This window comes from Pseudomonas reactans (assembly GCF_013385825.1).
GTDB lineage: Bacteria > Pseudomonadota > Gammaproteobacteria > Pseudomonadales > Pseudomonadaceae > Aquipseudomonas > Aquipseudomonas reactans.
Genome location: NZ_JACAPG010000002.1, coordinates 334,149 through 447,237, shown reverse-complemented (window position 1 = coordinate 447,237; position 113,089 = coordinate 334,149). Strand labels below are relative to the sequence as shown.

Sequence of the window (113,089 nt, the reverse complement as noted above, 5' to 3'; positions counted from 1 at the left end):
TCAATGACGTGGTCTGCAGCGCCTTCACGGATCTTCTGCAGCCAGCCTTTGTTGACGTCCTGCAGCAAGGGGTTGTTGACGCGGTCGGTAGCCACCGCGACGCTGGTTCCGTTGAAGCCGATCATGATGCGGTCGAGGGACTGACGCTCGATGATGGCATTGGTCAGGAGTACCTGGAAATTGGGGAACTTGGCCCAGGCGTCGAGCAGCGCGTAGGGGAACGCAGTGTCGAAGTTGGTTTGCTTGCAGGCGTACTCGTCCTTGGTCAGCTTGGAGACGTCGGCCGGGTTGCGACGGTTGCCCGCTGCGGTGTTGGTGCGGCCGGCGATGGGGCCATTAACCCCGCCGAGCAGAGCCTCGCCCGTCTGATCGTTGACACCGATCAGGTTGATGGCCTTGAGGAAGGCGCTGGATTCCTGCATGGCAGCTTCCAGCGTCTGCTGAACGCTCGGGGCGACGTTGAATTTCTCGGTTGCACTGGCAACGCCGTTGAGCAGAGCGATCTGCGCGGCCAGGGCGGTGAAGGCGAGGCGGGTTACGTTACGCATTGGGTGTTCTCCGGTTGCGGGCTGGGTGGTGTCAGAACTTGGTCAGCACTTTGCCGTCGCCGCCCGTAGCTGGTGGGCGGTGCTGCTGGCTGTGGTCTTCGGTGTCACCCAGGCGCTTGAGCAGGTCAGCGAATTCGCCGGCCATTTTTTCGTGGGCGGTTTGCAGCGTGTTGAGTTTGGTTTGCTCGGTAGTGAAGGCTGTGCCCTGGTCCTTGGCGTGGTTGGCGAGCGCCTCAACGGCTTCCGTCAGTTCGGAGAATTGGGCGTCATCCTTGACCGTTTTGTCCTTGCTCTTGCCGAGGGCTTCCATGACCCGATTGAACAGGCCCAAGGCCTTGTTTTCGGGTTCTGCAACTTCCTCGAATTTGATTTCAGCCTCCAGGGCCTCGGTGAACATTGAGGTCGCGGAGTAGTGGCGATCCTTGAATGGGCTGGCGTCCGGCTTCTGCGCGGAGAAAGCCAGCACGTCGGTACCCAGGCTTGCCGGCGAATCGGTTACGGCCAGGCCGACGATGTACGCCTCGCCGCTGTCGGCAAAGCTCTCGTCGATTTCGATGGAGGTGTAAATCTTCTGCTTGGCCTTGTTCATGGCCACCAGGTCGGGGGTCGGTTCGATCTGGGCGAACAGGGCGAGTTTCTTCTGTCCGGCAATCTCAACCTCTTCGGTCTTGACAGCGGTGATGTCGCCGTAGGCCTTGAAAGGGCTGTCCGGCAGCAGGCTGCGGAAGTGTTCCAGCCACACGCGGGCGCCATAGGTGTTCGGGCTGAAGTTTTTGGCGGCCTGCTCCAGCCAAGTGCGCTCGATCTTGCGCTTATCGGTGGTGGAGCCTTCAACGGCGACACGGAACCAGTTGGAGCGGAATTTCTGGGCTGGGGCATTGCTTGCGGCCATGTGGGCTGTCCTCGATGCGTTGGCGGCGGTTGCCGTTGCGTTGAGGGCATGGTCGACAGTGGGCGAACGCGCGGCAACGCTCTGACCTTGTAACGAGTCCCGGTACAGGGCGCGGAGTTAGGGGCTCGCGCGCGTGAGCGGCAGCATCGGCGTCATGAACTCTATCGCCCAGCCGACCACCGATCCGCGCCGCCACGCCAAGTTCCTGTATTGGACGGGCTGGCGCATCACCGATATCGCCGACTACCTCGGCGAGAAAGAGAAGACCCTGCACAGCTGGAAAACCCGGGACGAGTGGGACCGGGCGGACAACGTGGAGCGGATCGGCGGTGCGCTGGAGGCGCGTCTGGTGCAGTTGATCCTCAAGGACGGCAAGTCCGGCGGGGACTTCAAGGAAATCGATCTGTTGCACCGCCAGTTGGAGCGGCAAGCCAGAATCCAGCGCTACCAGGACGGCGGGACCGATACCGATCTCAACCCGAACATCGCCAAGCGCAACGAGGGGCCGAAAAAGGCGCCCAAGCGCAACGAACTGGACGAGGGGCAGATCGAGACGCTGGTCGAGGCGTTCCGCGACAGCTGTTTCGACTATCAGCTCGACTGGCACCGCTCGGGGAACATGCGCACCCGCATGATCCTGAAGAGCCGGCAGATTGGCGCGACGTTCTACTTCGCCCGCGAGGCGCTAATCGACGCCATCACCACAGGGCGCAACCAGATATTCCTGTCGGCCAGCAAGGCGCAGGCGCACCAGTTCAAGACCTACATGCAGTCCTTTCTCAACGAAGTGCTGGGGGTAAAGCTGACTGGCGACCCCATCGTTCTGTGGAACAACGCCGAGCTGCACTTCCTGGGCACCAACTACCGTACGGCGCAGGGGCGTAGCGGAAACTTCTATTTCGACGAATTTTTCTGGGTCCACAACTTCGCCGAAATAAACAAGGTGGCGTCGGGCATGGCGCTCCACAAGAAGTGGCGCAAGACCTACTTCTCGACGCCGAGCAGCATGGCGCATCCAGCGTACAGCTACTGGACGGGCGAGCGCTTCAACAAGGGCAAGCCGACGGCCAGCCATATCCAGCTCGACGTGAGTCACGAGGCGCTGCAGCAGGGGCGATACTGCGAGGACCGCATCTGGCGCCAGATTGTCACCATCCTCGACGCGGAGTCACGCGGCTGCGATCTGTTTGACCTGGACGAGCTGCGTGAGGAATACGACGCTGCGGCCTTCCAAAACTTGCTGATGTGCCAGTTTGTCGATGACGGGCAGAGCATTTTCCCGCTATCGATGCTGCAGCCGTGCATGGTGGAAAGCTGGGATTGGCCGGACTACAGCCCTTTTGCGATGCGGCCGTTCGGAGAGCGCCCCGTCTGGGTTGGATACGATCCCGCCGAGAGCGGTGACTCCGCTGGCCTGGTGGTCGTGGCGCCGCCGCTGGTGGCGGGTGGCAAGTTCCGCGTACTAGAGCGCCACCAGTTCCGAGGTATGGATTTCGCCGCGCAGGCCGAGACGATCCGGCACGTCACTCGCCGCTATAACGTGGCCTATATCGGGATCGACACCACGGGCATCGGTAGTGCCGTGGCTCAGTTGGTGCGTCAGTTCTTCCCGGCGCTGAAGACGTTTTCCTACAACCCCGAGGTCAAGACCCGCCTGGTGATGAAGGCGTGGGACGTAATCAGCAAAGGTCGCCTTGAGTTCGATGCCGGCTGGATCGATATCGCGCAATCGCTCATGGCCATCCGCAAGACCATCACCCCAGGTGGACGCCAGTTCACCTATGTCGCTGGCCGCAACGACAGCACCGGCCACGCCGATCTGGCGTGGGCGCTCTTTCACGCATTGCAAAACGAGCCGCTGGAGGGCCGCACAGCGGCCAACACCGGCATCATGGAGATTTACTGATGAGCACGAGTCGCAACCTCAGCCAGCATGACCTTGCGGCAACCACCCAGGATCGAGAGGCGGAGGTGCAGGTCAAGGATCAGGGTGGCCAGTCGATGGCCTTCACCTTCGGCGATCCGGTACCGGTGCTTGATGGCCGGGAGATTCTCGACTATCTGGAGTGCTGGGCGAACGGCCGGTGGTATGAGCCACCTGTATCCCTGGACGGCTTGGCCCGCTCGACCAAGGCAAGTGTTTACCTGCAGTCTGGGCTCAACTTCAAGCGCAACGCACTGGCGCGCACGTTTAAACCTCATCGGCTGCTGACCCGGGCGGCATTCGAGCAGATCGTCATGGACTGGGGATGGTCCGGTAACCTGTACCTGGAGAAGCGCGACAACATGTTGCGTCAGGCGCTCGGCCTGCAGCCGTGCCTGGCGAAGTACATGCGGCGCGGTACCGACCTGGTGACCTATTACCAGGTGCGCGGATGGAAGGACGAGCACGAGTTCAAGACTGGGAGCGTCTGTCACCTGCGTGAGGCAGATATCAACCAGGAGGTCTACGGCCTGCCGGAGTGGCTGGCGTCCCTACAGAGCGCGCTGCTTAACGAGTCGGCCACGCTATTCCGCCGCAAGTATTACCAGAACGGCTCGCACGCGGGGTTCATCCTGTACATGACAGACGCGGCACAGAACGAGGATTTCGTCACCAACCTGCGCGACGCGATGAAGAGCAGCAAGGGGCCTGGCAACTTCCGCAACCTGTTCATGTACGCCCCGGGCGGCAAGAAGGATGGCATGCAGCTGATCCCGATCAGTGAGGTGGCGGCCAAGGATGACTTCGCCTCGATCAAGAACATCAGCCGCGATGATCTGCTGGCGGCACTGCGCATCCCGCCTCAGCTCATGGGTATCGTGCCGCAGAACGCGGGCGGGTTCGGGTCGATCCGTGACGCCGCCCAGGTGTGGGCGCTCAACGAGCTGGAGCCGGTGCAGGCTCGACTGGCGCAGATCAACGATTGGCTGGGTGAAGAGGTGGTGCGGTTCAACCCGTATGAGCTGCCTGCCGCTGTCAACTGACTGTAGAACACATACTAAAAAGCCGCCCTTGAGGCGGCTTTTTTTTGGGCTCCACGCGCGGAAGTTTGCGGCTTCTTCAACGTGAAAAACCCCAGCTAACACTACCACTTCCAGGAATTTCAAGCCAGCGCTACGAGGGCTGCGCGCGAGTATTTCCGGGGCTTTCAGCGAGGCGGGCGACGAGCGGCGAGCAGGAGGCGCGACGCTGCGGGCGCGTGGCTGGTCGAGGGTGCGGGCCTGTGGCTTGGGTGCCCGGCCTGGGGCTGCTGCCGACCCCTGTTTTCACCCGGCGCGCGCGCTCGTCCCCCCGCCACGCCTCCGGGCTAAATGTGGCGCATTTTCTGCGCCCCTGCAGGCCGCTCAGCGCGGCCAAGGCAGCGGGCTGGAGGCAGGTATGGGGCGAGGCAAAAACCTGCGATTCCCTGCACTGGAGGGGGTTTATGGGCTATGGGGTGCATCCAGGTTAGAGGGGGTTGTCGGGGGCGATTTGCGGAAAGAGTAATTTCAGCAATCTGCGGGGAAACCGACCCTGGAGGCCGCGCCGTTCGTGGGTTCTGACATTACAAAGAGAGGTAACTTAGGAGTAATCAAAAAGGTAATTTTTTATAAGCTGCTGATTTATAAGGCTTTTTTATGGGGCCAATATCACCTTGAGAAAGAGTAACCAGATTACCTTTTAGTTACTCGAAAGTTACCTTTGCCCATCGCCGGAAAACCTTTGTAGATCAAGGCATTGCGCCTTTTTCTGGGCGTGGGTTACAGAAATTACTCTTTTTGCGCACCCCCCACTACATGAAAAAAACAATTCAGTCTGGGGCGTGTGCGTATGCGCGCGTTCTACAGTCTTGTTACGCGGCTTGTTACGTGCGTTGTTACGTATGGCGGATAAAACAAAGGCCTGCATCGCTGCAAGCCTTTGTTTTTAAATGGTGCCGGCACCAGGAGTCGAACCCGGGACCTACTGATTACAAGTCAGTTGCTCTACCAACTGAGCTATACCGGCGTGTTAGGGCGACGATTATAGCGATTGGCGAGGTTCTGTAAACCCCTGAATTCTGACTATTTTTGCAAATCCGCAGGTTTTTTCATCTGGCGCGGTTTCCGGGCTGTGGCGGGGCTTCTTCTGTCAGCTTCCGTCTGCGCAGTTGTCGGCGAATTTGCTGTAGTTCAGCACGCGTTTTTGGCCGTGGGAGTCGAGGTAGGTCATGTGGGCATTGACCACGCCGCAGGAGCCGGAGTTGTCCTGCACGGTGGCGACGATGCGTTGGATGTCCGGCTTCGGCTTGGTGTCGGCGTGGGCGTTGAGGGTGAAGGCAAGCAGGCTGGCGGCGATGAAGATGTTCCAGTTGTTGGGGTTCATGGTTGCGTCCTCGGTGCAGATCAACAGTGGGTGTGGGTCCTATTGAATGCTCGGGAGGTATATGGGGTGTGTCGCGGAGCGCGGGTTTTGTCTCGTTTTGTATAAGGCGTCTGCGTAGTTACATGGGAATACGCATCAGGCTGAATTCTTGATAAATTGATCAAAAATGGCGCTAAATAATCTTAAATTACTGATTTATATAGTAAAAATAATACGTCATATAAATGGCGTCAAGCCGCTCATCTGAAAAAAGTTAGTTGAAATCATCAAAATACTGACACTATCAAGGTGATATCACACAATGCGCGCCTTATTTATTCAACCACTCAGAGGGGGGAGCAGGACAGTGAGTCGCGCAGATGATATTTCCAAACTATACGACGCACTGACTGGCACTCTCCGTGTTGATCAGCCTCAGGTCGATGAGCCGATTTCGCCTGGTCTGCAATGTTTGCTCGACCAGTTGAATCAGGGCGCAACCCAGCATCTTCAGCCGCCCGAATTGGTGGAAGGCCCGCTTGGTGAGGTGTACTCGGACCCATCGGCGCCCAAGGTTGTGGTGGTGGTCTCTGCCAAGGGTGGGGTTGGCCGCACGACGCTCGCGGCGGCACTCACCAGCGGTTTGCAGCGCCAGGGCCATCCTGCGCTCGCGCTGGACCTGGATCCGCAAGACGCCCTGCGCCATCACCTGGCGCCCGGTGTGAATATGGCGGGTGTCGGCGCGACCAGTCTGCTCAACAAAACCTGGGAGGCGTTACCGGTTCGGGGTTTTGCCGGGTGTCGCATGGTGGCGTTCGGTGAAACCGATCCTGTGCAACAGCAAAGCTTGAATCGTTGGCTGGGACAGGATCTGGAGTTTCTGACCAAGCGCCTGGGTGGGATGAAATTGAGTGGCCGGGACACGGTGATCATCGATGTGCCGGCGGGCAATAGCGTGTACCTGAGCCAGGCCATGTCGGTTGCCGACGTGGTGTTGGTGGTGGTGCAAGCGGATGCCGCGTCATTTCGCAGCCTGGCTCAAATGGACAGTGTGCTTGCCCCTTACCTGGCTCACGCGAAATCGCCGTACCGCTTCTATGTGATCAACCAGGTTGACCCTGCTCATCGGTTCAGCGAGGACATGGTCGACGTGTTCAAGCTACGCCTGGGGGATGCCGTGCTTGGAACGGTTCAGCGCGACCCCTCGTTTATCGAGGCTCAGGCTTACGGGCGCGATCCCCTTGATCCGGTCAGCAACAGCGCCGGATGCCAGGATCTGAGCAGCCTCTGCCGTAGCTTGCTTGAGCGAATCAATTAAGCGCGTCGAGGGTCGGAGCATTGCTGGCCATTAAATTGACGATTTGCCGTTTGTCTAAAAAATATACAACTATCTCATCAAAATAATGACACTTTTGCTGTCCTGAAGCAGACTGCTTGCACTAGGGCGACCACAAAAAGACCTGCGGTAAGCAGTCGTATCAGCTGACCTTTTCACGTCTTTGAGCTTCGCCGTGATGAGGGGTTTGTTATGGGCATTACTGATGGTCTTTTAGCCTTGCTCGGCAAGGATGTCTGCCAGGATGAGCGTGGCATGGCGTCGCGTTTGCACTTCTTCGGCAGCATTCCCAGCCGAGACGATGGCGCTGCCAACGAAAGCGCCCAGCCCACGCCCACCTTGGCCTTGAGCCCGAAAGTGGTAGCGCTGGTGTCGATCAATGGCGGTGTTGGCCGCAGCACCCTGGTCACCGCCCTGAGCAGTGGTCTGCAGCGCCAGGGCGAGTCCGTCGTGGCGCTGGACCTGGACCCGCAGAACGCCTTGCAACATCACTTCGGGGTCAGCTCGGCATTGCCGGGCATCGGGCGCACCAGTCTGGAGCATGGGCAATGGAGCCAACTCCAGCAGCTCAGCTTTGCCGGTTGCCAGGTGATCACCTTTGGCGAGATCGATATCCCGCAGCAGGAAAGCCTGGAGCGCTGGCTCAAGCACGAGCCGCGTTGGCTGGCTCAACGCCTCGCATCCCTGGGCTTGAGCGCTCGGCATACGGTGATCATCGATACCCCTTCCGGTAACAACGTTTACTTTCATCAAGCGCTGAGTGTTGCCGACGTGGTGCTGGTCATCGTGCAGGCGGATGCCGCGTGCCTAGGCACCCTCGACCATCTGGATGTACTGCTTGCCCCGCACTTGGAGGGTGAGCGCCCGCCCAGTGTGCAGGTGGTGATCAACCAAGTGGATGAAAGGAATGCCTTCAGCCTGGACATAGTCGAGGCGTTCAAGCAGCGGCTGGGCAAAGAAACGCTGCACGTGCACCGCGATCTAGCGATTAATGAAGCCTTGGCCTTTGGTGTCGACCCGTTGGATAGCGTGGCGAAGAGGCTGGCGGGCGACGATATCAACGACCTCTGCCAGGTGCTGAAGGCTCCAGGAAAACGCACCTGAAGCGCGGTTTATACGCTTAACGCCAGATGCTTATGCACAATCGGTTGGATGGCCATGTCACGAAAAAGCCATTTTGTGGAGCCGTTCTCATCACGCCGCAACTGCCTGTTTTGTGTGCGTTTTATTTTATGAACAAAAAATGACCAGCGCGGTTTACGACCTGCAGCGCAGGTGGCTACAGGCCCCGTAAAGAATTCATCAACAGAGTTATCCACAGGCTGCGCTGCGACAATTTTGCCCCTTAATCGCGCTCGGCAAGCACCATCAAGTTGCGCGGTGTCAGCGCGGACTCGCAGAAGGTGCCTATCTCGACCTTGTAACCGTTCTGGGCAAGGAATAATGCCCGATCCAACACCAGCCACAGTTCCAGTGGGCGCCGAAACAAACCTCGCACCAACTCCAGGTTTCTGACTTCGGCCAGACGGCGCCAACCGTACGCTTCCAGCGCCGTCCAATCCTGTTTGCCTGTGGATAACCCTTTGAGACTTGCCAGCTCCTTGCAGTAGTCGGCAAAGGGTTTGTCCAGCCAGCTGGTGGGCAGGGAGGGTGTAGGCAGGTATTCGTCGACGCCGCGCAGTTCGCGTTGCAGTTGATCGAAGCCCAGGCGTCGCGCCATGGACGTGTCCCGTTGCAGGCGTATCCGCTGGCCTGCGGTAACGGTTTCGCTCAGCGGCAGGCCAAGGTCATCGATCGACAGTTGTAGGCATGATGCGCGACCGGCATTGGACAGTGGCTGGTAGGTGCCAGCGTTGATGCGGTTGTAGCAGCAGGGCGCCAGCGCCAGCTGTTTGCAACCGACGGCGCTGGCCAGTTGCAGCAGGCGCACATGCAAGTCGCCACAGGCATGCAGGGCGACGGGCGTATGTTCTGGGCCGATTGCCACGTCGGCCATCACATCTTGCAGGCGATGGGTGACGGGCAGGCCATGATGGTCGCTCAAGGCCTGACCTGCGGCGATCAGCGCCGGGTCGTATTCCAGGCAGGTCAGTGCTTGATCGTTTTGTAACAGGCGACGGCCCAGATGGCCCTTGCCAGCGCACCAGTCCAACCAGTGCGTGGGCGTCTGCTTGAAATGCAGTGCGGCGCCGAAGGCTTCGATCTGTTCCCACTTACGGCCCGGAACATCGACGTTCAGGCGATGGCGAGCGGGTGCGAGGGGCTGTGTCGATAACTTATCTACAGCACTGAGCTGGCGAGCTTGCGCAGCGAGTTGTGGAAAAGGTGCCGGCGCCGGCAGGTCATGGGGTTGGTTATGACTGGCCTCAGCGTCGTCCAACGAGCGTTGGCGCAGCCACTGGGCGAGGTCGGGATGCTCTGTTTCCCAAGGGAGCTGACGATGGGTAAAGGGCCGTGGTTTCCACAGCCCTTGGTGCTCGATCAGGAACGCATCCAGTGCCTGGAAGCGTGCCTCAACGTCCTTGGCATGCATCGACGCGCAGCCAACGTTCCAACAGTTTGAAGCCGCGTACCAGGATGTAAGCCATCAACAGGTAGAACAGACCGGCGGCGAAGAAAATCTCAACCGGCAGGTAGGTTCGGGCGATGATGGTCCGCGCCATGCCGGTCAATTCCAGCAGGGTGACGGTACTGGCCAGGGCACTGGCCTTGAGCATCAGAATCACTTCATTGCTGTACGCCGGCAGGCCGATGCGCGAGGCGCGCGGCAGGATGATGTAGAACAGGGTCTTGGGCTTGGACATGCCCAGGGCTCGCGCCGCTTCAATCTCGCCCGGCGGAATGGCCTGGATCGCGCCGCGCAGGATCTCAGCGATATAGGCAGCAGTGTGCAGCGTCATGGTGGCGGTGGCGCACCAGAACGGATCGCGCAGGTAGGGCCACATGAAGCTCTCGCGCACCGCGTCGAACTGCGCCAGGCCGTAGTAGACCAGGAACAACTGCACCAGCAACGGCGTGCCTCGGAAGAAGAAAATGTAGGCATAAGGCAGCGCGCTGACATACCAGCGTCGTGAGGAGCGCGCGATACCCAGCGGGATTGCCAGCAACAGGCCGGCGATGACGGCAATGGCCACAAGCTCAAGGGTCAGGATGGCGCCTTGGGCCAATTTGGGCAGCCACTTGATGATCACGGCCCAGTTCAGGCCCAGGTCGAAATGCGCCAACCAGCTGTAGTCGCCGCTCATTGGGTGCTCCTTGCAAAGCCGCGGGCGGCGCGTTTTTCCAGGAAGTGCATGCCGGTCATTGCCAGCACGGTCAGGCCCAGGTACATGAAGGCGGCGACCATGAAGAAGGTGAACGGTTGCTTGGTCACGGTCACGCCGATTTGCGCATGGCGCATGATTTCTTCCAGGCCGATCACCGATACCAGCGCGGTGTCTTTCATCAGGATCATGAACAGGTTGCCCAGGCCCGGCAGGGCGATGCGCCACATCTGCGGCATGATCAACCGGGTGAAGATCCTGAATTTCGACAGGCCCAATGCCACACCGGCTTCGCGGTGGCCCTTGGGAATGGCGAGGATCGCGCCACGGAACACTTCCGTGGCGTAGGCGCCGAAGCACAGGCCCAAGGCAATGACCCCGGCGGCAAAGGCGCTGAGGGAAAGGTCGGGGTTACCAAAAAACTCCCCGAGGGCACGCATCAGGTTGACCGTGCCGAAGTAAATCAGCAGCACCCACAGCAATTCGGGAATGCCACGAACGATGGTCGAGTACGCACCGCCCACCCATTGCAGTGGCTTGTACGGCGAAGTCTTGGCCAAGGCCCCGGCAAGGCCGAGCACCAGCCCCAGGCACAAGGCCGTGAGCGCCAGTTTGACGGTCATCAGCGCGCCAGCGGCGAGCGCCGGGCCGAATCCGTAGAGATCGAAATTCATGGTGTTTTCATATCGCGGCAGGCAGTGCAAAAAGCCGACGCACTCAAGTGAGCGCGCCGGGCATACCGTTCAGATCATTCGATGCTGAAAGGGAAGTACTTGTCGTTGATCTTCTTGTAGGTGCCGTCTGCCTTGATCTCTGCCAGGGCTTTGTTCAGGCGCTCGCGCAGTGGGTCGCCCTTGCGTACGGCGATACCGATCTTGTCGCTTTCTACGACCGGGTCGCCTTTGAACTCGTAGGCCGAACCGTCTTTGCTCTTGAGCCATTCGTACTGCACGTATTTGTCGGCCAGGATGCCGTCGAGGCGACCGGAGGTCAGGTCGAGGTAGGCGTTTTCCTGGGTGTCGTACAGCTTGGCGGTGGTGTCCGGCAGCTTGTCTTCCAGGTAGGTGCCGGCCAGCGTCGCGCGTTGCGCGCCGATGGTCTTGCCCTTCAGGTAAGTCGCGTCGGTCTTGAAGTCCGCAGTGGCTTTAGGCGCGATGAACTGCAGCTTGTTGGAATAGTACGGGTCGGTGAAGTCGACGGCCTGCTTGCGCTCATCGGTGATCGACAGCGAAGACACCAGGAAGTCGAACTTCTTGGCGTTCAGGGCCGGGATGATGCCGTCCCAGTCGGACACATACACTTCGCACTTCTCGACTTTCATCTTGGCGCACAGGGCGTCGCCGATGTCTTTGTCGAAGCCGACGACGTTGCCGCTGGCGTCTTTATTGTTGAACGGCGGGTAGGCCGCTTCGATCCCCATTTTCAAGGTTTCTGCCATGGCCGTGGCGCTGAACGCCATCGAGACGGCCGCGGCCAGAAGGAATTTTTTATAGTTCTGCATGCATGTTGCTCCGTTAGCGGTTGCTGGACATGAATTGTTTGCAGCGCGCCGAAAGCGGGTTTTCGAATACCTGCTGTGGCGATCCTTGCTCTTCGACCAGGCCCTGGTGCAGGAACACCACCTCACTGGAGACCTGACGGGCGAAGCCCATTTCATGGGTGACCAGCAGCATGGTGCGGCCTTCTTCGGCCAGCGCGCGGATCACATTAAGTACTTCCTGAACCATTTCCGGGTCAAGCGCCGAAGTGGGCTCATCGAACAGGATGACTTTAGGCTGCATTGCCAGGGTGCGCGCGATGGCCGCCCGTTGCTGCTGGCCGCCGGACAATTGCGCGGGGTAGGCGTGGCGTTTGTCGGCGATGCCGACCTTGGCCAGCAAGGCTTCGGCCACTTCGATGGCTTCGGCTTTGCTTTGGCCAAGCACACGGCGAGGGGCCTCGATGATGTTGTCGAGGATGCTCATGTGCGGCCACAGGTTAAAGTTTTGAAACACAAAACCGATTTCGCTGCGCAGGCGGTTGATCTGCTTGCCGTCGGCGGCCATCAGCTCGCCGTTTTTCGCGGCCTTGAGCTTGAGTTCTTCGCCGGCCACCAGGATCTGGCCCTGGTGCGGGTTTTCCAGCAGGTTGATGCAGCGCAGGAAGGTGGACTTGCCGGAACCGGAGGAACCCAAAATCGAGATCACATCGCCGTCGCGAGCGGTCAGCGAGATACCTTTGAGTACCTCCAGCTCACCATAGCGTTTATGCAAGTTGCGGATTTCAAGCGCGGGCGTGGCCTCGGCCATGTGGGGTCCTCATTGTGTTCGTTGCAATCCTGCTGTTGGGCCGCCTTCCTGGCGAGGCGTCAAGCTAGCATAGCGTCTTGACGGCAGCCAACAGCATGGCCGGCGGTAAACAGGTGGTGTGCGGCAGGGTGTCGCATCGGCACAGCAGTGTGTCGCGCCATCAACAACCGAACATCCGTTTGAACCCGAAAAACCGCAGGCTTCGCGTAAAAAAGGGCGCGATGGTGCCAGCTTTGGCCGGGTGTTGGAAGGGTTAACCGGGCAAACGGTGCATATCAGCCCTTTTGTGGGGCGTCACGTACTTTTTGTGTGTGTTTATGGTGCGTTTTTTCGTCCTGAATGTGAGTCGCACGGTAACGCTATAGCGGAATGCCATTGTTCTCAATGACTTGCGAGTCTTGTTGAAACGTCCTACAGCCCGCGTCAATCGCGGCTCTGTAACATTTTGGCGCAAATCTTGCGTAAAAAATAAAGAACGCCCCGTTGGTTTCTTTTCACGAGAGAGATCCCGGGCCGGGCGGACCGTTTTCGCAATTCCTCGTAAAGGTGTGTCAATGAGTAGTACGCAAAGCTCCAATGACCTCGAACAGGGGCTCAAACCGCGTCACGTCACCATGCTGTCGATTGCCGGCGTCATCGGTGCCGGTTTGTTTGTCGGCTCCGGCCACGCGATTGCTGCTGCCGGCCCGGCCGTCCTGCTGGCGTATGCCGCTGCGGGCACGCTGGTGGTGTTGGTGATGCGCATGCTGGCCGAAATGGCCGTGGCGTCACCGGACACCGGTTCGTTCTCCACTTACGCCGACCGGGCGATCGGTCACTGGGCTGGTTTCACCATCGGCTGGTTGTACTGGTGGTTCTGGGTGTTGGTGATTCCACTGGAAGCCAACGCCGCCGCGACTATCCTGCATGCCTGGTTCCCGGACGTGGCCATCTGGGCATTTACCCTGGTCATCACCCTGTTGCTGACCGCGACCAACCTGTTCAGCGTGAAGAACTACGGCGAGTTCGAGTTCTGGTTCGCGTTGATCAAAGTCGTGGCGATTGTGGGCTTCGTGATCCTCGGTCTGGCCGCGATTTTCGGCTTCCTGCCGACCAGCCAGGTCAGCGGCGTTTCGCACCTGTTCGACACCCAAGGTTTCATGCCCAACGGCATGGGTGCGGTATTGGCTGCGATCCTGACCACCATGTTTTCCTTCATGGGCACTGAGATCGTCACCATCGCCGCCGCTGAATCGAAGAACCCAGGCCAGCAGATCACCAAGGCCACCAACTCGGTGATCTGGCGCATTGGCTTGTTCTACCTGTTGTCGATCTTCATCGTGGTCTCCCTGGTGCCATGGAACGATCCGACCCTGGCGGCCGTAGGTTCTTACCAGACTGTGCTGGAGCGCATGGGTATCCCGAATGCCAAACTGATTGTCGACCTGGTGGTATTGGTTGCCGTGACCAGTTGCTTGAACTCGGCGCTGTACACCGCCTCGCGCATGCTGTTCTCCCTGGGCCGCCGTGGTGATGCACCGGCGGTGGCCAAGCGCACCAACAAGAGCGGTACGCCTTACTGGGCGGTGTTGTTGTCTACCGGCGCGGCGTTCCTGGCGGTATTCGCCAACTACGTGGCTCCGGCTGCGGTGTTTGAGTTCCTGCTGGCCAGCTCCGGCGCCATCGCGTTGCTGGTGTACCTGGTGATCGCCGTATCGCAACTGCGCATGCGCCAGAAACGCACGGCGGCGGGCGAGAAGATTGTCTTCAAGATGTGGCTGTTCCCAGGCCTGACCTACGCGGTGATGGTGTTCATCGTGGGCACGCTGACCATCATGCTGTTCCAGGAAGCGCACCGCATCGAGATCATTGCGACCGGCGTGTTGAGCTTGCTGGTGGTGGCGGCGGGGCTGATTGTGGCGAGCCGTCGCAAGGCGCAGAGAGTAGGCGCTGCGGTACTGAACTAAACTGAGTCGATGACTGTAGGAGCCGGCTTGCCGGCGATGGCGTCCTCAAGGCCCCCATCGCCGGCAAGCCGGCTCCTACAGGTTCAAGGTTGTGACAATTCTTTTGAGGCCGCTACGTAATCCGCCTGGAATTGCGGCGACTCGATCCACGCCAGTGCCGCGGCTTCATCATCGGTATCCGTAACCCACTGCCGATACTCGATCAGCGCCGCGAGGATAAAGTCGGTGGCTTCCTCTTCGCCTTCCTGTTCCAGCACCAGTGCCAGCAGCGGGTGGGCCAGGAACACAGCGCACAGGGCTTGTTGGCTGGTTTCGCCAGCCGTGCGCATCTCTACGAACAGCTCGGTCAAATCCACTGACTCAAGGTCAATGCGGCTGTCGTCGCCGGCAAAGGCGTCCGGCTTGCTCGCGACGGCGCGCTGGGTGCGGTTTTGCTTGGCCTTGGTCTTTGCCCGTTGGGCGCGTTTTTGCTGCTTGTTTGGCGAGGCCATGGGCTCAACGTCCTGGAGTGCTGGGTGGGATATTGAAGCGCAGGTTGGGGGAAATCCCAAGGGTATCTTCAGCGAATCGACCGTTTTGAAGCCACGCCAGTGCAACAGGCCACAACCGATCCTGATACTCGCTGCGAAAAAATGCGAAATGCCCGACTTCTTTTTCGCCTACATCTTCCGGTGTAATTCGCAGGTGTGTCCGCTCACTGTTGTCGAAATAACCCAGTAGCCGTTCGATGGCGGCCACGGTCCCGAATGGGTCGTCGGTGATGCTGATGGCCAGTATCTGCGCGTTTACACGACTGAATGGCAGTTCGCCCAAGGCCCGCCCGCTGGGCCGTGTTTCGTAGCTGGGCGTCGGTGTGCTCCAGTCCCGCACCACGCCCGCAGGCGTGTCTTCCAGCCAGCCCAGGCGCTTGCCGGGGAAGTATCCGCAGAGGGCTGTCAGCAACGGCATTGCCACATGCCACTTGGCAAACATTCGCCAGCGTCCGCTCGCCGCGTAATCGCGCCAGTACGCAAACTGTGCGCCCACCGTCACCATTCGCCGAATGACCCCGCCCGACACCCCGAGCCCCGCCGCGCAGCCACCGAAGCTGTGGCCGACGACATCAATCGGCTGTCCTGGAAACTCCCGTTGCGCGCGCTGCAGCATCGCCTCGAAATCCAGCACGCCCCAGTCCGACCATGAGGCCTTGAAGCCGCGCAATGAGCCGCTGCGGGACTCGCCGATGCCACGGTAGTCGTAGGTGATGACGTCAAAACCGTTGGCGAACAGGTAGGCGGCAAAGCGGGCGTAGTGGCGGCAGCGGACGGAGGTGGCGGCGTTGATGATCACCACGGGTCGCGTGGGATCGGTTCTGATGTGGCGCCAAGTGAACCCACCGAGGCGGTGGCCGTCGGCGGCGGTCTCCTTGAAAGCTTCGCCGTGGTCGCGCGCAGATGAGGCCGAGGGTAATTGCAAAGAGGCGTCGTTCAAATTCATTGGGTTCTCGGCCTTTATAGGTTTCTTATTTTTTTAGTAACAGTTCACCAGTTTGCCAGTAGTTGCATCGCGTCTGGCAGGGTCATTAACCTTCAATACCCGCTGATAAAGCCATACATCCGAGAGGAACGACAGCAAACCATGGACCGATTGGACTGGCAGGCATCCATTAAGGAGGTCTCTATGAGCATCCCACTATCTCCCATCGTTTCAGAGTTTGAAACTGAAGAGCAGGCTGCCAGCTATGACCGTTGGTTCCGTGCCAAGGTGCAGGCTTCGATTGATGATCCTCGTCCAAATATTCCGCACGATCAGGTCATGGCAGAGATGCGCGCTCTGATTGAATCGAAGCGAAAAGCGCAAGATGCGGGTTGAGTGGCGGCCGGAAGCTCGCGCCCAGCTAGTACCCCTGATACCCTTTTCTTTGTGTCGCTCGACGTTGGATCAGTAGACGCATAACCTTGCGCTCTGCGACCCGATAGAGCTGTCTTATGACCCGCGATACCCTCGAACGCAACCAGATCCCTTTGTACTTCGTAGTCGTGCTGCTGGCTGCCGGTTTCGGTCTGTTCGTCCCCTCATTCGCCCACCACCTCAGCGCACTGATCACACCCACCATCGCGGTGCTGATGTACGCAATGTTCCTGCAAATCCCCTTTCTGGACGTGCGCCAAAGCCTGAACAACAAGCGCTTCCTGTCAGCGTTGCTGTTCGCCAACTTCATCCTCATTCCGTTACTGGTATGGGCATTGAGCCAAGGCCTCGCAGGGCGCCCGGCACTGCTGGTGGGGGCGTTGCTGGTACTGCTCACGCCGTGCATCGACTACGTGGTGGTGTTTACCCATATCGGCAAGGGTGATTCGCGGTTGATGCTGGCGGCGACGCCGGTGCTGTTGTTGCTGCAGTTGGCCCTGTTGCCGATCTATTTGAGCGTGATGCTTGGAGCGCAGTCCGACGTGGTTGTGGAAGTGGGTCCGTTTATCGAGGCGTTCTTCCTGCTGATCGTGGTGCCGATGGTTCTGGCAGTGCTAACGACTTTCCTGGCACGGCGATCATCACTCGTCAGTGCATGGAACGGCGGCTGGGCGTGGATGCCGGTGCCAGCGATGGCGTTGGTGCTGTTTGTGGTGATCGGCTCGCAAATCACCTCGGTGGTGCGGGATATCAACCTGTTGCTGCCGGTGATCCCGGTGTACGTCGGTTTCCTGTTGTTGGCGCCGTTGATGGGCGCGCTGGCATCGCGGCTGTTTGCGCTGCCTGCGGTAACGGCCAGGGCGGTGACGTTCAGCGCATCGACGCGCAATTCGCTGGTGGTGTTGCCCTTGGCGCTGGCGCTGCCTGAGGACGTGCGCGGGTTGGCGGCGACGGCAGTGATACTGCAAACCTTGGTCGAGCTGGTGGCCGAGTTGATTTACGTTCGATTGATCCCGAAATGGGTGTGGCCCGTGGGTCGGTAAACACCGGAATATTCAGGTCTGTTCAGGCGCTATTCAGCAGGGCAGTCGGCACCATAAGTCGGCGCCCCTTACCTGACAGGTCTACCGATGGATCACCGCAATCGCTTTCGCCTGGAGTCCCTGGGCATTTTCCTGTTTGCCTTGCTGTTGTTCACCCTGGGTATCTGGGATCAGCAACCCCAAGGGTTTGACGGACGCTGGGCGCTGTTCCTGCAAGAAATGTTTCGCCATGGTGCGAGTCTTTTCCCGACCACCTACGGCCAGCCCTACGCGGATTACCCCGGCACCGCGACGTTCTTCAGCTATGTGTTTGCCCGACTGTTTGGCGCGCCGAACCACCTGGCGAATGTGCTACCCACCGCCCTGGCGTCGGCTGGGGTGGTCGCGGTGATCTATCGCCTGTTGGTCCCGGCGAATCGCCAGTGGGCGCTGCTTACTGTGCTGTTGACCTTGCTCACGACTCAACTGCTCGAAAAATCCCGCTCGGTATGCCTGGACCAGATGGTCGCGTTGCTCTGCGTTGGCGGTTTCTACCTGTTGCACAGCGGCGGGCGCTGGAGGCGTCTTGCGGTTTTCCCGCTGTTCATCCTGGGTTTTGCGATACGCGGGCCGCTGGGGTTGATCGAAGTCTGTGGCGTGGTCTGCGTGTACTGGGCGTTGGGAAAGCCTGGGGAGCGGGTGAAGCAGGTGCTGATTCACGGCGCCGCTGGCTTGGTGTTGCTGGCTGCCTGTTGGTGGCTGCTGGTGAAGTTGGCGCGCATCAGCGGAGGTGATGCGTTTGCCGATGAGGTGTTCAAGATGCAGGTGGGCGGACGTCTCGATGAAACCGGCGAGCCGTTCTATTTCTACTTCCAGCTGAGCCTGTACCGCTACTTCCCAGTGGTGCCATTGGCGCTCGCCACAATGATTGCCCTACGGCATCGCTGGTCCGAGCGGTTTGAGGGCGAGATGCAGTTGGTGGTGCGCCTCAGTGCCTGCGGCTTGATGATCTTGCTCGGGCTGTCGGTGCCGCACTTCAAGCGCGCCTATTACATCCTGCCAATGGTGCCGATGTTTGCGGCTGTCGCGGCCTATGGGCTGCTACAGGCGCAAGGCTGGCTTGCAGGCATGCGCCGATGCTACGAAGGGCTGGTCGTGGCGCTGCCGACGTTAGGCGTGGTTGCAATCTTGGTCTGTCGGCATGGGTGGCAGAAGCATGGTTACTGGCCTGACGTTTCGCTGCCGCTGCTGATCGGCGTGCTGGTAGTGCTGCAGGTGGCGGCGTTGATCGCCTGGCGGCGTGCGGGGCGATTGGTGTGGCTCAGCCTGATCGCGTTGGTGGCGCAGTGGTTAGTGTTGGTGATGGTGGTGGAGCCATCCAAGGATATGCAGTTCGACACCCGCAAGTTTGTCGGCCAAGTGGAAGCGCTGCGTGTGAAGCAACCGGGGCCGCTGGTGTTTATCAATCTGGGCCGGGACACCTGGGCGGTGCGCTACATGATGAACCTGGACCATGACGAGCAACCGATCTTTATCGGAGGCAGCGAGATCGGGCGACTGGGAACTTTGCCTCGGCCAGCCTGGGTGATTGTGTCGCGCAAGGAAACCGCGTTGCTGCAAGGAACGGCTCTGGAATCGCTGGTACCAAGGTTTGAAGGGCGTCTGAACGACAATCCGCTGATGGTGTTCTTGTTGAAGTGATAGAGGCTGTTCGTTTCGGGGTGGCGTAGGTCGCCCCAAGACAACGCAATAAATCCCAGGCAACAAAAAACCCGCACTAGGCGGGTTTCTTGATTGCTTTCACGTGATGTTGACACCACCTGAAAGCTGAAGGTGGTGCCCAGAGACGGAATCGAACCGCCGACACGGGGATTTTCAATCCCCTGCTCTACCGACTGAGCTATCTGGGCAACGGGGCGCATTAAACGGGTTTTTCAGGGGGTCGTCAAGCAAGTTTTCAAAAAATATTTAATTATTACCGTCGCTTACGTGCAGACCCCGGTTTTTGATCAATTATTGAGCAGGCGGCACGTAGCCGTCGGCCTTGGCGTAATCTTCGCCGGAAAAGAACTTGTCCATCTCGCCTGCCAAGTATTTACGGTCTTCGGCGTTCATCATGTTCAGGCGTTTTTCGTTGATCAGCAGGGTCTGGTGTTTCAGCCAGTCGGCCCAGGCTTTGGCAGAGACGTGCTCGAAAATGTCCTGGCCCTTGGCGCCCGGGTACGGAGGGCGTTCGAGGCCTGGCAATTCTTCTTTGAACTTGCGGCACATGATGGTGCGGGTCATGACGGAACTCCTGCATTCAATACATCGGCCGCGCGCTTCAGCAGTTTTTTTACCGGGGCAGCAAGGCCCAGGCGCGGCGGGGTGGCGAGGTTATACCAGAGCCAGTTGGCCTCGGCCACGTGATGGGCGGTTTCCTCGACCTGGACCAGCCAGGGTTCGATGGCAAGTTGGAAGTGGCTGAAGGTGTGGATCAGCCCTGGCAGCGCCTGTTGCTTGCCCAGCTCCAGCGCGTGCTGGTGGGCCAGGTGTTCCAGGTCTCGCAGGTCATCCAGCTCCGGCAAACTCCACAGGCCGCCCCACAGGCCGGTGGAAGGGCGACGGTAAAGCAGGATTGCGCCCTCGGCATTCGCCAGCAACGGCATCAGCGTGCGCTTCTGCGGGATGGTCTTGCGCGGCTTGGGAATCGGGTAGCGCGTTTCCAGGCCGAGCATGTGGGCTTCGCAGCCTTTTTCCAGCGGGCACAACAGGCAGCTGGGTTTGCTGCGGGTACAGAGCGTGGCGCCCATGTCCATCATCGCCTGGGTGTAGGCATTGACGCGATCATGAGGCGTAAAGCGTTCTGCGGTGGCCCACAGCTGTTTGGCCACCTTAGGCTCGCCTGGGTAGCCCTCTTGCGCGGTGAAGCGTGCCAGCACGCGTTTGACGTTGCCGTCGAGGATCGGTGCACGCAGGCCCATGCTCAGGCTGGCGATCGCACCAGCGGTGGACAAACCGATGCCGGGCAGCTCGGTGAGCTTTTCGACATCCTTGGGAAACTCGCCACCGTACTCGGCCACGACAATCTTCGCGGTCTTTTGCAGGTTGCGCGCCCGGGTGTAGTAACCCAGGCCGGTCCACAAGTGCAGCACTTCATCTTCCGGTGCGGCAGCCAGGGCCTCGACCGTTGGCAACGAGGCCATGAAACGGTCGAAATAGTTGAGCACGGTGCTCACCTGGGTCTGCTGCAGCATGATCTCCGAGACCCACACCCGATAAGGCGTGATGCCCTGTTGCCAGGGCAGGTCGTGGCGACCGTGGCGGTCGTACCAGTCCAGCACCGCCGTTGAAAACTGCTCGTTTCTCATCGTTTGAACAGGCCTTTCAAAGCGTCTTTGAGCTGTGGATTAACCTTGTCGAGCTTCTCTTCCAGCTTCTCGTTCAGACGGTTGCCGGCCGCCTTGATCGCGACTTGGCCTAGGCCGTCCTTGTCCAGGCGGCAGGCTTTGGCGCCGAGTTCCAGCGGGCCACGGCAGCGCAGCGGCACTTCGATGCCCTGGAAGTTCGAGCCCACCTGGCAGGCCGGGTCCGGGGTTTCGCGCTGGTCGCCTTCGACGATGATGCCGACGCGGTAGTCCATGCCCAGCACGCGCAGGTCGACATCGCCATTGCCGTTGACGGTCAGGCCCGGGATGCGCACTTTCAGGTCGGGGTTGCTGGCCACGCCGTTACGGAAGGTCAGGTTGCCCTTCAACTCCTGGAACGGCGTGTCCTTGCCTTGCGGTGTGCTGCTCAAGGTCTTGCGGTTGAGCAGGGCAATACCGGTGCACAGTTGCTGTTCAAGGTTGGCGTTGAGCAACACACCGTTGTTGATCACAAAGCTGGCGGTGCCGTTGAGGCTGTCGATCAGGGCTTTCTGGCTATTGCCACGGCCCGTGAGGTTGCTGTCGAGGGTGATCTGGCCCTTCACCGGCGGGTTTTGCCCCTGGGCTTGCAGGATGCGTTCGACCGGCACTTGCTTGATATGGCTTTGCAGCGCCAGCACCGGAATATCCTGGCGCACATCAAGGCTGCCGTTGGCCTGGAAAGTGCCGTTGTAGAGGCCACCGCTAAGGGTCTCGAGCTTGAGCTGGCCATCGACGCCCGACGCCTTGAGCGCCGCATTCTGGATCGGCAGCTTGCTCAAGGTCAGTTGGCCGAAAGCCAGGTCGGCATTCACATCCAGCGTGCGCAGGCGCGCCAGTGGCAGCAGTTTGTCGGTGCTCCAGGCGCCTTTGGTCGGCGCGTCGGGCAGCGGCGTGGTGCCACCGGCCGCCATGGCACCGGCTTCGCTGTTCTGTACTTCGGCCTGACGGGCTGCGGCTGCGCCCTTGGCGGATTCAGACTTGGCCGGCAGGTAGTTGTCGGCGTTGAAGGTATCGCCCTTGAGCTGGACCCGCAGGGATTGCTTAGCGAAATCGTCCACGGCCAAGCGACCGGTGAAGGTGCTGCCGTCGAGTTTCAGGTTCAGGTCTTCCAGGGCCAGGCTGCTCGGCGTGCCCTTGAGGCGGCTGACCAGTTCGACCTTGCTCAGGCTGCCCTCGGCCATGGGTGGCAGCGGATGGCCAACGCCGTCGAGGAACTTGGCCAGGTCAAACTGAGCGATGGACAGCGCGCCGCTCAACTGCGCAGTCTTGTCCAGGTCGTTGACCTTCAACTCGCCCAAGGCGCGCAGTTGATTGGCCGACAACTTCATGTTGGTCCATTCGGCGATATTGGCCGCCTGGTCCACCAGCAATTGGCCCTGGGTGGAGAACGTCACGGTCTTGCCTTGCAGCGGCTCGCCCGTGGCTTCGCCGCTGATCTTCATGTCTTCAAGCTGATAGCGCTTGAGCGCACGCTGGATGCGCAGGTTGCCGTTGAGTTCGGTCTTGACGCGCATCACCGGCTGGTTGCTGCCGAAGAAGGCGGTGAGTTTCACCGGGATGCTGGCGCCTTCATGCACGGCGCCGGCGCTCAGTTGGATGCTTTCGGCGCTGAACTGCTTGCCGGTCTGCTCGTCGTTGTATTCGACGCGAGCGTTGTTGACCGTCAGGCTGTCGATGTCCAGGCGGATGGGCTTCGAGGGTTTTTCCGGTTCGGTTTCGGCAGGTTGCTCGGTCGAGCCAGGGCTGCCGACGGTCGCTTCGCTCACGTTCTTGCCGATGTCTTCCCAGTTGCCGTGGCCTTGCTTGTCGCGGGTGAGGCGCAGGTTGAGGCCTTCGACACGCACATCGCTCATCTGCACTTCGCGGCGCAGCAGCGGCAGCACGCGCACAGAGAGGCCGAGCATCTGCAGGTCGGCGAACGGCTGGGTCGGCGCGGTCAGGGTCGCTACGCTGGCTTCGTGCAGTTCCAGGCCAAGCCAGGGGAACAGGCTCCAGCCGATGTCGCCATTGAGCGTCAGCTCGATGTGGGCCTTGTCGCGGGCAATCTGGCGAATCTCGTCTTTATAGTCGTTGGGATCGAAGAGATGGGTCAGGGCAAAGCCTAGAGCCACAATGATCAGCAACAGCCCGAGAAGTACCAGACCCAGGATTTTGCCGAACGCTTTCATGGGCGAGTCCTTGTATGTCGATTTCAAAATTTAGCCGCAGAGTATAACGCCCGACGGCCTGCGTCAGTGCCCCGATCGTTACATTGTATCCAGGGGCGGGGAAACGGGTTTTTGGCGTCAAACAAAACAGATTTCCTGAAAAAGGTGATATCAGTTTGGTTTTTCTGTCATCCACAGGTGCTAATCTGCGCAGGTTCGTCTGCCTTCTGCGACATAGCGTCGCGCTTAAATGGAGCTTTACTCAACAACAACGGCCAACGCTTTGCGTGCAAGGCCGAGGGAGAGAGCGCCTGACGGACACATACTAACAACTGGGGGAAACACCAATGAGCACTAGCACTGCGGCGGGTTCAACTGCCGCACAGCCTGCGTTCCTGTCCAAGGAACGCATTATCGCCAAGCCCGGCTTCAACCGCTGGCTGGTTCCACCGGCCGCCCTGGCCATCCACCTGTGCATCGGCATGGCCTACGGGTTCTCGGTGTTCTGGCTGCCATTGTCCAAGGCGCTGGGTATCACCAAGCCGGTCGCCTGCGCGCCGGACATGAGCTTCATCAGCCAAGTTTTCTCGTCCCAGTGCGACTGGCCCATCTCCATGTTGGGCTGGATCTACACCCTGTTCTTCATCTTCCTGGGCTGCTCGGCAGCGATCTGGGGCGGCTGGCTGGAACACGCCGGGCCACGTAAGGCTGGCGTTGTATCGGCATTGTGCTGGTGTGGCGGCCTGCTGATCTCGGCGTTGGGTATCTATACCCACCAGATCTGGCTGATGTGGATCGGCTCCGGGGTCATCGGCGGTATCGGCCTGGGCCTGGGCTATATCTCGCCCGTGTCGACCCTGATCAAGTGGTTCCCGGACAAGCGTGGCATGGCCACCGGCATGGCGATCATGGGCTTCGGCGGCGGCGCGATGGTGGGTGCCCCGTTGGCAGCAGCACTGATGGGCCATTTCGCCACCCCAGACAGCGTGGGCGTGTGGCAGAGCTTCCTGGTAATGGCTGCGATCTACTTCGTGTTCATGATCGGCGGCGCCTTGTCCTACCGCGTTCCGCCTACCGGCTGGAAGCCTGAGGGTTGGACCGCGCCGGCGAAAAAGGCCAGCAACGCGATGATCACTCACCGTCACGTGCACGTGAACGTGGCGTGGAAAACCCCGCAATTCCGCCTGGTCTGGCTGGTGCTGTGCCTGAACGTATCTGCCGGCATCGGCATCCTCGGCATGGCTTCGCCACTGCTGCAGGAAGTGTTCGGCGGCAAGCTGCTGGGTGTGGATGTGCCGTTCGGCCAACTGGATGCGGGCCAATTGGCTTCCATCGCGGCCATCGCGGCGGGTTTCACCGGTCTGTTGAGCCTATTCAACATCGGTGGCCGGTTCTTCTGGGCGTCGTTCTCCGACTACCTGGGCCGTAAAAACACCTACTTCGTGTTCTTCGCGCTGGGCTTTGCCCTGTACGCGCTGATCCCGAACCTGGGTCACCTGGGCAACGTGGCGCTGTTCGTGGCGGCGTTCTGCATCATCCTGTCGATGTACGGCGGTGGTTTTGCGACCGTTCCGGCCTACCTGGCCGACCTGTTCGGTACGCAGATGGTCGGTGCGATCCACGGTCGCCTGCTGACTGCCTGGGCTGCGGCCGGCGTGCTGGGCCCTGTGTTGGTGAACTACCTGCGTGAGTATCAGCTGAGCATCGGCGTTGAACGCGCCGCCGCCTACGACATCACCCTGTACATCCTGGCCGGCCTGCTGGTGTTGGGTTTCATCTGCAACCTGCTGGTCCGCCCAGTGGCCGACAAGTACTTCATGACCGACGCCGAACTGGCCGCCGAACAGGCGCTGGGCCACGATAAAGGCGCGGACGCGACTACTTCCCTGGAGTGGAAAGCCGCTCCTGGCACCGTGCCGTTGGCGATTGCCGCCTGGTTGGTGGTGGGTATTCCGTTGGCGTGGGGTGTGTGGGTGACCCTGCAGAAGACCGCAGTCCTGTTCCACTGATGCAAGTCCCGTAGGAGCCGGCTTGCCGGCGATGGTGTCCGCGAGGTCGATGGTGATCTTGCGAATTTATCGCCGGCAAGCCGGCTCCTACAAGATTGCGTTATGCCTGTCGGGGGTTGTATGCACATGTCTATCCCCGACACTCCATCAGTCTTATCCCCTCCGATGTTTCTGTTTAGCGCCCGCGCCCCTATAATGGCTGCCTTTTTCGCCCAATGATTTTGCGGAGCTGGTGATGGCCGAACGTAAGGCGTCCGTCGAGCGCGACACTCTGGAAACCCAGATCAAAGCCTCGATCAACCTGGATGGCACCGGAAAGGCCCGATTTGATATCGGTGTACCTTTTCTTGAGCACATGCTGGACCAGATCGCCCGTCACGGGCTGATCGACCTGGATATCGAAGGCAAGGGCGACCTGCACATCGACGACCACCACATGGTGGAAGACGTGGGCATCACCCTCGGCCAGGCATTTGCCAAGGCCATCGGCGACAAAAAAGGCATCCGTCGCTACGGCCACGCCTATGTCCCGCTGGACGAAGCGCTGTCGCGGGTGGTCATCGACTTCTCCGGCCGCCCAGGCTTGCAGATGCATGTGCCGTACACCCGTGCCAATGTGGGCCGCGGCTTTGACGTCGACCTGTTCCAGGAATTCTTCCAGGGTTTCGTCAACCACGCACTCGTCAGCCTGCACATCGACAACCTGCGCGGCACCAACACCCACCACCAGATCGAAACCGTGTTCAAGGCTTTTGGCCGCGCGCTGCGCATGGCTGTCGAGTTGGACGACCGCATGGCCGGGCAAATGCCTTCGACCAAGGGCGTCCTGTAATGCAGACGGTCGCGGTTATCGATTACGGCATGGGTAACCTGCACTCGGTGGCCAAGGCCCTCGAACACGTAGGGGCCGGCAAGGTGCTGATCACCAGCGATGCCAGCGTGATTCGCGAAGCTGACCGGGTGGTGTTTCCCGGTGTCGGTGCGATTCGCGATTGCATGGCCGAGATCCGCCGCCTGGGCTTTGACAGCCTGGTGCGCGAAGTCAGCCAGGATCGCCCGTTTCTCGGCATCTGCGTGGGCATGCAAGCCTTGCTCGACAGCAGTGAAGAGAACGACGGCGTCGACTGCATCGGTCTGTTCCCGGGCCAGGTGAAGTTCTTCGGCAAAGACCTGCATGAAGACGGCGAACACCTGAAAGTTCCGCACATGGGCTGGAACGAAGTCCGCCAGACCGTGGATCACCCGCTGTGGCACGAAGTGCCGGACATGGCGCGCTTCTACTTCGTGCACAGCTACTACATCGCCGCCGGTAAGCCGGGCCAGGTGGTGGGTGGCGGGCACTACGGCGTCGACTTCGCCGCCGCGCTGGCCGAAGGTTCGCGCTTTGCCGTGCAGTTCCACCCGGAAAAGAGCCATACCCATGGCCTGCAATTGCTGCAGAACTTCGCCGCCTGGGACGGGCGCTGGTAAATGGCCAGGAAGCCGAAGTTGCCGATCTTGAACCTCACGCCTGAACAGGAGAGTGAGGCTACCCTCAAGATCAAGCGCTTCATGGAGGACCGCTTCGAGCTCAAATTGGGTTCGTTCGAGGTCGCCGAGATTCTTGAGCTGTTTACCACCGAAGTGGCTCCGCACTATTACAACCGGGCGATTTTCGATACGCAGACGCTCCTTAAAGAAAGGTTCGAAAGCATCGAAAGCGACCTGTGGTCGCTTGAGAAACCCTGATTTCCCAAGCATTGCTGAATATCGAATAAGGTTTGCCAGATGCTGATTATCCCCGCTATCGATCTCAAGGACGGCGCTTGCGTGCGTCTGCGCCAAGGCCGCATGGAAGACTCCACCGTGTTCTCCGATGACCCGGTGAGCATGGCTGCCAAATGGGTGGACGGGGGCTGCCGTCGTCTGCATCTGGTGGACTTGAACGGCGCCTTCGAAGGCCAACCGGTCAACGGCGAAGTAGTGACCGCGATTGCCAAGCGCTACCCGAACCTGCCGATCCAGATCGGCGGCGGTATCCGCTCCCTGGAAACCATCGAGCACTACGTCAAGGCGGGCGTGAGCTACGTGATCATCGGCACCAAGGCCGTGAAAGACCCGGCGTTCGTCGCCGAAGCTTGCCGCGCGTTCCCAGGCAAAGTGATCGTGGGCCTGGACGCCAAAGACGGCTTTGTCGCCACCGACGGCTGGGCTGAAATCAGCACCGTGCAGGTCATTGACCTGGCCAAACAGTTCGAAGCCGACGGAGTGTCCGCCATCGTTTATACCGACATCGCCAAAGACGGCATGATGCAGGGCTGCAACGTTCCGTTCACCGCCGCGCTGGCTGCTGCGACCAAGATCCCGGTGATCGCTTCCGGCGGTATCCACAACCTGGGCGACATCAAGTCGCTGCTGGACGCCAAGGCGCCCGGCATCATCGGCGCCATCACCGGCCGTGCGATTTACGAAGGCACCTTGGATGTCGCCGAAGCCCAGGCTTACTGCGACGCCTACAACGGCTGAGGACTGACCATGGCGCTGGCCAAACGCATCATCCCTTGCCTGGACGTCGACAACGGTCGCGTGGTCAAGGGCGTCAAGTTCGAGAACATCCGCGATGCCGGCGACCCGGTGGAAATCGCCCGTCGCTACGATGAGCAAGGTGCCGACGAGATTACCTTTCTCGATATCACCGCCAGCGTCGACGGCCGCGACACCACGCTGCATACCGTGGAGCGCATGGCCAGCCAGGTGTTCATCCCGCTGACCGTGGGCGGTGGTGTGCGTACCGTGCAAGACATTCGCAACCTGCTCAATGCCGGTGCGGACAAGGTCTCGATCAACACCGCGGCGGTCTTCAATCCGGAGTTCGTCGGTGAAGCCGCGCAACACTTCGGTTCGCAATGCATTGTGGTCGCCATCGACGCCAAGAAAGTCTCTGGCCCGGGCGAAACCCCGCGCTGGGAGATCTTCACCCACGGCGGTCGCAAGCCTACCGGCCTGGATGCGGTGGAGTGGGCGATGAAGATGGAAGGCCTGGGTGCGGGTGAAATCCTGCTGACCAGCATGGACCAGGACGGCATGAAAAACGGCTTCGACCTGGGCGTGACCCGCGCCATCAGTGACGCGCTGGGGATCCCGGTGATCGCCTCCGGCGGCGTCGGCAACCTGCAGCATTTGGCCGATGGCGTCATCGAAGGCCACGCCAGCGCAGTGCTGGCGGCGAGTATTTTCCACTTTGGCGAATACACCGTTCCCGAGGCAAAAGCCTACATGGCGGCGCGCGGTATCGTCGTTCGCTGAATGCTGCTGGACACCATGGCAAGTGCGCGGCACTCTTTGCGCTTGCCATGGATTCCGGTAGCCCTTCATGTTCAAACATCTTCTGCTTGCCCTCGCCAGTACATCCTTCCTGTTGGCAAGCTCGGCCCACGCCGAAGAACCGTCTGACACCGCCCTGGTGTTGCTGACGGAAAACTTCCCTCCGTACAACATGGCAAAAAACGGCAAGAACTTCGCCAAGGAAGACAACATCGAAGGCATCGCCGTGGACATCGTGCGCGAAACCTTCAAGCGCGCCGGCATTTCCTACAACCTCACCCTGCGATTCCCTTGGGAGCGCATCTACAAACTCGCTCTGGAAAAACCGGGTTATGGCGTGTTCGTGATGGCGCGCCTGCCGGACCGTGAAGCCCTGTTCAAATGGGTCGGCCCCATCGGCCCGGACGATTGGGTGCTGCTGGCCAAGGCTGACAGTAAGATCCAACTGGATGACCTCGAGCATGCCCGCCGCTACAAGATCGGCGCCTACAAGGGCGATGCCATCGCCGAGACCCTGGAGAAGCAGGGTCTCAACCCGGTGGTGGTGCTACGTGATCAGGATAACGCGCAAAAGCTGCTGGATGGCCAGATCGACCTGTGGGCCACTGGCGACCCCGCCGGGCGTTACCTGGCGCGCCAGGTTGGCGTGACGGGGCTCAGGACGGTGTTGCGTTTCAACAGTGCTCAGCTGTACCTCGCGCTGAACAAGGAGGTGCCGGACGAACTGGTGGCCAAGCTGCAGGCTGCGCTGGACCAACTGCGTAAAGACGGCGTCGTCGACGAAATCATGGCGAAATATCTGTAACCGGCCAACCCTCACTGTAGGCGCTGGCAAGCCAGCGCCTACAGTGGACCGTCAGCGGTAAATGCCATTCTTGCCATGCCCGGCCATCGCTTGGTTACTGCGCACGCTGATCATCAACTTGATATCAATCCAGTCAACGCCCTGAGCCTTGAGCTTGGGCAATTCGCGCTCCAGCACCGCCAGGGTTTGCGGATACGGGTGGCCGATCATCACCACTGAACCCTGCTTGTGCGCCAGCTTAATCGCGGTCTGCAATTGCGTGGTGATCGCTGTTTCGGTGCGCTCGTCATCGAGGAATACATCCCGCGAAACATGGGCCAGGCCGATCTTCTGCGCCTCGGCAGCGGCGACCGTCTGGGCGCTGGTGCGGCTGTCGACAAAGAACTTGTTGCGCCGTTGCAGTTCGGCCATCAACCAGGCCATTGCAGCCGGTTGTGCAGTCATGCGGCTGCCCATGTGGTTGTTGATGCCGGCAGTGTAGGGCACCGCCTTGAACGCGGCATCCAGGCGCTTGCCGAGTTCTTCGATGGAAAGCTCTGGGTGCCAGGCGAACGGGCCGGTGGCCGGGTCCATGGGCATATGCAGGATCACGATCTTGCCGGCTTTGTGCGCCTCGCGGGCGAATTCGGCAGCGTGAGGCGTGTCAGGCATGATTGCGGTGGTGACAGGCCCTGGCAGGGCCAGCACACGCCGATCCCTGGGCAGGTTCTGCCCAAGGTCGTCGATGATGAGGGTCAGGTAGGCTTTATGCGGCTCGCTGGCCGGGGTCGCGTGGGCGACTCCAGCCAGGCTGCACAGCACAGCGATGATCAGGGCAAAACGCATATCAACGGCTGCGCGTGATGCTCAGGCCCTTGAGCAGGCTCAGCGCCTGGGCCAACTGGTAGTCGTCGTCCTGCGGCATCGGCTTGGCTTTCTTGCTGCTGCCGGTTGGCTGGTCGGCACCGCCGTTGCCGTTGCCCAGGTGACCTTGCAGGTCAGCCTCTTTGTAGTACTCGCTGTCGATCTCGTTGGTGATTTTGGCCTTGCGCACCTCGATGTCCGGCACGATGCCCTGGGCCTGGATCGAACGACCATTCGGCGTGTAATACAGCGCGGTGGTGATTTTCAGCGCGCGCTCGTTGTTCAGCGGCAGCACGGTTTGTACCGAGCCCTTGCCGAAGCTGGTGGTGCCCATCAATACACCGCGTTTCTGGTCTTGCAGGGCGCCAGCGACGATTTCCGACGCCGAGGCGCTGCCGCCGTTGATCAGCACGGCCAGTGGCACGTTTTCGCTGAGGTCGTTGCCGGTGGCCGAGAAGCGCAGCTCGGAGTTGGCGATACGGCCTTTGGTGTAGACAATCAGGCCTTTGGTGATGAAGTGGTCGACCACTTCCACCGCCGACTGCAGCACGCCGCCTGGGTTGTTACGCAGGTCGAGCACGATGCCGTTGAGTTTCTTGCCATTGTCCTTGCGCAGCTTGGCCAGGGCCTTGGCCACTTCGTCACCGGTCTTGACCTGGAACTGGGTGATGCGGATGTAACCGTAGCCCGACTCCAGCAGCTGGCTCTTCACGCTCTTGACCACAATGGTCGCGCGGGTCAGCGTCACGTCAAACGGGTTGCCGCCGTCGCGCACCAGGGTCAGGGTGATTTTCTGGCCGATCTTGCCGCGCATCTTGTCGACGGCTTCGGTCATGGTCTGGCCACGGGTCGGCTGGCCGTTGATCTTGACGATGAAGTCGCCGGCCTGGATACCGGCCTTGGACGCCGGGGTGTCATCAATGGGCGAGACAACCTTGACGTTGCCGTCTTCGGAACCGACTTCAATGCCCAGCCCGCCGAATTCACCGCTGGTGCTTTCCTGCAGCTCGGCGAAATCTTCCGGGCCCAGGTAGGCGGAGTGCGGGTCGAGGTTGCTGAGCATGCCTTTGATGGCATTTTCCAGCAGGGTCTTGTCATCTACGGGTTCGACATAGGCGGCTTTGATCCGGTCCATGACCTCGGCAAAGGTGCGCAGCTCGTCCAGCGGCAAAGGCGCCTTGGTAGTCGCGGCCGAGGCAGCAGGTGCAGCCGGAGCGGCCTGGTCGGCAAATGCCAGAGGCGCGCCGATCACCAGGGCGATCGTCAGGGCCAGCGAGGTGAGGCGGGACAAATGCAGCATGTCGAACGAACTCCTAATGTAGATGCAGCCCTATCCTTGGGAACGGCACCATTGTGCAGGATCGCTCGGGCGGCCCTGCTGACGAATAGCGAAGTACAGCGCCGGGGTGTCCTGGCCACCACTGTTACCGACAGTGGAGATGGATTCACCGGCTTTTACAACATCACCTGCCGACTTGAGTAAAGTCTGATTGTGGCCGTAAAGGCTCAAATAGCCATTACCGTGGTCAAGAATCACCAACAAACCGGCGCCCCGCAGCCAATCGGCGAACACCACGCGCCCACCGTGGACGGCGTGCACCTGGCTGCCGGCGGAGGCGCTGATCATCACGCCATCCCACTTCGCGCGGGTGTCATCGCCACGGGTTTCCCCAAAGCGTGCCAGTAATCGACCATCAACGGGCCATGGAAGTTTGCCGCGGGCTGAAGCAAAAGGGCCGCCGAAGTTCTCACCGGAGCTGGAAACCAGCGGGCCAGGCGCTGCATGTGCCGGTTTACGCGGGGCCGGAGCGTCCGAGGTGGCAGCCAGTTCGGCCTCACGCTGGCGCTTTTTTTCGGCTTCCTGCTGGGCGATCAGCGCTTTCTGCCGCGCTTCTTCGGCCTCACGTGCCTGGCGGGCCAGGGTTTCTTCGATGGTCTTGAGCACTTTGGCCAGGTCGGCCTGGTCCTGCTCGCGGGCCTGCAGCTTGGCGTCACGGGCCTTTACGTCGTCATTGAGTTTGGCCAGGGCCAGTTGGCGTTCCTTGCGGACCTTGTCCAATTCGTTGCGCTGAGTGTCGAGGGCGACTTTCTGGTCTTGCAACTGTGATTGTTGGTTGCCGATCTCCTGCTCGACATTGACCAACTGGCGCAGGGTCTCATTGAAGCTTTTCAGTTGCTCCAGGCGGGCCTTGCTCAGGTAGTCGTAGTAGGTCAGGGTGCGCGCGAATTTCTCGGGGTTCTGCTGGTTGAGCAGCAGCTTGAGGTATTCCTGGCGGCCGTTCTGGTAAGCGGCACGGGCCTGGATCGCGATTAGGCGTTGCTGTTCAACGCGTGCGCTCTGGAGTTTTTTTTTCTCAGCGTCGAGTCGCTCCAGTTCCGACTCGCTCTTCTTTAGTTCTTTTTGCAGCTCCTGGACCTGCTTCTCCAGTTTGCCCATCTCGGTTTCCGTGCCGCGCAGGTCTTTCTGCACCCCGGATTTCTCTTCCTGGAGCTTGCCGAGCAGCTTTTTCAGCTCGGTAATGTCCTGACGCGTAGCGTCCAACTGTTGTTGGGTTTGTGCGCGCTCATCGGCAAACGCCGGTTGGAGCAGGCAGACAAGAGCAAGGGTAATCAAGGCGCGAAGCATAGAGGCGGGCGACACCAGGGAAATGGACGGCCTAGTATGCCCGCCAAGCGCAGCAAAAAAAACGCCTCAAAGCCAACTGCTTTGAGGCGTTCGTCATAAAAAGCCGTTTAGAGCGATTTAATCGGTTGGTTTAGGGGTTTAAACAAAATCGAAGAAACGCCTTGAAACGCTCCGGTTGAACGGGTTTTTGGTTCTGGGAATAGACTCTCGAACCCGCTCACAAGGTAGTCGGCCCGATCGGTAATGCCCCGTATTCATGAACTCAAAGACCAGAAAACCTGGCTTGATCACGGCTTGCCTGACTTGCGTAGCCTCGACCGGGCGCTTCGGTCCTGTTCGCTTGAGGAAGTGACGACAGGCAAGGACATTGCTGATGCTGTTGAAGTCGTGGCTTCCAACTTGGGATTTACCGATTCAGCGTCCTCAGAAATTCGTATCGTTTCTCCGTTGGGAGAAGTGTTGATCCGGCGTGTAACCCTGCGGCACATAGTTGAAAAGCGACAAGATGCCAGAGAGCGATATGTAAAGTTCGCGCTGGATACACTGACCGGGCCTCTGGAAATTTGGCGTGTCGCTTACAGTGATGGCTCAACTCGTTTGGCCTTCATTGGCGCTTATGAAACCAAACGGCAAATGCTGGTGGTTGTGAATATCCAGGCAGGCAATCTGCTGTGGAATTTCATGCAGACCGATGCCAAGGCTTTGAACAAACACCGTCATGGCGAACTGATCTACAGGCGCTACCAACTTTTATAGCAGGCAAAGAAAAGGGCAGTTCGAGAGAACTGCCCTAAATGACATGCTTGATATTCATATACACACCCTCAAGCGGGGGTGTGGAGGTCTCACCCTACGCTGATGTCCAGCCATCGACGGGGTTCCTACGCCAGTTATCGCCGCTGGAGGCAACTGGTTTCGCGCTCAGGTCTATTATTGACGGGCTGCTCGCATTGAGCAACCCCTGAAATATTTCAGACCAGGATTGAGGTGCCAGTCATCTCCACCGGCTTCTCCAACCCCATCAGCATCAGCATGGTCGGCGCCACATCCGCCAGCACGCCGCCAGCACGCACCTTGAAATCACGCTTGCCGACATAGATGAACGGCACTGGCTCGGTGGTGTGGGCGGTGTGGGCCTGGCCGGTGGATTCGTCGGACATCTGCTCGCAGTTGCCGTGGTCGGCGGTGATCAGTGCTTCGCCGCCGACCTTTTCCAGGGCGTCGACGATGCGGCCGACGCATAGGTCCAGGCATTCCACGGCCTTGGTCGCGGCTTCCAGGTTGCCACTGTGGCCGACCATGTCGCCGTTGGCGTAGTTGACCACGATCACGTCGTAACGCTGGTGTTCGATGGCGTCGACGATCTTGTCGGTGACTTCCGGTGCGCTCATTTCCGGCTGCAGGTCGTAGGTGGCGACCTTTGGCGATGGGATCAGGATGCGCTCTTCGCCTGGGAATGGCTCTTCGCGGCCGCCGGAGAAGAAGAAGGTCACGTGGGCGTACTTTTCGGTTTCGGCAATGCGCAGCTGGGTCTTGCCGTTTTTCGCCAAGTAATCGCCCAACACGTTGTCCAGGCTGCCCGGTGCAAAGGCGGCGGGAGCCGGGATGCTGGCGGCGTACTGGGTCAGGCCCACGTACTGCACTTTCGGCTGGCGGGCGCGTTCGAATTCCTTGAAACCGTCTTCGACAAACACGCGGCTCAGCTCGCGGGCGCGGTCGGCGCGGAAGTTCATGAACACTACGGCGTCGCCGTCTTCTACTTTCACCGGCTCACCAATGGTGGTGGCTTTGACGAATTCATCGCTCTCGCCACGGTTGTAGGCGGCTTCCAGGCCTTCCTGGGCGGTGGCGGCGTGGAACTCGGCCTGGCCGTCAACGATCAGGTTGTAGGCCTGGGAGACGCGGTCCCAGCGGTTGTCGCGGTCCATGGCGAAGTAACGGCCCACCAGGCTGGCGATGCGGCCTTTGCCCAGCGCTGCGAAGGTGGCGTCGAGCAGTTCAATGGACGACTGCGCGCTTTTCGGCGGCGTGTCGCGGCCGTCGAGGAAGGCGTGCAGGTAGATCTTGTCGGCGCCACGCTTGAAGGCCAGTTCGGCCATGGCGACCAAGTGATCCTGGTGGCTGTGGACGCCGCCATCGGACAGCAAGCCCATGAAGTGCACGGCCTTGCCAGCGGCTACTGCTTTATCTACCGCGGCGCAGATGGTGGGGTTCTCGAAGAACTCGCCATCGCGGATCGCTTTGGTCACACGGGTGAAGTCTTGATATACCACTCGTCCGGCGCCGAGGTTCATGTGGCCGACTTCCGAGTTGCCCATCTGGCCGTCCGGCAGGCCTACGTCCATGCCGGAACCTGAGATCAGGCCGTTGGGTACGGTGGCGGTCAGGCGGTCGAGTACCGGCTTCTTGGCCGCGTATACCGCGTTGTCGTGGTGGCTTTCACTGTGTCCGAAGCCATCGAGAATTATCAGGACCAAAGGTTTAGGCGTAGTAGTCATAGATCCTCTCGCGGCGGTAATAAAGGAAGACAATTGAAAAGGGAGTGGCAGTTTAAAGCGAAGTTCCGACCACGTCACCGCTTTACGGGGGTTGGCCCCCCCTGACGGCTGTGTATACTTACCGCCATTTTAACGCCCTGGAACCTCCTTGATGGTTGATCACCTGATTGCATTTGCCACTGCCCACTACCTGCTTGTGGGTGCCTTCGTCATCCTGCTGGCGCTGCTGATCGCTCACGAATTGAGCCGCGGTGGCCGCAGCCTGAGCACGGCGGAGCTGACCGCGCTGGTCAACAAGGACGAGGCCGTTGTCGTGGACATCCGCCCGGCCAAGGATTTCGCCACCGGCCACATCGTCGGTGCCCTGAACATTCCGCAAGACAAGCTGATCGCGCGCCTGGCCGAGCTGGAAAAGCACAAGGCCAAGACCATCATCCTGGTCGACGCCCAAGGCCAGCACGCCGGCACCCACGCCCGCGAAATGCTCAAGACCGGTTTCACCGCTGCCAAGCTGTCCGGTGGCATCAGCAGCTGGCGCGCCGATAACCTGCCGCTGGTGAAGTGATATGACTCAGGTTGTCGTGTATTCCAGCGATTGGTGCCCTTACTGCATGCGGGCCAAGGCCCTGCTGGAGAAAAAGGGCGTTGCCTTCGAAGAGATCAAGGTCGACGGCAAACCCCAGGTGCGCGCCGAAATGGCCCAGAAGGCGGGGCGCACGTCCGTGCCACAGATCTGGATCGGCGCCAAGCACATCGGTGGTTGCGACGACCTGTTCGCCCTTGAGCGCGCCGGTAAACTCGATGCGCTGCTGCTCGTCTGACTCCTAAACCCTAAAAGACCCCAAGATCACAAGGATCTGCGATGACTGACCAACAGAACACCGAAGCTGCAGAAGCCCAAGCGCCACAGTTCTCGCTGCAGCGCATCTACGTGCGTGACCTGTCGTTCGAAGCGCCGAAAAGCCCGGCCATCTTCCGCCAGGAATGGACCCCAAGCGTTGCGTTGGACCTGAACACCCGCCAAAAAGCCCTGGAAGGCGACTTCCACGAGGTGGTGCTGACCCTGTCCGTGACCGTCAAGAATGGCGAAGAAGTCGCCTTCATCGCTGAAGTGCAACAGGCCGGTATCTTCCTGATCCAGGGCCTGGACGAAGCGTCCATGAGCCACACCCTGGGCGCGTTCTGCCCGAACATCCTGTTCCCGTATGCCCGCGAGACCCTGGACAGCCTGGTCACCCGTGGCTCGTTCCCAGCGCTGATGCTGGCTCCGGTGAATTTTGATGCCCTGTACGCTCAAGAGCTGCAGCGCATGCAACAGGAAGGTTCGTCGACGGTTCAGTAAACCGTCGATGTAAAAAAGCGCCCTAACCGGCGCTTTTTTATTGGACACGATCTTTGTAGGAGCGAGCTTGCTCGCGAAAAACGTCAACGGTGACGCGGGCATTCTGGATGCGCGCGGTGTTCTGGAGTTTTTCGCGAGCAAGCTCGCTCCTACAGTGAAAAGGCGGTGTTACTTGAAGCCGAGCTGTCGCCAGCCTTCGTAGACGGCAACGGCCACGGTATTGGACAGGTTCAGGCTGCGGCAGCCCTCGCGCATCGGCAAACGCAGGCGATGACCGTCGGGCAGCGCGTCAAGCACCTCCGCCGGCAGGCCCCGGCTTTCCGGGCCGAACAGGAAGGCGTCACCTTCGGCAAAGCTGACATCATGGAACGGCTGCGAGCCCTTGGTGGTGAACGCGAACAACCGTGGGTGGCCCAGGCTTTCCAGGCAACTGGCCAGGTCGGCGTGGCGCTTGAGCGTGGCGTACTCGTGGTAGTCCAGCCCGGCACGGCGCAGGCGCTTGTCGTCCATGTCGAAGCCCAAAGGCTCGATCAAATGCAGGTGGCAGCCACTGTTGGCGCACAGCCTGATAACGTTGCCGGTATTCGGCGGAATTTCTGGTTGAAAAAGGATGACGTGAAACATGCACGGCTCCGAAGGCAAAGATGCGCTGCATTCTACCCCCGAAGAGGACCCAAGGCCGAAGCTTATGCCGCGGGTCATGGGCTCTTTGGCAATTGTTGGCTTGATGGTGGGCCTGATGATCGGCCGACTGACCACCCCGGACCCGGTCGAGTTGCAACAGGTCGAGACTGCGGCGGACGGCGTGGTGGTGTGGTTCAACAGCGAACCCAAGCTGCACGGCGAGCATATCGACGGCACCGTGGCGCTGCTGTTCGACGCGCAAGGCAAGGCTGCCAGTGGGCAACTCAAGGTCAATGACAAGGATGTGAACTGGCGCGTGCGTAAGACCGACGGCGGCCTGTTGTTAAACCTGGTGGCGGCTCGGCCGTTGCGCGGGGAATGGAAAGGAGAGGAGGCTGACGGCCGCTGGCGGCTGGAGATCCATCTCCAAGAGCAATAAAAGAGGGAGTTCCCGGCCTGCCTGTACCAGGGCTCCCAAAACGGGGTGAAGCTTTCAAGGCTTCGGTGTTAAAGAGGGAATCCCCGGCCTGCCTGTACCGAGGTTCCCCAAAGCGGTGTGGAGCGCGACGCGGTTCGCATCAAGCACCCCGGGTGTAAAGAGGGGATTCTCGGCCTGCCTGTACCAAGGTCCCCGAAACTGGGTAGTACAGGGGTTACTGCAGGGCGCGTGCCAGAGTCGGCAAAGTGTGCCAAAAAATTTCTCCAGAAAGCGCAAAGCCCCGGAATACGGGGCTTTGGTGTTTTTGGCGTTCAGCTTTTGTCGATCCGGACTGCTAATTTTGAGATCGGATCCATGCCCAATGCCGGTTCATGGTGCATTGAAGCGGTGCACCTTTAGCCCTCGTCGCCCTCGTCATCATCCCCACCGTCGACCTTCATCCCCAGCTCCTTGATCTTGCGAGTCAGGGTATTGCGGCCCCAGCCCAGCAACACGGCGGCATCGCGACGGCGACCGGCGGTGTGCTTGAGGGCGGTTTCGATCATGATCCGCTCGAACGCCGGCACGGCGCTGTCCAGCAGGTTCGACTGACCGCGTGCCAGTGCCTGGTCGGCCCATTGGCGCAAAGCCTGCTCCCAGTTGGTCACAGGGGCGGAGTCGTGGGGCAGGCTCAACAGCTCCGGCGGCAGGTCGCTGATGTGCACTTCGCGCCCGGACGCCATCACCGTGATCCAGCGGCAGGTGTTCTCCAGTTGACGCACGTTGCCCGGCCACGGCAGGTTCTTCAGGTATTCCTCGGTCTCGCTTTTCAGCAGTTTCGGCTCGACCGCCAGCTCCTGGGCAGCGCGGCTGAGGAAATGGCGGGCCAGGGTCGGAATGTCTTCGCGACGGTCCGACATTCGTGGAATGTGAATGCGGATCACGTTGAGGCGATGGAACAAGTCCTCACGGAATTTGCCCGCGTGGACCAGAGTTTCCAGATTCTGGTGGGTCGCCGCGATGATGCGCACGTCGACCTTGACCGGCGTGTGCCCGCCGACCCGATAGAACTCACCGTCGGCCAGAACGCGCAGCAGGCGTGTCTGAGTGTCGGCTGGCATGTCGCCGATTTCATCGAGGAACAGCGTGCCGCCGTCCGCCTGCTCAAAGCGGCCGCGGCGCAGGTTGGCTGCGCCAGTGAACGCGCCTTTTTCATGGCCGAACAGCTCGGACTCCATCAAATCCTTGGGAATCGCCGCCATGTTCAGCGCAATGAACGGCGAGGCCGCCCGTGGGCTGTGGCGGTGCAGTGCATGGGCGACCAGCTCTTTACCGGTGCCCGATTCGCCGTTGATCAGCACGGTGATGTTGGAATGGCTCAAGCGCCCGATGGCGCGAAACACTTCCTGCATCGCCGGCGCTTCGCCGATGATTTCCGGGGTACGGGTCAGGGCCGGCGGGGCTTCCTGGTTCTGCTGTTCCTGGGCGTGCTGGTTGGCGCGCTTGACCAGCGCCACCGCCTCGTCCACGTCGAACGGCTTGGGCAGGTATTCAAAGGCGCCGCCCTGATAGGACGCGACAGCGCTGTCCAGATCCGAGTGCGCGGTCATGATGATCACCGGCAGGCGCGGGTGCTGCTCGCGGATGCGCGCCAGCAGGTCCAGGCCACTGGCGCCGGGCATGCGGATGTCGGAGATGATCACGTCGGGCTGCTGGCGCGCCAGGCGGCTCATCACGCCGTCGGCGCTGTCGAAGCTCTGGGTAGTCATGCCTTCCTGTTGCAAGGCTTTCTCGAGGACCCAGCGGATAGAACGGTCGTCATCGACGATCCAGACAGTTTCACTACGGCTCATGTCGATGGGGCTCCTTGTTCCAGTGGCAGAAAGATCGAGAAGGTGGTGTGGCCAGGATGGCTCTCACATTCGATCAGGCCCTGATGCTGGCTGATGATGTTCTGGGTAATGGCCAGGCCCAGCCCGGTACCGTCCGGGCGGCCACTGACCATGGGAAAGAAAATGGTTTCCTGGAGTTCCGCAGGAATGCCCGGACCGTTGTCGATGATCTCGACCTTGGTCACCAGGCGATGGCGCACGTGGCCGATGGTGAACTGGCGCAGGGCGCGGGTGCGCAGGCTGATGCGGCCCAGGCGCAGCTCGTTCTGGCTGCTGATGGCCTGCATGGCGTTGCGTACGATATTGAGCACCGCCTGGATCATCTGTTCGCGGTCGATCAATACGTCGGGAATGCTTGGGTCGTAGTCGCGCACCAAGGTGATGCAGCCTTGGCTTTCCGCCTCGACCAGTTGGCAGACACGCTCCAGCACTTCGTGCACGTTGGTCATCGCCAGCGACGGCAGCTTGTTGGAGCCGAGCATGCGGTCCACCAGGTTACGCAGGCGGTCGGCCTCCTCGATGATGACGTTGGTGTAGTCCTTGAGATTCTCGTCCGGCAGCTCGCGGGCCAGCAGTTGCGCAGCGCCACGGATGCCGCCGAGTGGGTTCTTGATCTCATGGGCCAGGCCGCGCACCAGCATCTTGCTGGTCTCCTGCTTGGACAACTGCGCTTCTTCCTTGGTGATACGCAGCAAGCGGTCACGGGGGTGCACTTCCAGCAGCAGCAGGGTGGCGCCGTTGCTCAGGATCGGGGTCACGGCGTAGTCGACGGTCAGCGTCTGGCCGGTAAGGGCCGTGAGCATCGCCTCGCGCTTGGTAAACGGGTGTGCTTGCTCCACGGCCTGGCGCAATGAGCTCAAGGCTTCGGCCGACTCGGTGAACAATTCGCTGATGAACTGCCCATGGCTGCGCTGGCCGCTGATAGCCAGGAGCATCTCCGCCGCCGGGTTCATGTACTCAAGACGCAGGTCGTCATTGAGCAGGATGGTCGCGGTGGTCAGGTTGTCGAGTAGCAATCGGTGCAGTGCATCGCTGATGGTCATCAGGACCTCTTTTGGAGCAAGGCGCGGGCTTGAGGCACACGCTGATACAAGGAAAATGCAAAAACCAAACCAAGGCTCCGAAAAGAAGCGTGCAAGCCCTGAAATGGGGGTTTTAGGCGCGAAACTGTGGCGTTCTGCCAGCTTGCTCGGGAAGTTTCGAACCAAAATGGGCTGGGCAGGTGGGAAGGGTGCAGCCTATCGCACCAATATAGTGCGGATTTGTGAAGGTTGTTCAGGAAGTGGTAAGCGGACCGTTTTCAAAGCGGATGAAAACGGCCCGTGGGGTCAGTGTTGCTCTGACAGCGGCATGCCCTGTGTGCCGGCGTAAAACACCAGAAGCTCAACCGGGGTGTCTCCGGTGACACCGCGATGTTCGGTGTCCACCATCTCGGCCAGGGTTTGGCCTTGCCTCAAGGTGCGCGTAGCCCCACTGCTGCGGGCCTCGACGGTCAGCTCACCCGAAACGATATAGGCGGCGTTGGGCATGGGGTGGGTGTGCCAAGGCAATTGCGTTCGCGCTGGGATCTTCAGGCGAATCAGTGTGAGCTGCGGCGGGCCGGAGGGGTAGGCTTTGTAGGGTGTGCCATCCCACGACTCGCTGCGTTCAAGTAAAACCTCTTTCTCGATCTGTGCCGCATCCTTTGCCTGCGTGCCGCAGCCCAGCAACGACAAACCGAGCGCTGCTGCAATCAAGCACTTGAGGGTGTCCATGGTTCCATCCTGTTCAGTGAGTGAACGCTCAGGCTATGGCGGTCGGCCCAGGTGAATATGCAGGACGGATCCTCAAATCAGGTAGGTCGAACGCAGAGTTCGGCTGTGGCACGGATCATCGCCAGTTGACGCAATGGGTCGTTCAGCGGCTCATGCACGGCTTCGGCCAGCCATTGTGGGCATTGTGGATCGGTGCGCTGCGGGGTGAAGTCAGCCAATTGCTGCAGCAGGCGCTTTTGCAGTTCGTCCAACTGCGGGCGGATCTGTTTCACCAGGTCCGGGCGCGGATCGTCGGGCGCCTTGCCTTGGAACTGCCAGTCGGACAGATGGGTGTACTGCACCAGTTTGTTCGCCTCGATCTGCGCCGCGAAAAACTGCTCGACGGCGGCCGGCGCCAATGCGTAGCTCGGTGCCTGGGCGACGACGCTGGCGATCACTTCCTGTTCGCGCTTTTTGTCCTCTACCGGCTTGTGGCTGTCCCATTTGCTTAGCGCTACCTGGTCGGCGATCTCCAGGCGTTCGGCGATGCTGTTGAGCAGCGGGGCGAGCGTGGCGGGCGCCGCAGAGGCGTTGGCGCTGATCAATAGCAGGGCAAAGGCGATTCGAAGTTTCAAGGTCGGTGTCCTGGTCGAGTGGTTGGGCGAGGCCTCAATAGTGAGGCTGTCAGGCTTTTATGTCAGGCAAAAAAAAGACCTCCCGAAGGAGGTCTTTTTCATCACGCTACGTTAAATAGCGCTACCGGATCAGCAGCTGTAGTACAGCTCGTATTCCAGTGGGTGTACGAAAGTACGAACCTTGATTTCTTCTTCGCTTTTCAGGCCGATGTAAGCGTCGATGAAGTCGTCGCTGAACACGCCGCCCTTGGTCAGGAACGCACGGCCCTTGTCCAGCTCTTCCAGGGCTTCTTTCAGGCTGCCGCACACTTGTGGGATCTCTTTGGCCTCTTCAGGCGGCAGGTCGTACAAGTTTTTGTCGGCGGCGTCGCCTGGGTGGATCTTGTTCTGGATACCGTCCAGGCCGGCCATTACCAGGGCAGCGAAGGCCAGGTACGGGTTGGCTGCTGGATCCGGGAAGCGGGCTTCGATACGGCGAGCGCGAGGGCTGGACACGTAAGGAATACGGATCGAAGCGGAACGGTTGCGCGCCGAGTAGGCCAGCATTACCGGTGCTTCGAAACCTGGGACCAGACGCTTGTAGGAGTTGGTCGACGGGTTGGTGAAGCCGTTCAGGGCCTTACCGTGCTTGATGATACCGCCGATGAAGTACAGGGCAGTGTCGGACAGGCCGGCATAACCTTCGCCAGCGAAGGTGTTCTTGCCATCTTTGGCGATGGACAGGTGAACGTGCATACCCGAACCGTTATCGCCGTACAGTGGCTTAGGCATGAAGGTAGCGGTACGGCCGTAAGCGACGGCAGTGTTGTGTACGCAGTACTTCAGGGTCTGTACTTCGTCAGCCTTGGCAACCAGGGTGTTGAACTTCACACCGATTTCGTTCTGACCGGCAGTGGCCACTTCGTGGTGGTGCACTTCGATGACCAGGCCCATGTCTTCCATGGCGTTGCACATGGAGGTACGGATTTCGTGGTCGTGGTCGAACGGCGGAACTGGGAAGTAGCCACCTTTGATACCTGGACGGTGGCCATGGTTGCCGCCTTCCACGTCCTGGTCGGACATCCAAGAGCCTTGTTCGGAGTAGATCTTGAACATGGAACCGGAGATGTCGGACTTGAACTTCACTTGGTCGAAGATGAAGAATTCTGGCTCTGGGCCTACGAATACGGTGTCACCGATACCGGTGGACTTCAGGTATTCCTCGGCACGCTTGGCGATCGCACGTGGGTCGCGGTCGTAGCCTTGCATGGTCGAAGGCTCGATCACGTCGCAGACCAGGATCAGGGTCGGCTCTTCGGTGAACGGGTCGAGTACGGCAGTGCTGTCGTCCGGCATCAGGATCATGTCGGAGGCTTCGATGCCTTTCCAGCCAGCGATGGAGGAACCGTCGAACATTTTGCCTTCTTCGAAGAAAGCTTCATCCAGCGCGTCGCGAGCCGGCATGGTCACGTGGTGCTGAGTGCCTTTGGTGTCCGTGAAGCGCAGATCAATCCATTTAACGTCATGATCTTTGATGAGTTGAACCGACTTCGACATAGTGTCCTCCGGGTGGCTTCGGGCTGGGGTAGTGGAGTTAGCCCTTAGAATGTGGGTGATGCCGGCGCGGATAGTCCGCCATGGCAACCTGCCTCACAAGAGAGCAAATTGCATGCCAGTGCGCCAACATGGGTTTTCTGCTCCAAAAACGCCCCTATAAAGGTGCATTGCGACAAAAGCCCAAAAATAGCGCACCGCAATGTAGCGCAAAGGCACATAAATGCACCTCTTTAGTGCGTTGCGCTTACGATGCATATTAACTGGTTAAACGTTGAGCGATTTCCGCTATAATCCGCGCCCCCCTTTTTCAGCAGGCCCGGCGCGCGCTGTTTCCATGAAATTAATCGTTAAAGTCTTCCCCGAGATCACCATCAAGAGCCGACCGGTACGGACGCGTTTCATCCGTCAGTTGGCCAAGAACATCCGTGCCGTGCTCCGCGATCTGGACCCGGCTGTGGTGGTGAACGGCGTGTGGGACAACCTCGAGCTGGAAACCCGTGTCACCGAGCCCAAAGCCTTGAAGGACATGACCGAGCGCCTGAGCTGCATGCCGGGCATCGCGCATTTCCTGCAGGTGGATGAGTACCCGCTGGGCGACTTCGACGACATCACCGAGAAGTGCAAACAGCACTACGGCAGTGAGCTGGAAGGCAAGATCTTTTCGGTGCGTTGCAAGCGTGCCGGCAAGCACACTTTCAGCTCCATGGATGTCGAGAAATACGTCGGCAGCAAGCTGCGTCGCGAGTGCGGCGCCGCCGGAATTTCCCTGAAAGCGCCGCAAATTGAAGTGCGCATGGAAATTCGCGACCAACGGTTGTTTGTGATCCACAGCCAGCACAACAGCATCGGCGGCTACCCGCTGGGCGCCCTGGAACAGACCCTGGTCCTGATGTCCGGCGGTTTCGATTCGACGGTTGCCGCTTACCAGATCATGCGCCGTGGCCTGATGAGCCACTTCTGCTTCTTTAACCTGGGCGGGCGTGCACACGAATTGGGCGTGATGGAAGTCGCGCACTTTATCTGGAAGAAGTACGGCAGCTCCCAGCGCGTGCTATTTGTGAGCGTACCGTTTGAGGAAGTGCTGGGCGAAATTCTCGGCAAAGTCGATAACGGTCATATGGGCGTGGTATTGAAGCGTATGATGTTGCGCGCCGCGTCGCAGATTGCCGACCGCTTGCAGATCGACGCGTTGGTGACCGGTGAAGCGATTTCCCAGGTGTCGAGCCAGACGCTGCCGAACCTGTCGATCATCGATTGCGTCACCGAGAAGCTGGTATTGCGCCCGCTGATCGCCAGCCACAAGCAGGACATCATCGACCTGGCAGAAGAAATCGGCACCGCCGACTTTGCCAAGCACATGCCCGAGTACTGCGGGGTCATTTCGGTGAACCCCAAGACCCACGCCAAGCGCCACCGCGTGGAGCATGAAGAGAAAGAATTCGACATGGCGATTCTGGAGCGTGCGCTCGAGAACGCCAAACTGGTCCCGATCGATCGCGTAATCGACGAACTGGGCCAGGATGTGAAGATCGAAGAAGTCAGCGAAGCCCTGGCCGGCCAGATCGTCGTCGACATCCGTCACCCGGATGCCGCTGAAGATGAGCCGCTGGAAATTCCTGGCATCGACGTACAAACGCTGCCGTTTTATGCATTGAACGCGCGTTTCAAGGAACTGGATAACAGCCGTCAGTACCTGCTGTATTGCGACAAAGGCGTGATGAGTCGCCTGCATGCCCACCATTTGCTCAGTGAGGGGCATGCCAATGTGCGCGTTTATCGACCGAGCTAAGAGCCCGGGGCTGTTTGCCTGTGGCCTGCGTCACCGGCCCCCCGACTCTGCCGTCAAGCTGTAACGGCAAGGCCTGACTCTACTGTTAATCGCTGCCACGACCTGTCAGCACACCGAATCCTCTGATCGAGATACACAAGTGATCGAAAATCTACGTAACATCGCCATCATTGCTCACGTTGACCATGGTAAAACCACCCTGGTAGACAAACTCCTGCGTCAATCCGGCACCCTGGAGCGCAACGAGCTCAACGACGAGCGCGTGATGGACTCCAACGACCAGGAAAAAGAGCGCGGTATTACCATCCTGGCTAAAAACACCGCTATCAACTGGAACGGCTACCACATCAACATCGTGGATACCCCGGGCCACGCCGACTTCGGCGGCGAAGTAGAACGCGTAATGTCGATGGTTGACTCCGTTCTGCTGCTGGTTGATGCCCAAGACGGCCCTATGCCGCAAACCCGTTTCGTGACCAAAAAGGCTTTCGAAGCCGGCCTGCGTCCGATCGTGTGCATCAACAAGGTTGACCGTCCAGGCGCGCGTCCGGACTGGGTTCTGGACCAGATCTTCGACCTGTTCGACAACCTGGGTGCCACCGAAGAACAGCTGGACTTCAAAGTCGTCTACGCTTCGGCCCTGAACGGTATTGCCGGTCTGGATCACACCGACATGGCTGAAGACATGACCCCGCTGTACCAGTCGATCGTCGACAACGTTCCAGCCCCGGCTGTTGACCGTGACGGCGCGTTCCAGATGCAGATCTCCGCACTGGACTACAACAGCTTCCTGGGTGTTATCGGCGTTGGCCGTATCGCTCGTGGTCGCGTCAAGCCGAACACCCCGGTTGTCGCTATCGGCGCCGACGGCAAGAAGCGCAACGGTCGTATCCTGAAGCTGATGGGTCACCACGGTCTGCACCGCATCGACGTTGAAGAAGCCGCTGCTGGCGACATCGTGTGCATCAGCGGTATGGACTCGCTGTTCATCTCCGACACCCTGTGCCACCCGGACACCGTCGAGGCGATGAAGCCTCTGACCGTTGACGAGCCAACCGTTTCCATGACCTTCCAGGTAAACGACTCGCCTTTCTGCGGTAAAGAAGGCAAGTTCGTGACTTCCCGTAACATCAAGGAACGTCTGGACAAAGAGCTGCTGTACAACGTTGCTCTGCGCGTTGAAGAAGGCGACTCGGCTGACAAGTTCAAGGTATCCGGCCGTGGTGAGTTGCACCTCTCGGTACTGATCGAAACCATGCGTCGCGAAGGCTTCGAAATGGGCGTTGGTCGTCCAGAAGTGATCATCCGTCAGGTTGACGGCGTGAAGCAGGAACCGTTCGAAAACGTCACCATCGACACCCCGGAAGAATCCCAGGGCAAGGTGATGGAAGAGATGGGTCTGCGTAAAGGCGACCTGACCAACATGGTGCCGGATGGCAAAGGCCGTGTGCGTCTGGAATACAACATCCCTGCGCGTGGTCTCATCGGTTTCCGTAACCAGTTCCTGACCCTGACCAACGGTGCTGGCATCCTGACCTCGATCTTCGATCGCTACGACACCATGAAGTCCGGCGACATGTCCGGCCGTCAGAACGGTGTTCTGGTATCGGTAGAAACCGGCAAGGCGCTGACCTACTCCCTGGAAACCCTCCAGGCGCGTGGCAAGCTGTTCGTTGAACACGGTCAAGAGATCTACAACGGTCAGATCGTTGGTCTGAACAGCCGTGACAACGACATGGGCGTCAACCCAACCAAAGGCAAGAAGCTCGACAACATGCGTGCTTCGGGCAAAGACGAAACCATCGCTCTGGTTCCACCTGTTCGCTTCACCCTGGAACAGGCCCTGGAATTCATCCAGGACGACGAGCTGTGCGAAGTCACGCCTAAGTCGATCCGCCTGCGTAAGAAGATCCTGGACGAAGGCGAGCGTACCCGCGCTGCCAAGAAAGCCAAGAACTGAGTTAACTCAGGCTGAATGAAAAACGCCCCCGGTCGAAAGGCCGGGGGCGTTTTTTTGTGCCTGAAATGTATGCCATAGGGGCTTATTTGTAGGAGCGAGCTTGCTCGCGAAGAACGTCCAGACACCGCTAGCTACCTGAAGCGCTGCGCTATCGATGGCGGTTTTCGCGAGCAAGCTCGCTCCTACAATGTTCTGCGATCAGAATTTATCGAGGGTCTTGAACTTGGTCTCGCGCACCACTTCCTTCGGTTTGTACGCGCAATACCCTGGGCGCGGCCCGATTTTCGGGTGGTTGCGGCACGTATCTGGGCGTTTGTCATAAATAGTGCAGAAGCGCGTCTTACGATCCAGGAACAGGCAATCGTTGTTGCTCATGCGCTGCAGGGTAAAAATCTCGGATTTGGAATTGAAGCGCTCGACGATGCCTTCCTTCTGCAACCGCTTGGCGATGTTCTTCGCCGGGTCGCCGAGTTCGAACTCATCGACCAAGCCGATGCGGATCAGGTCCTTGACCTTCACTTCGACCGGCAGCGTGCAGCAGCTGGACACGCAACCACCGCACATGTGCGCGGAATATTTCTGCCACGTTTCGAGACGGTCGAGTTCCGCGGCGGCGATCAATTGAGGCTTCATCAGGGTTCCAAAAGGTGGGGCTGTATCCGGGCGCGCGATCATACCGGGATTGGTGATTTTTTGAACAATATTTTGTGGGTTTCGGCCAGAAGGTGCGCGTTTGCCAAAAGCAGGCACGGCCAATGCATCAAAACCCTGCAAAGGTAAATGCGTTAAAAAAGTGCCGAACCAGAGCGTCTACCGTCTGTCAGACCGTCTAGGCTCTAGCAACTCCTTCTATCTCGCCCGAGGTCGCAATTGATGTCTCAGGAACCACTTGCACGAGAAGCAGAGGTAGCCGCATTTCGCGATGCCGTCTTGACCAAACTCACCTACGCGGTGGGCAAGGACCCGGATCACGCCTTCGACCACGACTGGTTCGAAGCCATTGCCCTGGCCGCACGCGACCAGATGGTCGACCACTGGATGGACCACACGCGGCGCATCTACCGCAAAGGCCAGAAGCGGGTTTACTACCTTTCCCTCGAATTCCTCATCGGCCGCTTGCTCTACGACAGCCTGAGCAACCTCGGCGTGCTGGAAATCGCCCGCGAAGCCCTCTCGGAGCTGGGCGTCGACCTTGAGCGCATTCGCTTGTTGGAGCCCGATGCCGCACTGGGTAACGGTGGCCTGGGCCGCCTGGCGGCGTGCTTCATGGAAAGCATGTCGACCCTGGGCGTGGCCGGCCACGGTTATGGCATTCGTTATGAACACGGCCTGTTCCGCCAGGCGATTGTCGATGGTTGGCAGCAGGAGCAGACCGAACACTGGCTGGATTTCGGCAACCCCTGGGAATTCGAGCGCCCTGAAGTGGTGTACCCGATCGGCTTTGGGGGCAGCGTCGAAACCCTGGATGACGGCACCGGCAAGATGATTCAGCGGTGGACGCCGAACGAAACCGTGCGCGCCATTGCCTATGACACGCCGGTCGTCGGCTGGCGCGGTGCCAGCGTCAACACCCTGCGCCTGTGGCGTGCCCGGGCGGTAGAAGACCTGCATTTGGAGCGTTTCAACGCCGGTGACCACCTGGGCGCCGTCGCCGAAGTGGCCCGTGCCGAAAGCATCTCCCGAGTGCTTTACCCGGCCGACAGCACCGAAGCGGGGCAGGAATTGCGCCTGCGCCAGGAATACTTCTTCGTCGCCGCCTCCCTGCAAGACCTGCTGCGCCGCCACAAGAACATGCACGGCTCGGTGCTGAGCCTGGGCGAACACGCGGCGATCCAGCTCAACGACACCCACCCGTCCATAGCCGTGGCCGAGTTGATGCGTCAGTTGGTGGACCTGCACGACATTCCATGGGAAGCCGCGTGGGATGTCACTGTCGAAACCCTTTCCTACACCAACCACACCTTGTTGCCTGAGGCATTGGAAACCTGGCCTGTAGGCTTGATGGAACGCATGCTGCCTCGGCACATGCAGATCATCTACCTGATCAATGCCCAGCACATCGATTCGTTGCGCGCCAAGGGTATCCATGACTTTGACGTGCTACGCGCCGTGTCGCTGATCGAAGAAGACAACGGCCGCCGCGTGCGCATGGGCAACCTGGCGTTCCTGGGTTCCCACAGCGTCAATGGCGTGTCCGGTCTGCACACCCAGTTGATGCGCAGCACAGTGTTCTCGGAGCTGCACAAGCTGTACCCGGAGCGCATCAATAACAAAACCAACGGCATTACCTTCCGTCGCTGGTTGTACCAGGCCAACCCCAAGCTCACGTCCATGCTGGTGGAAGCGCTCGGCCCGGACATTCTCGACAAGCCCGAAGAGCGGCTGGTAGAGCTGGAACCATTTGCCGAAAAACAGACGTTCCGCAAGGCCTTTGCCGAGCAGCGACTGCACAGCAAGCGGGCGCTGGCAGACATCATTCATGAGCGCCTGGGCATTGCGGTCAATCCGGCGGCGATGTTCGACGTGCAGGTCAAGCGGATCCACGAATACAAGCGTCAACTGCTCAACTTGCTGCACACCGTGGCGTTGTACCAGGCGATCCGCGCCGAGCCGGGCACCGACTGGGTGCCGCGCGTGAAGATCTTCTCCGGCAAGGCGGCGGCCAGTTATCACCAAGCCAAGCTGATTATCAAGCTGACCAACGACATCGCCCGCACGGTCAACAACGACCCGACCGTACGCGGCTTGCTCAAGGTGGTGTTCCTGCCCAACTACAATGTCAGCCTGGCGGAAAGCATCATCCCGGCGGCGGACTTGTCGGAGCAGATCTCCACTGCCGGCTTCGAAGCGTCGGGCACCAGCAACATGAAATTCGGCCTCAACGGCGCGCTGACCATCGGCACCATGGACGGTGCCAACGTGGAAATGCATGAGCGTGTGGGCGCCGAGCACATGTTTATCTTCGGCCTTAGTGCGCAGCAGGTCGAAGCCCGTAAACACGCGGGTGAGTTCAACGCAGGTCCTGATATCGCGGCATCTCACCGGTTGAACGACGTGCTGCAAGCGATCCGTGGCGGGGTGTTCTCGCCGGATGATCCGGGCCGTTATGTGGGGCTGATCGACGGGTTGATCGACTACGACCGCTTCCTGGTGTGTGCCGACTTCGATTCGTACTGGGACGCCCAGGCGCGAGTCGAGGCGCATTGGCATGACTCCAAGGCCTGGTGGCGTTCGGCGGTGCTGAATACGGCGCGTATGGGCTGGTTCAGTTCGGATCGGACGATCAGGGAGTACGCGACCGAGATCTGGAAAGCCCTCGACTAGATCCCCTGTAGGAGCGAGCTTGCTCGCGAAAAGCGTCATCGATAACGCGTGCATTCAGATTTAACGCGGTATCTTTGCGTTCTTCGCGAGCAAGCTCGCTCCTACAGTGCCGGTTGGCTTAGGGATATCGACCATGCAATGGATTTTCATGCTGATTGGCCTGGTGCTCGGCTGGACGCTCGACGAGTCGTTCAGTGATGCGGGCATTGGTGCGCTGCTCGGGTTGGGCATTGGCCAGGCGATTCGCCTGGCGCAGCTGTCGGCCAAGTCGGACCAGCAGGCGCGTCAGTTGGAAACCACGCAGAAGTCGCTGATTGCACTGGGCGAACGCCTGCGGCAGTTGGAAGTCCCTGCGCCTGCAAGCAGCGTGGTTGTTGAACCCTCTGTTCCCGAACCGGCACCTGTCGCCCCACCCCCCGAATTGGTGTGGGAGCTACCTGCCGAATTGGCGCCTGTTGCCTTGGTCCCGGAGTCGAGCCGGCCGCTGCCGGATGACGTGTGGACCCAAGCGCCGACGCCTAAAGAACCTGCAATCCCTCGCGGCCCCAACCTGATCGAACGCGCCATCGACGGCGCGCGCAATTGGCTGTTTGGCGGCAACACTGTGCTGCGCGTCGGCGTAGTGCTGTTATTCCTCGGCCTGGCCTTCCTGCTGCGTTATGCCACTGAAGGCATGGTGGTACCGATCGAACTGCGTTACGCCGGTGTTGCCGCCGCTGCGTTGGGCTTGCTGGGTTTGGGCTGGTGGCTGCGGCTGCGTAACAGCAACTACGGCTTGATGCTGCAAGGCGCGGGGATTGCGGTGTTGTACCTCACGGTATTTGCGGCGATGCGTTTGCACCCGCTGATCGATCCCGGCGCGGCAATGGGCTTGCTGGTCGCCGTCACGGTATTTTCGGCGATCCTGGCGATCACCCAAGATGCTCTCGGCCTCGCCTGCGCGGCGGCGTTGGGCGGTTTTGCGGCACCGATCCTGGTGTCGACCGGCGCCGGAAGCCATGTGGCGCTGTTCAGCTACTTTGCGTTGCTCAACGCTGGCATCCTCACGATTGCCTGGTTCAAAGCCTGGCGCCTGCTGAACGTGATCGGTTTTGTGGGCACCTTCGGCATCGGTTTCGCCTGGGGCATGCGCTCCTACACACCGGAGCTGTTGTGGAGCACCGAGCCGTTCCTGATCCTGTTTTTTGCGATGTACCTGGCCATCGGCCTGTTGTACGCCCGGCGCAAATTGCTGGAGGCGGGCGAGGGCGACAGCTTGGGTACGCAATTGCGCAAGGGCGATTATGTCGACGGGACCCTGCTGTTCGGCCCGCCGCTGGTGGGCTTTGGCTTGCAGTTCGCGCTGGTGCAACACCTTGAGTTCGCCGCTGCGTTCAGTGCGCTGGGCCTGGGCATCCTTTACATGGTCTTGGCGCGTGTACTCAGCGGCGGGCGCGCCGTGCTCCTGACAGAAACCTGTCTGGCTCTTGGCGTGATCTTCGCCAGCCTGGCCATTCCCTTGGGGCTCGATGCGCGCTGGACGGCTGCGGCGTGGGCTGTCGAAGGCGCCGGGATCTTCTGGCTCGGTCTGCGCCAGCATCGCCCCGTGGCGCGGGCGTTTGCCTTGTTGCTGCAACTGGGTTCGCTGCTCGCTTTCCTCAGCGAACTGCGCGATGGCCAGGATACCTTGCTGCAGGGGCCTCCATTAGGGGCATTGTTGCTGGGCGCGGCATTGTTGTTCAGCTTTTATCAACTACACAAAGCCGCGCCGGAGCAGACCCGGCGTTGGGAGCGCCTGGGCGCTCCAGGGCTCGCCGTACTCGGCCTGGGTTGCGCCTACCTGCTGGCGCCGCTGTTGTTTTCGACCCAAGGCAGCATCGTCGGTTGGGCGGTTGCGGGCCTTGCGACCCTGTGGGCGGGTCAGCGAATCGGCTCGCCCGTGGTGGTGCGCTGTGGCATTGCTGTGCAAGTCCTTGCGGGCGCGCTATTTGCCCTCGACCCCGTGAACAATGCCTGGACGCCGATGATCATTGCCTTGGCCGCGATGCTCGGCGCCTGGCGCTTGCCCCGTGGCCGCTTGTCCGCAGGTCTGCTGGCTTGGGGCGTGGCGTGGTGGGCGCTGGCGGTGATCATTGAAGTCTGGCGCGTGGCACCCGCGGCCTTACACGCTGCGCTGTTGCTGCTGGCGGCTGCGCTGAGCGGGGTGATTTGGACGGCACTGGCGCTGCGTTTGCGCTGGGTGGCACTGGGTATCGCCAGCACGTTACTGATGCCTGCAGCGGGTCTGGTGTTGTGGGGCGCGTGGACCGAGTATTACCACCCAGCCGCGCAGTTCGGCTGGCTGGCCTGGCTGGCGGTGTTTGTGGTGCATTTCATCTCGCTGCGGCGTTTGGCGGCTCTGTTGCCTGGAAACGTCTTGAGCGCGGCTCATGTGCTGGGCTGCTGGATGTTGATCGGCGTGCTGGCGCTGGAACTGCGTTACGGCTTGCTGGTGCTGTCGAGTGAATACAACGCCTGGCGCTGGCTGGGCTGGGCGATTCTGCCAAGCCTGTACCTGGTGCTCGCCGCGGCGCCGCGCAGTTGGCCGTGGCCTGTTACCGCGTACCCAAGGGAATACCGCGTGCTCGCCGCTTTGCCCCTTGCGGTGCTGATGCTCGGTTGGTTCTGGCTGGCGAATATCTTCAGTGACGGCACGGCCAAGCCGCTGCCCTATGTGCCGCTGCTCAACCCGCTGGACCTGGGCCTGTTGTTCGCGCTGCTGGGCATTTACCTGTGGTCGCGCAGTGCCGCGCCGGAGCATGGGCCGCGCGTTGAATGGATCGCCCAGGGTGTGGCGGGCATTTCGCTGTTCGCCTTTTTTACTGTGCTGGTGATGCGCACGGCCCACCATTGGGGCGGCGTGCCATTTCATCTGGATGCGCTGCTCGAGTCCATGCTGGTGCAGGCGGGCCTGTCGATCGTCTGGACCTTGATCGCCCTCGGCCTGATGATTGGCGGCCACCTGCGTCATCGTCGCGAAGTGTGGCTGATCGGCGCGGCACTGATTGCAGTGGTGGTGGCCAAGCTGTTCTTTGTCGAACTGAGCAACCGCGGCGGCTTGGCGCGGATCGTGTCGTTTATCGGCGTGGGTGGTTTGTTGCTGGTGGTGGGCTACTTTGCGCCGCTGCCGCCTAAACGCGTTGAAAAAGAGGGAGCATCTTCTTGATGGGCAAGCTGAGTCTGAGTGGGTTGACGGTATGGATGCTGTGCTCGGCGGCGTTTGCTCAGGACAGGCCGGCTGATTTCACCACCCGGGTGCCGCTGGCCTTGAGCGGCAACGGCCCTTGGTATCGTCTGGAGCTGCCGCTGGCGCTCCAACTGAACGCACGCCAGGCCGATCTCAGTGATGTGCGGGTGTTCAACGCAAACGGCGAGCCTCAGGCCTATGCAGTGTCGCGTCAGTCCGCGCAGCGCACCGAGAACCGCAACGTCACCGACGTGAAATGGTTCCCGCTTTACGCCGCCGACACCGAGCAAGCCTTGCCCGATGTGGTGATGAAGGCCACCACCACAGGCACCTTGGTGGAAATCACTCCATCCACTGCACCGAAACCCGGCAGGCAAGTGCTGCGCGGCTGGGTGTTGGACGCCAGTGCGATCAAAGCGCCTTTGCAGCAATTGAGCCTGGACTGGAGCCATGAGCAGGAGGGCTTCCAGCGTTTCAGCATTGAAGCCGGTGATGACTTGCAGCACTGGCAAGCCTGGGGCGATGGGCAAGTGGCGCGTTTGTCATTTGCCGACGAGCGGGTCGAGCAGCATGACGTGAGCCTGCCGGGGCAATCGGCGCGTTACCTGCGCCTGGTCTGGCAAGGCCAGGCGGCGCCATTGCTGACCTCTGCCCAGTTGGTGAGTGCCACCCGCAGCAGCTTGCCCATGCCTTTGGTGTGGTCGCAGCCGTTGGCGGGTACGCGGCTCAAGGCTGGGGAGTACAGCTGGCAGTTGCCCACGGGGCTGAGTCTTGAGCGGCTGCGCATCGAGTTGAAACAATCCAACACCCTGGCGCCGGTGACATTAGCCGGGCGCAGGGACAGCAAGCAGGCCTGGCAACCCCTGAGCAATGGCGTGCTGTATCGCCTGACCCAGAATGGCCGGGACGTGGTGCAGGATGAGTTGCAGTTGCCGGGCCAGACGGTGGCCGAGCTCAAACTGACCGTAGATGAGCGCGGTGGCGGACTGGGTGTCGAGGCGCCGGCGCTGCGTTTTGCGGTACGCGCTACGCAGTTGGTGTTCCTGGCGCGGGGTGAGCCGCCGTTTACCCTGGCGCTGGGCAATGCGTCGATCAAGGCGGCGAACCTTCCGCTCTCGACCCTGATTCCCGACTACAGCGCCGAGCGTCTCAAGACGTTGGGACAGGCCAAGGTCAGCGGAGAAGTTGCCACTGCGGCCCCCTCGCTCCAGCCCGCTGCCGATGCCGGAACAGACTGGAAAAAACTCGGCCTCTGGGCCGTGTTGCTGCTCGGCGTGGCGGCACTGGGCGCCATGGCCTACAGTTTGCTGCGCAAGCCGCCGGTGGCACGTTAACTAAAGTCCATGAACTCTATTGGGTTTAAATCCTCTGATAGGAGGAAATACGCCCCGACTCGCGTTAAACTGCGCGGGTTTTCAAGCCCCCCATTTTCCGGAGCCTTACATGTCCCGCGTTACCTTGAGTCGCTATTTGATTGAGCAGACCCGCAGCAACAACACGCCTGCCGATCTGCGCTTCCTTATCGAAGTGGTGGCGCGTGCTTGCAAGGAAATCAGCCACGCCGTGTCCAAAGGCGCACTGGGTGGTGTCCTGGGCAGCATGGGCACCGAAAACGTGCAGGGCGAAGTGCAGAAGAAACTCGACGTGATTTCCAACGAGATCCTGCTCGAAGCCAACGAATGGGGCGGTCACCTGGCCGGCATGGCGTCCGAAGAAATGGACAATGCCTACCAGATCCCCGGCAAATACCCGAAAGGCGCCTACCTGCTGGTGTTCGACCCACTGGACGGCTCGTCCAACATCGACATCAACGCCCCCGTCGGCACCATCTTCTCGGTACTGCGTTGCCCGAACGAATACCTGAGCCAGAACGAAGCCCTGAACGAAAAGGCCTTCCTGCAGCCAGGCACCGAGCAGGTCGCTGCCGGTTACGCCATCTACGGCCCACAGACCATGCTGGTTCTGACCCTGGGCGACGGCGTCAAAGGCTTCACCCTGGACCGCGAGATGGGCAGCTTCGTACTGACCCACGAAGACATCACCATTCCTGCGTCCACCCAGGAATTTGCGATCAACATGTCCAATCAGCGTCACTGGGAAGAACCTGTGACCCGCTACGTGGGCGAGTTGATGGCCGGCGAAGAAGGCCCGTTGAAGAAAAACTTCAACATGCGCTGGGTCGCTGCGATGGTTGCCGACGTGCACCGCATCCTGACCCGTGGTGGCTTGTTCATGTACCCACGCGACAGCCGCGAGCCGTCCAAGCCAGGCAAACTGCGCCTGATGTACGAAGCCAACCCGATGTCCTTCCTGGTTGAGCAGGCGGGCGGCGCGTCCACCGACGGCCACCAGCGCATCCTCGACATCCAGCCTGAAGGCCTGCACCAGCGCGTGGCGGTGTTCCTGGGTTCGAAGGAAGAAGTTGAGCGTGTGACGGCGTATCACAAGCAGTAAATTGCAGCGATAGGTTATCCGCGTTGTTGTGAGCTGGATCACCTTAAAAGAAGCCCCGAAACGTTTCAGCGTTTTCGGGGCTTTTTTGTTTTTTCTCATCGGGAACCAGACACCTCTTTTCCCTTCTAAGCTTCTGGCAGATACCCACGCTGCTTCGTCCCTCCAGGAGTTTTTCCATGTCGTTACGCCGTCTCGCTTTGCTGGCTTTTTGCGTGCTTTTGGCCGCTTGCAGCAAGGTCAACCAAGAAAATTATCAAAAATTGTCGGCTGGCATGGCCAAGGCTGAGGTGGAGTCGTTGCTGGGCAAGCCGACCGATTGTTCCGGCGCACTGGGCATGTCCAGCTGCACCTGGGGCGATAAAAACAGCTTTATCAGCGTTCAATATGCCGGTGACAAAGTTCTGATGTTTTCCGGGCAAGGCCTGAAGTAAACCGGGGCGAGAGCCTGCGGGAGAAGAAGAATGATGCGTTTTGTTTTGTTCCTTTGTGCCAGCCTGTTTTTGGCGGGCTGCGCCAGCCATTCTGGCGATGATCTGCAACCCAAGACAGCGAGCAACGTCAACCTCAAGCGTTACCAGGGCACCTGGTATGAGTTGGCCCGATTGCCGATGTACTTCCAGCGCAACTGCGCGCAGTCCGAAGCCCGCTACACCTTGCTGCCCGATGGCGATATGTCGGTGTTCAACCGCTGCCTGACGACCGAATGGAAGTGGGAAGAAGCCAAGGGCACCGCCACCCCGCAAGTGCCGGGCAAGACCGACAAGCTCTGGGTGGAATTCAATAACTGGTTCACCGCGCTGTTGCCGGGCGTCGCCAAGGGCGATTACTGGGTGCTGTACGTCAGCGATGACTACAAAACCGCGATCGTGGGCAGCCCGAGCCGGCGTTATATGTGGATCCTGTCGCGCACGCCGACGGTCAGTGCGGACACCCGCGAAGACTTGTTGAGCAGGGCGCGGCAGCAGGGGTATGACACCACGCGATTGATCTGGCGTACGTCGGACAAGCAGATGGCAAAAACTTCGCAGTAACGCTGCAACCGCCCCTGTAGGAGCCGGCTTGCCGGCGATGACATCCTTGAGATCGCCATCGCCGGCAAGCCGGCGCCTACAGGTTTTTTTGTTTCAGCCCAACAGGTCGCGCAGGACTTTGGTGAACGCCCGGCTGCTTTCTTCTTCGCCGGCATGATGCCCATCGCGCACCACCCACTTTCCATTCACCAGCACATCCCGCACCTGCCGATCCCCACCCGCAAACAGCCAGCGATTCAGAATCCCATCCTCTGTTGCCGTCGCCAGGTATGGATCATTGCCATCCAGCACAATCCAATCCGCACGCTTGCCCACTTCCAGCCGACCAATCGGTTGCCCCAACGCTTGAGCTCCGCCGTCCAGCGCGGCGTCAAACAGCGTACGGCCGACCATCGGCTGATGACTGCGATACAACCGATTACGCCGCTGATCGCGCAGGCGCTGGCCATATTCCAACCAGCGCAGCTCCTCCACCACACTCAGTGACACATGGCTGTCGGAGCCGATACCCATGCGTCCGCCCTGGGCGAGAAAATCTACCGCGGGGAAAATCCCATCACCCAGGTTGGCCTCGGTGGTCAGGCACAAGCCGGCAATCGCGCGGCTCTTGGCCATGCGTGCGACTTCATCCGCGTCCGCATGAGTGGCATGCACTAGGCACCAGCGCTCATCCACTGCAACGTTGTCATACAGCCATTGCAGCGGGCGTTTGCCGCTCCAGGCCAGGCAGTCATCGACTTCCTTTTGCTGCTCGGCGATGTGGATATGCACCGGGCAGGCCTTGTCGCTGGCGGCCAGCACATCATTGATTTGCTGCGGCGTGACTGCGCGCAGCGAGTGGAAGCACAGCCCCAACTGCTGCGCCGGTTGTGCGGCGAGGAGGGGTTTCAACCGCGCCTGCAGGTCCAGGTAGTTTTCAGTGCTGTTGATAAACCGCCGCTGGCCTTCATTCGGCGGCTGGCCGCCAAACCCGGAGTGGGTGTAAAGCACGGGCAGCAATGTCAGGCCAATCCCGCTGCTGGCCGCCGCCTGGCTGATCTGCCGTGACAGCTCCGTGCGGTCGGCATACGGCTGGCCGCTGACGTCGTGATGCACATAGTGAAATTCGGCCACCGACGTGTAGCCGGCCTTGAGCATCTCGATATACAGCTGGCGCGCGATCACCTGCAATTGGTCCGGGCTGATCTTGCCCACCATGCGGTACATCAGGTCGCGCCAGGTCCAGAAGCTGTCATTCGGATTGCCCGCCACTTCGGCCAAACCGGCCATGGCGCGCTGGAATGCATGGGAGTGCAGGTTGGGCATACCCGCTAAAACCGGGCCTCTCAGCCGTTCGGCGCCCTCTGCACTGGCATTGGCCTCAACTTTTGTCAGCAGGCCCTCGGCGCTGACTTCAAGACGTACATCATTGGCCCATCCATTAGGCAGCAGCGCGCGTTCGGCAAAGAAAGCGGACATGATCAAGGCACCCCGGTCGTGTGTTTATTTGTATATACATATACAGACGTTTGCCTGCTCGGTAAACTCCGGCAATCTATGCATCTTTTCCCCCTGCAAGGATTCCCTGTGCCGACTCCGCCTGCCAAGTCTTCGCTGGCTGCCCACATGGACGAAAGTCCGGCGCCCTTGTATGCCCGCGTCAAACAGATGATCAGCCAGCAGATCCTCAACGGCAACTGGCCGCCCCATTACCGTGTGCCGTCAGAGAGCGAATTGGTCAGTCAGTTGGGTTTCAGCCGCATGACCATCAACCGCGCCCTGCGTGAGCTCACCGCTGAAGGGTTGCTGGTACGCATGCAAGGTGTCGGCACCTTTGTCGCCGAGCCCAAGAGCCAGTCTGCCCTGTTCGAAGTGCACAACATTGCCGATGAGATCGCCTCACGCGGTCATCGGCATACCTGCCAGGTCATCCACCTGGGCGAAGAGGCCGCCGGTTCCGAGCGCGCCGTTGCCTTGGAGATGCGTGAAGGCGGGCGTGTTTTCCATTCATTGATCGTGCACTTCGAAAACGATATTCCCGTGCAAATCGAAGACCGCTTCGTCAACGCTCTGGTCGCGCCGGAATACCTGCAGCAGGATTTCACCCAGCAAACGCCTTACGCCTACCTGAACCAAGTGGCGCCACTGACCGAAGGTGAGCACGTGGTCGAAGCCATCCTTGCCGACGCCGCCGAGTGCAAGCTGCTGCAGATCGAGCCTACCGAGCCGTGCCTGTTGATACGCAGACGCACCTGGTCGGGCCGCCAGCCGGTGACCGCCGCGCGTTTGATCCACCCCGGTTCCCGTCATAGCCTCGAAGGACGTTTCAGTAAATGAGTAGCGTAAAAGTCTGGCGCGCCGCTGAGTACGTCCGCATGCCGTGGAAAAACGGCGGCGGCAGCACTGAAGAAATCACCCGAGATGCCGGCGCAGGGCTGGATGGCTTTGGCTGGCGCTTGTCGATTGCGGATATCGCTGAATCCGGCGGATTTTCCACCTTCGCCGGCTACCAGCGCGTGATCACCGTGATCCAGGGCGCCGGTATGGTGTTGACCGTAGACGGCGAGGAACAGCGCGGGTTGCTGCCGCTGCAAGCTTTTGCGTTCAAGGGTGACAGCCAGGTGTCATGCCGTTTGATCACCGGGCCGATCCGCGACTTCAACCTGATCTATTCGCCCCAGCGTTACCACGCACGGCTGCAATGGATCGATGGCGAACAGCGTTTCTTCAGCACGGCGCAGACAGTGCTGGTGTTCAGCGTTGCTGATGAAGTGAAGGTGTTGGACCAGAAACTGGGCCATCACGACTGCCTGCAAGTGGACGGTAACACTGGCCTGCTGGACCTCTGCGTAACGGGTCGCAGCTGCATCATCGAACTGACACCACGCGACTAACCCTGTAGGAGCCGGCTTGCCGGCGATGGCGGTGCATCAGTCTCCGATGTGCTGACTGACACACTGCCATCGCCGGCAAGCCAACTCCTACAGTTGTTTTGTAGTGTCCACAAAATCTGTTTCCAACCCTCGCACCACTTTGTTACCGAATGCCCCAGCGTGGCGCAAAACCGCGCCATCGCGCTAAACCACCCCCGCTGTAAAAATTCCTCGTAAGAAATTTCATCAAGTCTCGAAGCCTTAATTTTCAAGGCTTGCACACGCCTTCCAAAAAAATCTCAACAGCACCCTCAGCAAGTTGGCCGCTTGATTGCATATGCTTGTATGTACAAGTAAAGATGTGTGCGTAAGACTCTCCTTCGCACCATCCATGTTCGCGCATCATGCCGAGGAGTCCAGTCGTGACCGATTTTTCTAAAGCCAGGCCTACAAAATACCGTGACGTCGAAATCCGTGCCGCCCACGGTAACAAGCTCACCGCCAAAAGCTGGCTGACTGAAGCGCCGCTGCGCATGCTGATGAACAACCTCGACCCGCAAGTGGCCGAGAACCCAAAAGAATTGGTGGTGTACGGCGGTATCGGCCGTGCGGCGCGCAACTGGGAGTGCTACGACCAGATCGTCGAGAGCCTCACCAACCTGAATGACGACGAAACCCTGCTGGTGCAATCCGGCAAGCCGGTCGGCGTGTTCAAGACCCACAGCAACGCCCCACGTGTGCTGATCGCCAACTCCAACCTGGTGCCGCACTGGGCCAGTTGGGAACACTTCAACGAACTGGATGCCAAGGGCCTGGCCATGTACGGCCAGATGACCGCCGGCAGCTGGATCTACATCGGCAGCCAGGGCATCGTCCAAGGCACCTACGAAACCTTCGTCGAAGCGGGTCGCCAGCATTACAACAGCGACCTGACGGGCCGTTGGGTACTCACCGCCGGTCTCGGCGGCATGGGCGGCGCGCAACCTTTGGCCGCGACCCTGGCCGGCGCGTGCTCGCTGAACATTGAATGCCAGCAGGTCAGCATCGACTTCCGCCTGAACAGCCGTTATGTCGACGAACAAGCCACCGACCTCGACGACGCCCTGGCGCGCATCGCCAAGTACACCAAGGAAGGCAAGGCCATCTCCATCGCCCTGCTGGGTAACGCGGCGGAAATCCTGCCGGAACTGGTCAAGCGCGGCGTGCGCCCGGACATGGTCACCGACCAGACCAGCGCCCACGACCCACTCAACGGCTACCTGCCCGCCGGCTGGACCTGGGACGAATACCGCGCCCGCGCCAAGACCGAGCCGGCGGCCGTGATCAAGGCCGCCAAGCAGTCGATGGCCGTGCACGTCAAAGCCATGCTGGAATTCCAGAAACAAGGCATCCCGACCTTCGACTACGGCAACAACATCCGCCAGATGGCCCAGGAAGAAGGCGTGGAAAACGCCTTCGACTTCCCGGGTTTCGTACCGGCCTACATCCGCCCACTGTTCTGCCGTGGCATCGGCCCGTTCCGTTGGGCGGCGTTGTCCGGCGACCCGCAAGACATCTACAAGACCGACGCCAAGGTCAAAGAGCTGATCCCCGACGACGCCCACCTGCACAACTGGCTGGACATGGCGCGCGAGCGCATCAGCTTCCAGGGCCTGCCGGCGCGTATCTGCTGGGTGGGCCTGGGCCAGCGCGCCAAGCTCGGCCTGGCATTCAACGAAATGGTACGCCGCGGCGAGCTGTCGGCGCCGGTGGTGATCGGCCGTGACCACCTCGACTCTGGCTCGGTTTCCAGCCCGAACCGCGAAACCGAAGCCATGCAGGACGGTTCCGACGCCGTGTCCGACTGGCCACTGCTCAACGCCTTGCTCAACACCGCCAGCGGCGCGACCTGGGTTTCGCTGCACCACGGCGGCGGCGTGGGCATGGGCTTCTCCCAGCACTCCGGCATGGTGATTGTCTGCGACGGCACCGACGAAGCGGCTGAGCGCATTGCCCGCGTACTGCACAACGACCCGGCCACCGGTGTGATGCGTCACGCCGACGCCGGCTACCAGATCGCGATTGATTGCGCCAAGGAGCAGGGCTTGAACCTGCCGATGATCAAAGGCTGACACACCCACTGTAGGAGCGAGCTTGCTCGCGAAGAACGTACATTCAGCGCAGCGATGCGCCTGGAATATCTTCGCGAGCAAGCTCGCTCCTACAGAAAGAAGTGAACAATCCATCAGAGGTTGAAAGTAAATGGCTGACGCACGTGCAAGCACCACCCCGTTGATCGAGAGACGTTCGATCGACTACATCCCGGAAGCGGAAAGACACGGTCGTCTATTGAGCCAGTTCACCCTGTGGATGGGTGCCAACCTGCAGATCACCGCGATTGTCACCGGGGCCTTGGCCGTAGTGCTGGGCGGTGATGTGTTCTGGTCGTTGATCGGCCTGTTGGTCGGTCAACTGATCGGCGGCGGCGTGATGGCGTTGCATGCGGCGCAAGGGCCCAAGCTGGGCCTGCCGCAGATGATCTCCAGCCGGGTTCAGTTTGGCGTGTACGGCGCGGCGATTCCGATCGTGCTGGTGTGCCTGATGTACCTCGGCTTCACCGCCACCGGCACGGTGTTGTCCGGCCAGGCGCTGGGCCAGTTGTTCGGGGTCAGCGACAGCACCGGCATCCTGATCTTCGCCAGTGTCATTGTGCTGGTCACGGTGCTCGGTTACCGGGTGATCCATTTCATCGGCCGTGTGGCCAGCGTCATTGGCGTAATTGCCTTTGTCTACCTGTTCAGCCGTCTGATGAGCCAGACCGACGTGGGCGCACTCCTGCAGATCCGTCACTTCAGCTGGAGCAGCTTCCTGCTGGCGGTGTCGCTCGCGGCCTCCTGGCAGATCGCTTTCGGCCCTTACGTGGCGGACTACTCGCGCTATTTGCCGAGCAAGACCTCTTCGGTGAAAACATTTCTCGCCGCCGGTGCCGGTTCGGTGATTGGCGCGCAGGTGGCGATGGTCCTCGGCGTGTTTGCCGCGGCCATGTCCAACGGGCAATTCGCCGGTCACGAAGTGGCCTACATTGTGGGCTTGAGCGGTACGGGGGCCACCGCTGCGCTGCTGTACTTCAGCATCGCGTTCGGCAAGGTCACCATCTCTACGCTGAACTCCTACGGCAGCTTCATGTGCATCGCGACCATCATTAGCGGTTTCCGTGGCCGCCTGGAGGTCACGCGCTTGCAACGCCTGGTGTTCGTGCTGGCGATTGTCGGCACCGCGACCTTGATCGCATTGCTCGGCCAGCACTCGTTCCTCGGCGCGTTCAAGTCTTTCATCCTGTTCCTGCTGGCGTTCTTCACGCCCTGGAGCGCGATCAACCTGGTGGACTACTACTGCATCACCCGCGAGCGTTATGACGTACCGGCGCTGGCCGACCCGAACGGTCGTTATGGTCGCTGGAACCTGCTCGGTATCAGCGTGTACGTGTTCGGCGTGCTGGTGCAGTTGCCGTTCATCTCCACCAAGTTCTACACCGGCCCTTTGGTGGCCGCGCTGGGTGATGTGGACATTTCCTGGATCATCGGTCTGGTCCTGCCGGCAGCGCTGTACTACCTGTGTGCGAAAAAATGGCACGGCACGGTGCCCGATCACCTGATCCTGCCAACAGAGCAGGGCGCTATACCAACAACAACCGGGCTGGCTGCACAAGCCTGATGGGACGTGGACAGGGCAGGATGCCTACTGACTGCCGTAATCCATTTCAAGATTGGGAGCGTCACAACAATGAAAATGCATAAGACCCTGATGGCCACACTGTTCTCTACGGGCTTGCTGGCGAGCGTCGGCGCCCAGGCGGCCGGCTGGTGCGAATCCGGCAAGCCGGTGAAATTCGCAGGCCTGAACTGGGAAAGCGGCATGTTGCTCACCGACATCCTGCAAACCGTGCTGGAAAAAGGCTACGACTGCAAAACCGACAGCCTGCCGGGCAACTCCATCACCATGGAAAACGCCCTGAGCAGCAACGACATCCAGGTCTTTGCCGAAGAGTGGGTGGGCCGCAGTGAAGTCTGGAACAAGGCCGAGAAGGCCGGCAAAGTCGTCGGCGTCGGCGCCCCGGTAGTCGGTGCCATCGAAGGCTGGTACGTGCCGCGTTATGTGATCGAAGGCGATGCCAAGCGCAAGCTGGAAGCCAAGGCCCCCGACCTGAAAAACATTGCTGACCTGGCCAAGTACGCCGCGGTGTTCAAGGACCAGGAAGAGCCCTCCAAAGGCCGTTTCTACAACTGCCCGGCCGGTTGGACCTGCGAGCTGGACAACAGCGAAATGCTGAAAAGCTACGGCCTGGAAAATTCCTACACCAACTTCCGCCCAGGCACCGGCCCGGCGCTAGATGCGGCGGTGCTGTCGAGCTACAAGCGTGGCGAGCCGATCCTGTTCTACTACTGGTCGCCAACCCCGCTGATGGGCCAGGTCGACCTGGTCAAGCTGGAAGAAAAACCCGGTGTGGATAAGAGCGTGACCATCAAGGTCGGCCTGTCCAAGACCTTCCACGAGCAAGCCCCGGAACTGGTGGCCGTGCTGGAAAAGGTCAACCTGCCGATCGACCTGCTGAACCAGAACCTGGGTCGCATGGCCAAGGAGCGAATTGAGTCGCCAAAACTGGCGAAAATTTTCCTCAAGGAACATCCTGAAGTCTGGCACGCATGGGTGAGCGACGACGCAGCCAAGAAAATCGACGCGGCCTTGTAGGTTGAGCGTTTCCGGTTGCCTTCACCGGCAACCGGACGCCCAGCCACAACCCACTGGATCGAGAGCACGATATGTTTCCTGAGAGTTTTACGTTTTCCATTGCCGACTGGGTCAACGGTTGGGTGGATTCACTGGTCACCAACTACGGCGATGTGTTCCGGCACATTTCCGACACCCTGCTTTGGGCCATCGTCAACCTGGAAGGGTTGCTGCGCGCAGCGCCCTGGTGGCTGATGCTGGCCATCGTCGGCGGCGTCGCCTGGCACGCCACCCGCAAGGTGGTGACCACGGCGGTGATCGTCGGTTTGCTGTTCCTGGTGGGCGCGGTTGGCCTGTGGGACAAGCTGATGCAGACCCTGGCCTTGATGATGGTCGCCACGGTGATCTCGGTGCTGATCGGCGTGCCGTTGGGCATCCTGTCCGCACGCAGTAATCGCCTGCGCTCGGTGCTGATGCCGCTGCTCGACATCATGCAGACCATGCCGAGTTTCGTGTACCTGATTCCGGTGCTGATGTTGTTCGGCCTGGGCAAGGTCCCGGCGATCTTCGCCACGGTGATCTACGCCGCGCCGCCGCTGATCCGCCTCACTGACCTGGGCATTCGCCAAGTCGATGGCGAAGTCATGGAAGCCATCAACGCCTTTGGTGCCAACCGTTGGCAGCAACTGTTCGGTGTGCAACTTCCGTTGGCGTTGCCGAGCATCATGGCCGGTATCAACCAGACCACCATGATGGCGCTGTCGATGGTGGTGATCGCCTCGATGATCGGTGCCCGTGGCTTGGGTGAAGACGTGCTCGTCGGCATCCAGACCCTCAACGTCGGCCGTGGCCTCGAAGCCGGGCTGGCGATCGTGATTCTCGCAGTGGTCATCGACCGCATTACCCAGGCCTATGGTCGTCCACGGCATGAGGCGAGCAAATGACTACTGTCAGCAAAATCGAAGTTAAAAACGTCTTCAAGATCTTCGGCGCCCGCTCCAAGGACGCGCTGTCGCTGATCGGCCAGGGCAAGACCAAGGACCAGGTGCTGGCCGAGACCGGCTGCGTGGTCGGCGTGAACGACTTGTCCCTGAGCATCGGCACTGGCGAGATCTTCGTGATCATGGGCCTGTCGGGTTCTGGCAAGTCCACGCTGGTGCGTCACTTCAACCGCCTGATCGACCCCACCAGCGGCGCGATCCTGGTGGACGGCGAAGACATCCTGCAACTGGACATGGAAGCCCTGCGCCAATTCCGTCGGCACAAGATCAGCATGGTGTTCCAGAGCTTCGGCCTGTTGCCCCACAAGAGCGTGCTCGACAACGTCGCCTACGGCCTGAAGGTACGTGGCGAAACCAAGCAAGTCTGCACCGAGCGTGCCTTGCATTGGATCGAAACCGTGGGCCTCAAGGGCTACGAAAACAAATACCCGCACCAGCTTTCCGGTGGCATGCGCCAGCGCGTTGGCCTGGCCCGCGCCTTGGCGGCCGACACCGACATCATCCTGATGGACGAAGCCTTCAGCGCCCTCGACCCGCTGATTCGCGCCGAGATGCAGGACCAGTTGCTGGAGCTGCAAAAGACCCTGCACAAAACCATCGTGTTCATCACCCACGACCTCGACGAGGCCGTGCGCATCGGTAACCGCATTGCGATCCTCAAGGACGGCAAGCTGATCCAGGTCGGCACCCCTCGGGAGATCCTGCATTCGCCGGCGGATGAATATGTGGATCGGTTTGTTCAGCGGCGGGCGGCGGTGGTTTGAATTGAAGAGGTCAACCATGTTCCAGGCTGAAAAAATCATCATTGCCGACGCCCCGCTGCGCTGGCAGGACGTCGTCGCCGTGGCCCGCCACGGCGCGGTGCTTGAACTCTCGGGCCAGGCCTGGGCGCGCATCGACAATGCCCAGGCCATCGTGCAGCGCATCGTCACCAGCGGTGAGCGCGCCTATGGCGTGAACACCGGCCTGGGCGCGCTGTGCAATGTGTCGCTCAAGGGCGAACAACTCAGCCAGCTGTCGCGCAATACCTTGCTGAGCCATGCCTGCGGCGTCGGCCCGGCGCTGAGCGACGAGCAGACCCGCGCGATCATCTGCGCGGCGATCATCAACTACAGCCACGGCAAATCCGGCCTGCATCCCCAGGTGGTGCATTCGTTGCTGGCGCTGCTCAACCACGGCATCACACCGCAAGTGCCGTCCCAGGGTTCGGTGGGTTACCTGACCCATATGGCCCATGTAGGCGTGGCCTTGTTGGGCGTGGGCAATGTGAGTTACCGAGGCCGCATCGTTCCGGCTCAAGAGGCCTTAAGCGCGGAAGGATTGCATCCGGTCGTGCTCGGCGCCAAAGACGGCCTGTGCCTGGTCAACGGCACGCCGTGCATGACCGGTCTGAGCTGCCTCGCCCTGGCCGACGCCCATCACTTGCTGCAATGGGCCGACGTGATCGGCGCCATGAGCTTCGAGGCACAGCGCGGGCAGATCGACGCGTTTGACGAGGAAATCATCGCCCTCAAACCTCATCCAGGCATGCAGCAAGTCGGCATCAACCTGCGTGCCTTGCTCGATGGCAGCGAAGTGATCGCCAGCAGCAAAGGCCTTCGTACCCAGGACGCGCTGAGTATCCGTTCGATCCCGCAGATCCACGGCGCGGCCCGCGACCAGGTGGAACACGCCACGCGCCAGATCGAGACCGAGCTCAACGGCGCCACCGACAACCCGCTGGTACTCGGTACGCCAGACAATTACCGCGTAGTGTCCCAGGCCAACCCCCACGGACAATCCGTGGCATTGGCGGCGGACATGCTGGCGATCGCCATGGCCGAAATCGGCTCGGTGGCCGAACGTCGCCTGGACCGCCTGATCAACCCGCACGTCAGCGGCTTGCCGGCGTTCCTGGTGAGCAACCCTGGGGTCAACTCCGGGATGATGATCGTGCAGTACGTCGCCGCCTCGCTGTGTGGGCAAAACCGCCAGTTGGCGCAACCGGCGGTGCTCGACAACTTCGTCACCTCGGGACTGCAGGAAGACCACCTGAGCATGGGCACCAATGCGGCGCTCAAGCTGCACCAGGTGTTGGCCAACGTGACGCAGATCCTCGCCATCGAGTACTTGCTGGCGGCCCAGGCGTTCGAATTCTTGAAGGACCAGCGCTTCGGCGCTGGCACCGACCGCGCCTGGCGCCTGTTGCGTGAAGTGGTGCCGGCCTACGAGCAAGACCGCTGGCTGGCGCCGGACATTGCGGCCGCTGCCCAACTGCTCAAAAACACCGACTTACCGAATTTGCACTGAACACTTATTCAAAAGAACAATTCAAAAGGAGTATGAATGTGACTGCGCTAAACCTGATTCCAGGCCAACTGAGCCTTGCCCAACTGCGAGCCATCTACCAGCAGCCGGTAACCCTCAGTCTGGATGACAGCGCCACGGCGCAGATCGAAGCCAGTGTTGCCTGCGTGGAGCAGATTCTCGCCGAGAACCGCACTGCCTATGGCATCAATACCGGTTTCGGCCTGCTGGCCTCGACCCGCATCGCCAGCGAAGACCTGGAAAACCTCCAGCGTTCCCTGGTGCTGTCCCATGCTGCCGGTGTCGGTGAGCCGATCAGCGATGCGCTGGTGCGGCTGGTCATGGTGCTCAAGGTCAACAGCCTTAGCCGTGGGTTCTCCGGGATCCGCCGCCAGGTGATCGACGCGCTGATCGCGCTGATCAACGCCGAGGTGTACCCGCATATTCCGTTGAAGGGTTCGGTCGGTGCCTCCGGTGACTTGGCTCCATTGGCGCACATGTCCCTGGTGCTGCTGGGCGAAGGCAAGGCGCGCTACAAAGGTGAGTGGCTGGAAGCCACCGAGGCGCTGAAAGTCGCCGGCCTGACGCCGCTGACCCTCGCCGCCAAAGAAGGCCTGGCGCTGCTCAACGGCACCCAGGTATCCACCGCGTACGCCCTGCGTGGCCTGTTCGAAGGTGAAGACCTGTTCGCCGGCGCCCTGGCGTGTGGCGCACTCACCGTGGAAGCGGTGCTGGGTTCGCGCTCACCCTTCGACGCACGCATTCATGCCGCACGCGGCCAGCGTGGGCAGATCGATTCGGCAGCGGCCTATCGTCACCTGCTGGGCGAAAGCAGCCAGGTGTCGCAGTCGCACCAGAACTGCGACAAGGTGCAGGACCCGTACTCGCTGCGCTGCCAGCCACAAGTCATGGGCGCGTGCCTGACCCAGTTCCGCCAGGCCGCCGAGGTGCTGGTGGTAGAGGCCAACGCCGTGTCGGATAACCCGCTGGTCTTTGCCGCCGAAGGTGACGTGATTTCCGGTGGCAACTTCCACGCCGAACCAGTGGCCATGGCAGCCGACAATATGGCGCTGGCCATCGCCGAAATCGGTTCGCTCAGCGAGCGCCGTATCTCGCTGATGATGGACAAGCACATGTCGCAACTGCCGCCGTTCCTGGTGGGCAATGGCGGTGTGAACTCCGGCTTCATGATCGCCCAGGTGACCGCCGCCGCGCTCGCCAGCGAAAACAAGGCGTTGGCCCATCCCCATAGCGTCGACAGCTTGCCGACTTCGGCCAACCAGGAGGACCACGTGTCCATGGCCCCGGCTGCGGGCAAGCGTTTGTGGGAAATGGCCGAGAACACCCGTGGCGTTCTCGCTGTGGAATGGCTGGCCGCGTGCCAGGGCCTGGACCTGCGCGAAGGCCTGAAAACCTCGCCTGCACTGGAAAAAGCGCGTGGGATTCTGCGCGACAAAGTGGCGTTCTATGAGAAGGACCGTTTCTTTGCGCCGGACATCAACGCCGCCAGCGAGTTGTTGGCCAGCCGCTGCTTGAATGAGCTGGTGCCGGCCGAGCTGCTGCCAAGCCTGTAACCGCAACACCGCTTCCACTGTAGGAGCGAGCTTGCTCGCGAAAATCGCCAACGATGACGCGGGTAGCCTGGCACCCCTTGGCGTTCTCAGGTTCTTCGCGAGCAAGCTCGCTCCTACAGAGGCATCCCGTTTTTCTCAGGATAAGAATAATTAGGGAAGAGAAATGCACCAGCAAGAAAAGGGTTTGAAACGCGGGCTCAGCGCCCGACATATTCGCTTCATGGCACTCGGTTCCGCGATCGGCACCGGGCTGTTCTATGGCTCTGCCTCCGCCATCCAGATGGCCGGCCCCGCCGTGCTGCTGGCCTACCTGATCGGCGGCGCCGCCGTGTTCATGGTCATGCGCGCCCTCGGCGAAATGGCCGTGCACAATCCGGTTTCCGGCTCTTTCGGCCAGTACGCCAGCACTTACCTTGGCCCTATGGCTGGGTTTGTCCTCGGGTGGACCTACGCGTTTGAGATGATCATCGTCTGCCTGGCCGACGTGACCGCCTTCGGCATCTACATGGGCTTCTGGTTTCCCGAAGTCGCACGTTGGGTCTGGGTGCTCGGCATTGTGTTTTTGATCGGCGGCCTGAACCTGTGCAACGTCAAAGTGTTTGGCGAAATGGAGTTCTGGCTGTCGCTGCTCAAGGTCGGCGCCATCGTGGCGATGATCCTCGGCGGGTTTGGCATCATGCTGTTTGGCATCCATTCGGCAGGTGAAACCCAGGCCAGTGGGCTCAGCAACCTGTGGGCCCACGGCGGCTTCATGCCTAATGGCATCGGCGGCCTGATCGCCTCGTTCGCCGTGGTGATGTTTGCCTTTGGCGGCATCGAAATCATCGGCATCACCGCCGGTGAAGCCAAGGACCCCCAACGCGTGATCCCCAAGGCGATCAACGCGGTGCCGCTGCGTATACTGCTGTTCTACGTACTGACTTTGTTTGTGCTGATGGCCATCTATCCGTGGCCACAAATCGGCAGCCAGGGCAGCCCGTTTGTGCAGATCTTCAGCAACTTGGGCATCGGCTCGGCGGCGACCATTCTCAATATCGTGGTGATCTCGGCGGCCGTTTCGGCGATCAACAGCGACATCTTCGGCGCCGGCCGCATGATGTACGGCCTGGCCCAGCAGGGGCAGGCGCCTAAAGGCTTTGCGCAATTGTCGAAACACGGCGTGCCGTGGATGACCGTGGTGGTGATGGGCGCGGCGCTGCTCGGCGGTGTGGTGCTCAACTACCTGATCCCGGAAAACGTGTTCCTGCTGATCGCCTCGATTGCCACCTTCGCCACCGTGTGGGTGTGGCTGATGATCCTGTTAACCCAGGTTGCCATGCGCCGTTCGATGACTAAAGAGCAGGTGGCCGAACTGAAATTCCCCGTGCCGTTCTGGCCCTATGCGCCGGCGGCCGCCATTGTGTTCATGCTGTTCGTGTTTGGCGTGCTGGGCTACTTCCCGGACACCCAGGCCGCTTTGCTGGTCGGTGCCGTGTGGATCGTGCTGCTGGTGCTGGCTTACCTGCTGTGGGTCAAACCCGCGGCCGGGCAAGCGGCCAAGGTTCATTACGACCCGGCTTTGTCTCATCGTTAATCTAGGGAGGCGTTGATGAAAACGCTTTGGCAACACTGCCACGTCGCAACCATGGCACAGGGCAAATACTCGATCATCGAGGATGCCGCCATGGTGACCGTCGGTTCGCTCATCGAGTGGATCGGCCCCCGCAGCCAGGCACCCACGGCGGATTACGCCCAGGTGCATGACCTGCAAGGCGCGTGGGTCACCCCCGGGCTGATCGACTGCCACACCCACACGGTGTTCGGCGGTAACCGCAGCGGCGAATTCGAGCAGCGCCTCGAAGGCGTGAGCTACGCCGAGATCGCGGCCAAGGGCGGCGGTATTGCCAGCACCGTGCGTGCCACCCGCGCCGCGACGGAAGATGAACTGTTCGCCAGCGCTGAAAAGCGCCTGCGCAGTTTGCTACGCGACGGCGTGACCACCGTGGAGATCAAGTCCGGCTACGGCCTGGACTTGGCCAACGAACGCAAGATGCTGCGCGTCGCCCGTCGCCTCGGCGAAGCGCTGCCGGTCAGCGTGCGCGCCACGTGCCTGGCGGCCCACGCGTTGCCGCCGGAATACAAGGACCGCGCCGACGACTACATCGAGCACATCTGCGCCGAAATGCTGCCGGCCTTGGCGGCGGAAGGGCTGGTGGACGCGGTGGATGCCTTCTGCGAATACCTGGCGTTTTCCACCGAACAGGTGGAGCGCGTGTTCAAAGTTGCCCAGCAACTCGGCCTGCCGGTGAAACTGCACGCCGAGCAACTGTCGTCGCTGCACGGCTCCAGCCTCGCCGCGCGTTACCAGGCGCTGTCGGCCGATCACCTGGAATTCATGACCGAAGAAGATGCCATTGCCATGGCCGCCTCCGGCACCGTCGCGGTGCTGCTGCCGGGCGCGTTCTACTTCCTGCGCGAGACCCAGTTGCCGCCGATGGACGCCCTGCGCAAGCACGGCGTGAAGATCGCCATCGCCAGCGATCTCAACCCCGGCACCTCGCCGGCGCTGTCGGTGCGCCTGATGCTGAACATGGCCTGCACACTGTTCCGCATGACCCCGGAAGAAGCCCTGGCCGGCGCCACCCAACATGCCGCCACTGCGTTGGGCATGGGCGATACCCACGGCTCCCTGGAAGTGGGCAAGGTCGCGGACTTCGTCGCCTGGCAGATTGATCGTCCCGCCGACCTGGCCTATTGGCTGGGCGGCGAGCTGGATAAACGCGTCGTACGCCATGGCGTCGATGTCACTGTTTGAGGAGTACTGCTGGTGGATAAGGTTCTGAACTTCAAACAAGGCCGTGTGCCGCTGCTGATCAGCATGCCCCACGCCGGCCTGCGCCTGACGCCTGCGGTCGAGGCAGGGTTGATTTCTGAGGCGCAAAGCCTGCCGGACACTGATTGGCACATCCCCACGTTGTATGACTTTGCCGAAGAGCTGGGGGCCAGCACCTTGGCGGCCGAATACTCGCGCTTCGTCATCGACCTTAACCGTCCTTCCGACGACAAGCCGCTGTACGCGGGCGCCACCACCGGTCTGTACCCGGCCACGTTGTTCGACGGCGTGCCGTTGTTCCAGGAAGGCCTGGAACCCAGCGAGACCGAGCGCGCCAGCTACCTGCAAAAGGTCTGGGGCCCGTATCACCGTACGCTGCAAGAAGAGCTGGCGCGGCTCAAGGCCGAATTCGGCTACGCCTTGCTGTTCGATGCGCACTCGATCCGCTCGGTGATCCCGCACCTGTTTGAAGGCAAGCTGCCGGACTTCAACCTCGGCACTTTCAATGGCGCCGCCTGTGATCCGGAGCTGGCCAGCCAACTGGAAGCCATTTGCGCGATGCATCCGCAGTACACCCATGTGCTGAACGGGCGTTTCAAGGGCGGCCATATCACCCGGCATTACGGTGACCCGGCCCAGGATATCCATGCGGTGCAGCTGGAGCTGTGCCAGAGCGCCTATATGGAAGAGTTCGAGCCGTTCCGGTACCGAGCGGATCTGGCCGAGCCGACGCAGGTGGTGTTGAAGCAATTGTTGCAAGGTTTGTTGGCGTGGGGGCAGAGGCGCTACGGCTGACCGTCTGTCGCCTGGGTGCAAAACCCGGTCGCCACAGGTCGCTTTTATCGAGGTCTCGCTGGGTAAGGTTGTGGATACGGCGCGTCAGACGCCACTCCTACAATAAAGCTGCCGAGTGAGACCTCTTCCATGAAAAAACTGTTGTTGACCCTCACCGGCGCCGCGTTGCTCAGCGCCAACGTCATGGCCGCCGAGCCGGCCTCCTGCAAGAACATCCGCATGGGCGTGGTCAGCTGGACTGACGTGGTCGCCACCTCCGGTATGGCCGACGTGTTGCTCAATGGCCTCGGCTACGACAGCAAACAGACCAGCGCCGTGCAGCAGATCATCTTTGCCGGCATCCGCGACAAGCGCCTGGATATCTTCCTCGGTTACTGGAAACCGGCGATGGACAACAACATCGCGCCGTTCCTGGCGGCCAAGCAGGTCAAGGTGTTCGATACGCCCAGTCTCGCCGACGCCCAGGCCACCCTGGCCGTGCCGCAGTACGTGGCGGATGCGGGCTTGAAAACCTTCGCCGACATTGCCCGTTTCAAGGACAAGCTGGGCGGCAAGATCTATGGGATCGAGCCAGGCAGCGGCGCTAACACCGATATCCAGAAAATGATCGACACCAACCACTTCGGCCTCGGCGGCTTCAAGTTGGTCGCCTCCGGTGAAGCGGGGATGCTGGCGGCGGTGCAGCGTGCGGTTAACCGCAAGGAGTTCGTGGTGTTCGTCGGTTGGACCCCGCACCCGATGAACATCAATATGAAGATGGCCTATCTCACCGGCAGTGAAGACGTGTTCGGCCCCGACGAGGGCCGCGCCACCGTCTCTACCGTCACCGCCCCGGATTTTGCCGAGCGCTGCCCCAACGCCAATCGCCTGTTGGAAAACCTCACTTTCACCGCCGCCCAGGAAAGTCAGCTGATGGTGCCGATCATGGAGCGAAAGTCGCCGCAGGATGTGGCCAAGCAATGGTTGCGTGACCATCCCGAGGATTTGCAGCGCTGGCTGGCTGGGGTCAAGGCGTTTGATGGCAGCGATGGGGCGGCGGCGATGCAGGCGAGCCTGAAATGAGTCGATACCCTATTTCGCCTGAGCTGGCAGCGTTCGTGGAGAAGACGGAGTCCTTCACCACCGACGACTCATCGCTGGCGGGATTGCGCCAAAACTATGACCGCATGTGCCGGGCATTCACCCCGCCGAAACCAGAAAGCTTGCAGGTCGAGGACTTCGCCTTGGCCGGCGTAGGCGTGCGCAGTTATCTGCCGGCCGCGCCGATGCCTCCTGACGGCTGGCCATGCCTCCTTTATATGCACGGCGGCGGCTGGGTGGTCGGCGACCTGGATTCCCACGATTTCATCTGCTTCGAACTGGCCACGGTCTTGCAAGTCTTGGTGATCGCCATCGATTATCGGCTGGCGCCTGAACACCCGTTCCCGGCCGCCTACGAGGATTGTCGTGCCGTGTGGCAGGCAATCCAGGCGGGGCAGGCGCCCTATGCCATCGACGTGCAGCGTTTGGTGGTCATGGGCGACAGTGCGGGCGGCAACCTGGCGGCAGCATTGTGCACGGGATTGCGTGACGACGGGCAACCGTTGCCGCGAGCCCAGGTCTTGATCTATCCGGGGTTGGGCGGCCCCTGCGACTTGCCGTCACGGGGTGACTGCATGGACGCGCCCCTGCTCAGCAGCGCCGACACTGACTGCTACCTGGCGCTGTACCTGCAGGGCAGCGGCAAACCGTCGCCCTACGCCATGCCGCTGCTGGCCGCAGACTTCAGCGGTTTGCCCAAGGCTTTCATCGCCGTGGCCCAGTTCGACCCGCTGCGCGACGACGGCATGCTTTACGCTGAACGCCTGCAAGCGGCGGGCGTAGCCACCGTGCTGTATCCCGGCAAAGGCCTGGTGCATGGCTGCCTGCGTGCGCGGCGGCAGGTGCCGGAAGTGGACCGGCTCTACGAGTACTTGCTGGACTACCTGGGGAGCGAAGCGCTGACACAGGTCTAAGCGCTCTAGGACATGCTCATTGCACAATTCGGGTTTATAGTGCCAGACGGCAAAATAAAAGACGTCCCCCCAGGGATGAACCCGACCCCTTACGGAGCGCGCAATGCAGACTTGGTTCCCGCAGATCAAACCCCACGCCCGGCACGATCTGGCCGTCGATGACACCCACACGCTGTACGTCGATGAAAGTGGCTCCCCCGAAGGCTTGCCCGTCGTCTTCATCCATGGTGGCCCTGGTGCCGGTTGTGATGCCCAGAGCCGCTGCTATTTCGACCCGAACCTGTACCGCATCGTCACCTTCGACCAGCGTGGTTGCGGGCGCTCCACCCCGCGCGCCAGCCTGGAAAACAACACCACTTGGGACCTGGTCGCCGACCTAGAGCGCATCCGCGAGCACCTGGGCATCGACAAATGGGTGCTGTTCGGCGGTTCCTGGGGCTCGACCCTGGCCCTGGCCTACGCGCAAACCCACCCAGAGCGTGTACTTGGCCTGATCGTGCGCGGCATTTTCCTGGCCCGCCCGCAGGACATTCACTGGTTCTACCAGGAAGGCGCGAGCCGCCTGTTCCCGGATTACTGGCAGGACTACCTCGCGCCGATCCCGCCGGAAGAGCGCCACGACATGATCGCGGCCTACCACAAGCGCCTCACCGGCAACGATCAGATCGCCCAGATGCATGCGGCCAAGGCCTGGTCCGGCTGGGAAGGGCGCATGCTCGGCCTGTGCCCGAGCCCACAGCATGTGGAGCGGTTTTCCGAGCCGCAGCGTGCGCTGTCCATCGCGCGGATCGAGTGCCACTACTTCACCAACAACTCTTTCCTGGAGCCCAACCAGCTAATTCGCGATATGCACAAGATCGCCCATCTGCCTGGCGTAATCATCCACGGGCGCTACGATATGATTTGCCCTTTGGATAACGCTTGGGAGTTGCACCAGGCGTGGCCCAACAGTGAGTTGCAGGTGATTCGCGAGGCCGGCCATGCCGCGTCCGAGCCCGGCATCACCGATGCCTTGGTGCGTGCGACCAGCGAAATGGCACGTCGCTTGCTCGACCTGCCGCCTGAAGAAGCATGAAGGGCCTGCTGCAACGGGTGCGCGGCGCCCGGGTCGAGGTAGCGGGCGAAATCGTCGGCGCCATCGACCAGGGTTTGCTGGTGCTGGTGGCCGTCGAGCCTGCAGATACGCCGGAGAGTGCCGATAAGCTGTTACACAAGCTGTTGAACTATCGGGTGTTCAGTGACGATGAAGGCAAGATGAACCTGTCGTTGAAGGATATCGACGGCGGTTTGCTGCTGGTGTCGCAGTTCACCCTGGCGGCCGATACCAAGAGCGGGCTGCGGCCGAGCTTCTCCACAGCGGCTCCGCCGGCCTTGGGAGCGGCGCTTTTTGATCACTTGCTGTTACAAGCGCAACAATTGCATGGCAAGGTGGCGTCAGGGCGTTTTGGCGCCGATATGCAGGTGCATTTGGTCAATGATGGCCCTGTGACCTTCCTCTTGCAGACGTGAATGTATTAAAAACGACTTTTAATGCCTAAAAACGCAGGGTTTCGCTACAAATACTTCGTTATCCCTGATGCGTTGTTTCGCGGGCTACTAGATAATCGCGCGCTACGGGGATCAGCGTTGTTTGGTCCATTTTTGACTTAGGTAGAGACTTGTCCGACAACCAATGGGGAATCATTTTGCCCCAGGGGAGTCGGAACAATGCTCGCCAACCTGGCATATAGATAGCTGGCCGTTGGTTTTTTGATCTGTTTTCGGCGAGGGTTGCTCGTGATTGTTAGTCCCTGTAATGCACCAAAATTGTCTGCCAAACGGTTACGAAACGCACTGGTGACGGGCTCCGCCCTGTTTTGCCTGTTCGGCGCGGGTCAACTGTGGGCATTCAGTCTGGATGATGTGTCGGCCAAGGCAAAAGAGCTGGCCGGGCAGAAATACGAAGCTCCGCGCAGCAATCTGCCGAACGAATTCCGTGAAATGAAGTTCGCGGACTACCAGAAGATTCGTTTCCGCAACGAAAAAGCCGAGTGGGCCGATCAGAACACCCCGTTCAAGCTGTCCTTCTATCACCAGGGTATGCACTTCGATACACCGGTGAAAATCAACGAAGTCACTGCCGACAGCGTCCAGGAAATCAAATACGACCCGACGCGCTTCGATTTTGGCGACGTGAAGTTTGATCCAAAAGCCACCGAACAGCTGGGTTATGCCGGCTTCCGTGTGCTTTACCCGATCAACAAAGCCGACAAGCAAGACGAAATCATGACCATGTTGGGCGCGAGCTACTTCCGCGTGGTCGGCAAGGGCCAAGCGTATGGCCTGTCTGCCCGTGGCATGGCGATCGACACCGCATTGCCGTCCGGGGAAGAGTTCCCGCGGTTCACCGAATTCTGGATCGAGCGTCCAAAGCCGGGTGAGAAACAATTGGTGATCTTTGCCTTGCTGGACTCCCCGCGGGCTACCGGCGCGTATCGCCTGATTCTGCGTCCAGGCACCGACACCATTGTCGACGTGAAATCCCAGATGTTCCTGCGCGACAAGGTCAGCAAACTGGGCGTTGCCCCGTTGACCAGCATGTACCTGTTCGGCGCGAACCAGCCTTCCAAAGTGCTGAACTACCGTCGTGAACTGCACGACTCCAGCGGTCTGTCGATCCATGCCGGCAACGGCGAGTGGATCTGGCGCCCCCTGAACAACCCGAAACACCTGTCGGTCAGCAACTTCACCGTAGAGAACCCGAAAGGTTTCGGCCTGCTGCAACGCGGTCGCGACTTCAGCCACTACGAAGACCTCGACGACAACTACGACAAGCGCCCAAGCGCCTGGATCGAGCCTGAAGGCGACTGGGGCAAAGGCACCGTCAACCTGGTGGAAATCCCAACCGCCGACGAAACCAACGACAACATCGTTGCGTTCTGGAGCCCGGCCGAGCTGCCTGAAGTCGGCAAGCCACTGGACGTTTCCTACCGCCTGCACTGGACCATGGACGAGAAGTCCCTGCACCCGAGCGACAGCGCGTGGGTCAAGCAAACCCTGCGTTCTACCGGTGACGTGAAGCAATCCAACTTGATCCGCCAGCCTGACGGCAGCGTGGCCTACCTGGTGGACTTCGAGGGCCCATCCCTCAAAGCCCTGGCATCGGATGCCCCGGTGCGCAGCCAAGTGAGTGTCAGCGACAACGCCGAACTGGTTGAAAACAGTGTGCGTTACAACGAACACACCAAAGGCTGGCGCCTGACCCTGCGCATGAAGATCAAGGACGCAGGCAAGCCGACCGAAATGCGCGCTGCACTGGTGCAGGACGTTCCGCCGCCCGCTCCTGAGCAGGATTCCAGCCACGTACTCAAGGCTGACAAGGTCCTGGCCAAGCAGCACGAGAAACAGGTCAAGAAAGAAGCGAAAGACAAGGAAGCCAAGCAGCCAGAAGCTGCCCCAGCCACACCGGAGCCGATCAAGACCGAACAAGTCCTGACCGAAACCTGGAGCTACCAGTTGCCTGCCGATGAGTAATTCTCAAGTCCAGCCAGAAACTCTGCAGGAGTATCTGGCGCATCTACCGATGACCGCTGAGCAGCGCGCCGAACTGGCGGGCTGCACATCCTTCACCGAGTTGCACGAACGCTTGTCGTCGTCGACCTTCGACGCACCGGTCGACGCCGCCCAGGCGTCGGTTGGCACGCGGTTGACCCTCAACACGGCCGAAGAGCTGCAAGACGCCGAAATGCTGGCGCTCGACGCTGCTGGCCGTGTGTGCCTGAAGGCCACGCCGCCGATCCGTCGTACCCGCGTGGTGCCGGAGCCGTGGCGCACGAATATCCTGGTGCGCGGCTGGCGCCGTATCACCGGGCGCAGCAATCCTCCGGCGCCGCCGAAGGATGAGCGTGTATTGCCGGCCGCGCGCTGGCGTACGGTCGGTTCGATCCGTCGTTACATCCTGCTGGTGCTGATGCTCGGCCAGACCATCGTTGCCGGCTGGTACATGAAAGGCATCATGCCGTACCAGGGTTGGTCGCTGGTCGACTTCGACGAAATCCGCAACCAGACCCTGCTGCAAACCGCTACCCAGGTACTGCCTTACGCCCTGCAAACCAGCATCTTGATCATGTTCGGGATCTTGTTCTGCTGGGTGTCAGCCGGTTTCTGGACCGCGTTGATGGGCTTCCTGGAACTGCTAACCGGTCACGATAAATACCGGATCTCCGGTAAAAGTGCTGGTGACGAGCCGATTCCGAAAGACGCCCGTACCGCACTGGTGATGCCAATCTGCAACGAAGACGTGCCCCGGGTATTCGCCGGTTTGCGTGCCACCTTCGAGTCGGTCGCCGCCACGGGTGATCTGGACCGCTTCGATTTCTTCGTGCTCAGCGACAGTAATGATGCCGACATCTGCATTGCCGAACAGCAAGCCTGGCTTGACGTGTGCCGCGAGGCCGGTGGTTTCGGCAAGATCTTCTATCGCCGTCGCCGCCGTCGCGTAAAGCGCAAGAGCGGCAACCTCGACGACTTCTGCCGTCGCTGGGGCGGTGACTACAAGTACATGGTCGTGCTCGACGCCGACAGCGTGATGAGCGGCGAATGCCTGACCAGCCTGGTACGTTTGATGGAAGCCACGCCGGATGCGGGGATTATCCAGACCGCGCCGCGTGCGTCGGGCATGGACACCCTGTATGCGCGCATGCAGCAGTTCGCTACCCGCGTGTACGGCCCGCTGTTCACCGCCGGCCTGCACTTCTGGCAGTTGGGTGAATCCCACTACTGGGGTCACAACGCAATCATCCGCATGAAGCCGTTCATCGAGCACTGCGCCCTGGCGCCGTTGCCAGGCAAAGGCGCGTTCGCCGGTTCCATCCTGTCCCACGACTTCGTTGAAGCGGCGTTGATGCGCCGGGCCGGCTGGGGCGTGTGGATTGCCTACGATTTGCCGGGCAGCTACGAAGAACTGCCGCCGAACCTGCTGGATGAACTCAAGCGTGACCGCCGCTGGTGCCACGGTAACCTGATGAACTTCCGCCTGTTCCTGGTCAAGGGCATGCACCCGGTGCACCGTGCTGTGTTCCTGACCGGTGTAATGTCCTACCTGTCGGCGCCGTTGTGGTTCCTGTTCCTGGTGCTGTCCACAGCTTTGTTGGCGGTGAATACCCTGATGGAGCCGCAGTACTTCATGGCACCACGCCAGTTGTACCCGCTGTGGCCGCAATGGCATCCGGACAAGGCGGTGGCGTTGTTCTCCACCACCATCGTCCTGCTGTTCCTGCCGAAACTGCTGAGCATCATCCTGATCTGGGCCAAGGGCGCGAAAGAGTTTGGCGGCAAGTTCAAGGTGACCTTGTCGATGCTGCTGGAGATGCTGTTCTCCATGTTGCTGGCGCCGGTGCGGATGATTTTCCACACCCGCTTCGTGCTCGCCGCGTTCCTCGGCTGGGCCGCGACCTGGAACTCACCGCAGCGTGACGACGACTCCACCCCATGGAGCGAAGCGGTCAAGCGCCACGGTCCGCAAACCGTGTTGGGCTTCCTGTGGGCCCTGCTGGTGGTGTGGTTGAACCCGAGCTTCCTGTGGTGGTTGGTGCCGATCGTGGGGTCGCTGATGCTGTCGATCCCGGTGTCGGTGATCTCCAGCCGTGTCGGGCTGGGCCTCAAGTCCCGCGACGAGAGCCTGTTCCTGATTCCCGAGGAATACAATCCGCCGCAGGCCTTGCTGTCGACCGAGTTGTACACCCACGAAAACCGTTGGCACGCGCTGAACGACGGCTTCGTGCGTTCGGTGGTCGATCCGCAGCAGAACGCCCTGGCCTGCGCCTTGGCGACTTCGCGTCACCGTGAAGCGGAGCCGATCGAGTACCTGCGTACCGAACGTGTGCGGCATGCGTTGAAAGTCGGCCCAGCCGGCCTGAACAACGGCGAACGCCTGGCCTTGCTCAGTGACCCGGTCGCGCTGGCTCGCCTGCATGAGCACGTCTGGAACGAGGGCCATGCCGAGTGGCTCGCCGCCTGGCGTGACTCGATCAAGGCTGATCCGCATGCACCGTTGCTGCCGCTGCAACCTCTGTCGTCCCAGGCCCAACCGGCCTGATTCAGACGCCCCCGAGGGTTCACCTCGGGGGTGTTCGAAGCGCTGGTCCTACAGCGTTTTTCTCTTCTTCCTCCCCCGCGCCAACCCCTTGTTTTTTCGAAACAAAAGACCCTTGTCCGAGGCGTATTGCTGTGCCCGTGGCTGAGTTAGCATCGCCCCGGATTTGGACTTGCCACTGGGGTATTCATGAGCAAAGGCTATTGTTCGGCGCTGCTGCTAAGCGCTGTCGCATTGATTCACATGGGGCTGGCGCAGGCCGGCGCGATTGACGACGCCGTTCGACGCGGCGTATTGAAAGTCGGCACCACGCCCACCTATGTGCCCTTCGAAATGACCGACAAACAGGGGCGTATCGTCGGTTTTGAAATCGACCTGCTCAACGTCATGAGTCAAGCGCTGGGCGTGGAACTTGAGTTGGTCGCGGTGCCCTACACCGAGTTGGTAGCGGGGTTACAGGCGAAGAAATTCGACCTGATCGGCAGCGGCATGACCGTCACCCAGGAGCGCAACCTCAAGCTGAACTTCAGCGACTCGTTCATCGTGGTCGGCCAGTCCGTGCTGTTACACCCAAGCCTGGCGGGCAAGGTCAGCAGTGTGGAAGACCTGGACGACGCTAGCTACCGGATCGCTGCCACGGCAGGCACTACTGGCGAAGCGGCGGTGCGACGGTTTCTAGGAGCGGCCCGACTCAGCAGTTTCTCAACACCGGAGGAAGGGGTACGCCAAGTGGTACAAGGCAAGGCCGATGCCTTTATTCATGACGCGCCCTACAACCTGATCGCCTTGAGCCGCCCGGAAAACGGCACTTTACTAGCGCTTGAGCAGCCCTTCACATTTGAACCTCTGGCGTTTGGTTTGAAAAAAGGCGATTTCGACAGCCTTAACTGGATCAATCACTTCCTCAACCAGATTGCCCAGGATGGGACTTACGATCGTCTTCACGATAAGTGGTTCAGGGACACCGAGTGGTTGTCGGAAATCGACTGAAAGTCATAACTGCTTACACATCAATCTGTTGTCACTGGCCTCCACGCGCGCGTCTACGTCTGCCCTCTGCTGCACGGTTGTGGGGCTTTTCCGACATATGCCGACAACAAATAGCCGTGAAACCTTTGTGACAGCAGGCGAGTGGGTTAGGATCGCACCCCGAAATGGTGCAGCCCGTTTGCGCGCCGACCTTATAAGAATCGTTCAGGGGACTTGATGATGAAAAAGTATCTTTCGATGCTGCTGCTAGGCGTCACCGCGCTGGTCGCGGTCAATGCGGCCCAGGCCGGCGCCATCGATGATGCGGTCAAGCGCGGCACGCTGAAAGTCGGCATGGACCCGACCTACATGCCGTTCCAGATGACCAACAAGCGCGGCGAAATCATCGGTTTCGAAGTGGACATTCTCAAGGCCATGGCCAAGTCCATGGGCGTCAAGTTCGAACCGATCTCCACCGGCTACGACGGCATCATCCCGGCGCTGCTGACCAATAAGTTCGACATGATCGGCAGCGGCATGACCCTGACCCAGGAACGCAACCTGCGCCTGAACTTCAGCGAACCTTTCATCGTCGTCGGCCAGACCCTGCTGATCCGCAAGGAACTGGAAGGCACCATCAAGTCCTACAAAGACCTGAACGACGAGAAATACCGCCTGACCTCCAAGCTCGGCACCACCGGTGAGATGGTCGCCAAGAAGCTGATCTCCAAGGCCAAGTACCACGGCTACGACAACGAGCAGGAAGGCGTGCTGGACGTGGTCAACGGCAAGGCCGATGCCTTTGTGTATGACGCGCCGTACAACGTGGTGGCCGAGAAGAAAGTCGGTAACGGCAAGCTGGTATACCTCGAAGAACCCTTCACCTTCGAACCCCTGGCGTTCGGCCTGAAGAAAGGCGACTACGACAGCATCAACTTCATCAACAACTTCCTGCACCAGATCCGTAACGACGGCACCTACGATCGCATCCATGACAAGTGGTTCAAGAGCTCCGAGTGGCTCAAGGACATGGAATAAGCGCTGATCCAGAACCTGTAGGAGCGAGCTTGCTCGCGAAAATCGCCAACGATGACGCGGGAAACCTGACACCCCGTGGCGCTCTCAGGTTTTTCGCGAGCAAGCTCGCTCCTACAAGTGCGACACACTCCGAGAGTTGAAATGAAACAGAAAAAAGCCCAATGGCCCTGGCACCTGCTGACCGTGGTCGTGCTGGTCGGCCTGGCTGGCGCCTTGTACTACGCCACCTCGTTGATGTCCTACGAGTGGCGCTGGAACCGCGTGCCGCAGTACTTCGCCTACCCGGCTGAAACGTCCCAGCGCGCGGCGGATATTTCCACCGTGGTTGAGCTGGTGCGCAAAGGCGATGTCGCCGAAGTGACCCTGCGCAACGACGCGGGCGCCGAGCAGAAGCTGACCGTTGCCGACAACAGCCTGCAAGTGGCGCGTGGCGACGATGTGGCCGAAGGCGACGTGGTCGGCGTGACCCGTCATTGGGCGTTGGGCCCGTTGATGTGGGGGTTGTGGACAACGCTGTGGCTGTCGGTGGTGTCGGGCATCCTGGGCCTGGCGATCGGTTTGGCGACCGGCTTGTGCCGGTTGTCCAGCAACCCGACCTTGCGGGATCTGTCGACGATCTACGTCGAACTGGTGCGCGGCACGCCGCTATTGGTGCAGATCTTCATTTTCTATTTCTTTATCGGCACGGTGCTCAACCTGTCCCGGGAATTTGCCGGGATCGCCGCGCTGTCGCTGTTCACCGGCGCTTACGTGGCGGAAATCGTGCGTGCTGGCGTGCAGTCCATCACCCGTGGCCAGAACGAAGCCGCGCGGTCCCTGGGCCTGAGCGCGAGCCAGTCGATGCGCCATGTGGTACTGCCGCAAGCGTTCAAGCGCGTGCTCCCGCCGTTGGCCGGGCAATTTATCAGCTTGGTGAAAGACACTTCGCTGGTCTCGGTGATTGCGATTACCGAACTGCTCAAAAGCGGCCGCGAAGTGATCACCACCTCGTTCTCGCCGTTTGAAATCCTGTTTTGCGTCGCAGGCCTGTACCTGCTGATCAACCTGCCGCTGTCAAAAATGGCTAGCCGGCTTGAGCGGAGGCTCGCGCAAAGTGATTGAAGTCCGCGATCTGGTAAAAGTCTTCGACACCCGCGGCCATGTGGTCCGTGCGGTCGACAACGTGACCACCCAGGTGGCCAAAGGCGAAGTGCTGGTGGTAATCGGCCCGTCCGGCTCCGGCAAGTCCACCTTCTTGCGCTGCCTCAATGGCCTGGAAGAGTTCGATTCGGGTTCGGTGAGCATCGATGGCCTGCAACTGGCTGACCCGAAGACCGACGTGAACGCCTATCGCCGCGAAGTCGGCATGGTGTTCCAGCACTTCAACCTGTTCCCCCACATGACGGTGCTGGAAAACCTGTGCCTGGCGCAAAAAGTCGTGCGCAAGCGCAGCAAGAAGGAGCGCGAGGCCAAGGCTCTGGCGTTGCTGGAAAAGGTCGGAATTGCACAGAAGGCCAACGAGTTTCCATCACGCTTGTCCGGTGGCCAGCAACAGCGCGTCGCGATTGCCCGGGCCCTGGCGATGGATCCCAAGGTCATGCTGTTCGACGAGCCCACCTCGGCGCTGGACCCGGAAATGGTCGGCGAAGTGCTGGACGTGATGAAGACCCTGGCTCTGGAAGGCATGACCATGGTCTGCGTCACCCACGAAATGGGCTTTGCCCGTGAAGTGGCCGACCGGGTGCTGTTCTTCGACCATGGCAAACTGTTGGAAGACGCTGCCCCGGCCACGTTCTTCGATGCGCCGAAGGACCCTCGGGCGCAGGCGTTCCTGCGTCAAGTTCTGTAGACCCCAGCCAGGGCGGTCAGACCTTGAACCGCCCCACGCACTGCTGCAAATCCGTGCCCAGTCGTGCCAGTTCGATGCTCGCCGCCGCCGTCTGTTCGCTGGCGGCGGCGGTTTGCTCCGAGGCATCGCGAACTTTCAATACACTGCGATTGATCTCTTCAGCAACCGCGCTTTGCTCTTCGGCGGCTGCGGCAATCTGCGGGTTCATTTCCTGGATGACCATCACTGTGCGGGCGATTTCGCTCAGGGCGTCCCCGGCGTTGCGTGCCAGGCCGACGCTGTTGTCGGTCAACGTGCAGCTGTAGTCCAAGATGTCGGCTACTTGCTGCGTACCGCTGTGCAAGCCACCAATCAACCCTTCGATTTCCTCGGCGGACTGCTGGGTCCTTTGAGCGAGACTGCGTACCTCATCGGCGACCACCGCAAACCCTTGTCCAGCCTCGCCGGCCCGTGCGGCTTCAATCGCGGCGTTGAGCGCCAGCAGATTGGTCTGCTGCGACACGGACTTAATCACATCCAGCACGCTGCCGATCTTTTGGCTTTCCCGTTGTAGCTCCAGCATGGCTTGGCTTGAGCGTGCCATCTCACGGGCGAGGTGCTCAATCTGCGCGACGACATCCGTCACGACCTGATCGCCCAGGTCAGTCTGCTGATTGGCCTGGCCGGCCGCAATCGAAGCTTGCTCGGCATGGCGCGCAACTTCCTGGGCGGTGGCCAGCATCTGATTCATGGCGGTTGCCACTTGCTCGGTTTCCTCTCGCTGATTATTCACGCCCGCACGGGTTTGTTCGGTGACGGCGGAAAGTTCCTCGGCGGCGCTGGCGATTTGCCGTGCGTTATCGCTGATATTGCCAATCAGCCCGCGCAGGTTCTGCGTCATCTGAGTCATGCTGCGTTGCAACTGGCCCAGCTCGTCCTTGCGACGGGTCTGCACTTCGTGGCTCAGGTCACCTTCGGCAATGCGATGGGCTACCGCCAGCGCTTTGCGCAGCGGTGTCACGATTTGTCCGGCAATCACCCAGGCTGCCAGTGTGCCCAAGAGCAACGCGGCAGCGGTCACTCCGAGGGTCTGGGTGCGGGCTTGCTCGGCTTCATGGTCGCGTCGCTGGGTTTGATCCTGGCTCAACAGATCACTCTGCCCAATTAACTGATCCAACAGCTGCTCCAACTGGTTTTGCGATTTCTCGGTCGTAAGTTGAGCTTCTTTAAGGCGTGTCAGGCGGGTGCGAATGTCGAGCACGGCATTTTTCAGCGCGCTGCTATCGACCGGCAGCTTCGCGACGGCCGCCTGGGCGAGTTCGAGGTTGCGCTCTGCGTCGCTCACGACCTGGGCATAAGCATCCAGCGAGCTGGCAGCCCAGGCGGGGCTTTGGGCACGATCTTCCGCCTGCTCTATGGCCTGGCGCAGATTTTCGACGGCGTCGAGGGCTTTTTCATCATCTTGATCAGGCAGGTCACTGGCCAGTTGCGCCAGCACGTCGCCGGTCCGCGTGGAGCTTTGTTTCAATTCTTCGCGAGTGTTCTCGCGTGTTTTCACCAGCGAGGGCACGTCCTTGAGTGTAGTTTCGAACGTTGCGCCAATACGGGCCATCTCTTGCAGATACTCAATGGCTTTCGGTGCTTTGAGTCGGTTGGAAAGCTCCTTCAGGTACCCATCGATTTTTTCCATGCTCACGCTCAACTTATTGAGGCTAGCGGCATCGTCAAGGGTGCGGTAGACGATTCTGTCAGCGCGCAATTCCTCGCCAGCGACTGCCAGTTGCGCGAGCACGGTCAGCGTTTGCGAACGATAAAGGGAGGCCGCCAGGGCTTGCCAGCCGGTCACGGCAATGACGAGGCTCAGGGCCAGTACCAGGGCAAAGCCCAGGGCCAGTTTGAGGGTGACACTGGCGTCACCCAATAAGTGAGTCATTCGACGAAGCATGATCAACCTCCGGCAAGGTGAGTAGCGGACGTTATCGTCGTGTGGGGCACCGCAGGTGCTCGAACACTTTGACGTGACTTGAACGCTAGCTCTCTTGGCGGTCGGGTGAGCCTGATAAATGCGTAGGAAATTTCACAGGCTGAAGGCGGCGACCCAGGGCAGGTCGCCGCGCGGTGAGGTGGGTCAGACCCTGAAGCGGCCGACCAGTGTTTGCAAATGGGTACCCAGGCGCGCCAGTTCGGTACTCGACGCTGCGGTCTCCTCACTGGCCGCAGCCGTCTGTTCCGACACATCGCGCACGTTCAACACGCTGCGGTTGATCTCTTCAGCCACGGCGCTTTGCTGTTCGGCGGCGGTGGCGATCTGCGAGTTCATCGCCTGGATGGTCGAGACTGTCCGAGTGATGCTCGCCAGGGCGCTACCGGCGCGACGGGTCAGTTCGACGCTGCTGTCAGTCAGCCCGCGACTGTTGTCCATGATGGTCGCCACTTGCTGAGTGCCGCTTTGCAGGCCGACGATCAGCTCTTCGATCTCTTCGGTAGATTTTTGCGTGCGCTGGGCCAGGCTGCGCACTTCGTCCGCCACCACGGCGAAGCCACGCCCGGCCTCACCGGCGCGCGCGGCTTCAATCGCGGCGTTGAGGGCCAGCAGATTGGTTTGCTGGGCTACGGACTTGATCACATCGAGCACGCTGCCGATCTTGTCGCTTTCGCGCTTCAGGTCGCCCATGGCGACCGTGGAGTTGCCCACCTCGGTGGCCAGGCGCTCGATCTGGGCGATGGCTTCGCCGACCACCTTGTCGCCTTCTCGGGCCTGTTGGTCAGCCGCCACAGCGGCTTCAGAGGCTTCCTCGGCGTTGCGCGCGACTTCCTGCACAGTGGCGGCCATTTCGTTCATGGCGGTGGCGACCTGGTCGGTTTCGACCTTCTGGCTGTTGACCCCGGCGCTGGTCTGTTCGGTCACGGCTGACAGTTGCTCGGCGGCGCTGGCGATCTGGGTCACGCCGTCGCTGATACCACCGATCAACTCGCGCAGGCCGACGGTCATGCTTTGCATGGCCCGTTGCAGTTGGCCCAGTTCGTCCTGGCGCGTGGAGGTTAAGTTGTGGCTCAGGTCGCCGGAGGCGACGCGCTCGGCCACCTTGAGGGTCTGGTTCAGTGGGATGACGATCTGGCGCGTGATCGCCCAGGCGGCCACCAGGCCGAAGATCAGCGCCAGCACGGTCGCCAGCAGCAAGAGTTGTTTGGCCTGCGCGGCGTCGGTGTCGCGCACCACGGTTTGCGAGGTGGTGAGTTTTTCGCTGTGGGCCTGCAGGATGTCACCCTGGGCGCTCATGATTTTCAGCGCCTCGGCGGCGGCGGTCTGGGAGTCGCGGTACTGGCTGACGGCCGCGCGGTAGGCCTGCAGCGAGGTGCTGGCCTGCTGCAGGTTGGCCTGGTACTGCGCGGGCAGTTGGCCTTCCAGTTCGGTGATCTTCTTGATGGCGTTATCAATGGCATCAAGGGCCGGTTGTTCAGCCTCGACCTTGGCGCTGTAGGTATAGCCACGCACCTGGAAACGCGCTTGCTGAATCAGTTTGCTCAGGTCAACCACGCTGTTGAACTGGGTGACGCTGTCGCCTTGCAGCAGGCTTTTTTCGACCTCGCTGACTTTTGCCACGGCGTTGTCGGCGGTGTCGCCCAGTTTGCTGCGGGCACCTTCACGCTTGAGCCCGGCCTGGACCATGGCGGCAAAGGCCTTTTTGTATTGGTTCAAGGCGTCTTGTTGCTGTTCGACCAAGGCCTTGTCGTCGGGTTGCTCGATCAGGTCGGCGGCGGTTTTCAGGCCGCTGTCCAGTTTGGTGATCAGGTTGTTGACCGCGTCGGTGCCTTGTTCGCCGCGCCGCATTTCGAAGTCCAGGCGCGCCAGGCGCAAGTCCTTGGTCAGGCCGTTGAGGCTGGAGATATAGCCCAGCTTGTCACCGCGACTGATCACATCGCCCAGGCCGGTCCAGCCGGTGAAGGTGATCAACAACGTCAGGATCAACACTAAGCCAAAGCCTACGCCCAGCTTGCGATTGACACCCACATTCCCCAGCTTTTCGGCTAACCAACGATACATGCTGCGAACTCCCCTGGAACAAGGCTTGGACTTATTCAAAGGTTATCGGCGGTTACAGACTTTTCTGTAGGAGCGAGCTTGCTCGCGAAAAACGTAAGGACGACGTGTTCATCTAGGATGGACGTGTAATCGTTAACGACCTTCGCGAGCAAGCTCGCTCTTACAGGAGGGCGGGCGCCGTTAGAAGAGCCGGGCGAGCAGGGCGGTGACGGCGGTTTCGACGCGCAGGATGCGTGCGCCCAGTTGCACGGGTTGTAATCCGGCCTTGGTCAGCAGGTCCACTTCATACGGAATCCAGCCACCTTCCGGGCCGATTGCCAGGGTCACCGGCTCGTCCAGCCCGCGTGGGCAGGCCGGGTAATCACCGGGATGGCCGATCAGGCCCAGGGTGCCCGCCGTCATGGCTGGCAGGCGGTCTTCGACGAAGGGTTTGAAGCGTTTTTCGATGATGATCTCGGGCAATACCGTGTCCCGCGCCTGTTCCAGGCCGAGGATCAGTTGCTCGCGAATCGCTTCGGGTTCCAGAAACGGGGTTTGCCAGAAGCTTTTTTCGACGCGGTAACTGTTCACCAGCACTACCTTGGGCACGCCCATGGCGGCTACGGTCTGCAACACCCGGCGCAGCATCTTCGGGCGTGGCAGGGCCAGCAGCAGGGTCAGTGGCAGCTTGGTCGGTGGCGGCTGGTCGAAGCTGACTTGCAGCTCGGCTTCGGTGGCTTCCAGGCGCAGCAGTTGCGCATTGCCCATCAGCCCGCCGATGCGGCCGACGCGCAGGCTGTCGCCGACGGCGGCGCGGTGGACGTCCTGCATGTGCACCAGGCGTCGATCACGCAGCACCACACGGTCGGCCGCGATGAAGTCGGCCTCTTCAAGGAGCAGCAGGTTCACGGCTGGGTCGCTGGCGGCTGGTCGTCGTCGGGCTGGTCATCCGGGTGTTCGCCGCGCTTGCTGATCAAGCCGCTGAACAGGATGCCGATCTCGAACAGCATCCACATCGGCACGGCCAGCAGGGTCTGGGAGAAGATGTCCGGTGGTGTAAGGATCATGCCAACCACGAAGCAGCCGATGATCACGTACGGGCGGATCTTCTTCAGGTACGCCACGTTGACCACGCCGATCCATACCAGCAGCACCACGGCCACCGGAATTTCGAAGGCCACGCCGAAGGCGAAGAACAGCGTCATCACAAAGTCGAGGTAGCTGGTGATGTCGGTCATCATTTCCACGCCGGCCGGGGTGGCGGCGGCGAAGAATTTGAAGATCAGCGGGAACACCAGGAAGTAGGCGAATGCCATGCCGGTGTAGAACAGCAGGATGCTCGACACCAGCAACGGCACGGCGATGCGTTTCTCATGCTTGTACAGGCCCGGCGCGATAAAGCCCCAGATCTGGTGCAGGATCACTGGGATCGCCAAGAACAGCGAGACCATCATGGTCAGCTTCAACGGCGTGAGGAACGGCGACGACACGTCGGTGGCGATCATCGTCGCACCGGCCGGCAGGTATTGGCGCAGCGGCGTGGAGACGAAGGTGTAGATCTGCTGGGTAAAGGCGAACAACCCGGCAAAGATGATGAAGATGGCCGCTACGCAACGCAGCAGGCGGGTACGCAGCTCGGTGAGGTGCGAGACCAGCGGCATATGCTGGTCGTTTTCCGGTTTATCAGCGCTCATGGGGCTCGCGGCGGCAATGTAGGGTCATGGGGCGCGGGCGACGCGGTGGGCGTCGGCGCAGGCTCGGTGGGCGCGATCGGTGCCACGGGGGCGGCTTCGGCAACAGGCGCGATGCTGTTTTGGGCCACAGGCTCCGCCGGTTTGGCGGGCTCCTGCACCGGTGACAGAATCTTGCGGGCTTCCTGTTCCAACGAAAGGATGTGCTCGTTGTGCAGTTGCCGGCGGATCTCGTCGGCGCCGATTTCCCGTTCAACTTCCTGTTTGATGGCGTTGAAACTGCGTTTCAGGCGCCCGATCCACAGGCCGGCCGTGCGTGCTGCACCGGGCAGGCGTTCCGGCCCCAGTACCAGCAAGGCTACGAGGCCGACGAGCAGCAGTTCAGAGAAGCTGATACCAAACATTAGTCAGTGCTCACGAGTCTTTGCGGGTCGGCTCTTCGACTTTCTCAGCCTGCACGTCGAAGGTGCGACGCTCGGTGATCGGCTGGGTGGCCTGCGGGTGCACAGGCTGCGCCGGAGGCACCGGATTTACGGCTGGGTCGGCGGGTTTTTCGTCGTCGTTCATGGCTTTACGGAAGCCCTTGATCGACTCGCCCACGTCGGTGCCCAGGTTCTTGAGTTTCTTGGTGCCGAACACCAATACCACCACCACCAGAATGACGATCCAGTGTTTCCAGTCAAAAATGCCCATGCTGCAAATCCTCAAGTCTTAGTTATTCAGGCCGACGGGCGCGAGGCTTTCTCGGCATGCCCGGACAAGCCGAAGCGTCGGTCCAGTTCATCCAGCACAGCCTGCGGATGCTGCCCCAGTTGGGCGAGCATGACCAGGGTATGGAACCACAAGTCAGCGGTCTCGTAGATTACATCGCTGTAATCACCGCTGATTTGCGCGTCCTTGGCTGCAATGATGGTCTCGACGGATTCTTCGCCGAGCTTTTCCAGGATCTTGTTCAAACCCTTGTGGTACAGGCTGGCGACGTAGGAACTGTCGGCATCCGCGCCTTTGCGGTCTTCCAGCACCTGGGCCACGCGGTTCAGGGTATCGCTCATGTCTAGTGTCCTGCCGAGTAGATGGCGTGCGGGTCTTTGAGCACCGGCTCCACCACTTTCCATTCGCCGTTCTCGAACACGCGATAGAAGCAGCTGTGACGGCCGGTGTGGCAGGCGATGTCGCCGATCTGCTCGACCTTGAGGATCACCACGTCGGCGTCGCAGTCGATGCGCATCTCGTGCAGGGTCTGCACGTGCCCGGACTCTTCGCCCTTGCGCCACAGTTTGCCACGCGAGCGTGACCAATAGATGGCGCGCTGCTCAGTGGCGGTGAGGCTCAGGGCCTCGCGGTTCATCCAGGCCATCATCAGCACGCGCCCGGTTTTGTAGTCCTGGGCAATGGCCGGCACCAGGCCGTCACTGTCCCATTTGATCTCGTCCAGCCAGTCTTTCATGTTCGGCTCCGGCAATTTGCGACAGTGTATAACCGGATTGGCTATCGACGCACGATCAGATAAACACCGACGGCGACCATGATGCCAGCCGGCCAGTGGCCCAGTTGGTTCAGCGGGCCACCGATGGCCAGCATCACCCCGCCGACCAGATGCGCAGCGCCCAGCAGGCGCAGGAACCAGTCGTCCTTGCGCTGCTTCCAGGGCGGCGCCGGGTCCTTGGCGTGGGGCTGGGACATACGCTCCAGCAGGTCGCGGGTCATGTTGGCCAGGTGCGGCAGTTGTTCCATCTGGCTATGCAGGTTGCCTAGCACGGTTTTCGGGCTCATGCGTTCGCGCATCCAGCGTTCCAGGAACGGCTGGGCGGTGTTCCACAGGTCGAGGTCCGGGTACAGCTGGCGGCCCAGGCCTTCGATGTTCAACAGGGTCTTTTGCAGCAAGACCAGCTGTGGCTGCACTTCCATATTGAAGCGTCGCGCAGTCTGGAACAGGCGCATCAGCACTTGGCCGAATGAAATATCTTTTAACGGTTTTTCAAAGATCGGCTCGCACACGGTACGGATCGCCGCTTCGAATTCGTTGAGCTTGGTTTCCGCCGGCACCCAGCCCGAATCAATGTGCAACTGCGCCACACGGCGATAGTCGCGCTTGAAGAAGGCGAACAGGTTGCGGGCCAGGTAGTCCTGGTCTTCCGGGGTCAGGCTGCCGACGATGCCGCAGTCGATCGCAATGTACTGCGGGCTCCACGGGTTCACGGTGCTGACGAAGATGTTGCCGGGGTGCATGTCGGCGTGGAAGAAACTGTCTCGGAACACCTGGGTGAAGAAGATCTCCACGCCGCGCTCGGCGAGCATCTTCATGTCGGTGCGCTGGTCGGCCAGGGTCGCGAGGTCGGTGACCTGCACGCCGTAGATGCGCTCCATCACCAGCACTTTGGGACGGCACCAGTCCCAATACACTTGGGGCACGTACAGCAGGGGCGAGCCTTCGAAGTTGCGCTTGAGCTGGCTGGCGTTTGCGGCTTCGCGCAGCAGGTCGAGTTCGTCGTAGATGGTTTTTTCGTAGTCGGCGACCACATCCACCGGGTGCAGCAGTCGCGCGTCGGCGCTGAAGCGCTCGGCGGCGCGGGCGAGGATGAACAGCCATGCCAGGTCCTGGCCGATGATCGGCTTGAGGCCCGGGCGGATCACCTTCACCACCACTTCTTCGCCGGTCTTGAGCTGCGCGGCATGAACCTGTGCTACGGAGGCCGAGGCCAGAGGCTCGACGTCGAAGCGGCTGAACACCTCGCTGATCTTCTTGCCCAGCTGTTCTTCGATGAGCTTCATTGACAACTGAGGGTCGAACGGCGGCACGCGGTCCTGCAGCAGCATCAACTCGTCGGCGATGTCTTCGGGCAGCAAGTCGCGGCGGGTCGAGAGGATCTGCCCGAACTTGATGAAGATCGGCCCCAGGTCCTGCAATGCCAGGCGCAGGCGCGCGCCGCGGCTCAGTTCCAGCTTTTTGCGCGGCAACCAGCGCCACGGCAGTACATAGCGCACCGCCAGCAGGAACCAGGGCAGTGGGAGGGCGAACAGCAAGTCATCGAGTTGATAGCGAATTACGACGCGCTGGATACGAAACAAACGGCGGACGGCGAGCAGCTTCATGCGTTATCGCTTGGATCAAGGGAACGGCTCAGGCGCTCGAAGCGTGCCTCAAGGCGTTCCAGGTCGATTTTGGCCTTGTCGAGTTCACGAAAACGCGCTTGCGCCTCACGTTCTCCGACCAGGGTGCGCGATTCTTCGCTCAGGTATTCGGCGAGGTTCTGGTTGAGGCTGGCGAACCCCTGCTGGTACCAGCGCGAACGGCTGCGCAGGTGCCCGCTGATCAACTGGGTGGCCACCGGGCCGATCCAGCGTGACAGCTCGTATTCCCAGTCCAGCTCCAGGTCCTGCAGCACGGCAGCCAGGTCCATCAGCACCGAGCTGTCGCCTTCCAGCTCCACTTCAGCGCTGTGCAGGATGGCGGTCTTGTTGCGGCTCAGGGCCAGGTGCAACAGGCTCGACGCCGGCGCACGCAGGGTGCAGTCGGCGTCGGCGGCCCATTGGGCCGCGAGCATCAGGCCTTCATCGCTGGGCAGGATAAACAGCTGCAAGGCGGGGCTGCGGCAGTCGACGGCAATGACTTTGCCATTGAGGTGCGCAAGCCGCGCCAGGGCGGTGCTGTCCAGGCGCAGCACACGGTTGAGACCGTGTTCAACGCTGGCGAGAAGGCCGTTGAGCAGCATCAGGGCTTGATGCCGCGGTGCAGGGCAACGATACCCGAGGTCATGTTGTGGTAGGTCACGCGGTCGAAACCGGCTTCTACCATCATCGACTTCAGGGTTTCCTGGTCGGGGTGCATGCGGATCGATTCGGCCAGGTAGCGATAGCTGTCCGGGTCGTTGAGCACCAGTTTGCCCACCAGCGGCATGAAGGCGAAGGAGTAAGTGTCGTAGACCTTGGACATCACCGCGTTGGTCGGCTTGGAGAACTCCAGCACCAACAGCCGGCCACCCGGCTTGAGCACGCGCAGCATCGAGCGGATCGCGTCTTCCTTGTGGGTGACGTTGCGCAGGCCGAAGGCGATGGTCACACAGTCGAAGTGGTTGTCCGGGAACGGCAGCTTCTCGGCGTCGGCCTGGACGAACTCGATATTGCCAGCCACGCCTTTATCCAGCAGGCGATCGCGACCGACCTTGAGCATCGAGCTGTTGATGTCGGCCAGTACTACTTGGCCAGTCGGGCCAACCAGCTTGGAGAACTTGGCCGCCAGGTCACCCGTGCCGCCGGCGATGTCCAGCACACGGTTGCCAGGGCGAACACCCGACAACTCGATGGTGAAACGCTTCCACAGGCGGTGCATGCCGCCCGACAGCACGTCGTTCATCAGGTCGTACTTGGCCGCGACGGAGTGGAACACCTCAGCGACTTTTTCCGCTTTCTGGCTTTCCGGGACGTTCTTGAAGCCGAAGTGAGTGGTGGGTTCGGCATCGCTGCCTTTGCGCTGATCAGTCATATCGCTGTCACCAAAAGAGAATGCGGGACATGATAATCCCCAAGGCCTGCTTTGTCTTGGCAAGGCTGCAGGTAAGATGGGTGGTCACCGAGACCTTTTGCCGCATCGAAGGTATTCACGTCCCTATAAAGAGGAGTCATTGCAATGGCCCGTATAACCGTTGAGCGCGCACATTCCCTGGGTAAAGAAGGCGCGCGGGCAAAGGCCGACAAGTTGGCGCACAAACTCAAAGAACAATATGGCCTGGAGCCGTCGTGGTCCGGCGATACCTTGAACCTCAAGCGTTCGGGGGTTAAGGGCACGGTAGTCGTCGCCGATGATTCGTTGCGCATTGATGTGGAACTGGGCCTGTTGATGTCGGCCATGAGTGGCACCATCAAGTCCGAAATCGAAAAAGCCTTGGATAAGGCGTTGGCGTGATCCGCCTGTTCTTAGGGTGCCGATTCTAATTTTCCAGCCTACTTTGTGCCCAAGCCCTCAACTCCTGTGGGCCGTTCCTCCACCCTATTCTGCGTGAGGTGCACCATGGCCAAAGTTATCCTGAAGAAAAAAATCGACGCCCAGATCACTACCCTTAGCGAGGTTAAATCCTACGCCCGCAAGATCTGGCTGGCAGGACTTGGCGCTTATGCCAAGGTCGGAAGCGAGGGCAGCGAGTACTTCAAAGAGCTGGTTAAGACCGGTCAACATGTTGAAAGTAAAGGTAAAAAAGTTGCAGTTGAACAACTTGAAGCCGCCAACAGTCAGATTGACCAAGTAAAGAGTAATGTCTCCGCCGTCAAAGGTCTGGTAGAAGTTCAGCTTGATAAAGTTGAAAAAGCTTTTGACACTCGTGTTGCCAGTGCCTTGAATCGAATCGGCATTGCGTCTAAACATGACGTTGAGACACTCTCTGCTAAGCTCGAAGAGCTGACGACATTGCTAGAACGTGTCGCGCGTAAACACTAAGGAGACATCGGGATGGCTGTTAAAAAGACTACTCAGAAAGAAGGCAGCTCGTGGGTCGGGGAAGTTGAAAAATATTCCCGTAAGATCTGGCTTGCTGGTTTAGGCGTGTACTCGAAGGTTAGCAGTGACGGCGGCAAGTACTTCGAGACTTTGGTCAAGGACGGCGAGAAGGCCGAGAAGTTGACCAAAACCACGGTAGGCAAAAAAGTTGAAGCGGCCAAGGCAACTGCCGGATCCGCCAAGTCGAGCATTTCTGACACTTGGGGCAAGTTGGAAGAAACTTTCGACAAGCGCCTCAACAGTGCCATTTCGCGGCTGGGTGTACCGAGTAAAGCAGAGCTTAAAACGCTGCACAGCAAGGTCGATACCTTGACCAAGCAAATTGAAAAACTCACTGGCGCCAAAGTTGCTCCGGCGAAAGCCGCAGCTGCCAAGCCTGCGGCTAAGACTGCTGCTGCCAAACCGGCTGCGAAACCAGCTGCCAAGCCTCTGGTAAAAGCGGCCGCCAAACCGGCTGCAAAACCTGCCGCCAAGGCGCCAGCCAAAGCCGCTGCTAAACCAGCCGCCAAGCCTGCGGCTAAAACTGCAGCTGCCAAGCCGGCTGCAAAACCTGCGGCTAAACCAGTGGCCGCTAAAGCTGCTGCCAAGCCTGCCGCAAAACCAGCGGCTAAACCTGCTGCCAAGGCCGCCGCTAAACCTGCTGCCAAGGCCGCCGCTAAACCTGCTGCCAAGCCAGTGGCGAAAACCGCGGCTGCGAAACCCGCTGCCAAACCAGCCGCTGCAAAACCTGCAGCCAAGCCGGCCGCCGCGAAACCAGCAGCTAAGCCTGCTGCAGCCAAGCCAGCGGCAAAACCAGCCGCCGCGAAAAAGCCAGCAGTAGCGAAAAAACCAGCAGCACCCAAGCCTGCTGTTGCGGCCAAGCCTGCTACTGCGCCAACCGCTTCCACAGCCAACTCGGTGTCCGCACCGACTCCTGCTGCTGTGACCCCGACTGCAACGCCGGCAACCCCGACGCCATCCAGTCAGTCCTGATTTTTCTCAGGACACAAAAAATGCCCGGCCTGCAAAGGTCGGGCATTTTTTATGGGGTGTGATCTACATACTTGAGGGCAAAGCGCTCAGTCGCCTGCCGCGCCGGCGGCAGCAAATGCGGCGCCACCAGCATCATGATCTGGTAGACCACCACCTGCACTTCACCTTCGCGATCAAGAATCCGCTGGTAATCCAACGAAAACAGAAGAGTCATGGTGATCTGCTCCACCAGTTGCCCCAGGGCCTGGGTGCTACTGACCAACTGCCCCGCCGCCTTCAGTCGCGCCAGCAAAGACGCCAGGGTCCGCTTGAGTGCTGTCAGCAGGTTGCGAATCCCCTTGGCCAGCTTCGGCAAACGCCCCGCCAGGTTCGACAAGTCCTGGAACAAGAACCGGTAATGCGCCATGCGCTCGACGATCAGGTGCAGGAACAGCCAGTAATCCTCGGCTTCCAGTTGCGCGTCCGCCGGTGGGTCGAGCAGGGGCGCCAGCTCATTCTGGAAGCGCTCGAACAACCCGAGTACCAGCGGCTCCTTGCCATGAAAGTGGTAGTAGAGGTTGCCGGGGCTGATCCCCATTTCGTTAGCCACCTCCATGGTCGACACGTTCGGTTCGCCCTTCTGGTTGAACAACTGCAGGGCACATTCAAGGATACGGTCGCGGGTCTTCATCCAGTCTTCTTAATGTGATCGTTGAGCTCAGCGCACGCGCACATAGGTGCCGGGTGCCGCTTCCATCGGTGGGTAATTCTGGTTGCCCAGGGCGGTGAGGGTTTCCCGTTGCACGCCGGAGCGCTGGTGGATCCACGCCAGCCACTGCGGCCACCAACTGCCTTCGACGTGGTTGGCGTCGTAGTACCAGGCACGCGGGTCGCTGCTCAGCTTGGGGTTTTCGACGTAGTTGGCCTTGGGGTTGCCCGGCGGGTTGAGGATGCTCTGGATATGCCCGCTGTTGGACAGCACGAAGCGCCGCTCGCCGCCCAGCAATTGGGTGGAGCGATACACTGCGTCCCACGGCGTGATGTGGTCGTTGATGCCCGCCACACTGAAGCTGTCCACCGTGACCTTCTGCAAATCGATCGGCGTGCCACACACTTCCAGGCCGCCGGGATGGCTCAGCGGGTTGTGCTTGAAGAAGTCCAGCAGGTCGCCGTGCAGCGCGGCGGGCAGGCGCGTGTTGTCGTTGTTCCAGTACAGGATGTCGAAGGCCGGTGGCTCCTTGCCCAGCAGGTAGTTGTTGATCCAGTAGTTCCAGATCAGGTCATTGGGGCGCATCCAGGCGAACACCTTGGCCATGTCACGGCCGTCCAGCACGCCTTGCTGATAGGAGCGGCGCTTGGCGGCTTCCAGGGTCTGCTCGTCGGCGAACAGAGTGGCGGGGCTGTCGATCTGGCTGTCCAGCAGGCTCACCAGGTAACTGGCGCTGGAGATGCGGCGCAACTGGCGCTTGGCCTGCAGGTGACCTTGCAGCGCGGCGATGGTCAGGCCGCCGGCGCAGGCGCCCATCAGGTTGACCTCACGGGCACCGGTGATCGCGCGGCACACGTTGAGCGCTTCTTCCAGCGCAGCGACGTAGGTGGACAGGCCCCATTCGCGATGGCGCACATCCGGGTTGCGCCAACTGACCATGAAGGTCTGCAGGCCATTCTTCAGGGCGTATTGCACAAAGCTGTTGGCCGGGCTCAGGTCGAAAATGTAGTACTTGTTGATTTGTGGCGGCACGATCAGCAGCGGCTTGGCGTACTGCTTTTCGCTCATCGGTTTGTACTGAATCAGCTCCAGCAGCTCATTGCGAAACACCACGGAGCCGGGGGTGGTGGCGACCGTCTTGCCGACTTCGAAGGCGTGCTTGCTCACCTGGCGCGGCAGGCCGTTGTTGTGCAGCAGGTCTTCGAACAGGTTGGTCACGCCGCGCACCACGCTGTTGCCGCCGGAGTTGAGCAGCTCCTTGATCGCCAGCGGGTTGAGCAGGGTGTTGGAAGGGGAGACCGCATCGTTGATCAGCGAGAAAGCAAAATGCGCTCGGGCGCGGTCATCGGCGCTCAGGTTGCTGTCATCGATCCAGTGGCGGGTCTGCTTCTGCCAGCTCAGATAGGCTTGCAGGCTGCGCCGGTACAATGGGTTGAGTTTCCAGGTGGGGTCGGTGAAGCGGCCGTCGTTGGGATTGGGTTCGTGCACGGTTTCACCGAGCAGCACGCGCCCCAGTTGGCCGCTCAACGCCCAAGCGTGCCGAACGGTATGCACCGGGTTGCGCAAGCCATGGGCGGCCACGCTGCGCAGGGTCGACAGCAGGTCCCGACCGCGCAGGCCGGTGATCGCATTTTGCGCATTGATGAACGCGGCAGGGGTGGGCGCCGGGTTCGTCACGGGTCTTTCTCGCATGAGCCAACACTCCTTCGTCAAGCCATCAAACAGGCACGCCAATTCAGAACCATAGCCGGTTCCTGGCAAGTTGCGCGGCGGTGTGGTCCTTACACGGCCGGTCGCGGATGGATCACCGCGCGCATGCGCTCCTCTTCGAGAAATTTCATGATGATCGGCGCCACGGCTTCCGCCCGGGTGATCAGGAACAGGTGGCCGTCATCGATGATGTGCAACTGTGCATTGGGAATGCGCCAGGCCAGCATGCGCATGTTGATCAGCGGGATTAGCGGGTCGTCGTCCCCCGCCAGCACCAGGGTGGGTTGGCGGATCTTGTGCAGCCAGTGGATGCTGGTCCAGCCCAGCCCGGCGAATAGCTGCCAGTAATAACCGAGCTTGCCAGCCGAACGCACTTTGCTCGCGTGTTCGGCGGCCAGTTTCGAGTCGCGGCGGAACGAACCGCCGTAGATCATCGGCGCGATGCGCACCACATGGGACGGTTGGATGTAACGGCGCGGGCTGGCCATCAACCACAACACCTTTGGCTTGCCCGGCACCATCACCGCACCTGCCGCCGTGGCCGCCAGGATCAGCTTCTTGCAGCGTTCCGGGTAGTCGTAGGCAAACTGCTGCGCCAACGCGCCGCCCCAGGACACGCCCACTGCGTTCACCTGGCCATAGTCCAGGTAATCGAGCATGCGTGCAGTGAGCTTGGCCAGACCGGGAAAGCGGTATGGCCGATTGGGCGTCGACGAGCCACCCACGCCGGGCACATCGAAGGCGATCACTTCCAGATCCGGGTCCAGCGCCTGGACGAACGGAAACACCAACTCAAGGTTGGCGCCGATGCCATTGAAGATCAGCAACGGCGTCAAGTGAGGCTTGCCCGGGCGCACCGCCGTGCGGATGGTCTGGCCATCCAGGTCGATGGTGCGGAAGATGAACGGTTGCGGCATGGGCTTACCCTGCGGGTGAGGTTTCAATCCCTGTAGGAGCGAGCTTGCTCGCGAAGGTCGTCAACGATAACGCGGGGCATCTGGTACCCCGAGGCGGTCTTGGCCCCTTCGCGAGCAAGCTCGCTCCTACAGGATCAGCGTTCGTGCACGTATGTCCCTGGCGCCGCTTCTGCTGCGGCGTAGGTTTTATTCCCCAAACTCGTCGGCGCTTTCTTCAACTTGCCCGCCCGCTCCGCCTGCCACGCCTGCCAATGCAGCCACCACGAATCAGTGTGCTTGGTGGCATTCTCCTGCCATTCCAGCGGTTTCTCCGTCAGGCTGTCGCTGGTCTGGTAACGCGCCTTGGGGTTGCCCGGCGGGTTGAGGATGCTTTGGATATGCCCGCTGCTGGACAGCACGAACTCCACCTTGCCGCCAAACAACTGCGCCGATTTGTAGCACGACTGCCACGGCGTAATGTGGTCGTTGGTGCCAGCCAGGGAATAGATATCAGCGGTGACCTGCTTGAGGTCGATGGGCGTACCGCACACTTCCAGTGCGTTGGCGCGCACCAGTGGGTTGTTCTTGAACAACTCGATCAAGTCACCGTGGAAGGCCGCCGGCAAACGCGTGGTGTCGTTGTTCCAGAACAGGATGTCGAACACCGGTGGTTCGTTACCCAGCAGGTAGTTGTTGACCCAGTAGTTCCAGATCAGGTCGTTGGGGCGCATCCAGGCGAACACTTTGGCCATGTCGCGGCCTTCCAGCACGCCGGCCTGGTAGGAGTGGCGCTTGGCCGCTTCCAGGGTCTGTTCGTCGACGAACAGTGCCACTTGGGTATCCAGCGTGGTGTCTAGCACGCTCACCAACAGCGTCAGGGCATTGACCTTTTTCTCACCCAGTGCCGCGTAATGGCCGAGCAGGGCGGTGCAGGTGATGCCGCCGGAACAGGCGCCGAGCATGTTCACATCTTTGCTGCCGGTAATCGCCGTGACTACATCCACCGCTTCCTTGAGCGCCTCGATATAGGTCGACAGGCCCCACTCGCGCTGGGCCTTGGTCGGGTTGCGCCAACTGACGATAAAAGTTTGCTGGTTGTTGCGCAGGCAGAAGCGCGCCAGGCTCTTCTCCGGGCTCAGGTCGAATACATAGAACTTGTTGATCTGCGGCGGTACCACCAGCAGCGGGCGTTCGTGCACCTGTTCGGTGATCGGCTTGTATTGGATCAGCTCCAGCACGTCGTTGCGAAACACCACCGCGCCTTCGGTGGTGCCCAGGGTCTTGCCCACTTCAAAGGCGCCCATGTTGACCTGGCTCGGCATGCCGCCGTTGTGCACCATGTCCTTGGCCAGGTGGGACAGGCCATCGAGCAGGCTCTTGCCGCCGGTTTCAAAGAAACGTTTGACCGCCGCCGGGTTGGCCGCGCTGTTGGTGGGGGCCATGGCTTCGGTCATCAGGTTGATCACGAAGTGGCCGCGGCTGACGTCCTGTTCCGACAGGTTGCTGTCGCCGATCCAGTCGTGCAGTTCCTTGCGCCACGCCAGGTAGGTTTGCAGATAGCGTTTGTAGAGCGGGTTCTGGCTCCAGGCCGGGTCCTGGAAACGACGGTCGTCGCTCTCGGGCACCAACGCGGATTTGCCGAACATCACGTTCTTCAACTCGACGCCAAAATGCGCGACGTGCTTGACGCTGTGCAACGGTTGTTTGATGGCTTGGGTCAGCACCATCTTCGCCGAGGCGAGTAAATCCTTTTTACGTAACGCGATGATCGGGTTGAGCCCCAGGGTGTTTTCCGAGGCCTGGCGTTTCAAGTCATCGTTGTTCTTGTTACTCATCTACGACGCTCCATTGTCCGAAAGACGAGTACCGGGGACCGCTGCGCACCCAGTTTCGATACACAACACAAGCCTGGTACTGCGACTCGGGTGACCGTTGATACCGCATCGTCAAATGCAGGGAACTTGCCAGTTCCATTGGTTACCCGAGTTTAATTTTTTTCGCAAGCGGACCAATCGTTGGTCACGCGACAGGGCATTCAAGCAGATGAAATTAGAAAATGCCCTCTAAAGAGCAAGAGGCCTGGGTTAGAGCATCAGCCGCACGACCGATTGATCCGGATCGCGGGTTTTGCCGGCGGCTTTGAGTTCGGCCAGATAATCGGCCCACAACACGTCCTGACGCACGGCCAGTTGGTAGAGGTAGTCCCAGGTGAACAATCCGCTGTCATGGCCGTCGTCGAAGGTCAATTTCAGTGCGTACTGGCCGGCCGGTTCTACCTTGATCAACTTCACGTTGAGCTTGCCGAATTGCAGGATGGGTTTGCCATGCCCCTGGACCTCGGCGGAAGGCGAGTGGGTGCGCAGCAGTTCGGCGGGTAGTTGGTACACCTCGTCGGGCCCGTAGGTGAGGCCGAGGGTGTTGGAGGTTTTGTGCAGATTTACAGCGGTGGGGAATTTAGTCATGGCAGGGATCCGTGCAGATCATGTAGGAGCCCGGCTTGTCGGCGATGGCGATCTCAAGAACGCATCGCCGGCAAGCCGGGCTCCTACAAGGGGTTCACATGACTTACAGGATATAACGAGACAAGTCTTCGTTCTGCGCCAATTCGCCCAAGTGGCTGTTGACGTATTCAGCGTCGATCTTGATCACCTCGCCATTCTGCGCACCGGCCAGGTCGCCCGCACTGAAGGACACTTCCTCCAGCAGACGCTCCAGCAAGGTGTGCAAACGACGGGCTCCGATGTTCTCGGTCTTCTCATTGACCTGCCAGGCGATCTCCGCCAGACGCTTTATGCCGTCCGCTTGGAACTCGATGCCCAAGCCTTCGGTTTTCAACAGCTCACGGTACTGCTCGGTGAGCGACGCGTGTGGCTCGCTGAGGATGCGTTCGAAGTCGCCCGGGGTCAGCGCCTTGAGTTCCACGCGGATCGGCAGGCGGCCTTGCAGCTCCGGCACCAGGTCGCTTGGCTTGCTCAAGTGGAACGCACCGGAGGCGATAAACAGGATGTGGTCGGTCTTGACCATGCCCAGCTTGGTGTTCACGGTGCAGCCTTCGATCAGCGGCAGCAGGTCGCGCTGTACGCCTTCGCGGGACACATCGACGCCGCCGGAGTTACCGCGCTTGGCGACCTTGTCGATCTCGTCGATAAACACGATGCCGTGCTGCTCGACCGCTTCCAAGGCCTTGGCCTTGAGTTCTTCCTCATTCACCAGGCGCCCGGCTTCTTCATCGCGCACCAGCTTCAGTGCGTCCTTGACCTTGAGCTTGCGGCTTTTCTTCTTGCCCTTGCCCATGTTGGCGAACAGGTTCTGCAACTGGCTGGTCATTTCTTCCATGCCAGGCGGGGCGGAGATGTCGACGCCGGAGACTTCAGCGACTTCGATCTCGATTTCCTTGTCGTCCAGTTGGCCTTCACGCAGGCGCTTGCGGAACAGCTGGCGGGTGTTGGAATCCGAGGCCGGCGCGGCGTCTTCGTTGAAACCCATGCGTGCCGGTGGCAGCAGGGCGTCAAGGATGCGTTCTTCGGCGGCGTCTTCGGCGCGGTGGCTGACCTTGGTCACTTCCTGTTCGCGCAGCATTTTCAGGGCGGCGTCGGCCAGGTCACGGATGATCGACTCGACGTCGCGGCCCACGTAGCCCACTTCGGTGAACTTGGTGGCTTCGACCTTGATGAACGGCGCATTGGCCAGCTTGGCCAGGCGACGGGCGATTTCGGTTTTACCGACGCCTGTAGGACCGATCATCAGGATGTTCTTGGGTGTTACTTCAACGCGCAGTTCTTCGGGCAGTTGCATCCGGCGCCAGCGGTTACGCAGCGCAATGGCTACGGCGCGCTTGGCATCGTCCTGGCCGATGATATGGCGGTTGAGTTCATGGACGATTTCGCGGGGAGTCATGGACATAGTGTTTGGCGGCCTCAAGCGGAATAAGCCTACGGCTTACTCGGCGAGGTCCTGCTCCTCAATGGTCTGGTTGTGGTTGGTGAACACGCAGATATCACCGGCGATACCCAGCGCGGTCTCGACGATTTCGCGAGCCGACAGATCGGTTTTCTTCAACAGTGCGCTGGCGGCCGCTTGGGCATAACCACCACCGGAACCCATGGCGATCAGGCCATGTTCAGGCTCAACCACATCGCCGTTGCCGGTGATGATCAGGGAAGCGTCTTTGTTGGCGACGGCCAGCATGGCTTCCAGGCGGCTGAGGGAGCGGTCGGTGCGCCATTCTTTGGCGAGTTCAACCGCAGCGCGCACCAGGTGGCCCTGATGTTTCTCAAGTTGGCCTTCGAAACGTTCGAAGAGGGTGAAGGCGTCGGCGGTGGCGCCGGCAAAGCCTGCGAGAACCTGGCCGTGGTACAGGCGACGCACTTTCTTGGCGTTGCCTTTCATCACGGTATTACCCAGGGAAACCTGGCCGTCGCCGCCCATGACGACTTTGCCGTGGCGACGTACTGAAACGATGGTGGTCAAGGGGAGAGTCTCCACGCAGCGGGGCGAAAATGCCCTGATGAAAACTCATATGGGGGTGGCGGGGGGGATTTCAACCGTAGGAAGGGTGTGCAGACGAGTGGCAGAAAGTCACTGTAGGAGCGAGCTCGCTCGCGAAGGTCGTCAACGATGACGCGGGGAACCTGGTGCCCCGCGGTGATTTTGAGTGCTTCGCGAGCAAGCTCGCTCCTACAGGGCTGCGTATTCAGCGGCTCTGGCGTTGTTGTAACAACAGGTTGCTAAAGCCCGCGCCAGCCAGTTGCTTCTGCGCCACGGTCAGCTGTTCACGGTTGCTGAACGGCCCCACCAGCACGCGATACCAGGTCGCATCCTTCACTGTGCCGGACTCCACCGTCACCGACTGGCCCAGCAGAATGATCTGCGCTCGCACGCGGTCCGCATCCGCCTGTTTCGGGAACGAGCCCGCTTGCAGGAAGAACTTGGTCACCGGCGCGGCTTTGGTCGCGGCAACCGGTGGTGCGGGTGGTGGCGTGATCCCGGCCAGCGCGGCTTGGGCGCGCGCCGTGTCGATTTTCGCCGCTTCCGCCGGGGTGACTGGCGTGGTCGGCACCTGTGGCGTCGGCAGGGTTTTCTCCGGCACGGCGTCAGGCGGCACGATCACTTCCGACTCCGGCAGCAGCGTATAGAAGTCGTACTTCGGCTTCACCGGTGCCGTCGGGCTTGGCGCCGTCTTGTTGGCTTCGGCCATTTTCGTAGCCTTCTGCTGCTCCTGCTTGACCCGTTTGACGTCATCGCCCTTGCCCGGATCGAGCTTCATCAGGAACACGATAAACGCGCCGACGGTGAGGCCGATCGCCATCCACAACCAGCCCGGGATCGGTTTCTTCGCCGGGGCCTGGTAGCGGCTGGCGCCGCGCTTGGGTGCAGGTTTTTTCTTGGCAGCCAACTTACATACGCTCCAGAGTTTCCAGGCCCAACAGTTCCAGGCCTTGCTTGAGGGTGCGTCCAGCCAGTGCGGCGAGGCGCAGGCGGCTTTGCTTCTGGGCTTCGTCGTCGGCGCTCAGGATCGGGCAGTTCTCGTAGAAGCTGGAGAACAGGCCGGCAACTTCGTACAGATAGGTGCACAGGATGTGCGGCGTGCCTTTTTCGCCGACGCTGTTCAGCACTTCGCCGAACTGCGCCAATTTGGCGGCCAGTTCCTGTTCGTGCGGGGCGTCCAGCACGATCTGGCCTTCAACTTCGCTGAAGTCCTTGCCCAATTTGCGGAACACGCCAGCCACACGGGTATAGGCGTACAGCAGGTACGGCGCGGTGTTGCCTTCGAAGTTGAGCATCAGCTCGAAGTTGAAGCTGTAGTCGCTGGTGCGGTGCTTGGACAGGTCGGCGTATTTCACCGCGCCAATGCCCACCACACGGGCGATGTTGCGCAGGTCGGCCTCGGCCAGCTCCGGGTTCTTTTCCTTCACCAGGTTGTAGGCGCGTTCCTGGGCCTCGGTCAGCAGGTCGATCAGCTTCACGGTGCCGCCGTCGCGGGTCTTGAACGGGCGGCCATCGGCGCCGTTCATGGTGCCGAAGCCCATGTGTTCCATGTGCATCGGGTGAGTGACGAAGCCTGCGCGACGCGCCACTTCAAACACCTGCTGGAAGTGCAGGGCCTGGCGCTGGTCGACGAAATACAGCGCACGATCAGCCTTGAGCACGCCGCTGCGGTAGCGCACGGCCGCCAGGTCGGTGGTGGCGTAGAGATAGCCGCCATCGGCCTTGACGATGATCACCGGCAGCGGCTCGCCTTCGGCGGTCTTGAATTCTTCGAGGAACACGCACTGTGCGCCGTTGCTCTCCACCAGCAGGCCTTTGGCCTTGAGGTCGTTGACCACGTTGATCAGGTCGTCGTTGTAGGCGCTTTCGCCCATCACGTCGGCCATGGTCAATTTGACGTTGAGCAGCTCGTAGATTTCCTGGCAGTGGGACAGGGAAATCTCACGGAAGCGGTTCCACAGTTCCAGGCATTCCTTGTCACCAGCTTGCAACTTGACCACCAGGCCACGGGCGCGGTCGGCGAATTCTTCGGATTCGTCGAAGCGCTTCTTGGCGGCGCGATAGAAGTTTTCCAGGTCCGACAGCTCGTTGCTGGTGATCGGGTTTTCCTGCAGGTAGGCCATCAGCATGCCGAACTGGGTGCCCCAGTCGCCCACGTGATTCTGACGGATCACGGTGTCGCCGAGGAACTCCAGCACCCGCGCCACGCCGTCGCCGATGATGGTGGAGCGCAGGTGGCCCACGTGCATCTCTTTTGCCAGGTTCGGCGCCGATAGGTCAATCGCCACGCGTTGCAGCGGGCCGGCTTTGCGCACACCGATCTTGGCGTCGGCCAGGGCAGCGTCCAGGCGCGAAGCCAGGGCCTGGGTGTTCTGGAAGAAGTTGATGAAGCCAGGGCCGGCGATTTCGGCCTTGGTCACGCTTTCGTCCACCGGCAGCGCGGCGATGATTTTCTCTGCCAGGTCGCGCGGCTTCATACCGGCAGGCTTGGACAGCATCATTGCGATGTTGCTGGCGAAGTCGCCGTGGGTCTTGTCGCGGGTGTTTTCCACCTGGATCGCCGGCGTCAGGCCTTCAGGCAACACACCTTCGTTGACGAGTTGGGTGAGGGCTTGTTGGATCAGCTGGCGAATGGTGTCTTTCATGGTGTTCTCTTTCGACCGCAAGCGGCGGCGCGCGATGCGCAGGTGGAAAAACTGGGCATTATCCGTGGCGAGGGCGGGCTTGCCAACCTTCGCGGGACCTATGGCCAGGCTTAATACAAATCTACCGGGTCTACATCCAATGACCATCGCACTTGCCGGCCGCTAGGCATTTGCTCCAGGGCAAGCAACCAGCTACTTAATAGCCGATGCAGCGGTGCGCGCGAGGTTGCCTGCAAGAGTAGCTGAGCACGATAACGCCCGGCGCGGCGCTCCATGGGGGCGGGTACCGGGCCGAGCAGCTCGATGCCGCTCAGACCCAGTTCGCCGAGTAAACGTTCGGCGGCGCTGCAGGCTTCATCCAGGAAACCTTCGGCCTGCCCCGGTTTGTGGGCTTCGGCGCGCAACAGGGCCAAATGAGAAAAAGGCGGCAGGCCGGCGGCACGACGCTCGCTCAGCGCCTGTTCGGCGAAGGCAAAGTAGCCTTGTTCGGTCAGTTGGATCAGCAACGGATGGTCGGCCAGATGAGTCTGGATGATCACTCGGCCGGGCTCTTCGGCACGCCCTGCACGGCCAGCAACCTGAACGATCAACTGCGCCATGCGCTCGCTGGCGCGAAAATCCCCAGAAAATAGCCCGCCGTCGGCATCCAGGATCGACACCAATGTCACCCGTGGAAAGTGGTGCCCCTTGGCAAGCATCTGCGTGCCGATCAGGATGCATGGGTGGCCTTTCTGGATGGTCGCGAACAGTTGGTTCATCGCGTCCTTGCGCGAGGTGCTGTCGCGGTCGACCCGCAAAACCGGGTAATCGGGGAACAGAATGCCCAGGCGCTCTTCAGCCCGTTCGGTGCCGGCGCCCACCGGTCGCAGGTCGACTTTGCCGCACTGCGGGCAGTGCCGCGGTACGCGTTCCACATGGCCGCAGTGATGGCAGCGCAGTTCGCCGTAGCGCTGGTGCACAGTCATGCGGGCATCGCAGCGCTCGCACTCGGACATCCAGCCGCAGTCGTGGCACAACAACGTCGGTGCAAAGCCACGGCGGTTGAGAAACACCAAGACCTGTTGACCGGCGGCGAGGGTCTGGCCGATGGCTTGTTGCATCGGCCCGGAAATACCGCTGTCCAATGGACGGCTTTTGACGTCCAGGCGCAGGAATTTTGGCTGCTTGGCGCCGCCGGCACGCTCGTTGAGGCGCAGGAGGCCGTAACGCCCGGTGTAGGCGTTGTGCAAGCTCTCCAGGGATGGCGTGGCCGAACCCAGCACAATCGGGATGTCTTCCTGGCGTGCACGCACCAGTGCCAGGTCGCGGGCGTGGTAACGCAATCCTTCCTGCTGTTTATAGGAACCGTCGTGCTCCTCGTCGATGATGATCAGCCCAGGGTTTTTCATCGGGGTGAACAGCGCCGAGCGGGTGCCGATAATAATGTCGGCCTCGCCATCCCGTGCGGCCAGCCAGGATTCCAGGCGCTCACGGTCGTTGACTGCGGAGTGCACCAGGGCGATGCGCGCATTGAAGCGCTGTTCGAAGCGCGCCAGGGTCTGCGGGCCCAGGTTGATCTCGGGGATCAGCACCAGCGCCTGTTTGCCGGCCTGCAGGGTCTCGCGGATCAACTGCAGGTAGACTTCGGTCTTGCCGCTGCCGGTGACGCCGGCCAGCAGGAAGGCATGAAAACTGTCGAAACCTGCGCGAATCGCTTCATAGGCCGCGCGCTGCTCGGGGTTCAGCGGCAATTCCGGTTGGGCCAGCCAGTGTTCGTGGCGGGCATCGGGGGCGTGCTTGCGGATTTCCACCTGCACCAGGCCCTTGGCGAGCAACAGGTCGAGGCTGTCTTTGCTCAGCATCAGCTTGCTTAATAGCTGATGCGCCACGCCATGGGGATGCTGGGCCAGTGTCGCCAGGGCTTCACGCTGGCGCGGCGCGCGGGCGATGCGCGGGTCGTCGAGACGCGCGCCGGGTGTCATCGACCAGAAACGCTCCTGACGCGCTTCGGCCAGTTCGCCCTGGCGCAACAGTACCGGCAGCGCCCAGCTCAACGTGTCGCCAAGGCTGTGCTGATAGTACTGGGCGGTCCAAAGGCACAGCTTGAACAAAGCCGGCGGCAGTGGCGGGGTGGCGTCGAGCATGGCCAGCGCGGGCTTGAGTTTTTCCGCAGGGACTTCGCTGTGATCGGCGACCTCTACCAATATGCCGATCATTTCCCGTCGACCAAAGGGCACCCTCACGCGCATGCCGGGTTGCAACTGCGCCCGCAGCACGCCGGCCGGGGCCCGGTAATCGAACAGGCGGCGCAGGGGCGAGGGCAGGGCTAGGCGCAAAATGGCGTCGGGCACGCGGGGAGTCTCATATAAAGGCAGGCGGTGGCGCAGGGGCGGGAGCCTAGCAGACAGGGGAGGGCTTGGGTATGCCACGGTTTTCTGATGAAAGGAGGTTTTCCGCCGGATACGCGGCTTGCGCGATTAAAAAGGTCTGGTAGAATCCGCGGCCTAATTACGTGCGGTATTCGACAATAGTGTCGAGTGGCGGCACGCTAGCCCGAGGAAGTGCCATGAAAGCCGATATCCATCCAGCGTACGAAACCATCGAAGTCACCTGCAGCTGCGGCAACAAGTTCGAAACCCGTTCGAACCTGTGCAAGCCACTGGGTACTGACGTATGCAACGAGTGCCACCCGTTCTACACCGGTAAGCAGAAAACTCTGGACACCGGCGGCCGTGTACAGCGCTTTGCTGACCGTTTCGGTGCTTTCGGTGCCAAAAAGGCCTAAGGCCGATCAACTTGGGAGGCCGTTACGGTTTTTCCATGCTGATGAAAAAGGCGTCCCTCGTGGGCGCCTTTTTTGTGCCTGGAATTTGGCTCTCGGTTGCCCAGGCCCAGGGGTTCTGCCCCGCGCCGACCACGTTGGCCCGCGTGGAGGTGCAGCGCGTGGTGGATGGCGACACGGTGCGCCTCAAGGACGGCCGCAGTGTGCGGATGATCGGCCTCAATGCCCCGGAAACCGGTAAGAAAGGCCGCCCCGACGAGCCTTACGCGGTTGCCGCCCGCCAGCGTTTACAGGCATTGGTCGACGCGAGCGACGGCCGCGTCGGCTTGGTGCCTGGGCGCGAGAGCAAGGACCGCTACGGCCGCACGTTGGCCCACCTCTACGGCGCGGACGGCGAGAACCTTGAGGCGCAATTGCTGGCTGACGGCCTGGGGTTTCACGTTGGAGTTGCGCCCAATACCGATCTTGTCGCCTGTCAGCAGGCCGCTGAAAACAGCGCACGTGATGGGCGGTTGGGCCTTTGGCGGCAATCGCCGGTACAAAACGTGGCGCAGCTCAAGCAGTCTGGCTTTGCTCTGGTCAGTGGCCAGGTGAGCAAGATCGAACGCAATCGCGGCGGAATCTGGATCGAAGTTCAGGGGGCAGTGGTATTGCGCATTGCGCCCGACCTCGTCAAACAATTCGATTCTGCAATGCTCAGTGGTCTGCAAGGCAAGACAATCGAGGCCCGTGGGTGGGTGCTGGATCGCGCCAAGCGCGGCGGGCTGAAAAACGGCCAGGCACGCTGGATGCTGCCAGTGACCGACCCCAGCATGCTCAAATCGATGGATTAAGAAAAAAATTGTAGACATTTTTTTAATTGATTGTGAACAGTTGAGCCCTTGTATCCCGTGGCTCTTGGCCGAAAGTCGTAGCGCAGGGCCCTTGACACCTGTGACTGCCCAGTCTTGTAGGGACTTTGCGACACGCGTATCCTCGGCGGTCCGTCGACCAACAGTAAAAGCGGAATGCCGATATGTCTGATTTGAAAACTGCCGCTCTCGAATATCATGCCCATCCTCGTCCAGGAAAGCTGAGTGTAGAGCTCACCAAAGCCACTGCCACCGCTCGCGACCTGTCGCTGGCCTACAGCCCTGGTGTTGCCGAGCCCGTACGTGAAATCGCCCGCGACCCTGAACTGGCGTACAAGTACACCGGCAAAGGCAACCTGGTTGCAGTGATTTCCGATGGCACCGCGATTCTGGGCCTGGGCAACCTCGGCCCATTGGCTTCCAAGCCAGTCATGGAAGGTAAAGGCGTGCTGTTCAAGCGCTTTGCCGGCATCGACGTTTTCGACATCGAAGTCGACTCCGAAAGCCCGCAGGCTTTCATCGACACGGTCAAGCGCATTTCCATCACCTTCGGTGGCATCAACCTGGAAGACATCAAGGCACCTGAGTGCTTCGAGATCGAAAAGGCCCTGATCGAACAGTGCGACATTCCGGTATTCCACGATGACCAGCACGGCACCGCGATCGTTACCGCGGCCGGCATGATCAACGCCCTGGAAATCGCGGGCAAAACTCTGGCTGACGCACAGATCGTCTGCCTGGGCGCCGGCGCTGCGGCCATCTCCTGCATGAAGTTGCTGGTGAGCATGGGCGCCAAGCTGGAAAACATCTTCATGGTCGACAGCAAGGGCGTGGTCCAGTCCGAGCGTACCGACCTGAACCAGTACAAAGCGATGTTCGCTCACGCGACCGACAAGCGCACCCTGGCTGACGCCCTCGACGGTGCAGACGTGTTCGTCGGCCTGTCCGGCCCGAACCTGCTGAGCGCCGAAGGCCTCAAATCCATGGCGGCCAACCCGATCGTGTTCGCCTGCTCCAACCCTGATCCAGAAATCTCTCCGGAACTGGCGCACGCCACCCGTAGCGACGTGATCATGGCGACCGGCCGTTCGGACTACCCGAACCAGGTCAACAACGTACTGGGCTTCCCGTTCATCTTCCGTGGTGCCCTGGACGTTCGCGCCAAGCGCATCAACGAAGAGATGAAAGTGGCTGCCGCCAACGCCCTGCGTGAACTGGCCAAGCTGCCGGTACCTCAGGAAGTGTGCGACGCCTACGGTGGTATCAAGCTGGAGTTCGGTCGTGAGTACATCATTCCGAAACCAATGGACAAGCGCCTGATCACCCTGATCTCCGATGCCGTGGCCAAAGCCGCTATCGAGACCGGCGTTGCTACCCTGCCGTATCCGAAGCACTACCCGCTGCAAAGCGTGGATGATGTGTTCAACGGCTAAGCCGTTGTAGCGCACCAACAAAAAGCCCCGGCTCTTGCGAGTCGGGGCTTTTTTGTGCCTGATTTTTGTTGCTTGCCGCGATCCACTGTAGGAGCCGGCTTGCCGGCGATAAGGCCCTTAAGCTCTGCGGTGATTTAGACATAGCCATCGCCGGCAAGCCGGCTCCTACAGTTTCGATCGTGCCCGCGAGGGGCGAGGTTAGAACAGGTCGATCGGTGCTGCCTCATCCGCCGGCAGCGGACTGCCTGGCACAACGCCATTGCCCAGCTCGTTGACCGACGGCGGCGTGTCTTCGCTCTTGAACAGTTCGAAATACGCATTCGGCGTGCTTGGCGACGCTGCACGGCCACTCACCGGGTCGATGCGCAAGCTGAGAATGCCTTCCGGCTCCGGCTGGGTGTGCGGCGGCTTGTCCTTCAGGGCGGCGCCCATGTAGCTCATCCAGATCGGCAGCGCGACAGTGCCACCAAACTCGCG

Annotated in this window: 103 protein-coding genes, 2 tRNA genes and 2 pseudogenes (2 of these 107 only partly in view); 57 read left to right on the top strand and 50 right to left on the bottom strand. The window is 60.7% G+C overall.

All coding sequences use genetic code 11. The features are described from left to right. Positions 1–548, bottom strand: partial view of a phage major capsid protein, P2 family gene (locus tag HX868_RS02025; RefSeq protein WP_177001732.1) — the 5' portion only. 523 nt of this gene lie to the left of the window's left edge; 548 of the gene's 1,071 nt are visible here — the first part of the coding sequence; its start codon is at positions 546–548; its stop codon lies beyond the left edge, outside the window. Positions 549–579: 31 nt separating this feature from the next. Continuing rightward, the gene (locus HX868_RS02020; protein ID WP_177001731.1) at positions 580–1,440 is read right to left on the bottom strand and encodes a GPO family capsid scaffolding protein; all 861 of its coding nucleotides are present in this window, start codon (positions 1,438–1,440) and stop codon (positions 580–582) included. Between the two features lie 154 nt (positions 1,441–1,594). Here HX868_RS02020 and HX868_RS02015 point away from each other — a divergent pair, with 154 nt between their 5' ends. Both HX868_RS02015 and HX868_RS02010 read left to right on the top strand, forming a co-directional pair. Beyond that, on the top strand, positions 1,595–3,346 hold the full coding sequence (locus tag HX868_RS02015; protein WP_177001877.1) for a terminase ATPase subunit family protein: 1,752 nt from the start codon (positions 1,595–1,597) through the stop codon (positions 3,344–3,346). Continuing rightward, on the top strand, positions 3,346–4,407 hold the full coding sequence (locus HX868_RS02010; protein ID WP_177001730.1) for a phage portal protein: 1,062 nt from the start codon (positions 3,346–3,348) through the stop codon (positions 4,405–4,407). The genes HX868_RS02015 and HX868_RS02010 overlap by 1 nt, the downstream gene beginning before the upstream one ends. A gap of 927 nt (positions 4,408–5,334) precedes the next feature. Here HX868_RS02010 and HX868_RS02005 read toward each other — a convergent pair. Beyond that, a tRNA-Thr gene (locus HX868_RS02005) sits at positions 5,335–5,410 on the bottom strand. Positions 5,411–5,533: 123 nt separating this feature from the next. Beyond that, entirely contained in the window at positions 5,534–5,767 is a 234-nt protein-coding gene (locus HX868_RS02000) for a DUF2790 domain-containing protein (RefSeq protein WP_016979098.1), read from the bottom strand. Positions 5,768–6,113: 346 nt separating this feature from the next. On the opposite strand from HX868_RS02000, the gene bcsQ (HX868_RS01995) reads away from it, so the two are divergent. Further along, on the top strand, positions 6,114–7,064 hold the full coding sequence (gene bcsQ / locus HX868_RS01995) for a cellulose biosynthesis protein BcsQ (protein ID WP_343047935.1): 951 nt from the start codon (positions 6,114–6,116) through the stop codon (positions 7,062–7,064). Positions 7,065–7,274: 210 nt separating this feature from the next. Beyond that, a complete protein-coding gene (gene bcsQ / locus HX868_RS01990; RefSeq protein ID WP_177001729.1) occupies positions 7,275–8,186 on the top strand; it encodes a cellulose biosynthesis protein BcsQ in 912 nt (303 codons plus the stop codon). 241 nt (positions 8,187–8,427) lie between these two features. Here bcsQ (HX868_RS01990) and HX868_RS01985 read toward each other — a convergent pair whose 3' ends face one another. From HX868_RS01985 to HX868_RS01965, 5 genes are all read right to left on the bottom strand, one after another. Continuing rightward, entirely contained in the window at positions 8,428–9,615 is a 1,188-nt protein-coding gene (locus tag HX868_RS01985) for a methyltransferase (RefSeq protein ID WP_177001728.1), read from the bottom strand. Beyond that, positions 9,596–10,285 carry an ABC transporter permease gene (locus tag HX868_RS01980; RefSeq protein ID WP_025999969.1) on the bottom strand — a complete coding sequence of 230 codons (690 nt, stop codon included), beginning with the start codon at positions 10,283–10,285 and terminating at the stop codon, positions 9,596–9,598. Before HX868_RS01980 ends, HX868_RS01985 begins: the two co-directional genes overlap by 20 nt. 38 nt (positions 10,286–10,323) lie before the next feature. Next, entirely contained in the window at positions 10,324–11,019 is a 696-nt protein-coding gene (locus HX868_RS01975) for an ABC transporter permease (protein ID WP_016979103.1), read from the bottom strand. A 74-nt stretch (positions 11,020–11,093) separates the two neighbouring features. Next, the gene (locus HX868_RS01970; protein WP_016979104.1) at positions 11,094–11,846 is read right to left on the bottom strand and encodes an ABC transporter substrate-binding protein; all 753 of its coding nucleotides are present in this window, start codon (positions 11,844–11,846) and stop codon (positions 11,094–11,096) included. 13 nt (positions 11,847–11,859) lie between these two features. Next, a complete protein-coding gene (locus tag HX868_RS01965; RefSeq protein WP_010213906.1) occupies positions 11,860–12,633 on the bottom strand; it encodes an ABC transporter ATP-binding protein in 774 nt (257 codons plus the stop codon). A gap of 554 nt (positions 12,634–13,187) precedes the next feature. Between HX868_RS01965 and gabP the strand changes: the two genes are divergently transcribed. Next, positions 13,188–14,579 carry a GABA permease gene (gene gabP, locus HX868_RS01960; protein WP_016979106.1) on the top strand — a complete coding sequence of 464 codons (1,392 nt, stop codon included), beginning with the start codon at positions 13,188–13,190 and terminating at the stop codon, positions 14,577–14,579. 83 nt (positions 14,580–14,662) lie between these two features. Here gabP and HX868_RS01955 read toward each other — a convergent pair whose 3' ends face one another. Further along, positions 14,663–15,070, bottom strand: a complete 408-nt coding sequence (locus tag HX868_RS01955; RefSeq protein WP_177001727.1) for a hypothetical protein — start codon at positions 15,068–15,070, stop codon at positions 14,663–14,665. A gap of 4 nt (positions 15,071–15,074) precedes the next feature. After that, positions 15,075–16,055 carry an alpha/beta hydrolase family protein gene (locus HX868_RS01950; RefSeq protein WP_177001726.1) on the bottom strand — a complete coding sequence of 327 codons (981 nt, stop codon included), beginning with the start codon at positions 16,053–16,055 and terminating at the stop codon, positions 15,075–15,077. A 183-nt stretch (positions 16,056–16,238) separates the two neighbouring features. On the opposite strand from HX868_RS01950, the gene relB reads away from it, so the two are divergent. The 3 genes from relB to HX868_RS01935 all read left to right on the top strand — a co-directional run bounded on the left by relB (position 16,239) and on the right by HX868_RS01935 (position 19,192). Beyond that, positions 16,239–16,430: a type II toxin-antitoxin system RelB family antitoxin gene (gene relB / locus HX868_RS01945; protein WP_016979109.1), complete on the top strand. Its 192-nt coding sequence runs from the start codon at positions 16,239–16,241 to the stop codon at positions 16,428–16,430. Positions 16,431–16,546: 116 nt separating this feature from the next. After that, the gene (locus HX868_RS01940; RefSeq protein WP_177001725.1) at positions 16,547–17,512 is read left to right on the top strand and encodes an arsenic resistance protein; all 966 of its coding nucleotides are present in this window, start codon (positions 16,547–16,549) and stop codon (positions 17,510–17,512) included. An 87-nt stretch (positions 17,513–17,599) separates the two neighbouring features. After that, positions 17,600–19,192: an ArnT family glycosyltransferase gene (locus tag HX868_RS01935; protein ID WP_177001724.1), complete on the top strand. Its 1,593-nt coding sequence runs from the start codon at positions 17,600–17,602 to the stop codon at positions 19,190–19,192. A gap of 133 nt (positions 19,193–19,325) precedes the next feature. Here HX868_RS01935 and HX868_RS01930 read toward each other — a convergent pair. The 4 genes from HX868_RS01930 to HX868_RS01915 form a co-directional block, all read right to left on the bottom strand. After that, positions 19,326–19,401 (bottom strand) — tRNA-Phe (locus tag HX868_RS01930). A 103-nt stretch (positions 19,402–19,504) separates the two neighbouring features. Next, positions 19,505–19,777: an oxidative damage protection protein gene (locus HX868_RS01925; protein ID WP_177001723.1), complete on the bottom strand. Its 273-nt coding sequence runs from the start codon at positions 19,775–19,777 to the stop codon at positions 19,505–19,507. Further along, on the bottom strand, positions 19,774–20,841 hold the full coding sequence (gene mutY, locus HX868_RS01920) for an A/G-specific adenine glycosylase (protein WP_177001722.1): 1,068 nt from the start codon (positions 20,839–20,841) through the stop codon (positions 19,774–19,776). The genes HX868_RS01925 and mutY overlap by 4 nt, the downstream gene beginning before the upstream one ends. Next, positions 20,838–23,048, bottom strand: a complete 2,211-nt coding sequence (locus HX868_RS01915; protein ID WP_177001721.1) for an AsmA family protein — start codon at positions 23,046–23,048, stop codon at positions 20,838–20,840. The genes mutY and HX868_RS01915 overlap by 4 nt, the downstream gene beginning before the upstream one ends. A 326-nt stretch (positions 23,049–23,374) precedes the next feature. Between HX868_RS01915 and HX868_RS01910 the strand changes: the two genes are divergently transcribed. The 7 genes from HX868_RS01910 to HX868_RS01880 all read left to right on the top strand — a co-directional run bounded on the left by HX868_RS01910 (position 23,375) and on the right by HX868_RS01880 (position 29,144). Further along, positions 23,375–25,036, top strand: coding sequence for an OFA family MFS transporter (locus tag HX868_RS01910; protein ID WP_033896905.1), 1,662 nt, complete (start codon positions 23,375–23,377; stop codon positions 25,034–25,036). Positions 25,037–25,271: 235 nt separating this feature from the next. After that, positions 25,272–25,868 (top strand): imidazoleglycerol-phosphate dehydratase HisB, encoded by a 597-nt coding sequence (hisB, locus tag HX868_RS01905; protein ID WP_028615365.1) that lies wholly within the window; start codon positions 25,272–25,274, stop codon positions 25,866–25,868. Continuing rightward, complete coding sequence (gene hisH / locus HX868_RS01900) at positions 25,868–26,506, top strand: imidazole glycerol phosphate synthase subunit HisH (RefSeq protein ID WP_016979116.1); 639 nt, start codon at positions 25,868–25,870, stop codon at positions 26,504–26,506. The genes hisB and hisH overlap by 1 nt, the downstream gene beginning before the upstream one ends. Further along, entirely contained in the window at positions 26,507–26,764 is a 258-nt protein-coding gene (locus HX868_RS01895; RefSeq protein WP_065925755.1) for a DUF2164 domain-containing protein, read from the top strand. It begins immediately after the preceding gene. A gap of 39 nt (positions 26,765–26,803) precedes the next feature. Further along, positions 26,804–27,541: a 1-(5-phosphoribosyl)-5-[(5-phosphoribosylamino)methylideneamino]imidazole-4-carboxamide isomerase gene (gene hisA / locus HX868_RS01890; protein ID WP_177001720.1), complete on the top strand. Its 738-nt coding sequence runs from the start codon at positions 26,804–26,806 to the stop codon at positions 27,539–27,541. A 9-nt stretch (positions 27,542–27,550) separates the two neighbouring features. Further along, positions 27,551–28,321, top strand: coding sequence for an imidazole glycerol phosphate synthase subunit HisF (gene hisF / locus HX868_RS01885; protein WP_003171107.1), 771 nt, complete (start codon positions 27,551–27,553; stop codon positions 28,319–28,321). Positions 28,322–28,388: 67 nt separating this feature from the next. Beyond that, the gene (locus tag HX868_RS01880) at positions 28,389–29,144 is read left to right on the top strand and encodes a substrate-binding periplasmic protein (protein ID WP_095014340.1); all 756 of its coding nucleotides are present in this window, start codon (positions 28,389–28,391) and stop codon (positions 29,142–29,144) included. 51 nt (positions 29,145–29,195) lie between these two features. Here the strand turns inward: HX868_RS01880 and HX868_RS01875 are convergent, their stop codons facing one another. The 3 genes from HX868_RS01875 to HX868_RS01865 are packed head-to-tail and all read right to left on the bottom strand — an operon-like array spanning position 29,196 to position 32,613. Continuing rightward, entirely contained in the window at positions 29,196–29,969 is a 774-nt protein-coding gene (locus HX868_RS01875; RefSeq protein ID WP_095014341.1) for a divergent polysaccharide deacetylase family protein, read from the bottom strand. A gap of 1 nt (position 29,970) precedes the next feature. Continuing rightward, complete coding sequence (locus HX868_RS01870) at positions 29,971–31,287, bottom strand: S41 family peptidase (protein WP_038841666.1); 1,317 nt, start codon at positions 31,285–31,287, stop codon at positions 29,971–29,973. 30 nt (positions 31,288–31,317) lie between these two features. Further along, positions 31,318–32,613, bottom strand: a complete 1,296-nt coding sequence (locus HX868_RS01865) for a murein hydrolase activator EnvC family protein (RefSeq protein ID WP_177001719.1) — start codon at positions 32,611–32,613, stop codon at positions 31,318–31,320. 243 nt (positions 32,614–32,856) lie between these two features. On the opposite strand from HX868_RS01865, the gene HX868_RS01860 reads away from it, so the two are divergent. Beyond that, positions 32,857–33,369, top strand: coding sequence for a PBECR2 nuclease fold domain-containing protein (locus HX868_RS01860; RefSeq protein WP_177001718.1), 513 nt, complete (start codon positions 32,857–32,859; stop codon positions 33,367–33,369). A gap of 215 nt (positions 33,370–33,584) precedes the next feature. Here the strand turns inward: HX868_RS01860 and gpmI are convergent, their stop codons facing one another. After that, complete coding sequence (gene gpmI, locus HX868_RS01855; RefSeq protein WP_177001717.1) at positions 33,585–35,111, bottom strand: 2,3-bisphosphoglycerate-independent phosphoglycerate mutase; 1,527 nt, start codon at positions 35,109–35,111, stop codon at positions 33,585–33,587. A 151-nt stretch (positions 35,112–35,262) separates the two neighbouring features. Between gpmI and HX868_RS01850 the strand changes: the two genes are divergently transcribed. The 3 genes from HX868_RS01850 to secB are packed head-to-tail and all read left to right on the top strand — an operon-like array spanning position 35,263 to position 36,453. After that, the gene (locus tag HX868_RS01850; RefSeq protein WP_010213877.1) at positions 35,263–35,676 is read left to right on the top strand and encodes a rhodanese-like domain-containing protein; all 414 of its coding nucleotides are present in this window, start codon (positions 35,263–35,265) and stop codon (positions 35,674–35,676) included. 1 nt (position 35,677) lies between these two features. Beyond that, positions 35,678–35,932, top strand: a complete 255-nt coding sequence (gene grxC, locus HX868_RS01845) for a glutaredoxin 3 (protein ID WP_016979125.1) — start codon at positions 35,678–35,680, stop codon at positions 35,930–35,932. A gap of 41 nt (positions 35,933–35,973) precedes the next feature. Then, entirely contained in the window at positions 35,974–36,453 is a 480-nt protein-coding gene (secB, locus tag HX868_RS01840) for a protein-export chaperone SecB (protein ID WP_010213875.1), read from the top strand. Between the two features lie 168 nt (positions 36,454–36,621). On the opposite strand, the gene HX868_RS01835 is transcribed toward secB, so the two are convergent. Next, positions 36,622–37,077: a tRNA (cytidine(34)-2'-O)-methyltransferase gene (locus tag HX868_RS01835; RefSeq protein WP_010213874.1), complete on the bottom strand. Its 456-nt coding sequence runs from the start codon at positions 37,075–37,077 to the stop codon at positions 36,622–36,624. Here HX868_RS01835 and HX868_RS01830 point away from each other — a divergent pair. Next, positions 37,076–37,516: a hypothetical protein gene (locus HX868_RS01830; RefSeq protein ID WP_123475254.1), complete on the top strand. Its 441-nt coding sequence runs from the start codon at positions 37,076–37,078 to the stop codon at positions 37,514–37,516. The genes HX868_RS01835 and HX868_RS01830 overlap by 2 nt on opposite strands. 395 nt (positions 37,517–37,911) lie before the next feature. Here the strand turns inward: HX868_RS01830 and ntrC are convergent, their stop codons facing one another. From ntrC to glnA, 5 genes are all read right to left on the bottom strand, one after another. Further along, positions 37,912–39,348 carry a nitrogen regulation protein NR(I) gene (ntrC, locus tag HX868_RS01825; RefSeq protein WP_177001716.1) on the bottom strand — a complete coding sequence of 479 codons (1,437 nt, stop codon included), beginning with the start codon at positions 39,346–39,348 and terminating at the stop codon, positions 37,912–37,914. Further along, a complete protein-coding gene (gene glnL / locus HX868_RS01820) occupies positions 39,345–40,430 on the bottom strand; it encodes a nitrogen regulation protein NR(II) (RefSeq protein WP_016979130.1) in 1,086 nt (361 codons plus the stop codon). Before glnL ends, ntrC begins: the two co-directional genes overlap by 4 nt. 285 nt (positions 40,431–40,715) lie before the next feature. Then, positions 40,716–41,141, bottom strand: a complete 426-nt coding sequence (locus tag HX868_RS01815; protein WP_177001715.1) for a cupin domain-containing protein — start codon at positions 41,139–41,141, stop codon at positions 40,716–40,718. Between the two features lie 77 nt (positions 41,142–41,218). Then, on the bottom strand, positions 41,219–41,755 hold the full coding sequence (locus tag HX868_RS01810; protein ID WP_177001714.1) for a chorismate mutase: 537 nt from the start codon (positions 41,753–41,755) through the stop codon (positions 41,219–41,221). A 129-nt stretch (positions 41,756–41,884) separates the two neighbouring features. Further along, the gene (gene glnA, locus HX868_RS01805) at positions 41,885–43,291 is read right to left on the bottom strand and encodes a type I glutamate--ammonia ligase (RefSeq protein WP_016979133.1); all 1,407 of its coding nucleotides are present in this window, start codon (positions 43,289–43,291) and stop codon (positions 41,885–41,887) included. A gap of 334 nt (positions 43,292–43,625) precedes the next feature. Between glnA and thiI the strand changes: the two genes are divergently transcribed. Next, positions 43,626–45,080: a tRNA uracil 4-sulfurtransferase ThiI gene (gene thiI / locus HX868_RS01800; protein WP_016979134.1), complete on the top strand. Its 1,455-nt coding sequence runs from the start codon at positions 43,626–43,628 to the stop codon at positions 45,078–45,080. Between the two features lie 139 nt (positions 45,081–45,219). Beyond that, positions 45,220–47,040, top strand: a complete 1,821-nt coding sequence (typA, locus tag HX868_RS01795) for a translational GTPase TypA (RefSeq protein WP_010213863.1) — start codon at positions 45,220–45,222, stop codon at positions 47,038–47,040. A 198-nt stretch (positions 47,041–47,238) separates the two neighbouring features. On the opposite strand, the gene HX868_RS01790 is transcribed toward typA, so the two are convergent. After that, on the bottom strand, positions 47,239–47,673 hold the full coding sequence (locus HX868_RS01790) for a YkgJ family cysteine cluster protein (protein WP_017734855.1): 435 nt from the start codon (positions 47,671–47,673) through the stop codon (positions 47,239–47,241). A gap of 240 nt (positions 47,674–47,913) precedes the next feature. Between HX868_RS01790 and HX868_RS01785 the strand changes: the two genes are divergently transcribed. The 6 genes from HX868_RS01785 (at position 47,914) to HX868_RS01760 (ending at position 57,054) form a co-directional block, all read left to right on the top strand. Continuing rightward, on the top strand, positions 47,914–50,364 hold the full coding sequence (locus tag HX868_RS01785; protein ID WP_016979136.1) for a glycogen/starch/alpha-glucan phosphorylase: 2,451 nt from the start codon (positions 47,914–47,916) through the stop codon (positions 50,362–50,364). 133 nt (positions 50,365–50,497) lie between these two features. Then, the gene (locus tag HX868_RS01780; protein WP_177001713.1) at positions 50,498–53,548 is read left to right on the top strand and encodes a DUF2339 domain-containing protein; all 3,051 of its coding nucleotides are present in this window, start codon (positions 50,498–50,500) and stop codon (positions 53,546–53,548) included. After that, entirely contained in the window at positions 53,548–54,903 is a 1,356-nt protein-coding gene (locus tag HX868_RS01775; RefSeq protein ID WP_177001712.1) for a DUF3999 domain-containing protein, read from the top strand. Before HX868_RS01780 ends, HX868_RS01775 begins: the two co-directional genes overlap by 1 nt. Before the next feature lie 109 nt (positions 54,904–55,012). After that, a complete protein-coding gene (locus HX868_RS01770) occupies positions 55,013–56,023 on the top strand; it encodes a class 1 fructose-bisphosphatase (RefSeq protein WP_057008551.1) in 1,011 nt (336 codons plus the stop codon). A gap of 176 nt (positions 56,024–56,199) precedes the next feature. After that, a complete protein-coding gene (locus HX868_RS01765; RefSeq protein ID WP_033897714.1) occupies positions 56,200–56,454 on the top strand; it encodes a lipoprotein in 255 nt (84 codons plus the stop codon). 30 nt (positions 56,455–56,484) lie between these two features. Further along, positions 56,485–57,054: a lipocalin family protein gene (locus HX868_RS01760; protein ID WP_028615380.1), complete on the top strand. Its 570-nt coding sequence runs from the start codon at positions 56,485–56,487 to the stop codon at positions 57,052–57,054. A 93-nt stretch (positions 57,055–57,147) separates the two neighbouring features. On the opposite strand, the gene HX868_RS01755 is transcribed toward HX868_RS01760, so the two are convergent. Continuing rightward, entirely contained in the window at positions 57,148–58,512 is a 1,365-nt protein-coding gene (locus HX868_RS01755; protein ID WP_177001711.1) for a formimidoylglutamate deiminase, read from the bottom strand. 147 nt (positions 58,513–58,659) lie between these two features. On the opposite strand from HX868_RS01755, the gene hutC reads away from it, so the two are divergent. The 23 genes and pseudogenes from hutC to HX868_RS01645 all read left to right on the top strand — a co-directional run bounded on the left by hutC (position 58,660) and on the right by HX868_RS01645 (position 84,983). Then, on the top strand, positions 58,660–59,370 hold the full coding sequence (gene hutC / locus HX868_RS01750; RefSeq protein ID WP_232920667.1) for a histidine utilization transcriptional repressor HutC: 711 nt from the start codon (positions 58,660–58,662) through the stop codon (positions 59,368–59,370). Continuing rightward, the gene (locus tag HX868_RS01745) at positions 59,367–59,927 is read left to right on the top strand and encodes a HutD/Ves family protein (RefSeq protein ID WP_177001710.1); all 561 of its coding nucleotides are present in this window, start codon (positions 59,367–59,369) and stop codon (positions 59,925–59,927) included. The genes hutC and HX868_RS01745 overlap by 4 nt, the downstream gene beginning before the upstream one ends. Before the next feature lie 401 nt (positions 59,928–60,328). After that, positions 60,329–62,017: a urocanate hydratase gene (hutU, locus tag HX868_RS01740; RefSeq protein WP_343047932.1), complete on the top strand. Its 1,689-nt coding sequence runs from the start codon at positions 60,329–60,331 to the stop codon at positions 62,015–62,017. Between the two features lie 130 nt (positions 62,018–62,147). Further along, a complete protein-coding gene (locus HX868_RS01735) occupies positions 62,148–63,599 on the top strand; it encodes a purine-cytosine permease family protein (RefSeq protein WP_177001708.1) in 1,452 nt (483 codons plus the stop codon). A 69-nt stretch (positions 63,600–63,668) separates the two neighbouring features. Further along, positions 63,669–64,634 (top strand): ABC transporter substrate-binding protein, encoded by a 966-nt coding sequence (locus tag HX868_RS01730; protein WP_177001707.1) that lies wholly within the window; start codon positions 63,669–63,671, stop codon positions 64,632–64,634. A gap of 71 nt (positions 64,635–64,705) precedes the next feature. Further along, positions 64,706–65,557, top strand: coding sequence for an ABC transporter permease (locus tag HX868_RS01725; RefSeq protein ID WP_010213842.1), 852 nt, complete (start codon positions 64,706–64,708; stop codon positions 65,555–65,557). Next, on the top strand, positions 65,554–66,378 hold the full coding sequence (locus HX868_RS01720; protein WP_177001706.1) for a quaternary amine ABC transporter ATP-binding protein: 825 nt from the start codon (positions 65,554–65,556) through the stop codon (positions 66,376–66,378). The genes HX868_RS01725 and HX868_RS01720 overlap by 4 nt, the downstream gene beginning before the upstream one ends. 16 nt (positions 66,379–66,394) lie before the next feature. Next, positions 66,395–67,903, top strand: coding sequence for a histidine ammonia-lyase (gene hutH, locus HX868_RS01715; RefSeq protein ID WP_177001705.1), 1,509 nt, complete (start codon positions 66,395–66,397; stop codon positions 67,901–67,903). A gap of 32 nt (positions 67,904–67,935) precedes the next feature. Continuing rightward, complete coding sequence (hutH, locus tag HX868_RS01710) at positions 67,936–69,474, top strand: histidine ammonia-lyase (protein ID WP_095014359.1); 1,539 nt, start codon at positions 67,936–67,938, stop codon at positions 69,472–69,474. Between the two features lie 163 nt (positions 69,475–69,637). Next, positions 69,638–71,047 carry an amino acid permease gene (locus tag HX868_RS01705; protein WP_177001704.1) on the top strand — a complete coding sequence of 470 codons (1,410 nt, stop codon included), beginning with the start codon at positions 69,638–69,640 and terminating at the stop codon, positions 71,045–71,047. A gap of 15 nt (positions 71,048–71,062) precedes the next feature. Beyond that, positions 71,063–72,268: an imidazolonepropionase gene (hutI, locus tag HX868_RS01700; protein ID WP_126569682.1), complete on the top strand. Its 1,206-nt coding sequence runs from the start codon at positions 71,063–71,065 to the stop codon at positions 72,266–72,268. Positions 72,269–72,280: 12 nt separating this feature from the next. Further along, positions 72,281–73,081 carry an N-formylglutamate deformylase gene (gene hutG, locus HX868_RS01695; RefSeq protein WP_177001703.1) on the top strand — a complete coding sequence of 267 codons (801 nt, stop codon included), beginning with the start codon at positions 72,281–72,283 and terminating at the stop codon, positions 73,079–73,081. A 129-nt stretch (positions 73,082–73,210) separates the two neighbouring features. Continuing rightward, positions 73,211–74,143 carry a choline ABC transporter substrate-binding protein gene (locus HX868_RS01690; RefSeq protein WP_177001702.1) on the top strand — a complete coding sequence of 311 codons (933 nt, stop codon included), beginning with the start codon at positions 73,211–73,213 and terminating at the stop codon, positions 74,141–74,143. Then, positions 74,140–75,075 (top strand): alpha/beta hydrolase, encoded by a 936-nt coding sequence (locus HX868_RS01685; protein ID WP_177001701.1) that lies wholly within the window; start codon positions 74,140–74,142, stop codon positions 75,073–75,075. The genes HX868_RS01690 and HX868_RS01685 overlap by 4 nt, the downstream gene beginning before the upstream one ends. Before the next feature lie 103 nt (positions 75,076–75,178). Beyond that, positions 75,179–76,150, top strand: a complete 972-nt coding sequence (gene pip / locus HX868_RS01680) for a prolyl aminopeptidase (protein WP_123475232.1) — start codon at positions 75,179–75,181, stop codon at positions 76,148–76,150. Next, the gene (gene dtd / locus HX868_RS01675) at positions 76,147–76,584 is read left to right on the top strand and encodes a D-aminoacyl-tRNA deacylase (RefSeq protein ID WP_016979155.1); all 438 of its coding nucleotides are present in this window, start codon (positions 76,147–76,149) and stop codon (positions 76,582–76,584) included. The genes pip and dtd overlap by 4 nt, the downstream gene beginning before the upstream one ends. 267 nt (positions 76,585–76,851) lie before the next feature. Then, complete coding sequence (locus HX868_RS01670; RefSeq protein WP_095017525.1) at positions 76,852–78,588, top strand: glucan biosynthesis protein G; 1,737 nt, start codon at positions 76,852–76,854, stop codon at positions 78,586–78,588. After that, complete coding sequence (gene mdoH / locus HX868_RS01665; RefSeq protein WP_095014366.1) at positions 78,581–81,151, top strand: glucans biosynthesis glucosyltransferase MdoH; 2,571 nt, start codon at positions 78,581–78,583, stop codon at positions 81,149–81,151. The genes HX868_RS01670 and mdoH overlap by 8 nt, the downstream gene beginning before the upstream one ends. 186 nt (positions 81,152–81,337) lie before the next feature. Continuing rightward, entirely contained in the window at positions 81,338–82,138 is an 801-nt protein-coding gene (locus HX868_RS01660) for a transporter substrate-binding domain-containing protein (RefSeq protein ID WP_177001699.1), read from the top strand. A 219-nt stretch (positions 82,139–82,357) separates the two neighbouring features. Then, positions 82,358–83,155 carry a transporter substrate-binding domain-containing protein gene (locus HX868_RS01655; RefSeq protein ID WP_025999974.1) on the top strand — a complete coding sequence of 266 codons (798 nt, stop codon included), beginning with the start codon at positions 82,358–82,360 and terminating at the stop codon, positions 83,153–83,155. Next, a pseudogene (locus HX868_RS30625) lies at positions 83,152–83,271 on the top strand (outer membrane lipoprotein carrier protein LolA); the annotation flags it as partial. The gene HX868_RS01655 and the pseudogene HX868_RS30625, both read left to right, overlap by 4 nt. Before the next feature lie 25 nt (positions 83,272–83,296). Next, positions 83,297–84,256 carry an amino acid ABC transporter permease gene (locus HX868_RS01650; protein WP_177001698.1) on the top strand — a complete coding sequence of 320 codons (960 nt, stop codon included), beginning with the start codon at positions 83,297–83,299 and terminating at the stop codon, positions 84,254–84,256. Next, positions 84,249–84,983, top strand: a complete 735-nt coding sequence (locus HX868_RS01645) for an ATP-binding cassette domain-containing protein (RefSeq protein WP_177001697.1) — start codon at positions 84,249–84,251, stop codon at positions 84,981–84,983. The genes HX868_RS01650 and HX868_RS01645 overlap by 8 nt, the downstream gene beginning before the upstream one ends. 16 nt (positions 84,984–84,999) lie before the next feature. Here the strand turns inward: HX868_RS01645 and HX868_RS01640 are convergent, their stop codons facing one another. The 12 genes and pseudogenes from HX868_RS01640 to ubiE all read right to left on the bottom strand — a co-directional run bounded on the left by HX868_RS01640 (position 85,000) and on the right by ubiE (position 95,160). Beyond that, positions 85,000–86,907: a methyl-accepting chemotaxis protein gene (locus HX868_RS01640; RefSeq protein ID WP_177001696.1), complete on the bottom strand. Its 1,908-nt coding sequence runs from the start codon at positions 86,905–86,907 to the stop codon at positions 85,000–85,002. Positions 86,908–87,090: 183 nt separating this feature from the next. Then, positions 87,091–87,804 carry a methyl-accepting chemotaxis protein gene (locus tag HX868_RS31150; RefSeq protein WP_425504212.1) on the bottom strand — a complete coding sequence of 238 codons (714 nt, stop codon included), beginning with the start codon at positions 87,802–87,804 and terminating at the stop codon, positions 87,091–87,093. A 144-nt stretch (positions 87,805–87,948) separates the two neighbouring features. Beyond that, positions 87,949–89,007, bottom strand: a pseudogene (locus tag HX868_RS31145) (methyl-accepting chemotaxis protein); the annotation flags it as partial. Between the two features lie 180 nt (positions 89,008–89,187). Beyond that, positions 89,188–89,895, bottom strand: coding sequence for a 16S rRNA (uracil(1498)-N(3))-methyltransferase (locus HX868_RS01630; protein WP_177001694.1), 708 nt, complete (start codon positions 89,893–89,895; stop codon positions 89,188–89,190). Continuing rightward, complete coding sequence (gene tatC / locus HX868_RS01625) at positions 89,892–90,680, bottom strand: twin-arginine translocase subunit TatC (protein ID WP_010213805.1); 789 nt, start codon at positions 90,678–90,680, stop codon at positions 89,892–89,894. Before tatC ends, HX868_RS01630 begins: the two co-directional genes overlap by 4 nt. Beyond that, entirely contained in the window at positions 90,677–91,081 is a 405-nt protein-coding gene (gene tatB, locus HX868_RS01620; RefSeq protein WP_028615402.1) for a Sec-independent protein translocase protein TatB, read from the bottom strand. Before tatB ends, tatC begins: the two co-directional genes overlap by 4 nt. A 10-nt stretch (positions 91,082–91,091) precedes the next feature. Beyond that, on the bottom strand, positions 91,092–91,370 hold the full coding sequence (locus tag HX868_RS01615; RefSeq protein WP_016979166.1) for a twin-arginine translocase TatA/TatE family subunit: 279 nt from the start codon (positions 91,368–91,370) through the stop codon (positions 91,092–91,094). A 26-nt stretch (positions 91,371–91,396) separates the two neighbouring features. Next, positions 91,397–91,729 (bottom strand): phosphoribosyl-ATP diphosphatase, encoded by a 333-nt coding sequence (locus tag HX868_RS01610; RefSeq protein WP_177001693.1) that lies wholly within the window; start codon positions 91,727–91,729, stop codon positions 91,397–91,399. 2 nt (positions 91,730–91,731) lie between these two features. Continuing rightward, positions 91,732–92,124 (bottom strand): phosphoribosyl-AMP cyclohydrolase, encoded by a 393-nt coding sequence (gene hisI, locus HX868_RS01605; protein WP_012721796.1) that lies wholly within the window; start codon positions 92,122–92,124, stop codon positions 91,732–91,734. 41 nt (positions 92,125–92,165) lie between these two features. Further along, positions 92,166–93,770: a ubiquinone biosynthesis regulatory protein kinase UbiB gene (ubiB, locus tag HX868_RS01600; protein WP_177001692.1), complete on the bottom strand. Its 1,605-nt coding sequence runs from the start codon at positions 93,768–93,770 to the stop codon at positions 92,166–92,168. Continuing rightward, positions 93,767–94,390: a ubiquinone biosynthesis accessory factor UbiJ gene (locus tag HX868_RS01595; protein WP_095014373.1), complete on the bottom strand. Its 624-nt coding sequence runs from the start codon at positions 94,388–94,390 to the stop codon at positions 93,767–93,769. Before HX868_RS01595 ends, ubiB begins: the two co-directional genes overlap by 4 nt. Further along, positions 94,390–95,160, bottom strand: coding sequence for a bifunctional demethylmenaquinone methyltransferase/2-methoxy-6-polyprenyl-1,4-benzoquinol methylase UbiE (gene ubiE, locus HX868_RS01590; RefSeq protein WP_016972732.1), 771 nt, complete (start codon positions 95,158–95,160; stop codon positions 94,390–94,392). The genes HX868_RS01595 and ubiE overlap by 1 nt, the downstream gene beginning before the upstream one ends. 144 nt (positions 95,161–95,304) lie before the next feature. Between ubiE and HX868_RS01585 the strand changes: the two genes are divergently transcribed. The 3 genes from HX868_RS01585 to HX868_RS01575 all read left to right on the top strand — a co-directional run bounded on the left by HX868_RS01585 (position 95,305) and on the right by HX868_RS01575 (position 97,140). Continuing rightward, positions 95,305–95,580 (top strand): polyhydroxyalkanoic acid system family protein, encoded by a 276-nt coding sequence (locus HX868_RS01585; RefSeq protein ID WP_016979171.1) that lies wholly within the window; start codon positions 95,305–95,307, stop codon positions 95,578–95,580. 105 nt (positions 95,581–95,685) lie between these two features. Then, positions 95,686–96,108, top strand: coding sequence for a phasin family protein (locus HX868_RS01580; RefSeq protein ID WP_095014374.1), 423 nt, complete (start codon positions 95,686–95,688; stop codon positions 96,106–96,108). 12 nt (positions 96,109–96,120) lie between these two features. Then, positions 96,121–97,140, top strand: a complete 1,020-nt coding sequence (locus HX868_RS01575; RefSeq protein WP_177001691.1) for a phasin family protein — start codon at positions 96,121–96,123, stop codon at positions 97,138–97,140. Between the two features lie 49 nt (positions 97,141–97,189). On the opposite strand, the gene HX868_RS01570 is transcribed toward HX868_RS01575, so the two are convergent. The 10 genes from HX868_RS01570 to HX868_RS01525 all read right to left on the bottom strand — a co-directional run bounded on the left by HX868_RS01570 (position 97,190) and on the right by HX868_RS01525 (position 109,897). Further along, positions 97,190–97,810, bottom strand: a complete 621-nt coding sequence (locus HX868_RS01570; RefSeq protein WP_095014376.1) for a TetR/AcrR family transcriptional regulator — start codon at positions 97,808–97,810, stop codon at positions 97,190–97,192. Between the two features lie 27 nt (positions 97,811–97,837). After that, positions 97,838–99,520, bottom strand: a complete 1,683-nt coding sequence (gene phaC / locus HX868_RS01565; protein WP_177001690.1) for a class II poly(R)-hydroxyalkanoic acid synthase — start codon at positions 99,518–99,520, stop codon at positions 97,838–97,840. An 89-nt stretch (positions 99,521–99,609) separates the two neighbouring features. Next, positions 99,610–100,455: a poly(3-hydroxyalkanoate) depolymerase gene (gene phaZ / locus HX868_RS01560; RefSeq protein WP_016979176.1), complete on the bottom strand. Its 846-nt coding sequence runs from the start codon at positions 100,453–100,455 to the stop codon at positions 99,610–99,612. Between the two features lie 134 nt (positions 100,456–100,589). Then, positions 100,590–102,269 (bottom strand): class II poly(R)-hydroxyalkanoic acid synthase, encoded by a 1,680-nt coding sequence (gene phaC, locus HX868_RS01555; RefSeq protein ID WP_177001689.1) that lies wholly within the window; start codon positions 102,267–102,269, stop codon positions 100,590–100,592. Positions 102,270–102,518: 249 nt separating this feature from the next. Further along, on the bottom strand, positions 102,519–102,896 hold the full coding sequence (locus HX868_RS01550) for a gamma-butyrobetaine hydroxylase family protein (RefSeq protein WP_177001688.1): 378 nt from the start codon (positions 102,894–102,896) through the stop codon (positions 102,519–102,521). 103 nt (positions 102,897–102,999) lie between these two features. Then, complete coding sequence (gene hslU, locus HX868_RS01545; protein ID WP_177001687.1) at positions 103,000–104,337, bottom strand: ATP-dependent protease ATPase subunit HslU; 1,338 nt, start codon at positions 104,335–104,337, stop codon at positions 103,000–103,002. Positions 104,338–104,373: 36 nt separating this feature from the next. After that, positions 104,374–104,904, bottom strand: coding sequence for an ATP-dependent protease subunit HslV (hslV, locus tag HX868_RS01540; RefSeq protein WP_003171209.1), 531 nt, complete (start codon positions 104,902–104,904; stop codon positions 104,374–104,376). A gap of 223 nt (positions 104,905–105,127) precedes the next feature. Beyond that, on the bottom strand, positions 105,128–105,829 hold the full coding sequence (locus tag HX868_RS01535) for an SPOR domain-containing protein (protein WP_095014381.1): 702 nt from the start codon (positions 105,827–105,829) through the stop codon (positions 105,128–105,130). 1 nt (position 105,830) lies between these two features. Beyond that, complete coding sequence (argS, locus tag HX868_RS01530) at positions 105,831–107,567, bottom strand: arginine--tRNA ligase (RefSeq protein ID WP_033897753.1); 1,737 nt, start codon at positions 107,565–107,567, stop codon at positions 105,831–105,833. A gap of 110 nt (positions 107,568–107,677) precedes the next feature. Next, positions 107,678–109,897: a primosomal protein N' gene (locus HX868_RS01525; protein WP_028615415.1), complete on the bottom strand. Its 2,220-nt coding sequence runs from the start codon at positions 109,895–109,897 to the stop codon at positions 107,678–107,680. Positions 109,898–110,112: 215 nt separating this feature from the next. Between HX868_RS01525 and rpmE the strand changes: the two genes are divergently transcribed. The 3 genes from rpmE (at position 110,113) to HX868_RS01510 (ending at position 112,612) form a co-directional block, all read left to right on the top strand. Then, positions 110,113–110,331 (top strand): 50S ribosomal protein L31, encoded by a 219-nt coding sequence (rpmE, locus tag HX868_RS01520; RefSeq protein ID WP_010213765.1) that lies wholly within the window; start codon positions 110,113–110,115, stop codon positions 110,329–110,331. A 35-nt stretch (positions 110,332–110,366) separates the two neighbouring features. After that, positions 110,367–111,161, top strand: coding sequence for a thermonuclease family protein (locus HX868_RS01515; protein ID WP_177001686.1), 795 nt, complete (start codon positions 110,367–110,369; stop codon positions 111,159–111,161). Between the two features lie 182 nt (positions 111,162–111,343). Continuing rightward, positions 111,344–112,612 carry a malic enzyme-like NAD(P)-binding protein gene (locus HX868_RS01510; RefSeq protein WP_016979185.1) on the top strand — a complete coding sequence of 423 codons (1,269 nt, stop codon included), beginning with the start codon at positions 111,344–111,346 and terminating at the stop codon, positions 112,610–112,612. A 198-nt stretch (positions 112,613–112,810) separates the two neighbouring features. Here HX868_RS01510 and HX868_RS01505 read toward each other — a convergent pair whose 3' ends face one another. Next, on the bottom strand, positions 112,811–113,089 hold the 3' end of the coding sequence (locus HX868_RS01505; protein ID WP_425504211.1) for a penicillin-binding protein 1A. 2,181 nt of this gene lie beyond the right edge of the window; 279 of the gene's 2,460 nt are visible here — the last part of the coding sequence; its start codon lies off the right edge, out of view — the gene reads right to left on this strand; the stop codon is at positions 112,811–112,813.

What these genes read in the sequence shown, in the direction of transcription:
- HX868_RS01910 (WP_033896905.1), top strand. Translation starts at nt 23,375, where the DNA reads ATGAGCACTAGCACTGCGGCGGGTTCAACTGCCGCACAGCCTGCGTTC.
- HX868_RS01865 (WP_177001719.1), bottom strand. Translation starts at nt 32,613, where the DNA reads ATGCTTCGCGCCTTGATTACCCTTGCTCTTGTCTGCCTGCTCCAACCG.
- hisH (WP_016979116.1), top strand. Translation starts at nt 25,868, where the DNA reads ATGCAGACGGTCGCGGTTATCGATTACGGCATGGGTAACCTGCACTCG.
- ntrC (WP_177001716.1), bottom strand. Translation starts at nt 39,348, where the DNA reads ATGAGCCGTAGTGAAACTGTCTGGATCGTCGATGACGACCGTTCTATC.
- HX868_RS01940 (WP_177001725.1), top strand. Translation starts at nt 16,547, where the DNA reads ATGACCCGCGATACCCTCGAACGCAACCAGATCCCTTTGTACTTCGTA.
- HX868_RS01925 (WP_177001723.1), bottom strand. Translation starts at nt 19,777, where the DNA reads ATGACCCGCACCATCATGTGCCGCAAGTTCAAAGAAGAATTGCCAGGC.
- ubiE (WP_016972732.1), bottom strand. Translation starts at nt 95,160, where the DNA reads ATGACTGATCAGCGCAAAGGCAGCGATGCCGAACCCACCACTCACTTC.
- HX868_RS01915 (WP_177001721.1), bottom strand. Translation starts at nt 23,048, where the DNA reads ATGAAAGCGTTCGGCAAAATCCTGGGTCTGGTACTTCTCGGGCTGTTG.
- HX868_RS01785 (WP_016979136.1), top strand. Translation starts at nt 47,914, where the DNA reads ATGTCTCAGGAACCACTTGCACGAGAAGCAGAGGTAGCCGCATTTCGC.
- HX868_RS01790 (WP_017734855.1), bottom strand. Translation starts at nt 47,673, where the DNA reads ATGAAGCCTCAATTGATCGCCGCCGCGGAACTCGACCGTCTCGAAACG.
- HX868_RS01895 (WP_065925755.1), top strand. Translation starts at nt 26,507, where the DNA reads ATGGCCAGGAAGCCGAAGTTGCCGATCTTGAACCTCACGCCTGAACAG.
- HX868_RS01860 (WP_177001718.1), top strand. Translation starts at nt 32,857, where the DNA reads ATGCCCCGTATTCATGAACTCAAAGACCAGAAAACCTGGCTTGATCAC.
- HX868_RS01690 (WP_177001702.1), top strand. Translation starts at nt 73,211, where the DNA reads ATGAAAAAACTGTTGTTGACCCTCACCGGCGCCGCGTTGCTCAGCGCC.
- HX868_RS01575 (WP_177001691.1), top strand. Translation starts at nt 96,121, where the DNA reads ATGGCTGTTAAAAAGACTACTCAGAAAGAAGGCAGCTCGTGGGTCGGG.
- mdoH (WP_095014366.1), top strand. Translation starts at nt 78,581, where the DNA reads ATGAGTAATTCTCAAGTCCAGCCAGAAACTCTGCAGGAGTATCTGGCG.
- hutI (WP_126569682.1), top strand. Translation starts at nt 71,063, where the DNA reads ATGAAAACGCTTTGGCAACACTGCCACGTCGCAACCATGGCACAGGGC.
- HX868_RS01615 (WP_016979166.1), bottom strand. Translation starts at nt 91,370, where the DNA reads ATGGGCATTTTTGACTGGAAACACTGGATCGTCATTCTGGTGGTGGTG.
- hutC (WP_232920667.1), top strand. Translation starts at nt 58,660, where the DNA reads ATGGACGAAAGTCCGGCGCCCTTGTATGCCCGCGTCAAACAGATGATC.
- thiI (WP_016979134.1), top strand. Translation starts at nt 43,626, where the DNA reads ATGAAATTAATCGTTAAAGTCTTCCCCGAGATCACCATCAAGAGCCGA.
- HX868_RS01755 (WP_177001711.1), bottom strand. Translation starts at nt 58,512, where the DNA reads ATGTCCGCTTTCTTTGCCGAACGCGCGCTGCTGCCTAATGGATGGGCC.
- HX868_RS01760 (WP_028615380.1), top strand. Translation starts at nt 56,485, where the DNA reads ATGATGCGTTTTGTTTTGTTCCTTTGTGCCAGCCTGTTTTTGGCGGGC.
- mutY (WP_177001722.1), bottom strand. Translation starts at nt 20,841, where the DNA reads ATGAGAAACGAGCAGTTTTCAACGGCGGTGCTGGACTGGTACGACCGC.
- HX868_RS01850 (WP_010213877.1), top strand. Translation starts at nt 35,263, where the DNA reads ATGGTTGATCACCTGATTGCATTTGCCACTGCCCACTACCTGCTTGTG.
- hutH (WP_177001705.1), top strand. Translation starts at nt 66,395, where the DNA reads ATGTTCCAGGCTGAAAAAATCATCATTGCCGACGCCCCGCTGCGCTGG.
- HX868_RS01830 (WP_123475254.1), top strand. Translation starts at nt 37,076, where the DNA reads ATGCACGGCTCCGAAGGCAAAGATGCGCTGCATTCTACCCCCGAAGAG.
- HX868_RS01655 (WP_025999974.1), top strand. Translation starts at nt 82,358, where the DNA reads ATGAAAAAGTATCTTTCGATGCTGCTGCTAGGCGTCACCGCGCTGGTC.
- hisB (WP_028615365.1), top strand. Translation starts at nt 25,272, where the DNA reads ATGGCCGAACGTAAGGCGTCCGTCGAGCGCGACACTCTGGAAACCCAG.
- HX868_RS01745 (WP_177001710.1), top strand. Translation starts at nt 59,367, where the DNA reads ATGAGTAGCGTAAAAGTCTGGCGCGCCGCTGAGTACGTCCGCATGCCG.
- pip (WP_123475232.1), top strand. Translation starts at nt 75,179, where the DNA reads ATGCAGACTTGGTTCCCGCAGATCAAACCCCACGCCCGGCACGATCTG.
- HX868_RS02015 (WP_177001877.1), top strand. Translation starts at nt 1,595, where the DNA reads ATGAACTCTATCGCCCAGCCGACCACCGATCCGCGCCGCCACGCCAAG.
- grxC (WP_016979125.1), top strand. Translation starts at nt 35,678, where the DNA reads ATGACTCAGGTTGTCGTGTATTCCAGCGATTGGTGCCCTTACTGCATG.
- HX868_RS01640 (WP_177001696.1), bottom strand. Translation starts at nt 86,907, where the DNA reads ATGCTTCGTCGAATGACTCACTTATTGGGTGACGCCAGTGTCACCCTC.
- HX868_RS01735 (WP_177001708.1), top strand. Translation starts at nt 62,148, where the DNA reads ATGGCTGACGCACGTGCAAGCACCACCCCGTTGATCGAGAGACGTTCG.
- HX868_RS01780 (WP_177001713.1), top strand. Translation starts at nt 50,498, where the DNA reads ATGCAATGGATTTTCATGCTGATTGGCCTGGTGCTCGGCTGGACGCTC.
- phaZ (WP_016979176.1), bottom strand. Translation starts at nt 100,455, where the DNA reads ATGCCGCAACCGTTCATCTTCCGCACCATCGACCTGGATGGCCAGACC.
- HX868_RS01770 (WP_057008551.1), top strand. Translation starts at nt 55,013, where the DNA reads ATGTCCCGCGTTACCTTGAGTCGCTATTTGATTGAGCAGACCCGCAGC.
- rpmE (WP_010213765.1), top strand. Translation starts at nt 110,113, where the DNA reads ATGAAAGCCGATATCCATCCAGCGTACGAAACCATCGAAGTCACCTGC.
- HX868_RS01950 (WP_177001726.1), bottom strand. Translation starts at nt 16,055, where the DNA reads ATGAATTTGAACGACGCCTCTTTGCAATTACCCTCGGCCTCATCTGCG.
- HX868_RS01725 (WP_010213842.1), top strand. Translation starts at nt 64,706, where the DNA reads ATGTTTCCTGAGAGTTTTACGTTTTCCATTGCCGACTGGGTCAACGGT.
- glnA (WP_016979133.1), bottom strand. Translation starts at nt 43,291, where the DNA reads ATGTCGAAGTCGGTTCAACTCATCAAAGATCATGACGTTAAATGGATT.
- HX868_RS01730 (WP_177001707.1), top strand. Translation starts at nt 63,669, where the DNA reads ATGAAAATGCATAAGACCCTGATGGCCACACTGTTCTCTACGGGCTTG.
- HX868_RS01985 (WP_177001728.1), bottom strand. Translation starts at nt 9,615, where the DNA reads ATGCATGCCAAGGACGTTGAGGCACGCTTCCAGGCACTGGATGCGTTC.
- tatC (WP_010213805.1), bottom strand. Translation starts at nt 90,680, where the DNA reads ATGAGCGCTGATAAACCGGAAAACGACCAGCATATGCCGCTGGTCTCG.
- gabP (WP_016979106.1), top strand. Translation starts at nt 13,188, where the DNA reads ATGAGTAGTACGCAAAGCTCCAATGACCTCGAACAGGGGCTCAAACCG.
- HX868_RS01765 (WP_033897714.1), top strand. Translation starts at nt 56,200, where the DNA reads ATGTCGTTACGCCGTCTCGCTTTGCTGGCTTTTTGCGTGCTTTTGGCC.
- HX868_RS01685 (WP_177001701.1), top strand. Translation starts at nt 74,140, where the DNA reads ATGAGTCGATACCCTATTTCGCCTGAGCTGGCAGCGTTCGTGGAGAAG.
- relB (WP_016979109.1), top strand. Translation starts at nt 16,239, where the DNA reads ATGAGCATCCCACTATCTCCCATCGTTTCAGAGTTTGAAACTGAAGAG.
- HX868_RS01650 (WP_177001698.1), top strand. Translation starts at nt 83,297, where the DNA reads ATGAAACAGAAAAAAGCCCAATGGCCCTGGCACCTGCTGACCGTGGTC.
- HX868_RS01975 (WP_016979103.1), bottom strand. Translation starts at nt 11,019, where the DNA reads ATGAATTTCGATCTCTACGGATTCGGCCCGGCGCTCGCCGCTGGCGCG.
- HX868_RS01660 (WP_177001699.1), top strand. Translation starts at nt 81,338, where the DNA reads ATGAGCAAAGGCTATTGTTCGGCGCTGCTGCTAAGCGCTGTCGCATTG.
- glnL (WP_016979130.1), bottom strand. Translation starts at nt 40,430, where the DNA reads ATGACCATCAGCGATGCACTGCACCGATTGCTACTCGACAACCTGACC.
- phaC (WP_177001689.1), bottom strand. Translation starts at nt 102,269, where the DNA reads ATGAGTAACAAGAACAACGATGACTTGAAACGCCAGGCCTCGGAAAAC.
- HX868_RS01580 (WP_095014374.1), top strand. Translation starts at nt 95,686, where the DNA reads ATGGCCAAAGTTATCCTGAAGAAAAAAATCGACGCCCAGATCACTACC.
- HX868_RS01775 (WP_177001712.1), top strand. Translation starts at nt 53,548, where the DNA reads ATGGGCAAGCTGAGTCTGAGTGGGTTGACGGTATGGATGCTGTGCTCG.
- bcsQ (WP_177001729.1), top strand. Translation starts at nt 7,275, where the DNA reads ATGGGCATTACTGATGGTCTTTTAGCCTTGCTCGGCAAGGATGTCTGC.
- hutH (WP_095014359.1), top strand. Translation starts at nt 67,936, where the DNA reads ATGAATGTGACTGCGCTAAACCTGATTCCAGGCCAACTGAGCCTTGCC.
- HX868_RS01870 (WP_038841666.1), bottom strand. Translation starts at nt 31,287, where the DNA reads ATGCTGCATTTGTCCCGCCTCACCTCGCTGGCCCTGACGATCGCCCTG.
- HX868_RS01515 (WP_177001686.1), top strand. Translation starts at nt 110,367, where the DNA reads ATGCTGATGAAAAAGGCGTCCCTCGTGGGCGCCTTTTTTGTGCCTGGA.
- HX868_RS01965 (WP_010213906.1), bottom strand. Translation starts at nt 12,633, where the DNA reads ATGGCCGAGGCCACGCCCGCGCTTGAAATCCGCAACTTGCATAAACGC.
- argS (WP_033897753.1), bottom strand. Translation starts at nt 107,567, where the DNA reads ATGAAAGACACCATTCGCCAGCTGATCCAACAAGCCCTCACCCAACTC.
- hslU (WP_177001687.1), bottom strand. Translation starts at nt 104,337, where the DNA reads ATGTCCATGACTCCCCGCGAAATCGTCCATGAACTCAACCGCCATATC.
- gpmI (WP_177001717.1), bottom strand. Translation starts at nt 35,111, where the DNA reads ATGACTACTACGCCTAAACCTTTGGTCCTGATAATTCTCGATGGCTTC.
- HX868_RS01970 (WP_016979104.1), bottom strand. Translation starts at nt 11,846, where the DNA reads ATGCAGAACTATAAAAAATTCCTTCTGGCCGCGGCCGTCTCGATGGCG.
- hisI (WP_012721796.1), bottom strand. Translation starts at nt 92,124, where the DNA reads ATGAAAGACTGGCTGGACGAGATCAAATGGGACAGTGACGGCCTGGTG.
- dtd (WP_016979155.1), top strand. Translation starts at nt 76,147, where the DNA reads ATGAAGGGCCTGCTGCAACGGGTGCGCGGCGCCCGGGTCGAGGTAGCG.
- hisF (WP_003171107.1), top strand. Translation starts at nt 27,551, where the DNA reads ATGGCGCTGGCCAAACGCATCATCCCTTGCCTGGACGTCGACAACGGT.
- HX868_RS01705 (WP_177001704.1), top strand. Translation starts at nt 69,638, where the DNA reads ATGCACCAGCAAGAAAAGGGTTTGAAACGCGGGCTCAGCGCCCGACAT.
- HX868_RS01585 (WP_016979171.1), top strand. Translation starts at nt 95,305, where the DNA reads ATGGCCCGTATAACCGTTGAGCGCGCACATTCCCTGGGTAAAGAAGGC.
- HX868_RS01720 (WP_177001706.1), top strand. Translation starts at nt 65,554, where the DNA reads ATGACTACTGTCAGCAAAATCGAAGTTAAAAACGTCTTCAAGATCTTC.
- hisA (WP_177001720.1), top strand. Translation starts at nt 26,804, where the DNA reads ATGCTGATTATCCCCGCTATCGATCTCAAGGACGGCGCTTGCGTGCGT.
- secB (WP_010213875.1), top strand. Translation starts at nt 35,974, where the DNA reads ATGACTGACCAACAGAACACCGAAGCTGCAGAAGCCCAAGCGCCACAG.
- HX868_RS02020 (WP_177001731.1), bottom strand. Translation starts at nt 1,440, where the DNA reads ATGGCCGCAAGCAATGCCCCAGCCCAGAAATTCCGCTCCAACTGGTTC.
- HX868_RS31150 (WP_425504212.1), bottom strand. Translation starts at nt 87,804, where the DNA reads ATGAACGAAATGGCCGCCACTGTGCAGGAAGTCGCGCGCAACGCCGAG.
- HX868_RS01875 (WP_095014341.1), bottom strand. Translation starts at nt 29,969, where the DNA reads ATGCGTTTTGCCCTGATCATCGCTGTGCTGTGCAGCCTGGCTGGAGTC.
- tatB (WP_028615402.1), bottom strand. Translation starts at nt 91,081, where the DNA reads ATGTTTGGTATCAGCTTCTCTGAACTGCTGCTCGTCGGCCTCGTAGCC.
- HX868_RS01955 (WP_177001727.1), bottom strand. Translation starts at nt 15,070, where the DNA reads ATGGCCTCGCCAAACAAGCAGCAAAAACGCGCCCAACGGGCAAAGACC.
- HX868_RS01815 (WP_177001715.1), bottom strand. Translation starts at nt 41,141, where the DNA reads ATGGACACCCTCAAGTGCTTGATTGCAGCAGCGCTCGGTTTGTCGTTG.
- HX868_RS01880 (WP_095014340.1), top strand. Translation starts at nt 28,389, where the DNA reads ATGTTCAAACATCTTCTGCTTGCCCTCGCCAGTACATCCTTCCTGTTG.
- HX868_RS01835 (WP_010213874.1), bottom strand. Translation starts at nt 37,077, where the DNA reads ATGTTTCACGTCATCCTTTTTCAACCAGAAATTCCGCCGAATACCGGC.
- HX868_RS01510 (WP_016979185.1), top strand. Translation starts at nt 111,344, where the DNA reads ATGTCTGATTTGAAAACTGCCGCTCTCGAATATCATGCCCATCCTCGT.
- HX868_RS01935 (WP_177001724.1), top strand. Translation starts at nt 17,600, where the DNA reads ATGGATCACCGCAATCGCTTTCGCCTGGAGTCCCTGGGCATTTTCCTG.
- HX868_RS01610 (WP_177001693.1), bottom strand. Translation starts at nt 91,729, where the DNA reads ATGAGCGATACCCTGAACCGCGTGGCCCAGGTGCTGGAAGACCGCAAA.
- HX868_RS01550 (WP_177001688.1), bottom strand. Translation starts at nt 102,896, where the DNA reads ATGACTAAATTCCCCACCGCTGTAAATCTGCACAAAACCTCCAACACC.
- phaC (WP_177001690.1), bottom strand. Translation starts at nt 99,520, where the DNA reads ATGCGAGAAAGACCCGTGACGAACCCGGCGCCCACCCCTGCCGCGTTC.
- HX868_RS02000 (WP_016979098.1), bottom strand. Translation starts at nt 5,767, where the DNA reads ATGAACCCCAACAACTGGAACATCTTCATCGCCGCCAGCCTGCTTGCC.
- HX868_RS01570 (WP_095014376.1), bottom strand. Translation starts at nt 97,810, where the DNA reads ATGAAGACCCGCGACCGTATCCTTGAATGTGCCCTGCAGTTGTTCAAC.
- ubiB (WP_177001692.1), bottom strand. Translation starts at nt 93,770, where the DNA reads ATGAAGCTGCTCGCCGTCCGCCGTTTGTTTCGTATCCAGCGCGTCGTA.
- HX868_RS01595 (WP_095014373.1), bottom strand. Translation starts at nt 94,390, where the DNA reads ATGCTGCTCAACGGCCTTCTCGCCAGCGTTGAACACGGTCTCAACCGT.
- HX868_RS02010 (WP_177001730.1), top strand. Translation starts at nt 3,346, where the DNA reads ATGAGCACGAGTCGCAACCTCAGCCAGCATGACCTTGCGGCAACCACC.